Source organism: Buttiauxella massiliensis (assembly GCF_902500225.1).
In the GTDB taxonomy this organism is placed as follows: Bacteria; Pseudomonadota; Gammaproteobacteria; order Enterobacterales; family Enterobacteriaceae; genus Buttiauxella; species Buttiauxella massiliensis.
Genome location: NZ_LR722655.1, coordinates 1 through 115,343, shown reverse-complemented (window position 1 = coordinate 115,343; position 115,343 = coordinate 1). Strand labels below are relative to the sequence as shown.

Here is a 115,343-nt window from a genome sequence, read left to right as displayed (position 1 = left end):
GTTCACATCCACTTGTTTAGTGGTCATGAAGTTCTGATACCAGCCGCCGCCAACGCTGAACGTCCAGTTGTCAGGTTTCCAGCTCAGTGCTGTACCGAGGATATTCTGGTCGTAATTTTTACTTTCGCTAGTGCCCGGATCGCGCATTTCTGCACGCGTGTAGTTCCACGCTGTACCCCAGGTCAGATCTTTGGTCAGATGATAATCCACACCCAGTGAACCGCCGCCATTACGTTTGTAACGCAGGCCGTTACCCGGAAGATACTCATCATCGTTAAACAGCCAGGAGACGTAAACATCGGCATCACCGAAAGTATTCTTATATTTCAGCATGGCGCGTGAACGATAAGTACCATCATAGTTGCCATTAATACCATTAGCCGATGCCTGGCCGATCATGTCATAATCCCAGATATCGGTTTTCGCGCCAACAACATCGTAATAGACGCTATTTTGCTTACCGTAGGTTAGCTGACCCCAGGTCTTACTTTTAAAACCGGTATAAAGCATACGACGGTCAGTATCATTTGCCCCTTCTGCATAATGATTATCCCAGTCAAATACAGCCGGAATGTTAACCCCAAGTTCGTAATAGGTTATCCAGCTAATATCATCGAATAAGTAATAATCAGCGGTAAAACGGAAACGAGTACCGCCGTCAAAGCCATTATTCTTATAAGAGCCTTTGTCGCTATCGCCGGTCATCATATTGAATTGCGGACGAATACTACCGCCAACGGTAAAGTTAAGGCGGCTAAGTGGATTACCCGCCTCAGGCGATTGTTTTAACACTGTAATTTCTGCATTAGCAGCAAATGAAGCCATGCCCAATAGCAGACCTGCTCCCACTAATTGTGGAAGAACACGCAATTTTGTTTTCATCAAAAAAACCTGATTACCATACTTATTATTAGAGCTAAAAATATATCCTTTTATTTAACCTGGTATCAGAAAAATTTTTATTGTTTTGTGCCTTTAAAAATAGAGCATTTTGTTAATAGTTATTAACAAATAAAACAATTGCTCCTGAAATATATTCAGGCACTAACAAAACCGAAATATAAGTGGATTTATAGCGAAATATAATACCAGGAATAAAAAAGCCACGGATAACACCGTGGCCATTTTTTAGATGGAATAATGTTCAGGCAACAAACTGGCGGAATAACGCTTTACCTTTCAGCAAACGAATCCCTAACCAGCCGCCACACAGAGAAAGCAGCACCGCTCCGGTTAACGGCAGGATTACCCACAACCGCCAGTCGGGTTCCCATGGGAAATCAAACACACGGGTTTGCAGTAGACCGAGCGCAGTTTCAGCACCAATCGCCGCCACCAGCCCGGAAACGAACCCCAGCACTGCAAACTCACACCACAAAGTCGTACGCAGCAGGCGTTTCCCGGCCCCCAGGGTGCGATATACCACCAGTTCCTGATGCCGTTGGCGCATCCCCACTTGAACCTGGGCCAGCAGTAACAGCACACCGCAAGCGGTCACCAGCACCACCATCACTTCCAATGCCCGACTGACCTGTTCCAGCACCTGTCCGACCTGGCGCAGAATAGCCCCGATATCCAGCAAACTGACGGTAGGGAATTCACGGTTAAGTTGTGTTAATACGCCATTTTTCCCATCCAGATGGAAGCTCGTCAGCCAGCTTTGCGGTTGGTTATCGAGCGCGCCCGGCGGGAAGATAAAGTAGAAATTAGGTCGCAGACTTTCCCAATCAACTTTACGCAGGCTGGAAACTTTCGCCGAGAAATCCTGGGTATCGCCCATAAACGTGACGGTATCCCCCAGTTTAATCTTCAGCCGTTTTGCTACACCCTCGTCCATCGAAACTTCGCCTGCTTTCGGCGGCCAGGAACCAGCAAGTATCGGGTTATGCGTTGGTTTCTGGCTCTGCCACGTCAGATTGAGTTCGCGGTTAAGTGCTTCATCAGGATTACCCTCGGTGGATTTTCCGTTTATCGCCGTCATACGCACACGCACAATCGGGTAGAACGATTCCGGGATTATCTGATGCTCAGCTAAAAACTCTTTCACTGGCTGAACCTGCTCGGTGGCAATGTTTAGCAGGAAATAGTTCGGGCTTTCCGGCGGCAACTGTTGCTGCCAGCGGTCAAGCAAATCGCCACGCAGCACCAATAACAATGCCAGTAACATAAACGATAGCGAGAACGCTGCGAGCTGACTTAAGGTTGCCCATGGCTGGCGCAGAAGACGATTTACAGCCAGGCGCAGCGCGAGGTTTTTCAGCGTCAGCTTCTTCAGAAGCTTTAGTACCCCCCAGCCGACAATGCCGCACAAAGCCGCGAGTACAACTGTACCTGCCAGCACAGCCCACAGCAGCGTGCTGCCACCCATAAGCAGCGCTAAAAGTGCAACAACAACTATAAAGATGACGGGCAGATAGATTTTCAACGGCCAGACATTCGCTACCGCATCACGGCGTAATACGCGCAGTGGTTGGGTTGCCAGCAACAGGCGATAAGGACGCAGGCCGACCAATAACGAAATCACCACCATCGAGCCGATTGCCCACACCCAAGGCCACAGACTGGCTGGCGGTAAGGCGGCAGGCAATACAGGTTTAAGCAGGCGCATTAGCACCGCTTCAAACACCAGCCCTGCGGCACCACCGGTAACGGCCGCCAGCGCCAGCACCATCAACCATTGGCCGATAATCAGCTTGCGCAGTGCAGCACGCCCTGCGCCGAGGGTTTTCAGTATGGCGACTAAATCGTAGCGGCTACGGCAGTAATGATTCATAGCGACCGCAACGGCTGCGACTGCCAGTAATAACGTCAGAAGAGCGGAGAGCAGCAAGAATTGTTGCGAACGTTCCAGAGACTTCCCGAGAGCGCCATCATCTTGCTCCATACCGTACCAACGCTGTTCCGGTTTAAGCAGTGGAACAACAAATTTTTCAAACTTATCGAGCTGGGCTGGTGTACCGCCAAATTTGTAGCGCCAGGAGATACGGCTCCCTGGCTGCACTGCACCGGTTTTCTCCACATCCGCAAGGTTCATCATCAAGCGCGGGGCCATCTGGAACGGGTTAAACCCAGAATCCGGTTCCTGGATAACTTCGCCCGCGATACGCAATGTGGTGTCGCCTACGTCCAGGGAATCCCCTACTTTGAGATTGAGCAATGCCATTAAGCGCGGTGCCAGCAGCACGCTACCCGGCTCAGGCTTCAATCCCACCGGGTTGGTGTCGAGCTGGCCGTACATCGGGTAAACCTCATCGACGGCTTTTACCGATGCCAGCTGCGGCGTATCACCGGAAAACGTCATGGTGGCAAAAGTCAGTTGTTTGCCGACTTTCAGTCCATCCTTTTTCGCCTGATCCAGCCATTCCTCAGGCACTTCTCGTGAGCTGCGTAATGCACGGTCACCCGCCATAAAATCACGGCTTTGCTGGTTTAACCCTTGTTCCATGCGGTCGCTGATATTGCCGAGTGCCAACACGCACGCCACAGCCAGGCTCAAAGCCAGCCAGACAATCAATAACGATGGCGATCGCCATTCACGCCAGAACCAGCGGGCAATCATGCTTCCTCCCACAACTGACCTTCGCGCAGGCGCAGGCGGCGGTCGCAGCGGGCAGCGAGCTGTTCATCATGCGTCACGAGGATGAGCGTAGTGGAAAAATCCCGGTTCAAGGAGAAGAGTAAATCAGCAATACGATCGCCAGTGTGGCGGTCAAGATTACCGGTTGGCTCATCGGCAAACAGCACCGCAGGACGCCCATTAAAGGCGCGAGCCAATGCCACACGCTGCTGTTCGCCACCCGAAAGCTGCGCGGGGAGGTGATCCAAACGTTTCCCCAGACCAAGCTGTTCGAGCAATGCTTTAGCCTGTGCGCGGCTGGATGAGTCATTTTCTCCGCGCAGCAGCGCCGGGAGTTCAACGTTCTCAAGCGCGTTAAGCGTGGGAACCAACATGAATGACTGGAACACAAAGCCGACGTTTTTCGCCCGCAAAGCCGCTCGCGCTTCTTCATCCATGCTATGTAGCGGCTGGCCGCATAGGTGCACTTCCCCTTCGCTGCCATCATCGAGCCCGGCGAGGATCGCCAGTAGTGTAGACTTCCCGGAGCCGGACTCACCGATTAACGCAATGGTCTGCGCCGGTTTGACAACCAGCTCAACTCCGGTAAGGATGGAGAGCTGATGTTCCCCAGTTCCTACGGACTTACTAAGATGATGAACTTCAACAATGTTTTCCGCTGGCATTTGCCCTTCCTGTTTCTGGCTTTGATGACCTGTCGTGCCGCTTTTGCGGACACGTTGTTGATTCTGGGTGATAGCCTGAGCGCGGGTTACCGAATGTCGGCAACGGCGGCCTGGCCTGCTCTGCTGGATAAGAAATGGAACCAGCAAAATACTAAAGTTGTGAACGCCAGTATTAGTGGCGACACCGCACCACAAGGGCTGGCACGCTTGCCCGCGCTGCTGAAACAGCATCAGCCTCGCTGGGTATTAATTGAGCTTGGCGGTAACGATGGCCTGCGAGGGTTTCAGCCACAAGCCATCGAGAAAAGTCTGCGCCAGATAATTAACGATGTGAAAGCGGCGAACGCTCAACCATTGCTGATGCAAATACGTCTGCCTGCAAACTACGGGCGTCGTTATAATGAGTCGTTTAGCGCTATTTATCCGCAACTTGCCAAAGAGTTTTCTATCCCTCTTCTGCCATTTTTTATGGAGGAGGTCTATTTGAAACCGCAATGGATGCAGGATGACGGTATACATCCGAATAGTGATGCTCAGCCGTTTATCGCCGACTGGATGTCTTCCCGTCTGGCACCTTTAGTTAAACATGACTCATGAACAATCGGGGCACCTCTCGGGTAAAGTTATGCAAAAATCAGTTTTAATTACAGGTTGTTCCAGCGGTATTGGTTTTGCCTGCGCACAAGATTTAAAGCAGAAGGGTTATCACGTTCTGGCAGCCTGCCGTAAACCCGCAGATGTTGAGCGCATGAACCTGGCCGGATTTACCGGCGTGTTGCTCGATCTCGACTCGCCCGAGAGTGTGAATGCGGCGGCAGAACAAGTCATTGAACTGACCGGAAACCGCCTGTACGGGCTGTTTAACAACGGTGGTTTTGGCGTTTACGGGCCGCTGCAAACCCTTTCACGCGATCAGCTCGAGCAACAGTTTTCGACCAATTTGTTTGGCACCCACCAACTGACCATGTTGCTACTACCGGCCATGTTGCCGCACCGCGAAGGGCGCATTGTGATGACCAGCTCGGTTATGGGACTGGTTTCCACGCCAGGCCGTGGCGCTTATGCCGCCAGTAAATATGCGCTGGAAGCCTGGTCCGATGCACTACGCATGGAACTGCATCACAGCGGTATTAAAGTCAGCTTGATTGAGCCTGGCCCGATTCGCACTCAGTTCACGCAGAACGTCAACCAGACTCAAGCTGACCATCCGGTAGAAAACCCAGGGATTGCCGCACGCTTTACACTCGGCCCGGAAGCAGTAGTGGAAAAAGTGCGCCATGCTTTTGAAAGCTCAAACCCGAAATTACGCTATCCAGTGACGCTGGTCGCCCATGCTTTAACGTGGTTACGCCGCCTGTTACCTGGCCGTATGTTGGATAAAATTTTACGTGGTTAGTTGAAGGACAGCTCCTTGCCCCCATGTAAAAGCAAATCTTTATAAGGAATTGATTTATGTCTGCCCAATACAATATCGACATCACCGAAGCGAACATGCACCAGGTGTTGGAACAGTCCGTTACTACACCGATTCTGTTCTACTTCTGGTCAGCACGCAGCCAACACTGCGAACAGTTAACACCGGTTCTGGATAAGCTTGCAGCGCAGTATCAAGGGCAGTTTATCCTTGCCAAAGTAGACTGCGATGCCGAGCAAATGGTCGCGTCTCAGTTTGGTTTACGCAGCATTCCAACGGTTTATCTGTTCCAGAATGGTCAGCCAGTTGACGGTTTCCAGGGGCCGCAGCCAGAAGAAGCGATTCGCGCCCTGCTGGAAAAAGTTCTGCCGCGTGAAGAAGAGTTGAAAGCGCAAGAAGCGATGCTGCTGATGCAAGAAGGCAAACATGCTGAAGCGCTGCCGTTGCTTAAAGACGCGTGGCAGATTTCCAACCAGAACAGCGAAATTGGCCTGATGCTGGCGGAAGTGCAAATTGCGCTGAACCGTAGCGAAGATGCTGAAGCAGTGCTGAAAACCATTCCATTGCAGGATCAAGATACCCGTTACCAGGGCCTGGTTGCTCAAATCGACCTGCTGAAGCAAGCCGCAGACACGCCAGAAATTCAGCTGCTGCAACAACAAGTTGAGCAAGATCCTGAAAATGCACTGTTAGCCAGCCAGCTGGCGCTGCAACTGCATCAGGTCGGGCGTAACGAAGAAGCGCTGGAACTGCTGTTTAGTCATCTGAAAAAAGATCTCGGTGCCGCCGATGGCCAGGTGCGCAAAATGCTGATGGAGATCCTTGCAGCTCTTGGAACCGGTGATGCGCTGGCATCAAAATATCGCCGCCAAATGTATTCGCTGCTGTATTAATGATGTCGGAAGACGCTGCGTTTTTCCGACCTTGGAAAAGCAACGCAGCGTCATCCCCGCTGAAAAAAATCGCTGATTGAAGCCCGTTAAAGGGTAGACTTACATCAAATAAACAATGGAGGTTTTTTTGATGCTAATCGTCATTCCCGTACTGATCCTCGTCGCGCTGATTATCGTCGGCGCCGGGGTAAAAATCGTGCCGCAGGGCTACCAATGGACCGTGGAGCGCTTCGGTCGTTACACAAAAACCCTGATGCCGGGCTTAAGCCTTGTGGTGCCATTTATGGACCGTATTGGCCGCAAAATCAATATGATGGAGCAAGTCCTCGACATCCCTTCTCAGGAAATTATCTCTAAAGATAACGCCAACGTCGCCATCGACGCGGTGTGCTTTATTCAGGTCGTTGACGCCCCTCGCGCGGCATATGAAGTCAGTAATCTTGAGCTGGCTATCATGAACCTCACCATGACTAACATCCGTACCGTGCTCGGTTCAATGGAGCTCGATGAAATGCTCTCGCAGCGTGACAACATCAACACACGCCTGCTGCATATCGTTGATGAAGCCACCAATCCATGGGGCATAAAAATCACTCGTATTGAGATTCGTGACGTTCGCCCACCGGCTGAACTGATTGACGCGATGAATGCGCAGATGAAAGCTGAACGTACCAAGCGTGCGTACATTCTCGAAGCTGAAGGTATTCGTCAGGCGGAAATCGTCAAAGCCGAAGGGGATAAGCAGTCAAAAATCCTGAAAGCCGAAGGTGAGCGCCAGTCAGCATTCTTACAGGCAGAAGCCCGTGAACGTAGTGCGGAAGCAGAAGCAGCGGCGACAAAAATGGTTTCTGAAGCTATTGCTGCTGGTGATATCCAGGCGATTAACTACTTCGTTGCGCAGAAATATACCGACGCGCTGCAACAGATTGGTTCGGCCAATAACAGCAAAGTGGTGCTTATGCCGCTTGATGCCACAAGCCTGATGGGCTCGATTGCCGGTATTAGCGAACTTATCGCGCAAAGCGGTACCGAGCGTAAAAGATGATTGCCCTGCTATTTACCCATGCGCATATCTTCTGGCTAACGCTGGGTGGCCTGCTGCTGGCGGCTGAAATGCTTGGTGCCAGTGGTTATCTGCTGTGGAGCGGTGTTGCGGCTGTACTCACAGGTTTATTGGTGTGGATGGTGCCGCTGGGCTGGGAATGGCAAGGCGTTTGCTTTGCCGTACTCACACTGGTTGCCGCTTTTCTGTGGTGGCGCTGGTTGTCGACACGTAAACAGCAAGAACCGGGCGAAGTACTCAATCAACGCGGCCACCAGCTTATTGGCAGGCGTTTGCGTTTGGAAACCGCGTTAGTTAATGGCCGCGGCCATGTCCGGGTAGCCGATAGCTCATGGCCGGTGATGGCAGATAGCGATTTGGCAGCAGGCACCGATATTGTAGTGGTCGCCGTTGAAGGGATTACGTTGAAGGTGAAGGCCGTTCAAGCGTGAGTTATCAGATGGCGCTACGCTAATCTGACCTACAGAAAACCAGGATTGCGTAGCGACTAATTACTGGCGATGGCAGCAACCCGAGAGGTTATCGATAATCGGGCAATCTGCGTTTTCGTCCCCTGGGCAAGATTCGGCAAGCGCCAGCAGTTGTTGGCGCATCGCCTGAAGCTCAGTGATATGTTTTTCAATATCCGCCACTTTTTGTAGCGTGCGGGTTTTCACATCCGCACTGTGTCGCGCCGGGTCGTTAAACAAATTGACCAGCTCGCGACACTCTTCAAGATTAAACCCCACCTGCCGTGCCTGGCGCAGCAAGGTCAGCTCATCAAGATGCTTTTGCGAATAGCTACGGTAGCCGTTTTCAGAACGAAGCGGTGCTGTCACCAGCCCCTTTTCCTCATAAAAACGAATCGCTTTGCTAGTTAAACCGGTCCTTTTCGCTACATCGCTGATGTTCATGTTTCCTCCGGGAGGTTCATTTCAATGATGCTATCCCCAAACCATTCGAGTTGCAGGAAGGCGGCAAGGGGGTTTATCCCCAGGAGCTTACTAAAGTAAGTGACTGGGGTAAACTCACGCAGCTAACACACCTGCGGCTCGAAGGGGGACGGGGATAGTCAGAAGCGGATCTTCATACCCACCGACGCTGATACATCAGATGACACGGAAGTATCACCACCGCCATCCCATGTTTTCCCGATTTCAGTATAGCCCTGCACATCCGCAGTCACTGCCCATGTGGTGCCGACGGCGACTTCGGTAGTCTGGAAGCGCTGGTTGGCATTGATATCCGTTGCTGCGGCGTTATTCGCCGTATTCTTCCAGGTCACGGTGTCCTGCCCATCAGAAAGTTCCTGCCAGTAGTTGACGCGAACATACGGTTTCACTTTGCCGTAGTTAGTGTCGTAATCCGCCGCAAGGCGAACCCCGAGGCGACCAATGACAGAACCGTCAGCATTAACCGAGACTTTGGTTTTGCCACGATCCTTGAGTGTTACGTCATCAAAATCACTATATTGGTAGATAAGTTGCGCCTGCGGTTCAATCAGCCAGTTACTGTCACCCAGTTGCCACGGTTTACCCACTTCGACAGATGCCGTAAATGAGTTGCCATCAGGATTGTAAGTCTCACGGTCATACATATTCTTCAAATCAACCGAGTGGTATCCGTACTGCAAAACATTATCGACATACAAGCCGTTGGTATCAGTCCAGGTTCCGTAGCCACCAAGGTAAGACGAGAAAGTAGAGTTATACGCGTCGCCGCCACTCATCCCGGTTATGCCACTGATTGAGCTATCGGTATCCATAAAGGTGGTGTACAAACCCGCACGCCACTTATCGTTCTGCCAGAGATCAAGCCCCATCTGCATGCCATTGTAGTTGGTGCTACTTTGCGATTGAGTTGGGTCATCATGTTTCTGATCGACCGACTTCACGATGTAACGCGCCCAGAAACGCCCTTCCTGATCTTCAGGCACATCGGCCTTGTACGGTTGTTCATCGCCCACACGCTGGTGAAGTGTGCCGAGCACCGTAAGATCAGCCTGGCGGATGATCGCGGCCAGCGTATCAAACCCTGGAACATCCGGACGATAGCCCGCGCGCAAGAACCAGTCCTCACCCGCTCCCTGAGCATTTCCGGCAAACAATTGGTATTCCCATGCTCCGGCAGTCAGGATATCGCCGCCGATGTTAAAGGCATCTTTAGTGGTCTGTGCGGTGGTGGTTGCGCCATTAATGGCGTCAACAACCAAAATACCATCACCCGTAGTGGGCTCACCCAACTGGCTAACATCAATATCCAAAAGCGTGCTGCCAGAAGCGGTGCCACCATTGATAACCAGACGGTCAGCAACACCTGGGCTGTGCTGTTGCGCAGCGATTTTCAACGTGCCATCGACACCCACATAGTTACCATTCACCGTGAGTGTTGAACCCACATCGCCGCCACGCAGATTAATGGTTCCCTGGTTAACCAGATTGGCGACCGACTGGCTGTAGCCGCCTGTATCCAGAGTGGCCCCACTGCTGACAATATGGCTGGATTTCTGGCTGAAGCGGTTCTCGCCCGACGCAAGCAAAGTCCCTTTTTCGACAAGAGTAATCCCGCTCCAGGTATTGCTACCGTTGAGAATAGTGGTGCCACTACCTTGCTGCCAGACTCGCCCGCTGCCGGAGATATCGCCGTTTACAGTGAAGGTGTCGGCCCGGTTAATCGCAAGAGTGGCGTTATCGACAATATTGCCGCCAACATTTCCTGCCGTTCCACCGTTGCCCAATTGCAGCACACCATCACTAATGGTGGTAAGTCCTGCAAAACTGCTGTCCTGGGTGAGCGTCAAAGTGCCTTTACCCAGCTTGGTGAAGTTGCCATTGCCGGTTACTGCACTTAACAGCGAAACCGAGTTGCCGTTGGTATCGATAGCCCCGCCGACGCCAGAAAGCGTTACCTGGCGTGCCGTATCAAAAGCGGCTCCGTAGCGCAATGTGCCGCCACTCAGGCCAATTCCGGTTCCCGCAGCGCCTAGGTTGCTGTCAGAAGAAACCTGCAACACGCCGCCGCTCACCTGCGTTCCTCCCTGGTATTGGTTATTACCATTGAGAATCAAGGTGCCGAGATCGGCTTTGTTGATGCCCCCTTCGCCGTCGATGATCGAGTTGATAGTCGCGGTGTAGCCCGCGCTCGGCGCGGTGCCATCACCTACGCGAATCACGGTATTGGCGGTATGCGTGGTGAGGTTATCACCGCCAACGACGTAACCGTCGGTGGCAAACTGCGCGCCGCTAATTGCGACTTCGCCCAGGCTTGTATCTATCGTGACATTACCCGCAGTGCCGCCAAATACCGCGAATGAACCATCGCTAAACGGTGTATTAAAACGTCCGTCCGGGGTAGTGACGTCTGTCGTCCAGTTGTCATTACCGCTGCCGCTTTGCCAGATACCGTTGCCGCCGTCGATCTCGCCGTTGTTTTTCAGCGCTCCACCCGTACCGCCGAATCCATCCCAGAAGCGCATCACATAGCCGGTGCGGTTAACCAGATTGACCTGGCCTGCAATTGAGGTTTGAACATAGAGATCGTCTGCTGCCGGAGGTGCGGAGCCGATATCCAGAATATTGTCGGTCAACGCGCCGGTATAATTGAAGACACGATAAACCCCGACATCAAAGCTACCGCCCGGAGTCTGCGTGATATTCAGTTTGCCGTTAAGGTTGAGATCGCCATTGATGTTGATCAGATCGTTAAGCGCGCCGCCAACGGTGTAAGGCTGTCCGAACTGGAAGTCGACTTGGGAATTTTGGTTGAGTGTTAATGGGCCCATCGTCAGCACACCAACGCTTGAAAGGTCCTGTCCTGCGGCCAGGTGCCCGCCGTCATCAACAACTACGCTGCCACCCAACACGCCAGCACCACCGAGTGTTGCGCCATTATTGACGGTGGTTTTACCCGTCGCAGCCACTTGATTACCGTTGATCAACAACACGCCTTGCTGTGCGGTGGTACTGCCGGTCCAGGAGTTATTGGCGGTGAGATTCAGGGTGCCCGTTCCCGTTTTCACCAGGCTTCCAGCCCCGTCGATGATTCCACTGATAGTGTCATTGCGCCCTAACGCACCTTCAATCAGAGTTGCAGCACCTAATGCAACGTTACCCGCACCTGATAGGGAACCCACTGATGTGCTCGCCAAAGCAGCGCTGATATCCACTAAACCACCCGCAAGGTTTGAAATCACCGCCCCTGCGCCCTGCGCATTGTCGGCAAAAAGAACCTTGCCGCTGTTGGCCACAGTCGCGGAACCGGCATCTGCACTGCTTTGCAGCGCGAGTGTTGAGCTGGCGTCAACGGTCACATTAGCGTTATCACCGTGGCTTTCATCGGTAAACGTCGCCTGACCACCGTTTGTCAGCTTGATGATGCCTTGCCCTGCTCCCGCAGTATCGTTAAACGCCAGAGTTGCATTGTCGACTGCAAAGGTATGCGCTTGCGCAGAGGCTGAGTTATTGAGATTTAATAACGCACGACTGGACAGAGAAATCTGGCTGTCCGCCCGACCAAATACACCAGTGGTATTGGCATTGACGGTCAACTGCCCGTTATTGTTGTTACCGACAATATTGGTATCACCCTGATAGATATTTTGCCGGTTCATTTCGAGGAAGCTACTGTCGCTACCGCCAGAAGTGTCGTAGACCTTGAGCGCCCCATCACCACCAATCAGCCCTGCTGGAGTGAAGGTATGACCGTAGAGGTCAAAGGTACCGCCAGTTGCACCATCAAGATAAATATTGCGGTTAGCAGTGAAATCCGCACCGGCCTGTAGCGCCGAACCATTTCTGATTGTCACCGATGTACCAGGATCGCCAAGGCTTGCGTCTTCAGAAACCTGGACCGTGCCGCCCCAGATCTCCACGCCGCCGCTGAAATCATTAGTTCCATTGAGGATCAAGCGGCCCGGATCGGTTTTCAGCATCCGAACCACTCCTTCGTCTAACTCGTCCTGCACCAGATCGGTATTGATCGTCGCCGTTGTATTCTCGCCTGCCGTACCCACGCGGATAACGAAGTAACTATCAGCCGCTGTTTCCCCTTCGTCCTGGAAACGGTTTTGCGGCGTCGGGGCCGTAGTATTGAATGCATCTGTGACGGTGCTGATGTAATGCAGTTTCGCAATTTGGTTAAGCGGCTCCAGTACATAGCCATCTGTCAGAAACTGCATACCGGAGGTAATCACACGCCCATTGTCGTCGCTAAGAGTGACAGTACCCGCATCACCTGCGAAAACAGCGAATGCAGTTTGCGCCCATGGTGCGTTGCCAACCCCATTTTGCTGTGTCCAGTTGTTGGTATCGCCAAAGCGTTTCGCACGCCAGACGCCATTCCCACCATTAACTTGCGAATTACCACCAATACCATTGGTGCCATGGTTTACAACCGCGCCACCATCCCAGAACTGCAATTGGGATGCGGGATTCCGGTAATTTAAAATCAGGTTTACCTGATTTGGCAGTGCCGTCTGAATACGATAATTTCCGCCATCGTTAGTCGGCAGTGAACCAATATCCATAATGTGATTGGTCAACTGCCCGTTGTAGTTAAACAGCCGATAGACACCAGGAACAAAAGCGCCACCAGGTGACAGCGAAACGTTAACGACACCATCAAGAGTCAGATCGCCGCCCACCGCAACTAAGTCGTTAAGCGAACCACCCGGTATATAAGGCTGGCCCAGCTCAAACTCGCTGTTGGTGGTGCTCGCCAACGTCAAATCGCCATTAATCGTCAGCTTGCCGACGCCGCTATCTCCCGGTGTCAGCGTGGTGTTGTCTTCAAATACAACATCACCACCAAGTGTGCCATTGCCGCCTAATGTGGTGTTAGAGTGAACGGTGGTAAGCCCAGTTGCCTGGCTTTGATTACCGTTGACCAGCAATGTGCCTTGATTAACTTCTGTCACCCCTTTCCAGGCGTTGGCACCACCGAGGCGCGTAATCCCCAGGCCATCTTGATGGAACGCCCCGATCCCCGAAATCACACCGTTAAGGGCAATGTTGTCAGAACGGTCAATCGTCAAAATGCCATCATCGGTGATATTGGTGGTTTCAGACACGCTACCTACGGTGCCACCGTTACCCAATGCCAGTTCCGCCCCCGAGCCAATATAAGTGTTTCCGGTGTAAGTACTGTTGCCAAGCAGCGTAGTTTTGCCAGCATTGATACGTTCCATGCCACCGCTGCCACTGATAACTCCGGTATAAATCTGATCGCTTGCACCATCAAATGACAGCAAACTCGTCGCCCCCAAAGTGGCGACATTGTAGTTATGGATTGTGGCATCATCAGGCGTGGCAGCACTTATGCCGCTGCGTAACGTCGCGCCATTGTTAATGTTGATGGTCTGCGCACCGGAGAGCTCCAGGTTGTCGACAACACGCGCATCGGTAGCATCGCCATCTAAGGTTAACGAACTCCAGCCAGTGCCAACATTGGTGCCCTTCGTGAGGTCATCAGCGTTAAAGGTGCCGATTAAAGCCGGAGCGGCGCCCTGATGAGTGCCGTTAAGCGTTAAGGCATTATTGGTGCCACCTTCACTTAAAATATGCGTGACGCTGGCAAGCGAAACATCACCAAGAGTTGCGCTATCGTTGCCATCTGCCGCCGTAAACGTGACACCACCTGCAAAGGTTCCCGCAGTCCAACTGAATACGTCATTGCCACTGCCAAGCGTGATTTCCCCACGGGTATTGGCTCCCGCACCGCTTAATGCAACCGTATCATTGCCGCTGCCGGTCAAAATCGCCTGCGCGCCGGTATTGGCCGCCAGCAGTGAACCGCTGTTATTGACCGTCGTATTTCCAAGTCCCGATGCATCAATCACGGGAGCACCTGCACCAAGACTTGTGATATTGCCAGTATTGGTAATTGTCCGACTGGAGCCCAATACGCCATCAGTCGCGACAATCGCAGACCCCGCCCCCGCCGCCATATTGATAGTGGCACCGGAACTCACATTACCGGCCGTTCTTGCCAGAATACCGACACTGCCAGCCCCCGTACCATTGATGGTATAACCATTATCAATGGTGAGATTCCCGGTTGTGGGAGCCCCATTTGCATCCATAAAGGCGAAGCCCTGGCCGTTACCGGAGATATTCAGCGTGTTGTTAGTGCCTGCGGCGTTAAACGTTACCGCCGTGCGAATCGCCGGGCCATTTGAGGCATTAATAGTTACGCCATTAAGGTTGATATTCGAGGTGTCAGCATTGTTATTAATCCCTGCACCACTGCCAGAAATGTCGATAACGGTATTACTTGCGCTAAATGATGCCGCTCCGGTATCCATCCGCACACCATCGGCCCCACCTGATGCCGTTATGTGGTTACCCGTCCCGTTGACTGTCAGGTTAGCGCCAGCACCAATAAGCTGAACGGCGGCAAGTCCGCCAGAGGCATTGACGTTGCCAAGGGTGTTCACTACCGCATTCGCCCCGCCGACGCGCACACCGACATTCCCGCTGCCCACCGCACCGCTGACACTAATCAGATTGTTGTTAGTCAGTGCGCCATTGTTTTGAATATCGACGCCAATATTATTGGTGCCTGAGACAGTCACCGGTGCAGCTACCGTCGCCTTGCCGTTGTCATGCAAAATGATCCCGGTACTGTTGGTGCCATTTAACGAAATACCGTTACCACTGAGATTCAACTCACCCGCATGGGAAACGTTATAGCCAACAATCCCGCTTTGCCCAGCGCTGCTTGTGACGGAAGCGTTGGATGTCACCAGCGTTTGCAATTCGTCAGTATCAATCGTACCGTCGATATTGTAATTACGCCCATCAATCAACACGGCGGTTGTATTGTTATGCTGCAACACAATGCCGCCATCGCTAATATTGCCGACCGCGCCTCCAGTGACTTTCACCCCGACCGCATTTTCACCATTCACAAATATTTTGGCGGTCCCAGTGGTGAGTGAAGTCTTGGTTCCGGTTGTTTCATCCACGCCGTTGGCAATAATCCCGGTGGCGTTATCACCAGACACGGTTAACTGATAACTCGCCGCAGCCCCTGTACCGCCAGCAAATACCGCGCCGTGGTCAACGGCAAACAAAATAGAGTCAGCCTGGCCATTATCATTAATAACCGCATTACCTATATTAATCTTCGCCTTATTACCCCAGGCGTAATAACCCATTTGTTTAACGTTTTCGAAAGAGAGCGTTGAAGCAGGGTTAATATCAATTTGCGCATCACCACGCGCATGAACGCCAATCGCCCCCGCTGAAAGCAAGCTTATCGTGGAATTGAGGTTAACCTGGGCATGTTGGGTATTCAGGCCTTCGGCATATACCGCGTAGTTTCGATAGGTATAGGGTTGACCATCGCTCCCACCGGTATCACCCGCCTTACCAACCGTAATGGCACTACCTGCCGTAGTGGTCACCGTAGCGCCTGCTTTTTGTGCCAGCACGTTAATGGCAATGTTGTTGTCACCATCAACATTAATCGCGCCGCTGTGAGTCACGGTTCCCGTATTATCGACAACGTTCAGACCATAGTTTGCCGCAGCGGAACCGTTGGTCAGTTTGCCTAATACGTTAATCGTGCCGGAGTTAGTGACGGCCCCTGTCGCGCCTTCGATGGAGATCCCGGCGGCATTACGGGTATTTTCTTCAAGCGTTATGGTGCCGGTATTGTTAACGTCACCGGCACTTTGCGTGCGAATCCCCGCCGACAGGTCGCCGCCCGTCATCGGAACAGGTGTTGGTGCAGCGGCACTCAGAACCGGTGTCACGCCAAGGTAGATATTACCGGCGTTAGTGAATGTGGCGTTCTGGTCAAGCCAGACCCCGTAACCGCCCGCTTTGCCTTCCAGGTTATTGGCATTGCCAACTAGCGCAATAGTCCCCGTCGCGGCGTTGGTCGCGGTTGTAGTTCCTGATGCGCGCATACCCACCGCATTGTTGGTGGTAGTGTCGGTAATCGCTGCGTTGATGTGCCCATTGTTGGTCAGCGTACTGCTGCCGTTGCCCTGTATCCCCACGCTGCCTGCGTTTGAAACATCCTGATTAGTGCCGTCTTTTTCAATAAACAGGCCCGCATTTAACGTTCCATTATTCACCGCAGTAGCATCCGTCGTCACCATGCCGACAGACTCTGGACTATTGCCGCTACTACGCCAGGCGTTGATCGCGCCATCGTTAGTGATAATTGCGCCATTGTCGGCACGCATCACCGCCGACGCACCGTCAACCGCCAGGCTACCATTGTTGGTGACCAGCCCCGATGCGTTCGCACCCGTGGCATAAATGACGTTTAAGTCCCCGGTCGCCAGGGTCGCGTTGTTGGTGTGAACGCCTTTGTCATCCCAGACGTGATATGTCAGGTTGATGCTGGTGTTTTCTTCTTTAGCGAGCATCCCGTTAATAATCGCATCGTAGGTGTTTTGCGCCTCAACGGAAGAATCAATCACCTCGCCATTCACGGTGGCGCCCGCCGTCAGCCAGTACTGGATTTGCGGCTTCCCGGCGTAAGCATTCGCACCAATCAGGAAATCGTTAACCCCGGCGATATCATTGGATGAATTAATAACGAAGGTTTTATCCAGCAGCCGTACGACCTTATTTCCGACCTGCTCATAGTTGGGCAGCGTGATGGAAAAATCATACTTTGCACTTTGCGCCTCGAGATTTTGTGTATCCGTTAACAGTACAATCGCCGGGCGAAAGTGGATGTAGTTATCCGAACGCCATTCGGTGCTGCTCAGTGCACTGCCACTGCCGTCAGCTTTTGCCAGCACAGAGTTTTTGGTCAACAGGTCGATGGTATTTTCGGCCGCGGCAATAGCGGCATTGGGGTCGCTGGAACCGACATTAATATTCGCCTGACCACCCGTTGAGGCAACGGAAGCAATACCAAAATCATTAAAGATACGGATGGAGTTGGGGTCGTAAACGGGCAATACCATATCGCTGACGGGAGTATCAGCGGCAGAAATAAAACTCGAAGAATCATAAACAGTAATCACCTGATAACTGCCATCAAGCCCTGGCACCGTGACGTTTAGCTCATTGCTTTCTTGCGGGACGGCAGGCGAAGGTGAATAGGTGTATTGCCCGATATTCGCGGACGTTATTGTCGTTGGCGTGCCATTCGAGTCGGTTGAAACAATCGTAATAATGCGGTTGGGATCGGTGCCGGTACCGCCGGGTAGCGCGTTAAGCACCGTAACGCCAGTGCTGTTGCCGTTAGTGCCGGTGGCGATATTAGGTATTGCACCAATAACATTCAGGGTGGTGCCCGCAGCATAATGGTTCGGCAGTACCTGGCCATCAATGGAAAATGCATAACCGGTATTTTTCACGGCATCATAAGGAGGCAGTAATGCATAGTTTGGGTATGCCGCATTCCAGATAACATCAACTGCACTGGCAGCACCAGAATAGCTCCCGGCAAGCATCAACGCTGTCGCTAATAGCTTTCTGCTACCTCGCCCAGTCCTGCTACCTTTTTTCCCTGCCCGAGAAATTTCTGCCACAGCAATAAAACTGTTAGCAACATGGCTCCACACTAAGCGATATATATTATTCATAAGCAGTCTCTGCATAGCCAAAATAAGTAATAACTCGCTGACACATAAAGACAACGACAAACACCTGTCGAAACACTTTGTGTAACAGTAGTACATAGCTGTGCATTGAGAAGTAAATGGAGGAAAAAGTATTACTTAACTAATACTTCCTCACATAATGCTTTGAAAAATTAAAAATATTTTAATATGACATAGGTGAATATTAATACTTTGCAAGTACCGCCGAGGAATTTGTATAAATCAAGAAAATAAACACGCTGAAATAACAGGGTTAAATATCTCCATCCTGAACGGACGGAGATATAAGGTTTAATTATCAGGCATGTGATGCAGCAAGAGGGCTGTTATTCACATTGACTGGTAACGCAGCAGTGGTGAGCGCTGCCGAAGGTGAGGTGTTCATTGCGGCCATCGCGTGAACGAGTTGGCCGGCAGCGTCAGACGCACCATTTGAGTTCACGATAGCAATGCCCGTGTTAGAATTTCCGTGCTGCCACATTTGATCCATTGAGGCTTCAAATGTCCCTTGAACACCGTCATTGCGGAAAGCCCCCCAAGGGTTGGCAAGAATAAAATCATTCGTTACGTCATCAAAACCGATAATCGCAAATGCGTGCCCACCAACAAGATTGGTTTGCCCGGTATCTGCATTTTTTGAGCTCTCCCAACTGGATAGTTGCACAGGTTGACCATTCAGTACCGCAGTTTTCAATAGATCAAAATCTGTGGTATTCCATTTTTCCTCAGTCGTATATAAGGCTCTGAATGTTGTATAGGTGTCACCGGTGATTTCCTTCAGCTTGTCAAAACCAGCAGGAAGACTGGAGTAGTCATTCACTTCATTCAAATAAGTCGCTTCAAAATCAACGACTGCGCGTTCAATAATCGCCCCCCAACTTGAGTTTGCTGAACTTGTGCCGCTACCATCAACATTGCCATCTACGGTGATCCAATGAGGCACACCGTCTTTAAAGAAACGAACACTGTAAGTATCATTCGGATTCTGAACAATCATCGACTTAATGAAATCAGGTGCCGTTTCCACAACTGCCTGAAGCGCGGAAAGAAGCGAACAATCCCCTACTCCCCCCTGCTGGATATCATTAATAGTCGGGCCGCCTTTTGCAAACACCGGGCGCCCATCAACATGATCAGATGAAGAGTTTTTCGGGTCGTTCGCGCCATCAAACCAGGTTGAAATTAACTGGTTAAACTGCGTTACTGACGAGCCAACATTCAGGCTGCCAATTCGCTGCCCATCACCGGTAGCACTCCAGTAAACAGATGCACCATCGGTACCAATTAACCCGTTTAATAACGAGTAGACTGCGGAGTCAGTTCCACAAACTTCGCCAACGTGCTGCACATAATTTTTTATATCGTTGTACTGGCTTTCAGTAAGATCGCCCGTTAATTGGGATGCAAAATCCTTAAGAACGGATTCAATCGTTGTAAAACTAAATACAGAAGCATCGTTGGTGACTGCGTTATGCAGACTATTTTTCAATATCGGGTCATGCACACTGTCAACCAGTGAGAACCCGGTATCCACAGATTTATTAATCAACGCCTTCTGTTCTTCCGACAAAACGCTCTGTTGCTCAATAGTCAGCATTTGGGAAATAGTTAGCAGCTGATCGTTCGTCAATGAAGATAATAATCCAGTCAATTCAGAGAAATGACCTAATGCCCAGATATGTTGATAATCCATTCCTGTAAACGCAACGGGATTAAGGCTATTAAGCTGTGCCGCAGTGAGTGCATTAAAAGCATCCACACTCAGATTGTTAAGGAATGCTGCAGTAAACCCGGATAAATCATTACCAAAGGCTTGCATCTGATTCGCAGTGAAACCTTTAAGCGCTGCCTCAGAGATCCAACCAAGATGCTGCAAAGACTGAATTTGCTCCGCACTTAATGAGGCAATTTGCTGCGCAGTCAGCCCCTGATATTCCGTTTTAGATAATTGCGAAATGGCTGAAACGGGAAGCTGGGAAATATCTAAATACCCAAACTGATCGCTGGTCAGTGCATTCAGATGCGGAGCAACTGCGACTTGTGCTGCCGTTAATGCAGCCAGATGCTGATTATCCCAATGCTTAAAATTGTCAGCCTGAATATGAGTAAACTGATCGGCAGTTATCCCTTTCATCGCCTGCGGATTTAAACTGTTAAACCAGACAGAAGAGAAGAAGTAAAAGTTATAGGTTATCCCGCCAACCTGTTCTGCAGTTAATTGAGAGCGGCGCTCAGCGTCCATTCCATTAAAGGCATCGAGAAAAATCTGCCCCATCTGTTCAGGTGTTATCGCCTGGAATGCTTCGGTCGTCAGGTTGTTGTACCAGGCTGATGAGAAATAGTAAAAGCTCATACGAATATGCGGAATTTGGTCTTTAGAAAAACCTGCTGCCGAGTAAACAGACATACCATTGAGCGACTGTAACGCATTGACCTGTTCGTTACTTAATGTGGAAACCTGTTGGGCTGTAACCCCTGCACGTAACGTCTGGCTCCAGTTTGAAATGACTGACGCTTGCATTTTGGAAAGATCTAATAAGCCAAATTGCGCACTGCTCAGGCCACCGAAGTTATTCATTCCGCCAATTTGTTCTGCGGTAAATGCGTGCAGGTGCTCATTATCCAGAGCCGCAAGTGTTGCAGAAGATATTTGGCTTGTCTGTGTGGGGGTCAGTGCCTGGAATGCTTCAATGCTCAGATTATTTAACCAATCCGCCGAGAACCAATTCATACCGATACTAATGTTTTGAACCTGCTCTGGTGTGAAAGCACTGGCAGTTGCATCAGGCATCCATGAGGTATGAGCCATTGCGTGGATTTGCGCGGGGCTTAAGGTAGAAATCTGAAGTGCGGTTAACCCTTCATATTCCGTTTTGCTTAAACTATTAATGGCTGATTCGGAAAGATGGGCGATATTTAACAGTCCAAACTGTTGGCTATTCAGCGCACTTAAGTGAGTTATTGCAGCAACCTGATCCGCACTTAAATGTGCAAGCACGTTATCACTTAAAGCAGGCATTTGAGCTGCTGTAAATCCACTCATCGCCGCAACCGGCAACAACTCAACGTGTTGCAGAGCGTTAATTTGTTCTGCACTCATTGCCGCGATTTGTTTGGCGGTCAGTCCTACATATTCAATTGAGGTTAAATTAGCGATAACAGAAGTCGGCAACCCAGAGATATTTAACAAACCGAACTGAGTGCTATTCAAATCCTGCAAATTATTCATTGCTGCAACTTGCTCGGCAGTGAATTGGGCAAGCTGATTACCCAAAGCCGCAGTTTGCTCCGCAGTAAGTTTGCTTATAACCGCAGTTGGAAGCCACTGTGCATGTGTCATTGCCTGAATTTGTGCGGTGCTCAGAGAAGCAAACTGATTAAGCGTCAGCCCGGCATATTCAGTTTGTGTCAGGTTCGTAATAGAGGCTGTTGAGAGCCCGGATATATCTAACAAGCCAAATTGGTCGCTAGTCAGAGCATTCAGGTGCGGAGCTACTGCAACTTGGGCTGCCGTTAATGCAGTCAGATGCTCATTATCCCAATGCTTAAAATTGTCAGTCTGAATATGGGCAAGCTGATCGGCAGTTATCCCTTTCATTGCCTGCGGACTTAAACTGTTAAACCACTCTGGTGAGAAGAAGTAAAAGTTGTAGGTAATCCCACCAACCTGAGCCGCTGTTAATTGAGCACGACGTTCAGCGTTCAGCCCATTAAATGCATCAAGAAACATCTGGCCCATGTTTTCAGGTTTGATTGCCTGGAATGCTTCTTTAGTCAGGTGATTGAACCAGCCAGGAGAGAACCAGTAAAAGTTCTGGGTACAATTCTTTATCTGATCTAACGTGAAACCGGCAGCAGCAGTATCCTGCATCCAGGCAGCATGGCCCATTGCGTTTATTTGCGCAGCACTTAAGGAAGAGATTTGCTCGGCTGTCAGTTTTTCATAAGCAGCCTTACTCATTGCGCCAATAGTTGATGTTGAAAGCCTGGAAAGATTCAGTACGGCAAATTTCTCGTTACTTATCGCATCTAGCTGGCCGGCAGTCAGTGCGGAGAATTCATTTTCCGCCAGGTTTTCAAGCGTCGAAACTGACAAGCCTGAAATATTTAGCAGTCCGAATTGTGCACTGCTTAAGGCATCAAGGTGTGCAATGGCACTGACCTGTTCTGCGGATAATGATGAAAGATGAGAGTTATTCAGGCCTCGGAGGTTTTCAGCGGTAATACTGGCAATTTGAGTTTTATCCAACGCGCCGAAGTTCGCACCCGTTATCTCATTAAGGTGGGCGGCAGTAATGGCCTGGAATGCCTGGGTATTAAGATTGTTCAAGAAGGTTGAAGAGAGCCAATAATAAGTTGTGCTCCAACTTGCAACCTGGGTCGCCGTCAATGCAGCGGCATGCGCGCTATCGAGTTTAGACAGATTAGTACTCGTCAGTCCGTTCAATTGAGTGCCCGTTATCGCCTGTAATGCCGGGATACTCAGATTGTTCAACCATGCGTCGGTAAACCAGTAAAAACTGGCCTGTATCGCCGAGACCTGTTCAGGTTTTAAGGCTGATAAATGGTTGGCATCCAGGCCGCAAAGAGTCGTCGGAGTGAATTCCCCCATCTGTTTTTGAGTCAGTGCCTGGATTGCCGTTGTACTGAGGTTATTTAGCCATCCGGCACCAAACCAGTACATGCTGATATTAATGCTCGCAACCATTTCAGGTGTAAATCCGGCCGCTGCAGCGTCTGGCATCCACGAGGTATGATTCATGGCATGAATTTGGTCTGCAGTCATTTTGCTGACAAAATCGGCGGTCAGCAGTTCGTAATCAGATTTGCTCCATGAACCAATTGAATTAAGGTCGGGCATGGGGGGGATATTTTGTATGGAATCAGGCACAGCGTAACCTCTTACCGGAATGGGTAATATTTATTAGAAATGAATAGCCACCTGCAATATAAGTATCGAGGCAGGTAGTTAAAAGTTAATGGCGTACGCATCTTTTAAGTAATTGAAAGAAAAAGATGAGTTCATATAAATATTATCAATCAACATCATTACCAGCAGCTTTTATTTTTGCTGGGAATTTCATCGCAATATATTAAATAGTGACATTTCAAAGTAAGACAATACTTACAAGCACTCACTCGCACTTACCAAAACAAACATTTTTGTGTTTTTTTCTGATCGATTGTCACCAATTAATGAGTGAGAGCTTTAAATAACTAATACTTATTTATCAGTAAAGTTACAAGTGACCCACTACTTCGCAACATGCCTGCGGCATAATATAATTCGCAAATGTCTAATTTTACTTATTTTTTAATAATCATGGCATTTTGACAACCATGAATGCCTGTGATATTTAATCGCGCATATTCTCTACATCCCTCTTATAAATAACTTTGTTAATAAATATGACTCTTTTGTTGTCGGCGGTATCCCATGGATAGTGGTTTTTTCTGTTTGCAGGTCATCGGTGCCTTTCATCAGGTCGCTGTCGACAAAATAAACCTTCAGCATAAATTTGCCGGCCATCTTGAGATATCCCCTGACGGGCAGCCCGTGTTTGGCCAACGAGCAATCTTATTGGCGGCACAGGAGTTAGGGCTTAAAACAAAGGTGGTGCGCCAGGATGCACGCCGAATGGATAAAGCCGCATTACCGGCCGTAGGCCAGAATCGTGACGGGCGTTATTTTATCCTTGGGAAATATGACCCAGGCAGTAAGAATGATAATCATGTCGTCAAGCCTCGTTTGCTTATTCAATATGAAAACTGCCCTCCTGAATTTATTTCCATCGATGAATTGCCCGATATTTGGACAGGCGAAGTTATTTACTTTGCAAGCAAAGTAAATTTCACCGGAACATTAGCTAAATTCGATTTCACCTGGTTTATTCCGGCACTGATTAAATACCGGCGAATTTTAGGGGAAATCATGCTCATTTCCCTAGTGTTGCAGTTAATCGGTTTAGCCACCCCGCTTTTCTTTCAGGTGGTGATGGATAAAGTTTTGGTTAACCATGCCATGAAAACCCTGCATGTGGTTGCCATTGGCCTGGTGGCAGCAAATATCTTTGAAGCTTTATTAAGCGGAATTCGCACTTGGGTATTTGCACATACCAGCAGCAAGCTTGATGTGGAACTCGGTGCACGTCTATTCCGCCATATGCTCAACCTGCCGATTGCTTATTTCCAGAGTCGGCGCGTTGGGGATTCGGTAGCCCGTGTGCGAGAGTTGGAAAATATCCGTTCATTTCTGACAGGCAATGCCATCACAGTCGTACTCGATATTCTTTTCTCGTTCGTCTTCCTCGCCGTAATGTTCAGCTACAGCGTTAAGTTGACACTTATCGTGATTGCATCGATCCCGCTCTATGTTTTTTTATCTCTGGTGTTTACACCAGTGTTGCGCCGTCGGCTAAATGAGAAATTCAATAAATCGGCGGAAAACCAGTCCTTCCTCGTTGAGACCATCAGCAATATCGACACCGTAAAAGCCATGGCCGTTGAGCCACGCTGGGTTAAGAACTGGGATGATCAACTGGCGGGTTATGTTACTTCAGGGCTTTCAGCCACCAATATCTCGACCATCGCCAACGGTGGTATTACGCTTATCAGCAAGCTGGTGACCGCCGCTATCATGTGGATAGGTGCAAGCCTGGTTATCGATAACCAACTGACCGTAGGTGCACTCGTAGCGTTCAATATGCTCTCCGGCCAGGTGTCGCAGCCCATTTTGCGCCTTGCACAGTTATGGAATGATTTTCAGCAGGTCGGCATTTCCATGAGCCGCCTTGGCGATATTTTAAATACTCACCCTGAGGTTGTTGACCAGAAATCACGGTTGCCGCGACTCAACGGCGCAATTGAGTTCGACCAGGTGACTTTCCGTTATCGCCCGGACGCTTCTGAAGTGTTACGCAAAGTGAGCCTGACGATTACCCCCGGCGAAGTGATTGGTATTGTCGGGCGATCCGGTTCAGGAAAAAGCACCCTGACGAAACTGGTACAGCGGCTATACATCCCCGCAAGTGGCCGCGTGCTACTGGACGGGCACGATCTCGCGGTGATAAACACCACGTCGCTCAGGCACCAAATTGGTGTGGTGCAGCAAGAAAACAACCTGTTTAACCGCTCGATTCGCGCCAATATCGCGCTGACTAATCCGACGCTGCCGATTGAAGCAGTAATAGAAGCCGCGAAACTTGCCGGAGCGCATGAGTTTATTTGTGAGTTACCGGAAGGCTACGACACCATGGTCGGCGAGCACGGCACTGGTTTGTCTGGCGGCCAGCGCCAGCGTATTGCCATTGCCCGCGCCTTAATCTCAAACCCACGTATTTTGATTTTTGATGAAGCCACCAGCGCGCTGGATTACGAGTCCGAAAAAATCATTCAGGATAATATGCGCCGTATCTGTGAAGGCCGAACAGTATTGATCATTGCGCATCGCCTCTCTGCGGTGCGTGAAGCCAACCGCATCGTAGTGATGGAGCGCGGAGAGATTGCCGAAGTCGGTCATCATGATGAACTGGTTCAACACGTCGGTGGGATCTACGCGCATTTATATACTCTGCAACAAGGCCCGGTAAGAGAGGCCTGCGTATGAGTCTCAAACTGCGCTACAGCGCCTGGTGCGAATTGATGAAACGCTACCGTTCTCACTTTGCGTTTTTCTGGAAGCAGCGCCACTCACTCACGCCACCGGCTTTGAAAGCAGACGAAGCGGAATTTCTTCCGGCTGCCCTGGCATTACAACTGGCTCCCGTTTCACCAACTGCTCGCTGGACGGCACGCCTGCTTATGGTGTTAATCGTTTTCCTGGTGCTGTGGTCGATATTGGGTAAGGTCGACATTATTGTTTCCGCCAGCGGGAAAATCATTCCCTCGAGTCACGCCAAAACTATTGCCTCTGTAGAAACCGCGCGCGTTGAACATATTTTTGTTACCGATGGGCAAACCGTGCATGCCGGTGAACCACTACTGCTGCTTGATACGCAAATCATCGACCATGAAAAAATGCGTGCGGAAGTTGGCCAGGATAACGCTGCCTTGCAGGTTGCACGCTCGCGTGCCCTGCTGGCATCCATCACCGCTCATCAATTTATTGGACTGAGCGATATAGAGAACATCACGCCAGAAAAGGTCGCTGATGCCCGTCAGCATCTGGCCAGCCAGTGGCTGAACGTAGAAAGCAGACTACGGGATCTGGATGGTGAAATTGCCCGTTACAGCCAGCAATTGCCGATTGTTCGTGAGCGGGCACAAAATTATAAAGATCTGGCCGAAAACCATGACGTGTCGGTCACTTCATGGCAGGAAAAAGAGCAGGACAAAATTGAGCTGGAAGGCAAACTCGCCGATGCGCGCCACCAGCGTGATTCATTCATCGCAGATACTCGTAAGAAAACCGAGGATGAGCTCAATGACGGGTTACGCCAGCAGGCCGAAGCACATCAGGATGTGCAACGAGCCGACGCCCATAAAACTCAACTTCAGCTCACCGCCCCCGTTGACGGCACAGTACAACAATTAGCGGTACATACGGTGGGTGGCGTAGTAACAGCCGCCCAGCCGTTGATGGTCATCGTACCCAAGCAAAATCAGGTTGAGATCGAAGCCATCGTTGAAAACAAAGACATTGGGTTTATTCATAAAGGCCAGCATGCCGCCGTGAAAATCGAGGCATTTGACTACACCAAATACGGCATGATGCAGGGTGAAGTGACTTATGTTTCGCGCGATGCATTGAATGCCGGAACCAGCAATGCAGCCGAAAGCGCACCATCTGGCCATAGCGATAACGCGCAGAAACCACAGAACTCGCAATATGCCATTCATATCAAACTTGACCACAAAACGATGGTTATCGATGGCGAACCCTCGACACTGCGACCGGGCATGAGCGCCTCAATTGAAATAAAAACGGGTAGCCGTCGGGTGATTGAGTACTTCCTCTCCCCTCTGATTCAACACACTCATGAGAGCCTGAATGAACGGTAAAAAGTATTTAGCCTCTGTCTGTCTGTTGGGTTTACTGGTGCTGCCGACTGCCTGGAGTGAGGGGATCAATAATGTGCTCGATGATCCACTTCAGGCCAACCCCGACCAATTACAGGCGGGGGCGACGCTCCCAGATCAGAGCCGAATAAATTGTGCGACATCAGTTGATTTCAGCCAGCCGCTAGCTCTGAACGACGCTGTCGATACCGCTTTGTGCAATAACCCACAAATCCGCGCCACTTGGGCGGAAATTAAGGTGCAAAGCGGCGTGGTAGGTGAAGCCAGAGCCGCTTATTTGCCGACAATTAGTGCTACCGCCAGCCGACTCAGAGACACCAACACCATTCCTGGAAATTCTTTTGAACCCAGCACCACAACCACCAGCCTGGGTAATCAGTATTACGGTTCATTAAACTGGCGATTATTCGATTTCGGTGGCCGCTCAGCCAATCGCGAATCCGCTAATCAGATGCTGCTGGCGGCTATTGCCGGGCACGACGCATCCTTGCAAAAAACGATGGCATCGGTGATTCAGGACTATTTTGAGGCGATGACCAGTGAAGCTGAAATGGAGTCCCGCCAGCAAATAGCCGAGCTTGCCCAACAGACACTCAGTGTGGCAAAACGGCGCGAGGAGAAAGGAGCAACGAGCCAGGATGATACGTTGCAGGCCGCAACCGCACTGGCAAAAGCGCAGCTCAACGCTATACATGCCAGCGGTGATTACCAGAAAAATCTCGCGGTGCTTAAACAGGCGATGGGGATAGATCTCGCTACCGGCATTCACTTACCGGCGCAACCGGATACAGTGATCCCAGCGGATATTCACGATCTCAATCAATGGCTTAAACAGGCGCAAACTCGCCACCCTGCAATTCAGCAAGCCCGCGCAAAGTGGCTCGCCGATAAAGATAAAATCATCCAGGTGCGTTCAGATGGTTTACCGACTATCGATATGACAGCGCATATCTCGCGCAACGGTTTCCCCAATCAGGGGCTGTCGTCTAGCACTGAAACCAGTAAAGAAGTTGGCCTGACGCTTACGGTCCCCCTGTTCGATGGCTTCAGTCGCCATTACAAAATTCTCGAAGCACGGGCACAAGCTGAACAGAGCGAAGCACAGCTTGAAGACACGACCAACCAAATCCTTACCGATGTGGTTAAAGCTTACGCCGACGCCAAAACCGCGCTGGGTGTGCTGACCGTAAGCCAACAACTGCTCGATGCCGCACAAGCGGGGGTCGATTCTTCCCGCCGGCGTTACGAGAAAGATGTGGCAGATATTCTCGAAGTGTTAAATGCCCAGTCTGCGTTAGCGGACGCGCAACAACAGCGAATTCAGGCTATTGCCGAATGGCAATCCGCGCGCTTAGGTTTGCTGGCGAATACCGGGATATTGAGCCAATTGCCGGCAGCGGAAAAAGTGAATGAGTAACAGACGCCAAAACAGTAAAAGAGATATTCCCTCGAGGGAAGCTTGACCTTCCCCTGAGGGGAAGGTTTAAGCTTGCCGTACTGTTAAATAAAAGGAGTCTGAAAATGTCTCACGTTATCGATCTAAACCTTGATGGCCTAACCTGCGGCCATTGCGTTAAACGCGTTAAAGAAAGCCTGGAGCAACGTCCTGACGTTGATACAGCTGAAGTGACGCAAACTCACGCCAGCGTAACCGGAACGGCTTCCGTTGATGAGTTAATCAACACCGTAAAACAAGCCGGGTACGAGGCGACTGCGGCCAGCCACCCAAAGTCTGATCCGCTGACAGAGTCATCAATCCCGTCGGAAGTGCTGACAGCGGACGCATTGAAGCTTCCGACAGCCACCGAAGATGACGACGATAGCCAACAGTTGTTGATCAACGGGATGAGCTGTGCCAGCTGCGTGACCCGGGTACAAAGTGCATTGCAAAATGTCCCTGGTGTCAGCCTGGCGCGGGTAAACCTTGCCGAGCGCAGCGCCCTGATTATGGGCTCTGCCTCTGCCGAATCTTTAGTAAAAGCGGTGGAGAGTGTCGGGTATGGTGCAGAAGCCATCGAAGATGATGCGAAACGCCGTGAACGCCAACAAGAGACCGCCAACGCCGCCGTAAAACGATTCCGCTGGCAGGCGATTCTGGCGCTGGCCGTCGGCATCCCGGTCATGATTTGGGGCATGTTTGGCGACAACATGATGGTCACCGATGACAACCGCTCATTATGGTTGGCAATCGGCCTTGTCACTTTAGGCGTGATGGTGTTCGCCGGTGGGCATTTCTATCGCAGCGCATGGCGCAGTTTGCTCAATAAAACCGCCACCATGGACACGCTGGTGGCGCTGGGAACCGGCGCCGCGTGGATTTATTCCATTACGGTGAATATCTGGCCACAGCACTTCCCTATGGAAGCTCGCCACCTCTATTACGAGGCCAGTGCGATGATTATCGGCCTGATAAACCTTGGGCATATGCTGGAACAACGTGCGCGCCAACGCTCTTCTAAAGCGCTGGAAAGGTTGCTGGACTTAACGCCACCAACGGCGCGAGTTGTCACCGAAGAGGGTGAAAAGACACTACCACTGGCAGAAGTCACCGCAGGCATGATATTGCGTTTAACCACCGGTGACCGCGTGCCGGTCGACGGCGAAATCACCCAGGGCGAAGCCTGGTTTGATGAAGCGATGCTGACCGGTGAACCGGTACCGCAGCAAAAATCCACCGACGAGCCGATTCATGCAGGCACCGTGGTGCAAGACGGCAGCGTATTATTCCGTGCTACCGCAACCGGCAACCACACAACGCTTTCGCGCATTATTCGAATGGTACGCCAGGCGCAAAGCAGCAAGCCTGAAATTGGCCAACTTGCCGATAAAATCTCGGCGGTGTTTGTGCCTGTAGTGGTACTGATTGCTTTGTTTAGCGCCGCAATCTGGTACTTCTTCGGCCCGGCACCTCAAATCGTATATACGCTGGTGATTGCCACGACGGTGCTGATTATTGCCTGTCCTTGTGCGCTCGGTCTGGCAACGCCGATGTCGATTATTTCTGGCGTGGGTCGTGCCGCTGAGTTTGGCGTGTTAGTGCGTGATGCCGATGCCCTGCAACGCGCCAGCACCCTCGATACCATCGTGTTCGATAAAACCGGCACGCTGACCGAAGGCAAGCCGCAGGTTGTCGCCGTCGTGACTTACAACAACTGCTCAGAAGCTGATGCATTAAGACTTGCGGCAGCCCTTGAACAAGGATCAAGCCACCCGCTTGCTCGCGCTATTCTCGATAAAGCCGAAGGGGCTGAGTTACCGCAGGTTAATGCCTTCCGCACCTTACGCGGGTTGGGTGTCAGCGGCGAAACCGAAGGGCATCATTTACTGCTCGGCAACAAAGCACTGCTTGATGAGCAAAACGTGAATACCGGCCCTATGGCTGCTGAAATTGAAGCGCAGGCCAGCCGTGGTGCAACGCCGGTGCTACTGGCGGTCGATGGCAAACTGGTCGCCCTGATCGCCATCCGCGACCCGCTGCGTGCCGACAGTATTAGCGCACTACAACGCTTGCACCGTAACGGCTACCGCCTGGTGATGTTGACCGGCGATAACCCAACCACGGCTAACGCCATTGCCAAAGAAGCAGGTATTGATGAAGTCATCGCGGGCGTATTGCCGGATGGCAAAGCCGAAGCGATTAAAAAGCTGCAACAACAAGGACGACAAGTTGCTATGGTCGGCGATGGTATCAACGATGCGCCAGCGTTAGCCCAGGCTGAAGTGGGTATTGCAATGGGAGGCGGTAGCGATGTTGCTATCGAAACGGCGGCGATTACATTGATGCGTCACAGCCTGGTCGGAGTCGCTGATGCACTGGCAATATCTAAAGCGACTTTGCGTAACATGAAACAGAACTTGGTTGGGGCGTTTATTTACAACACGTTGGGTATCCCAATTGCTGCAGGGATTTTATATCCGCTGACCGGAACGCTGCTTAACCCGGTAGTTGCAGGTGCTGCAATGGCACTGTCATCTATTACTGTGGTCAGTAACGCCAACCGTTTGTTGCGCTTTAAACCGAAAGATTGAATGTCGAATGACGCTGCGATTTGCACCCTGCTCATCGCAGCGGTAGCATGACTTTTTAGCCAGGGAATCTGCAAATGGGTCTGCTATCGCGAATTACCTCATTGTTTTCAAGCCTTTTTAAACCCCAATACCCCTGGCCTGCTCTGGATATTGTTCTACCCGGAGATCGCCATCTTCACCTTGTCGGCAGCATTCATATGGGTACACGCGACATGGCGCCGCTGTCGAGCAAGCTTATCGATAAACTCAACAATTCCGATGCGCTGATTGTTGAAGCTGACATATCCGAAGGCGGTTCCCCCTTCCCGAATAATCCCGATGAACTCCCGCTTGAGCAACGACTATCAGCTGATGATTGGGCGCAGGTGGTGTCGTTAATCCAGGAGTTGGGAATCCCCCTGAGCCAAATTGATAATCAACCCGCCTGGCAAATTGCGCTGGTGCTACAGGCCCACCAGGCACAGCGACTAGGGTTAAGAGCCGATTACGGGATTGATTTTCAGTTGCTGGAAGCCGCGAAGGCGCAGGCAGTACCGATTATTGAACTGGAAGGTGCACAGCATCAGGTGGACATTCTTACCCGCCTTCCTGATGGCGGCATGCCGTTATTAACCGATACGCTCACCCACTGGCACACCAATGCGCGTTTGCTGCAAACGATGATTAGCTGGTGGCTGGAGTCGCCACCGCAAAGTGGGAAAGTGGTATTGCCCAATACATTTGGCGATGAGTTATACGATGTTCTTATGCATCAACGTAACCTTCAGTGGCTGCATTTCTTGCAACAACTTCCTGCCGGACGCTACGTTGTGGCCGTCGGAGCACTGCATTTATACGGCGAGGGAAACTTACCAGGGCTATTGAAAAATCCCACTAAATAAGCGGAAAGCCTGGTCTAAATAATTCGAGTTGCAGGAAGGCGGCGACGCAGTGAATCCCCGGGAGCTTACTCCAGTAAGTGACTGGGGTGAACGAGGAAAGCCAACGCACCAGCAGCTTGAAGTATGACGACCGGGAAAAAAAACGGCCAATATCGCTATCGGCCCGTCAAAGAGGAATTTGTATATTATTTTAATTATTCTGGCCAAATTAATGGCCAGATACAGAATTGTCGCTCAATGTAACGATTAACGCCAACACTATTGCGTGACATTATAGTATTTGAAAAACTTATCACCCTGTTTATTAATTTGTGCGTATACCATACAAATTCACTAAGAAGGCTCCATGACACCCGCCGTAAAACTTCTCGAAAAAAACCGTGTTCCATTTCAGTTACATGCTTATGACCACGACCCAAGTGAAACAAACTTTGGTGATGAAGTGGTACGTAAACTCGGCCTGAATGCCGAGCAAGTCTACAAAACCCTGCTCGTTGCCATTAACGGGGACATGAAACACCTGGCGGTTGCCGTCACCCCAGTTTCCGGCCAACTGGACTTGAAAAAAGTCGCTAAAGCATTGGGTGCCAAAAAAGTGGATATGGCCGACCCGATGGTAGCGCAGCGCATTACGGGTTATCTGGTCGGTGGCATTAGTCCGCTGGGGCAAAAGAAGCTGCTGCCCACGGTTATCGATGCCCCTGCACAGGAATTTACCTCTATCTATGTTTCCGGTGGTAAACGCGGGCTGGATATCGAACTTGCCGCAGCGGATCTGGCAAAACTGCTGAAAGCCACGTTTGCTGAGATTGCTCGCCGCGACTGATCGTTATTTCCTCCCAAAATAGCAATCTCAGTCAGGACGTAAAAGAGAGTCGCTGGCAAAGTAAATGCTTGAGGGAGGAATTATGACGAACGAAAGACACGAACTTTATGCCCGGCGTTTTGAGCAAGTGTTTGCCTGGATTGAACAGCATCTTGATAGCGCGTTAACGGTCGAGCAACTAAGTGAAGTCGCCTGTTTTTCGCGTTTTCATTTTCACCGGCAATTCAGCCAGTTTTGCGGAATCAGCGTTAGCCGTTACATCACTCTAATGCGGCTAAAACGGGCCTCTTTCCGGCTGGTGAGCAACCCGCAGGAAAGAGTGATTAACATTGCTCTCGATGCCGGGTTTGAAAACCCTGAATCATTTTCCCGAGCCTTCAAAAATACCTTCGGCCTGACACCCAGCGAGTTTCGCAAAGATCCTGTTTGGGTTGACTGGCATGTGCATTTTCAATTTCCCGGACGGGAAAATCAGCAGAGGTTAAAAAATATGGACGTGAAAATCATTACTGTTGAACCGATGAAAGTCGCAGTACTTGAGCATCTAGGCGATCCTATGCACGTAAATAATACCGTCGCGGCATTTATTGAATGGCGTAAAGCATCAGGGCTTTCGGATTACAGTACACAAGGGACTTACGGCGTTCCGTGGAACGACCCGCTGACCACACCGGGCCCGGAATTTCGTTTTGATGTATGTGGAGAGCTAAACCCGAAGGCCAACGGACTGGTTCCTGAAAATCCTCAGGGAATTATCAGTAAAACATTACCCGGTGGGCGTTGTGCCGTGGTGCGTCACGTTGGTGCTTATGAGCGCATCAGCGATAGCGTTTATTATCTTTATCGCCAGTGGTTGCCAAACAGCGGTGAGGAGTTACGCGATTTTCCAGTCTATTTCCGCTACCTCGAACTCGATAAAAATCATCCCGAGCATGCGCAGCAGACTGATATTTTACTGCCGTTGAAATAAAGAATGGTGGATGTCGTTTCCGCTAATCCCCTTACAAAAGTTACCTTGTAGGTTGGATTAGCGTAGCGACATCCGACAAATTGCCTTACTGCCAGCTCACCTCGCCTTTCGGCTCATAAGCATTAACATCAAGCGGAGAGTTCTTCTCGATATATTGCTTCAGCACTTCTGCATCCACAAAACCGGTATTCACATAGCCCGGTTTTTTATCGATAGCAGGATAGCCATCACCGCCGGAGGCGTTAAAGTTTAACGTCGCCATACGGTAGGTTTTCGCAGGGTCAACCGGCTCACCTTTGATTTTCAGGTCCTGTAAGCCAGTAGCTGTTGCCACAAAGCTGACATTCGCAAACTGCGGGTAGGCACCCGAGTCTGGTTTTTTCTGCGCTACGGCACTGAGATATTCGGTGACATCTTTGCCCGTCATATCGGTATAAACCACTGTGTTACCAAACGGCTGAACCTTCAGCACATCTTTATAAGTGATGTCGCCGGTTTCAATCGAATCACGAATGCCACCGCCGCTCATCACAGCAAAATCAGCACTGGTACGGTCCATTTGTGCCGCCAGCAGCAGACGCGCCAGGTTGGTTTGCACGAAACGCACTTTGCTGCGATCGCCTTCCAAGTGGCCGTTAACGCTGCCCACTTTTACATTCAGTTGTGCCTGTCCTTTATTCTGGAATGGCGTCAGCAATGAGAGCATTTGCTGGTTTTCCGGGATCTGTGGCGTGTAAAGCACGCGCTCGCTTTCACCGTTATCGTAGGTGATTTTTTTCTTCAGGTTGATTGGAATCAACTGGTAGTGCACCAGTTTCATTTCGCCATTACGGAATTCAAAATCAGCACGACCGACGTACTTGCCCCACTCATGGGCCTGCACAATCCAGATACCGTTTTGCTGATCTGGCGCACATGGCGTGCCAGGCACGTAATCCACCTGCTTTTTATTTTCCGAAGCCATGCAGACCGGATCTTGTGAGTGCCCGCCAACAATCATCGTCAACGCACCAGCAGGGAGGCTGCGCGCCATTTCTACGTCGCCCGGCGCGTTAGAGCCATGGTCGCCGTTGTCATAGTGGCCCATATGGGTTGCCGCGATTAACACATCTGGTTTTTCAGTACTTTGCAGCTCCTGAATCACCAGCTTTGCTTCTTCAGCAGGTTTGCGGAATTCGATATCGGTGAAGTTTTCCGGGTTGCCAATTTTCGCGGTGTCGTCTGTGGTTAAACCGATAACCGCGATTTTAATGTCCTGTGGCTTAAAGATGGCCCAAGGCTTAAATAGACGCTCGCCGGTGCTTTTCTGGTAAATGTTAGCCGAAAGCAGCGGGAATTTGGCCCACTTTTCTTGCTGACGTAATACGGTCAGCGGTTTGTCGAATTCGTGGTTGCCGATTGCCATCGCGTCATAACCAATCAGGTTCATGCCACGAAAATCAGGTTCTGCATCTTGCAAGTCAGATTCAGGTACACCGGTGTTGATGTCGCCGCCAGAGAGTAACAGTACGCTACCTCCCTTCTCTGCCACCTCTTTACGAATGCTATCCACCAGAGTTTTCTGTGCAGCCAGACCATATTCCGCGTGTTCATTGCGCCAGAAATGACCGTGATGATCATTGGTGTGTAGAATGGTGATGTTATAAGTTTTATCTTTTTCCCAGGCCAGTGCAGATGCGCTGGTCAAGCCGACTGCGATAAGCAGTGCTGCGGTCACCCCTTTCACGACGAACTTCATTGCAAATCTCCATATTCAAAAAAAATACTTCCGCACCAATAGCAGACAGCTACTAGCATAGACAAATAACTTTTCACGATTGTGACTTTCTTCAGAAAGTTCCTGCAGGTATGTTAGCAGGGTAACTGTTTCCCACGGTTCCATCGCTGAACCGATATAAAATAATACAATCAATTCTTTGCAGGTATTTATGGCAATCTCGGAACAAACACTCGCATCGCCGGAGCCTAAAAAGGCTCGCACCGCGTTTGGCATTCTGGGGGCAATTAGCCTCTCCCATTTGCTCAACGATATGATTCAGTCGCTTATTCTGGCGCTCTACCCGCTTCTCCAGAGCGAGTTCTCGCTGAGCTTTGTGCAGATTGGGATGATAACGCTCACCTTCCAGGTGACCTCATCGCTCCTTCAGCCGGTGGTAGGATACTACACCGACAAATACCCGATGCCGTGGTCGTTGCCGATTGGTATGTGCTTCACACTTTGCGGGTTAGTTATCCTCGCATTGGCGGGCAGTTTCCCAATGGTGCTATTGGCAGCCGGGCTTGTAGGAACCGGTTCTTCCGTTTTCCACCCGGAATCATCCCGCGTAGCGCGTATGGCCTCCGGTGGCCGTCACGGCCTTGCGCAGTCGCTGTTCCAGGTTGGCGGAAACTTTGGTAGCTCTTTAGGGCCGTTGCTGGCCGCGCTGATTATCGCGCCTTACGGCAAAGGCAATGTGGGCTGGTTTGTGTTGGCCGCTCTGCTGGCAATTATCGTATTACTGCAAATTAGCCGTTGGTATGCCGCACAACATCGCATGGCGAAAGGTAAAACCGCAGCACCTGTCGTTAACCCGCTGCCACGCAAGCAAGTGATTCAGGCGGTGTCTGTATTGCTGGTACTAATTTTCTCCAAGTATTTTTATATGGCGAGTATCAGCAGCTATTACACCTTCTACCTGATGCACAAATTTGGTTTATCGGTGCAAAATGCCCAATTCCATCTATTTGCCTTCCTGTTTGCAGTAGCGGCCGGGACAGTAATTGGTGGACCCGTGGGAGATAAAATTGGTCGCAAATACGTTATCTGGGGTTCAATCCTGGGTGTCGCGCCATTTACCTTGTTCCTGCCGTACGTTTCGCTGTACTGGACTGGGATTCTGACCGTGATTATCGGCTTTATCCTTGCCTCCGCATTTTCAGCGATTCTGGTTTACGCGCAAGAGCTGATGCCTGGGCGTATCGGCATGGTTTCCGGGCTGTTTTTCGGTTTTGCTTTTGGGATGGGTGGGCTGGGTGCGGCAATACTCGGCTTGGTAGCCGACCATACAAGTATCGAGTTAGTCTATAAAATATGTGCTTTCCTGCCACTTCTTGGCATATTGACCATATTCCTACCTGATAATCGCCATAAGTCATAGTTATAAAGGGTCAGAGATTGCCTCTGACCCTTTATATTACCCACGTTTACCCATACCTTTCTTAAACTAAGTGTATAAAACTCCCTTCAGACACCATTTTTTGTCTAAATGCGCCTTTTATTAAAAAACGATCTATTTAACACACACATCGATTAAAAAATTGTCATAAACTAAATGTAGGTTATTGGATCTTATTTATTACGAAAGGAGACGGAATGCATCACGCCACCCCGCTTATCACCACCATTGTCGGCGGCCTCGTATTGGCCTTTTTGCTCGGTATGGTTGCCAACAAACTTCGCATCTCACCTCTGGTGGGCTACTTACTAGCAGGGGTATTGGCCGGCCCTTTTACGCCAGGCTTTGTCGCAGACACTAAACTTGCCCCCGAATTAGCTGAGCTGGGCGTGATTCTGCTGATGTTTGGCGTTGGTTTGCACTTTTCGTTAAAGGATTTGATGGCGGTAAAGGCCATCGCCATCCCCGGAGCTATCGCCCAGATTGGTGTGGCGACGCTACTGGGAATGGCGCTCTCATCATTGATGGGCTGGTCGCTGATGACCGGCATCGTATTTGGGTTATGCCTTTCAACCGCCAGTACCGTGGTGCTGCTACGCGCACTTGAAGAACGGCAACTCATTGATAGCCAGCGCGGGCAAATCGCCATTGGCTGGCTGATTGTTGAAGACCTGGTAATGGTGTTAACGTTGGTTCTGCTGCCGGCTGTCGCCAATATGCTGGAAAAAGGCGATCTTGGCTTTGCGACTCTGACACTGGATTTGGGTTTGACCATCGGTAAAGTGGTGGCGTTTATTGCCATTATGCTGATTGTTGGCCGCCGCGTGGTGCCATGGATTCTGGCGCGAAGTGCCGCAACCGGTTCACGCGAACTCTTCACGCTAGCCGTTCTCGCGCTGGCGCTGGGCATTGCTTTTGGTGCGGTAGAACTGTTTGATGTTTCATTCGCCCTGGGTGCGTTTTTCGCCGGGATGGTGCTCAATGAATCTGAATTAAGCCACCGTGCCGCGCACGACACGCTGCCCCTGCGTGATGCGTTTGCCGTGCTGTTCTTTGTCTCCGTCGGCATGCTGTTCGACCCATTAATTTTGATTCAGGAACCGCTCGCGGTACTGGGTACGGTTGCGATCATCGTCTTTGGTAAGTCGTTAGCCGCCTTCTTCCTGGTGCGCCTGTTTGGCCACTCGCAACGCACGGCATTAACCATCGCCACAAGCCTTGCACAAATTGGTGAGTTCGCCTTTATCCTTGCAGGCCTCGGTATGGCGCTAAATCTGCTGCCGCAGACTGGGCAAAATCTGGTGCTGGCAGGGGCGATTTTGTCGATTATGCTCAATCCGATTTTGTTTGCAGTGCTTGAGCGTTATCTCGCAAAAACCGAAACGCTGGAAGAGCAGACGCTGGAAGAAGCTATCGAAGACGAGAAGCAAATTCCGGTCGATATTTGCCACCACGCGTTGCTGGTTGGTTTTGGCCGTGTAGGCAGCTTGCTGGGTGAGAAATTGCTGGCTCAGGGCATTCCGCTGGTGGTGATTGAAACGTCTCGCAGCCGGGTCGATGAGCTACGTGAACGTGGGATTCGCGCAGTGCTCGGCAATGCGGCCAATGAAGAGATCATGAATCTCGCCCATCTGGATTGTGCACGGTGGTTATTGCTGACGATCCCTAATGGCTACGAGGCGGGTGAAATTGTTGCGACAGCACGTGCGAAATGCCCGAATATCGAGATTATTGCCCGTGCTCATTATGACGATGAAGTGGATTACATCACCGAACGTGGTGCCAATCGTGTCGTGATGGGTGAGCGCGAGATAGCCAATACCATGATGGGAATGCTGGAACATTCAACCGTTCAGTAAGTAGTCATTGGTGATGTTTTAGAGTGGGTCCAGCCCACTCTAATTTAATTTAGCAAGGCGACGGACCGCGTTTTCCACACCATTAAATATTGCATCACTGATATGCTCAGGGAATGTTGCAGGAAGCAATTCTCTTGCCTGCTTGAGTACTTCTGGTGTCTTTAGGTAAAACTCCTCTAACAACTCCGCCATGCGGGACTCACTAAAACCACATTTTTTAGCCGTTGCCAGGAAATGGCGTGGAAAGATCATATTCCATTCATATTTTTTTCCTTTCCCTGTTGAAGCCAACGCCATCGCCATTTTGATATCCGGCTTCACAAGACCACCCCCACCAATAAGTGGGTAACAGGACATAATATCGTATAGCGGCGTGAGGCAGTATCCTCCACCCGGCATAATCGAGACTGAATAGTTTTTGGCATGGCCATCACTCGCAGCTAATAACCAGAAAAGAATATGGCTACGCATAAAGTTATCGCGATCTTTTTCAGCATGATCAGAGCCCAATAAAAACCTCATGATCACAGAAATCCCGGGGCCGCCGTCACTTTCATATTTTTTGGTTGATGAGATGCCAAGCGCCTGGCAAATATCTTCCTGTGGCAAACGGGCGATCCAGCTATTATTACTAACAAAACGACGATCAAAGCGTTTTACCGCTAACGCCTTAGTGTTCTGGGTGGCAACGATTTCACAATCTGCTACTTCCAGCCCATACAACCTCGCCAATAACATACTGAGCCACCCATTTTCGACACTTTCACGGAGGTCTAACGTAAAGCTATGCCCCTGGATTTCGCCAACGGGCAATTTGAATATATGGGTAGTCGGTGTAATGCCTTTAGGTAATTGCCAGCAATCCTGATAGCGAAGCAATGCCGTCTTTTCTTGTGCCCCTGCGATTGAAATACGAAAATCGCGCACTTCTTGTTGCCGGTAACGGGAGTAATTCAAATAGCCAGTCAGAATGATGTCGAGTTCTTTGCTATCAAGTACCTCGCCATCTATTTTCTCTATATTCTGAATAGCCTCTTCTGGCGGTTGTAGTATCAGTGCACCAACGCAATCCCAACCAATTTCATAAAGTAAATCAAATGGCTGAAGAGATTTGCCTGATAGCGACTGGCTATCCGCTCGCGAGTTTCGCGGCTATCAGGTAACAAATTATCAAAAAAGTTAAAAACAACTTCACCCGTATATTCTGTTGCCCGCAGCGGCATGGAAAGTGATATTGGACGGGCGCCGCTGGTGTTTAGCCAGCTATCTTCATACTGAAAAGAATTAGCGCCGTTCTCTTCTTGCATCAACTTCCCAACCAGATATCCATTCATAAATACGGACAAGCTTTTCATCTACCACTCCTCTTTCCATGCCTCGGCACGGCCATGACCGGTTTTCGGCTCAATATGAAGCTCCATATTCATGGAAGATAGAATTTTAAACAGAGTTTCGATTTGCGTTTTAGCAGGATTTTTTTCGAATTTTGAGATTGTATCCTGCCGTAAACCGACTTTCTCAGCTAACATTTCCTGCGTTTGCTTTTCCTGTTTGCGAGTGTCCTTCAGGAAAATGGCTAACTGTTCTGGAGAAGTAATTTTCATTATGCGTCTTACCCCTTTTACCGGCACTAGCGTGTAAAAAAGGCCGGTAAGCTTTGCTTACCAGCCTTCTGTAGCATTACTACACCTAAAGTTTTAACGCGCCCAGTAAGACTCTTCTAAGCTGTCTTCGCGTTCTGGCAATCCACGCGTCAGGCGCGGAGAGTGCTGGTTCAGCACCTGGTAACTTACGCGGTTTGCATATTTACACACTTGTGCCAAAGACGAATAGGTCAGCCAGGTATGCTGGTGTTTGCTGGAGTTTGGCACGTTAGAACGGTGATAATTGTTCGCTGTAATATCGTGCAGCAATGCCGCTAGCGCACCGTCGCCCGCACCATTGGTGTTCATGATTTTTTCAGGCCCGCCCATGTATGGCGCGATGTGCGAGAAAATACGCATCGGGTTCTGGCAGTCTTTATGGCGCATTGCACGGCTAAATTCGTACTGGTTAAACTCGGCAATCGCACCCGGCAGCAGCGGATGTTGGGTCGTGCGTTTAGAGGACTCTTCAGTAAAGCCCGCCATGTACAAACCAACTGGCCCTGCGGTGCACAGTACTAAATCAACCCAATCCAACGCCTTATCCGCCGCCAGTAATGGATCGCTCTCACCGGTCAGTGCCAGCCCTTCCTCTTCGTTCATCGCAAGAATTGAGACATGTTCTTTCAAGAATGCCTGCCACCACTCCGGGTTTTCTGCGATGACGTATTTGGTGCCAAGTGTGAGCACCACAGGAACGTTGTATTTTTTCGCATACGCAATGGCCTGCATGGTAGCTTCCGGCATTGGTTCGCCATCTTTACAACGCACCAGATAGGAAGTCAGAACCAACGCAGAGGCACCCGCAATTACCTCTTCAGGGATATTTTCGGCACGCAACTGGTTCATGTGGCCAGGGCTTATCGCAAAAGTACGCTCGCCCTGCTCGCCAATCAGCGTAAAGCAGCGGCCAATCGCGCCGTTAACACCTTGTAGATAGTTGAGATCGGTACGGCTGGAGGTGTTGCAAAGGTAGCGGTAGGCGTAGCTACCAATTTCGATATTGCTGCACATCACGCCCAGCAAAACAGAGCGGTCATCGGCCAAAACCGAATAGTTGTGCATGGTGTTGCCAATGGTGCCACCAGCAAACTGGTGGGTAATCAGATCTTTTTTCACCAACTCCTGATACAGCGCTTCCGCAACATCATCTTCAATAACCAGTGAGTGCCCGAAACTCAGACCGTAACGATGAACGAACGCATCGTCCACTTTGGCTTCGATATCCACCAGCGTTTGGTCTATCCCGACTATCCAGGAAGTGCCTGTTTCGCTTTCAGGCTGAACCTGTTGCAGTAATGGGTCACGTGCGTTTACAGGGAAGTAGTGTTTGGATTTTCGTTTGCCGGGAAATTTCATGATGTTGTTCGGAGGTTGCTAATCAGGCCGGAAATGGTAGCACATTAACGGCCCTAAGCGAGATCAGCGATATTTCTTCACCAGATTCATCATCATCGCGATGTGGGCTGGGTCGTCATTGAGCGCAGGAATATATTCATATTTTGTACCGCCTGCTTCGAGGAACACTTCACGGTTTTGTACCGCCATTTCTTCAAGTGTTTCAAGGCAATCTGCGGAAAAGCCTGGGCACATAACCTGAATGTGTTTCACCCCTTTCTCCGCCAGCATTTTCAGCGTTTCATCGGTGTAAGGCATCAACCACGGCTCACGGCCAAAACGCGACTGGTAAGTCATCATCACTTTTTCTGGCGGCAGCTCAAGTGCCGAAAGCAATTCACGGGTCGTGTCTCGACATCGTTGCGGGTAATCATCGCCTTCGTTGGCGTAACGCTGCGGAATACCGTGGTAGGAGAGCAGCAACAAATCTGGTTCGCCGTGCTTTGCAAAAGATTCTCTGACCGACGCCACCAGCGCGTTGATGTAGGACTCGTCGTCAGCATAATCACGAATCAGGGAAATCGACGGCAAGGAGCGGTAATCGGCAAAAATGCGCCCTAATTCGTCCCACACGGCGGCGACCGTCGAGCAGGAAAACTGCGGATACAGCGGCAGCACAACGATATGGTCAACGTGGTGCGTCATCAGTTCTTCCACCGCACTTTTCAGCGACGGCGTGCCGTAGCTCATACCGAGTGCGACCGGTACATCAGGTAATTGCGCGGCCAGTGCAGCCTGTTGACGGCGGCTATAAACCAGCAGCGGCGAGCCTTCGTCCATCCATACGGACTGATAAAGTTTGGCAACACGGGAAGAACGCAGCGGCAAAATCACACCGCGCAGCAGCGGCCACCAGAGCAAACGCGGGGTATCAACAACACGTCTATCGCTAAGAAACTGGCGTAAATAGCGTTTTACCGCAGCCGGAGTCGGAGCATCAGGTGTGCCAAGGTTCGCCAGTAAGATGCCCACTTTTTCCTGATTCATTTCCGCTCCTTATCAATAAATTGCTGATAATTGTAACGTAAAAGCGCCACGGGAGAACCGATTACAGCGAAAGGCCGAGAAATGGGCAAAAAAATACCGGGCTCAAGTCCCGGTATTTTTATCTCAGCAACGAATTAGCCGAGGATTTTAGCAAGTTCTGCACTCACTTCGGTCACTTTACGAGTGCCGTCGATTTTCACGTATTTGGTGTTACCGGCTTCAGCTTCTTTGCTGTAGTAAGAGATCAGCGGAGCCGTCATCTGATGGTATTCCACCAGGCGCTTACGCACGGTCTCTTCCTGATCGTCTTTACGGGTAGTCAGTTCTTCGCCCGTTGCGTCGTCTTTGCCTTCCACTTTTGGTGGATTGAAGGTGACGTGGTAAACGCGGCCAGATGGCGCGTGTACGCGGCGGCCAACGATACGCTCAACAATGAGCTCATCCGGCACGGCGAATTCCAGAACTACGTCCACATTGATGCCCGCTTCTTTCATTGCATCAGCTTGTGGAATAGTGCGAGGGAAACCATCAAGCAGGAAACCGTTACGGCAATCTTCCTGGGTAATGCGTTCTTTAACCAGAGCGATAACCAGTTCATCTGTAACCAGTTTACCGGCATCCATGATGTCTTTTGCTTGTTTGCCCAGTTCTGAGCCAGATTTCACTGCAGCACGCAGCATGTCACCAGTGGAGATTTGCGGAATGCCATATTTCTCCATGATGAACTGAGCCTGAGTTCCTTTACCTGCGCCCGGAGCGCCAAGCAGAATAATACGCATTGCGTAATTCCCCATTCGTTTGGATTTTTGATTATTTAAAGCAGAGGCGATGACCTTACCATTAAAGACGTATTCACCTCAAGAATAGCGGGGCTTGTGAGCGCCGTTAGCGGCGTTTAGATGAAAAAAAACCTGCCGTTTTGGCAGGTTTTTATCTTTTCTTGATGGCGGATGGCGGGTAAACGTAATCGCTACCCGCCCCTGTCATTAAGAAACCAGCAACTGGTTCATACGACGGATAAACTGGTTTGGATCTTCCAGCGTACCGCGCTCAGCTAACAGAGCCTGGTCAAGCAGCAGCTCAACCCATTCAGCGAACTGTGCTTCATCCTGAGTATCCGCAACACGTTTCACGAGACCATGATCCGGGTTCAGTTCGAAGATGTACTTCACTTCCGGCACTTCCTGGCCCGCCGCGGCAAACAGTTTCGCCATTTGCGTGCTCATGTCGTTGCTGTCGGTGGTCACGATAGCTGGCGTGTCGGTCAGACGGTGCGTCAGACGCACTTCTTTCACGCGCTCACCCAGCAGGGTTTTCACACGGTCAACAAACGGCTCAAGTGCTTTTTCAGCTTCTTTCGCTTCCGGAGTCTCTTCGTCAGCCATTTTTTCCAGTGACTCGTCAGTTTTGCTGACTGACTGGAACATTTTGCCGTCGAATTCGGTCAAGTAGCTCATCATCCACTCGTCGATGCGGTCAGAAAGCAGCAACACTTCGATGCCTTTCTTACGCAGCAATTCCAGATGCGGGCTGCTCTTCGCGGCGGCATAGCTGTCGGCAGTGATGTAATAAATCTTCTCCTGCCCTTCTTTCATGCGCGACACGTACTCTTCCAGCGACACTGTTTGTGCAGCGGAATCGGTATGCGTGGTCGCAAAGCGCAGCAGTTTAGCGATAGCTTCCTGGTTTGCGTTGTCTTCAGCAGGGCCTTCTTTCAGCACCAGACCGAAGTTTTTCCAGAAGGTCTGGTATTTTTCGCTGTCGTCTTTCGCCAGTTTTTCCAGCATCTGCAATACGCGTTTGGTCAGCGCACTACGCAGGTTTTGCGTCACACGGCTGTCTTGCAGAATTTCACGCGAGACGTTCAACGGCAGGTCGTTGGAGTCAATCAGGCCACGCACGAAACGCATGTAGTTCGGCATAAACTGTTCAGCGTCGTCCATGATGAACACGCGCTGCACGTACAACTTCAGGCCATGTTTATGGTCACGGTTCCACATGTCCCACGGCGCTTGCGACGGGATGTACAGCAGGCTGGTGTATTCCTGCTTGCCTTCCACGCGGTTATGGCTGTAAGTCAGTGGGTCGGTGAAGTCATGCGCCACATGCTTGTAGAATTCGTTATATTCTTCGTCTTTAATTTCAGACTTGCTGCGCGTCCACAAAGCCTGCGCTTTGTTGATTTTTTCCCAGCCGAGGATGGTTTCGCCATCTTTTTCTTCGCGGGTTTCGATTTCAACCGGCAGCGCGATGTGGTCGGAATATTTACTGATGGTCGAACGCACACGCCAGTCGTCTAAGAACTCATCTTCGCCTTCGCGCAAGTGCAGGGTAATTTCAGTGCCGCGATCCGCTTTAGTGATATCCGCAACGGTGTATTCGCCAGCGCCTTCAGATTCCCAGAACACAGCCTGATCCGCTGGAACGCCCGCAGCGCGAGTGCGCACGGTGACTTTATCCGCCACGATGAATGCCGAGTAGAAACCCACACCGAACTGGCCGATAAGCTGGCTGTCTTTCGCCTGGTCAGAACCCATGGATTCGAGGAACGCTTTGGTGCCGGATTTTGCGATAGTCCCGAGGTGGTCAATCGCTTCGTCACGCGTCATACCGATGCCGTTGTCGGCAATGGTCAGTGTGCGTTTGTCTTTATCGAATGAGACACGCACGCGCAGTTCGCCGTCACCTTCGTAGAGGTCTGCTTGAGACAGCGCGCGGAAGCGCAGTTTGTCTGCCGCATCAGAGGCGTTGGAGATCAGCTCACGCAGGAAAATTTCTTTGTTTGAATAGAGGGAGTGGATCATCAGGTGCAGAAGTTGTTTCACTTCAGACTGGAAGCCACGAGTCTCTTGTCCTTTCATGGTCATTGATACCTCAACAAATTCAAAATACGCAGGGGGTTTTAAAACGCTGAGGGTGATATGAGGATAGAAAGGAGGGTTTTCAAGCGGGAGGATTAAAAACCTCCCCGCAAGTGATTAGAAATTAATCTTGTGACGTCCAGCAAGAGAATGCGAAAGCGTGGTGCCATCGACCATTTCCAGCTCGCCGCCGACCGGCACACCATGCGCGATACGGCTGGCGTCCACGCCATATTGCCCGCACAGCTCAGCGATATAGTTAGCTGTGGCTTCGCCTTCCACGGTTGGGTTGGTTGCAAGAATAAGTTCTTTGATGGTCTCGCGCTCAAGACGCTGTTCGAGTCTGTCGAGGCCAATATCTTGCGGGCCAATGCCGTCTATCGGAGATAAATGCCCCATCAGCACAAAATAGCGCCCGGAAAACTGGCCGGTCGCTTCAATAGCGTGAATATCCGCAGGCGTTTCCACCACACAAATCTGGCCATTTTCCTGACGACGCGGATTGGCGCAGATTGCACACACTTCCTGTTCTGTGAAAGTACGGCAATCAGCACAGTGGCCGATTTCAGACATCGCGCGTGTTAACGCTTGAGCAAGGCGCATCCCACCACTGCGGTCGCGTTGCAGGAGCGCGAACGCCATACGTTGGGCAGACTTTGGGCCAACGCCTGGCAGGCAGCGCAAGGATTCCATAAGGGCGGTTAGTAAAGGACTGGTTTGCATCGCTCAGACTTCTGAAAAAAGAGTGGACCATAGCCTAACATTAGCCCCGCTGAAGGACATAGAAAATAATCCCCTTGTGCGAGGTGCTGCGCAAGGGGAAAACTTTTAAGCGCGTTGGGAGTCAAGTTGCTCCTGATTGGTCACTACGTCTTGCGCTTTTTGGTAGCTTTCCATCAGCAAGCCGTACTCAATAAACACACCGCCCCACAGGTTTGCCCACTCCATAGCATCGTCACGGTTCCAGGTGTGCTGGACTTCGGCTACCACGGCTGCGGTGTCCATCGGCACAACACCCGCTTGCACTACACGCGCCAAAGTCACTTCCTGGGCCATTTTGGAATAGGTGCCGGAGGCGTCAATCACTGCAAAAACTTTAAAACCTTCGGCCGCGGCACTGATTGCCGGGAAAGCCATGCACACGCTGGTTACAGTACCGGCAATAATCAGTGTTTTGCGCCCGGTCGCTTTTACCGCAGCGACGAAATCCGGGTTGTCCCAGGCATTGATTTCACCTTTACGCGGCACATACTGCGCATGCTGTGCGTACTGATGGATTTCAGGGATCAGTGGGCCGTTCGGGCCCTGTGGCACAGAAGCGGTAGTGATGACCGGAATATTGGCAAGCGTTGCGACTTTAGCAAGTACGGTGGCGTGAGTGCGTAAAGTTGGCATTGGCATATCGTGCACGAGCTGGAATAAACCGCTTTGATGGTCGATAAGCAGCATTACCGCGTCGCTCGGGTCAATCATTGGAATTTGTCCGTTAAAGTTTGCAGGTGACATGTTCATATCCTCTTTAATTAATGAATTAACTACTGAAAGTTAACGGCTACCGGGACGATAGCCGTTTATGCTAGTTAAACTTTCTGACCAAATTTGCCCTGATTAAAATCGTCAATGGCCTCTTTGATTTCCTCACGAGTGTTCATCACAAACGGTCCGTAACCGACCACTGGCTCATTAAGCGGCTCACCGCTCAATACCAGAACGACGGCGTCATTGTTGGCTTCAAGCGTTACTGTTTCACCTTTAGCATCCAGCACCACCAGTTGCGCTTCGCGAACCACTTCCTGCCCATTGACCTGTACGGTGCCTTTGAGAACCACCAGCGCCGTGTTCCAACCATCTGGCAGCGTCAGTTGCGTAGAACTGTGTGCATTGAGCCGCATATCCAGCACACGCAGTGGAGAAAACGTGTGTGCTGGGCCTTTTGCTCCATCCATTTCACCTGCGATGACTCGCACCTGTCCTGCGTTGTCCGGCAGTGTCACGACCGGAATATCGGCGTCGGTGATAGACTGGTAGTTCGGTGGTGTCGACTTATCTTTGGCTGGCAAGTTGACCCACAGCTGAACCATTTCAAGCGTACCGCCCTTCTCGCTAAAAGCCGGTGAGTGGAACTCTTCATGCAAAATGCCACTACCCGCGGTCATCCACTGCACGTCACCCGGGCCAATCACCCCGCCGCTGCCGGTGGAGTCGCGGTGAGCCACTTCGCCTTTGTAGACGATGGTGACGGTTTCAAAACCGCGGTGCGGGTGTACATCAACGCCGCGCTGCCCTTTGTTGCTCGGCTTAAATTCCGCTGGGCCTGCGTAATCGAGCAGCAGGAAGGGGCTGAGCTGTTTTTCAAATTTTGAGTAAGAAAACAGTGAGCGAACCGGGAAGCCATCGCCCACCCAGTGGGAAGCCGGTGCTGAATAAACGCCAAGAATTGATTTCATCGTTATCTCCATTGAGTGTCGATTTCTGTTGAGATAAAGCTTACTCATAAGACGAATTCCCCGGTAGACTCTGAAAATGAACTCAGTGTTCCATAAACAGGACAATGGCAATGCAAGACCTCAACGATCTGTGGTATTTCGTGCAAGTGGTGGATAACGGAGGGTTTTCTCCAGCGAGCCGCGTTATCGGTATTCCAAAATCACGCTTGAGTCGCCGAATTGCACTACTGGAAGAAAGTCTTGAGACACGTCTGATTCAGCGTTCAACACGCAGTTTCACAGTGACCGAGGCCGGGCAGATTTTTTATCGCCACTGCAAGGCGATGATTATTGAAGCCGAAGCCGCTCAGGAAGCGATTAACTCTTTGCGCGCAGAGCCTCGCGGGCTGATCCGCCTGAGCTGCCCGATTGCCCTGCTGCATGTGCATATCGGGGAGATGCTGGCGAAGTTTATGGCGCTTTATCCGCAAGTCACCGTGCAGCTAGAAGAGACAAATCGCCAGGTTGATGTACTAAATGAAAATGTCGACTTAGCGGTGCGGGTACGTCCATTGCCGTTGGACGATAGCGATCTGGTGATGCGTAAACTGGCGGATCGAGGCATGTGCCTGGTTGCCAGCCCGGAACTGGTTGAGCGCTTTACAACGCCTGCATCACCGGCAGATCTTCAGCACTGGCCAAGCCTTGCGTTGTCAAAACCGCAGCAGATTTACCGCTGGTGCCTGTTCGGCCCGGATAATCAGGAAGTGACGCTGCATCACAAGCCACGTTTTGTGACCACTGATATGGATGCACTGCGAGCGGCTGCGCTGGCAGGTGTGGGGTTGGTTCAGTTGCCGATATTGATGGTCAACAAGCAACTGGCAGACGGAAGCCTGGTGCGTTTGTTACCGGAGTGGCGAGCAAGGCGTGAGGTTATTCATTTGGTGTTTCCTTCACGGCGCGGCCAGTTACCGGCGGTCAGGGCATTGATTGATTTTCTGGTGGAGAGTTATGCGGAGTTTGAAGAGGAGTAAAGGTGTTAGTTAGATGCCCTCATTGAGTTAAGGGGAAACTATTAATGCCCTAAATAATTCGAGTTGCAGGTAGGCAGCAAGGGAGCAAATCCCCAGGAACTTACTCAAGTAAGTGACTGGGGTTTGCGAGTGCAGCTAACACCCCTGCAGCTCGAAGTATGACGGGCATTTAGAATGGCATTTTGAAGCCTGGCGGCAACTGCATCCCGCTGGAAACGCCAGCCATTTTCTCTTTCTGCGCTTCGCCGATACGACGAGCCGCATCGTTGAAGGCCGCAGCAACCAGATCTTCAACCATCTCTTTGTCGTCTTCCATCAGGCTTGGATCGATTTCCACGCGACGGCAGTTGTGAGCACCGTTGATGGTCACTTTAACCAGACCCGCGCCAGATTCGCCAGTGACTTCCATTTGGGCGATTTCTTCCTGAACCTGGGCCATTTTTTCCTGCATCTGCTGGGCTTGCTTCATGATGTTGCCCAGACCGCCTTTTCCAAACATAGTCTTCTCTCTTTTGCTCGGGCCGACTAACCGTACGTGACGATTATCGGCTATCAGGGTTTACAACAAACCGGCATATACCCAAGCTACTTCAAGATGCAGGTAGGCGGCAATCGAATGAATCCCGATGAGCTTACTTGAGTAAGTGATTCGGGTGAACGAGAGCAGCCAACAACCCTGCAACTTGAAGGGCGAAGGGTATAATCGGTCTGTCAAATTGGTCGAATACTGTCGTCATCCAGTTCCGCATCAAAGAAACGACGCAGCGTCTGAATGTTGTTGTCAGTTTTCATTGCTTCCCGCGCTTGTGCCAGCTTCTCTTCATAGATAGCCTGGCGCCATTCAAGCGGGGTACGTTGCGCAAGATTATCATCTTCAATAATAGTCAGCTCAACAGTTTCACCACTAAAAGTACTCAATGCTTCCGCCAGCGTTTTCTGCGCCGATGGTGAATTCAAATGCCGTAGTGCCGGACGCAAGTGCAAACACACTCGGTTACCGTCCTGCTCTTTCCAGGCATTTAATGCGAGCTGTTGCACTAATTTCGGCAGCACCAGTTGGCTAATTTCAGCTGACCAGCTATCGCGCTCAATGGCCTCCAGAGCCAGTTTTTGCGCAAGCTCAGGCGTTTTCTCATGCTCCATCGCGCGTTTTAATGCTTTTGGTGTCGCAACCGGTTCTTCGACGACATCAGAAACAATTTGCGACTTCCAGCGATAAGCCTCGGGCTTTGGCTCAGGCTTTTCCTCTGTCTGCGCTGCGGGCCGGGACTGGATACGCTCGCTCACCGAGGCTAAACGTTCCAGAGCGGTACTGTTCTTTGCCGGCCGCGCTAGATTTGGCGCTGCCGGCTCACTCTTTTTTGCTTTGTTGGCTCCCTGCTGGCGCATGAGCTGTGTTCGCGCTTGCAACACCTGACTGGTGGTGTCTGGCAGCGCAGTCTCATTTGGCCGTGGCGCGGGTGCCATTTGTTGGCGCACCGGAACAGGGTTCACCACCGGAATACTTGGCGCCTGACGCGGTTGTTCTGGCTCTGGTAGCGGCTTGCGCGGGTGGAATGCCAGTGCGCGCAGCAGAGTCATTTCAATGCCCATACGTCGATCTGGCGCCCAGGACAGTTCTTTGCGGCCAATCAGCAAGGTTTGGTAATAAAGTTGGACTTCAGCAGGCGGCACGACGCGCGCCAGCTCACGCATACGCTGTTCAATCGCGGCCATGTCGCTGCCTAACGCAGCGGGCGAAAGCTGAACCATCGCCACGCGATGCAGCAAACTCAGCATTTCCACCAGCAGCGCTTCCCATTCGACGCCGCGCCCGGCGGCATCGTTAAGCAAGCTCATCACGCGCTCGCCGTCGGCCTGAATCATCGCTTCAATCAGCGACAGCGCTTGGTCGTCGTCGAGCGTGCCGAGCATGGCGCTGACGGCGGCGGTCGTCACTTGCCCATCACCGCTGGCGATGGCTTGATCGGTCAGGCTTAGCGCATCACGCAGGCTGCCATCTGCGGCACGGGACAGCAGTTGCAAGGCGCGCGTTTCACTGGGGATTTTTTCTTCGCCAAGAATGTGTTCCAACTGATGGCGAATTTGTTCGACATCCAGCGCTTTCAGGTGGAATTGCAGGCAGCGAGAGAGAATGGTGACCGGCAGTTTTTGCGGATCGGTGGTCGCCAGCAAGAATTTAACGTGCGATGGCGGCTCTTCCAGCGTCTTCAACAAGGCGTTGAAGCTGTGGCGGGAGAGCATGTGCACTTCATCGATCAGATAGACTTTGAAACGGCCACGCGCTGGCGCGTACTGAACGTTGTCCAGCAAATCACGCGTATCTTCGACTTTGGTACGCGAGGCGGCATCAATTTCAATCAGGTCAACAAAGCGACCTTGTTCGATTTCGCGGCAATTGTCGCACACACCGCAAGGGGTGGCGGTAATGCCGGTTTCACAATTTAACCCTTTCGCCAACAGGCGAGCGATGGATGTTTTACCCACGCCGCGCGTCCCCGAAAAGAGATAGGCGTGGTGGATTCGGCCCATGGATAAGCCATTAGCCAGAGCAGTCAACACGTGTTGCTGGCCGACTACATCAGCAAAAGTTTGTGGCCGCCATTTGCGGGCTAAGACCTGGTAGCTCATTCGAGATAGGCTCTACATCGCGGGAGTGAATTCAGGGGGTAATGCTAACATAAGCCTCACCTGATGGGCGAGGCTTCTATACCCATCATCCTTCAAGCTACAGGGGTGTTGGCTGCAACTCGAATGCTAACGGGTATAATTTTGGGAATACGAAGGCTGAACTCAGTGACCAGGGAAAAGGACGAGGCTGTAGCTTTTCACGCCCATTTTTTCCAGCCGCTGCTCACCACCAATATCAAACAGATTGATGATAAACGCAGCGTCAGTCACTTCCCCACCCAAACGGCGGATAAGCTTCACTGTTGCTTCGATGGTGCCGCCAGTTGCCAGCAGATCGTCCACTACCAGAACTTTGTCGCCAGGCTCGATTGCATCAACGTGGATTTCCAGTTGATCGGTGCCGTATTCCAGCTCGTAGTTTTCAGCGATAGTTTCACGCGGAAGTTTGCCTGGCTTGCGCACTGGCACAAAACCAACGCCCAATTCCAACGCAACCGGTGCGCCAAACAAGAACCCACGCGCTTCAGTACCCACCACTTTGGTGATACCGGCGTCTTTGAAGCGTGAGACTAATAACTCGATGCTGGTGGCGTAGGCTTTCGGATCTTCAAGCAAGCTGGTAACGTCACGGAATAAGATCCCTGGTTTTGGGTAGTCTGGGATACTTTTGATGCTGTTTTTCAGATATTCAAGCTGCTGCGCAGTCGCGGTCATAATTAATGCCTGCTAAAAACATGATTCTAACAAAGCACGAGACGGATGTATTAAACGTTCAATAATCGGTCATACCGTGCTCGAAAACGGTCGAATTTACTGGCTGGCACCAACAATTGCAACCACTGCAAATGCGGTTTACGGCTTTTGTTGCTTTTCATCAATTACCGGCATGCGCCACATAAAGAACAGTAACGCGCACATCATCACTAATAATAGTAGTCTGACCCACAGAATATTGACCAGATAAAGGGATACCGCAAAGGTTAATACGATGAAAATCAGTGCCCTGGGTTTAGCTCCCGGCGGCAGCGCACGATGGTCCTGCCAATGGCGGATATAACTGCCAAACCATGAGCGGTACAGTAACCAGTGATGAAAGCGCGGCGAGGAATGGGCGAAGCACCAGGCCGCCAGCAGCAAAAATGGGGTTGTGGGAAGTAAAGGCAAGACAACACCCAGCGTCGCAAGGACTATCGCCAGCCAACCAATGATGATTAAAATGATCCGTTTCATTCATTATTCCGTACTTAAACACGTGCAACACTGGAGATTCATTTTGTGAAAACCGCCGCGCTGTTACAAGCTTTGGATGCTCGCGTCGCGGAACTCGCACAGGCCATTGCGCCTGTCTCGTTACAACGCGCATCGCAAGCACGCTTCGATCGTAAACTGTTTTCCACTCACAGCACGCAACTTAAAGATTATCTGACCGAAGTTCAGGCAAATCTTGCGCAGTTAGAGCTTAGCGTGAAAGTGGGCCGAACGGAGCAGGTTGCCTATATTGCCGAAAAACTAGTGGCGCAAATTGCCGCCTTGCAGCGTGAACTCGCCACCGTGAAGATGCGTAAAAATGATCCGCAGCCCGTGGTTGCCGAGAATCTGTATGAGAAACTCTCAACGCATCAGGATTACGAACGCCGCATCCAGATTATGATTAGCGATCGTGAAAGCCAACTTTCGATACAAGTCACGCTCGCCGAGCAGCAAAAGCTCCAGAAGGAACTAGCAGCTCTCGAAGGGCGTTTGCAGCGCTGCCGCCAGGCGTTGACGCGAATTGAACGCGCCATCGAACGCCGCGAACGTGGGCTAAGCTAACGCTTAAACCAAACCATTTACTTGAACGGATAAACGCTATGTCGCTGGAAAACGCACCAGAAGAAGTCAAACTGGCTGTCGATTTGATAATGCTGCTGGAACAACATGAAATCCCGACGGAAACCGCGCTCGCAGCGCTTGAGATTGTCCGTCAGGATTTTTTGCGTAAGCGGGAAGAGAACAGCTCCCGCTAATTTTTACTGAGCAGGAACGATGTCACCACCGTTTGATTTGCCATTATGATCGCGTTTCACTTCTGTCAATTCATCGCCTTTGTCATTACGCAGATGAACTTCAAGTTGGTTGAAGGCGATATTAATGCCATTTTCTCGACACAGACGATCGATAGTCCGGTTTAGCTCATCGACGGTGTAGCTGCGATCACGCAGTTCACGCACATACAGACGCAGTTCATGATCCAACGTACTGGCCCCGAAGGTAGTGAAGAACACCGTAGGCTCAGGGTCGTGCATCACTTTCGGATGCTCATGGGCCGCTTTCAGTAAGATCTCACGTACTTTATCCAGATCGGAGCCGTAAGCCACTCCCAGACGGATAACCACGCGAGTAATGGTGTCGGTAAGCGACCAGTTGATCAGTCGTTCCGTTACAAACGCTTTGTTCGGAATGATCACTTCTTTGCGGTCAAAGTCTGTAATCGTGGTGGCACGAATACGAATTTTGCTCACGCTACCGGAATAAGCACCAATCGTGACGGTATCGCCGATACGCACCGGGCGCTCGAAGAGGATAATCAGGCCGGAAACGAAGTTACCGAATATCTCCTGCAAACCAAAACCTAAGCCCACCGACAACGCCGCCGCCAGCCATTGCAACTTATCCCACGACACGCCGAGTGAACCAAAGATGGTCATCGCCCCGACAGCAGTAATGACGTAGTTAAGAATGGTCGTGATGGCGTATGAAGCACCCTGACGCATTTGCAAACGCGAAAGCACCAGTACCTCAAGCAGGCCCGGTAAGTTGCGAATCAGCACCCAGGCAATAGCGAAAGCAATCGCGGCAAATAACAGGCTGCCCATGGTGACGTTTTTCACTACCGCTACACCCGCTTCGGAAGCGCTATAACTCCAGAGCTGGATACTGTCCAGATAACCGAATACCCCGAACAAATCTGACCAAATGGTGTAGAAAACCAGTGCAAACAGAGCGAACAGAGCAATGATAGCCAGACGCATGGTTTGTTGGTTGATTTGGTCCAACGCTAACGGTGGCTCTTCTACCGGCTCGCCCCCTTCTGCGCCCTCTTTCACCAGATTCTCACGGCGCGCAACGGCACGACGGTAAGCCATACGACGCGCTGCAACACTTAATCCGCGCAGTACGGTCTGATAAACCAGGTTCCAGATAAGTATCAGATAGATAGTTTCAATCCAGCGACCAGCAAGGCGAAGTGTCGTATAAAAATATCCCATCGCTGTCAGCACGATTAACACCGCAGGCACCACGCCCATCATCGTGACAGTAAACAACTGCATGGTGTGGTTGTTTTTGTTGCGCCAGTTTTCACGGCACATTGGGAAGACCAGCGCGGTGATAAGCAACAGGTTGAAGAAGATGATCAGTTGACCCAGCGCATCTTCAACCAGATGTAGAGGCGAACGTTCACCGAGCACCGACCAGAATAACAACGGTAATAGTGCACAACCAATACGCACCAGTTGGCGACGATAATGGCTGCACAGTTGCGGTTGCATATTAAAGTGGCTGACAGCTACACCATTTTTAGAGAGCACTTGGTAAGTTAAGCCGAAGACTAACCAGAACAAGGAGAGCTGTTTGCAAAATGCCAGCATCGATTCGCTGATGTTCATTTGCAAGCCAGCAAACACCAGGCCGATTGAGTAGATGACCAGAGCGCCAGGCAAAACTTTAACCAGCGTCAGAGCAATGGCTTTCGGGGTCAGCATTTGGCTATCGTTACGCAACTGCCCGACACGACTCGCCTGCTTTTCCAGATAGCGGTCTATCGCTTTAAAGCGCCAGCGTATAACGCCTGCCAGCAACAAAGCAGGAATCATCAGTAGCAGGATGGCGAGAATTTTAAGCGAGTTCTCAGGCCCTTTAAAATTGAGATTGGCGTTTTTAAACTGATCGCGCAATGAAGAAGGCAATGATTTCAGCCAGTCCCAATCCATCGGCTTATTACTGGTTACCCAGAAAATCTGCTCAGTCAGGATCTGGTCGAGTGATTTCGTGACGTTTTGCAGCTGCTGCTGGTTATTCTGCAAGTTGATTGCCAGCATTAATTGCATGCCAAGCTGCTTATTCAACTGATCAAGCAATTCGCGGCGAGTATCCAGAACCTGCAATAACGCATCGTGGACCTCTGGCGTGACATCCGCTTTATGTCCATCTTCGATTTTCGCGACCAGCTCATCCGGCTGGAACAGCGCGTCACGTTGTTGGTTCACATCGAACTGTTCGAGACGAATATCCGCAATGCGGTTGGTCAGATCTTCAGTGTCTTCCGCAGACGGCAGGTTCTGTTGCTGTTGTTGGTAAAGAATACGCGACAACAACAAGCTGCCTTTCAGAACGGCGATCTGCTCTTTGAGGTTACGTTCAGATTGCAGAGCACGATCCAGTGTATTTTTAATGCGAATGCTCGAAGGCACCATTTCATTGGCATGCTGAGTAGCGTCTATCAGACGCTGACTCAGCTGATGGTTGATATCCAGCTCCTGCTTAACCAGCGGATTTTGCTGAATCTTAACAGTATCTTCAGAGTCTATGGCGTCCTGTGCGGTCTGCTGCGTCAGGGTTAAACGCTTACTGCTCGCCACTTTTTGCAGGATCTGGAGGGTCGCCTCCATTTGATTAATATGCGCGTTGGTGTAGTCACGTTGCTTTTGCAATGTATCTTGCAAGATGGTGTTGCCTTTGAGGCTGTCACGCTGTTGATCTAACTGCGCGTTCAATAATGCTTGTTGGGCCAGTAATAAAGTTTGCTGACTTGGTCGTAAGTCTACAGCGCCTGGCGTGACACCATTAAGACGATTACGAATCGCTTCAAGCTGAGTCGATGCCGCAGTCATGGCATTCTGAACACGCTCAGGTTGCGTTTGCAGCGAAATCAGTTGGCTATTCCAGGTCGCCAAATCGCTTTGCGCGTTCTGTAACTCCGTCATTAAATCATTCAGGCGAGACTCAAGTTGGCGCAAACTGAGCGCTTCGATTTCCGCTTCTTCATCAGCCGGGTTGGCGTGTTGGTTTTTAATCTCGTTGAGCGCATCAGTGGCTTTGCGCAGCACTTTCGGTGCTTCCGTCACCTGCTGATGGAGTTTTGCCGTTTCATCCTTGACCCGATCAATTTTATCCAGCACCTCAAGAGTCTCATTGAGATCTTGTTGGGTGAGTTTGTCATTTGGAGACAGTGTCTTTTGCTTATTCAGTGCAGACAGCTGATTTTGAATCTCATCGCGGCTCGGGAGATCGCTACCATTTTTTTGCGCCCAGACTGGCTGCGCCAGCACGCAAAACAGGCTAACGAATGCAATGAGCAAAAAACGTGCGGGTACGCGACGTGAATACAGTGAACACAAGAGTTGCGGCATAGTTTGACAGTGTTTGAGAACAGGCCGAAGGATGGCGAGTTAAAGACGAAATATGAGCCGCAAGATTAGCACGTCTTTTCGGAAAAACCTTGGTCAACTATGTTAGGAATTACCCTAATAAGCATATTTTTATTGTGGAATGGATCTCAGGGTTGGGCAGGTTTGAAACATTTCCAGCAGAATGGCGACGTAGTCCTCGGCCTGGCTGTGGAGATCAAAACTATCCGGTGCAACCAGCCAGTTTTCAATCAGCCCGGTAATATAACTACGCAGTAAAATAACGGCGTGGGGAAGTCGCAAGTTTTTTGGTAACATTTCAGCATCAATACAACGCTGCAAACTGCTCTCAATTCTCTCGTTTCCTTCCATATAAAGTTCACGTCTGGCCTGTTGTAAAACAGCCAGTTCACCTACAAACTCGCACTTATGGAAGATGATTTCGGTCATTAAGCGGCGGCGTTCATCGGCGACAGTTGCTTGTAATATGTAAATAAGTAACTCTCTGACAACAGAAAGTGGATCGTCAGGAAATTTTGCCCGATACTCAGTTTCTAAATCGCCAATACTGGACTCAGTTAGCTCCCAGATTTCATTAAACAAATCCGACTTATTTTTGAAATGCCAGTAGATTGCACCACGGGTTACACCCGCTGCTTTTGCGATATCTGCAAGCGAGGTTGCGGAAACTCCGTGTTGTGAAAACAAGCGGATTGCAACATCCAAAAGGTGTTGGCGTGTTTCCAGCGCTTGTTGTTTGGTTTTTCGTGCCATAAGTGGGTGAAATAACGGTAGTTAGATTTACATACATTTGTGAATGTATGTACCATAGCACGACGATAATATAAACGCAGCAATGGGTTTGTGGACATTTGATCCATTGAACAACTTTGAAATCGGACACTCGAGGTTTACATATGAACAAAAACAGAGGGTTTACGCCTCTGGCGGCCATTCTGATGCTCTCAGGCAGCTTAGTACTTACAGGATGTAATGACAAAGAGACAAAACAGAGTGCGCCGCATACCCCAGAAGTGGGTGTGGTAACTCTGAAAAGTGCTCCTTTGCAGATAACTACAGAGCTTCCTGGCCGTACAAGCGCTTATCGTATTGCAGAAGTTCGCCCACAAGTCAGTGGCATCATCCTGAAACGTAACTTCGAAGAAGGAAGTGAAATCAAGGCTGGTGTGTCGCTGTACCAAATCGACCCTGCAACATACCAGGCAGCATATGACAGCGCCAAAGGCGACCTCGCTAAAGCACAAGCAAGTGCAAACATCGCTCAGCTGACGCTTAAACGTTATCAGAAACTGTTAGGTACTAAGTACATCAGTCAACAAGACTACGACACTGCACTTGCCGATTCTCAACAGGCAAACGCATCTGTTGTGGCTGCTAAAGCCGCCGTTGAAACTGCTCGCATTAACCTTGCATATACCAAAGTGACTTCACCTATTAGCGGTCGCATTGGTAAGTCTTCTGTTACAGAAGGCGCTCTGGTGACTAGCGGACAGGCTTCTGCATTGGCAACAGTACAACAGCTCGACCCGATTTATGTTGATGTGACCCAATCCAGCAATGATTTCTTGCGCCTTAAGCAAGAGCTGGCAGAAGGCAAACTGAAACAAGAAAACGGTAAAGCTAAAGTCAAATTAGTGACCAACGACGGTATCACTTTCCCGCAGGAAGGCTCTTTAGAGTTTTCTGATGTGACAGTTGACCAGACCACCGGCTCTATCACTTTGCGAGCTATCTTCCCGAACCCAGATAAAACATTACTGCCGGGCATGTTTGTTCGTGCACAACTGGAAGAAGGTACCAATCCAAACGCGCTGTTAGTTCCACAACAAGGTGTAACTCGTACACCGCGTGGTGATGCTTCAGCAATGGTTATTGGTAAAGAAGACAAAGTGGAAGTACGCAATATCACCGCAACTCAAGCTATCGGCGACAAATGGCTGGTAACCAGTGGGTTGAAGGATGGTGATCGCGTTATTGTGACCGGTTTGCAAAAAGTGAAACCCGGTGTTCAGGTGAAAGCGCAGGAAGTGGCGGCAGAAAATAAAGGCCAGGATCAAGCAGCCGCTGGCGCACAGTCTGAACAAACGAAGTCTTAACTTAAACAGGAGCCGTTAAGACATGGCTAAGTTTTTTATCGATCGCCCGATTTTTGCCTGGGTAATCGCCATCATTATTATGTTGGCGGGCGGGCTTGCGATCATGAAATTACCGATCGCGCAATATCCAACCATTGCGCCACCGGCAATTTCGATCTCAGCAAACTACCCTGGTGCAGATGCGAAAACGGTACAGGATACCGTTACACAGGTTATCGAACAGAACATGAACGGTATCGACAACCTGCTGTACATGTCCTCATCCAGTGATTCCTCTGGTTCTGTAACCATAACCATTACCTTTGATTCTGGTACTGACGCGGATATCGCACAGGTACAGGTTCAGAACAAACTGCAACTTGCGATGCCACTGCTTCCTCAAGAAGTACAGCAGCAAGGTGTTAGCGTTGAGAAGTCTTCCAGTAGCTTCCTGATGGTTCTCGGTATGATCAACACCGATGGCTCCATGACACAGGAAGATATTTCGGACTACGTTGGCGCAACTATTAAAGACCCGATCAGCCGTACTCGCGGTGTTGGTGATGTTCAGCTGTTTGGTGCTCAGTACGCGATGCGTATCTGGATGGATCCGAACAAACTGAACAATTACCAGCTCACGCCGGTTGATGTTATTGCCGCTATCAAAGCGCAGAACGCCCAGGTAGCCGCAGGTCAGTTAGGTGGTACTCCACCAGTTAAAGGTCAACAACTTAACGCCTCTATCATTGCTCAAACCCGTTTAAAATCTGCCGATGAGTTCAGCAAAATTTTGCTGAAAGTGAATCAGGATGGCTCACGTGTTCTGCTTAAAGATGTGGCAAAAGTTGAGTTGGGCGGCGAGAACTATAACGTTGTTGCACGTTTCAACGGCCAACCAGCCTCTGGTTTAGGTATCAAACTGGCAACCGGTGCTAACGCCCTGGATACCGCGAATGCGGTACGTGCCACTGTGGAAAAACTACAGCCATTCTTCCCTGCGGGTCTGAAAGTTGTTTATCCATATGACACCACGCCATTCGTTAAAATCTCTATCAAAGAGGTAGTAAAAACCCTCGTTGAAGCAATCGTGCTGGTGTTCCTGGTAATGTATCTGTTCTTGCAGAACTTCCGCGCCACATTGATTCCAACGATTGCGGTACCGGTGGTACTGCTGGGGACGTTTGCCATCCTTGCCGTCTTTGGCTATTCGATAAACACCCTAACGATGTTCGGGATGGTGCTTGCGATAGGCCTGTTGGTGGATGACGCCATCGTAGTAGTAGAGAACGTTGAGCGTGTGATGGTGGAAGAAGGATTGCCACCGAAAGAAGCCACACGTAAATCAATGGAGCAGATTCAGGGTGCTCTGGTGGGCATCGCGATGGTTCTGTCAGCGGTATTTATACCAATGGCATTCTTCGGCGGTTCCACAGGGGCAATCTATCGTCAGTTCTCTATTACCATCGTATCGGCAATGGTGCTTTCTGTACTGGTGGCAATGATTCTGACACCCGCACTTTGCGCCACCTTGCTCAAGCCGATTGCGAAAGGCGAACACCACGAGAAGAAAGGCTTCTTCGGCTGGTTTAACAACATGTTCGACAAGAGCACGCATCACTATACCGACAGCGTCGGTAACATCTTGCGTAGCACCGGTCGTTACCTGGTGTTGTATCTGCTGATTGTGGTTGGTATGGCCTTCCTGTTTATTCGCCTGCCAAGTTCCTTCTTGCCAGACGAAGACCAGGGCGTGTTCCTGACCATGGCACAGCTGCCTGCAGGTGCGACGCAAGAACGTACACAAGCCGTTCTTGATGATGTGACCAAGTACTACCTCGAAAAAGAGAAAGACAACGTTAACTCGGTGTTTACCGTTAACGGCTTTGGCTTCTCTGGACAAGGGCAGAACACCGGTCTGGCATTCGTATCATTGAAAGATTGGGATGAGCGTCCAGGTGAAGAGAACAAGGTTCCAGCGATTGCTGGTCGCGCAAGCGCCGAATTCTCAAAAATCAAAGATGCCATCGTGTTCGCATTTAACCTGCCAGCTATCGTAGAACTGGGTACTGCAACGGGCTTCGACTTCCAGTTGATTGACCAGGCAAACCTTGGACACGAAAAACTGACTCAGGCGCGTAACCAGTTGTTTGGCGAAGTGGCAAAACATCCTGACTTGTTAGTGGGCGTGCGTCCAAACGGTCTGGAAGATACGCCGCAGTTTAAAGTCGATATCGACCAGGAAAAAGCGCAGGCATTGGGCGTTTCTATCAGTGATATCAACACCACGCTGGGTGCAGCATGGGGTGGTAGCTACGTGAACGACTTTATCGACCGTGGTCGTGTGAAGAAAGTTTACCTGATGGCGGATGCGCCATTCCGTATGCTGCCTAGCGATATCAACAACTGGTATGTCCGCGGTTCTACCGGCCAGATGGTGCCATTCTCCGCGTTCTCAACCGCGCACTGGGAATATGGTTCACCACGTCTGGAACGTTACAACGGCTTACCTTCCATGGAAATCCTTGGTCAGGCAGCTCCGGGTAAGAGTACCGGTGAAGCGATGGACCTGATGGAACAACTGGCCAGCAAACTGCCAACCGGTATTGGTTATGACTGGACGGGCATGTCCTATCAGGAACGTTTATCTGGTAACCAGGCCCCTGCCCTGTATGCCATCTCCCTGATAGTGGTGTTCCTGTGTCTGGCTGCACTGTATGAGAGCTGGTCGATTCCATTCTCGGTCATGCTGGTTGTTCCACTTGGGGTTGTCGGTGCACTGCTTGCCGCGACGATGCGTGGGCTGACCAACGACGTGTACTTCCAGGTAGGCCTGCTGACAACCATCGGCTTGTCGGCGAAGAACGCGATACTTATCGTGGAATTCGCCAAAGACTTGATGGAAAAAGAAGGCAAAGGCCTGATTGAAGCGACACTCGAAGCGGTCCGTATGCGTCTGCGTCCGATTCTGATGACATCACTGGCGTTTATCCTCGGTGTAATGCCGCTGGTAATCAGCTCCGGTGCAGGCTCTGGTGCACAGAACGCCGTAGGTACAGGGGTTATGGGCGGGATGGTTACTGCAACAGTCCTGGCTATCTTCTTCGTACCAGTGTTCTTCGTGGTAGTTCGTCGTCGCTTCAGCCGTAAGTCTGAAGATGTTGAACACACTCACGCTGTTGAGCACCACAAGTAAGTCTTAAATCTGCAATTTAAAGGCCGCGCAAGCGCTGAGGGATCCCCACAAACTCAGCGCTAATAAACCAGGACCATACTTCGGTAGGCTCTGGCCAGGTGGTTAAGAACGGTGCTCAGCACCATTCTTGTTAAAACTAGCGGGGAATGTCGCAAGATATTCTCCGCTAATGTCAGAAATGAAAGTACCCGCCTCGATTTTATAGTGTTCGCCTGATATCTCAGATGTAATCCTTTATTTTCAGCATGATAGCCAATAATCCACAATACCACTGTTGCCAGCGTCGCAAGCAGACTCAGTACCAGAATTCGCCCTTCTGTACCACTGTGACTCGCGCGAAGACCAAAACCAAATCGTTCACTCTCTCGTCGCAGAAGTGCTGTTCAATCTGCATTCTCCGGCTGTAGAGTTTCATCACTTTTGCCGGACTGAATTCATCGGTACTGTTGAAAATAAGCCAGGGTTCATTCGCCGAAGCCCGACCGTCCCGCTCCTGAGAATAACGGGATATACGGCGGCGGGCCCGTTTGCCTTTTCGCCCTTTAGCCTCTTTTTTATGAAGATAAAAGTGGCCATCACACTGAGCGTATTCAGCCCGCGCCAGCGTACCCGGCCCCAGATATTCAGGCTTTCTTTTGGCCGTAAGCGACTGCCTTCTAAGCCATTGTTCACCTTTTTCCTGTAAGCGAAGCTGAATATTACCCCTGATCCTGCCGATAAAGTCCCAGCCCAAAGACCTGATATGCCGAAACCAGGTGTTCTGAAAACCAGCGTCAGTGACGATTATCACCCGAGTTTCCGGCGCAATAGCCCTGGCGAGTGCATCCAGAAACGCTTTCTGCACTTGTGCATTTTGTTGTTTTGCCGAGGGAACAATGTGGCTCAGGAGCGGGATGGAACGCCCGTCACAAATCAGGCTCGCCGGTATTCCTGTGAAGGATACCCACTCCAGTCAACAACAATCACACACCACGACAGCCGTTGTGTCTGCAGAGAAATAATATTGTCAAATATTAAGGGGATATCATTGTGTAGTGAGGCGTTAGCGAGCAGGCGGTCGACCCGTTTTATCTTGTTTTTGACCTGCGCAGTTCCCGGAAGGTAACGTCCGATGCTGGTCAGCGTCAGAGATGCGCCACGAGTTAAAGCAACGGTGGCATCAAGAAGGGCATTTTGTCGGTACTGATGAAACGGGGCTAAAGTTTCACGAAAAAAATTCTGGCATACTTTATGTTCAGGCATAGAGGTGATCTCACTGGATTGGTCGCACAATCAGTAGATCACAAATCTCTATGCCTGTCTTTTTTACCCGCCCATTACTGGGGATCCCTCAGCGCCGAAGCGGTTTTTTTATATCCGCGGTTTCTATTTGTCATATTAATAAATAACGATAGCTGCTGGCTTTTTCTACGATAGGTTACTAAATGTTGCAATAAGAACTCAGTTGGACTTAAATATGATGACAAGATATTTCTTAAATTCACTGGCAGATAAGGCAAGAAGGTTCATACTTATATATTAGGATAATTCTTAATTAACCCCTTATTTACTCCCCATTTAAGGTTCATTGCAGCAACACAAAATTAACCCATTGAATATAAACTGCTTTCCCAAACGTTCACTTAAGTTAATTTATCAGACAATGCTTTTAAAAAAAGTGAAAGTCTTAATAAACATTACGTTAGAGTAAACAGCTTTGCTGTAAATGTAATTTTTCGTAATAGCGAAAGGAAATCTACTACGGATTGATTTATAGTAAACGTATATGGAATAATCGTTGTAATTGATTCCCACCTCATCCAGGTGTGTCCACCCCAAGGCGTTTTGTTTATCAAATTTTCTTCGATAAAAAGGGGCTGCATTATGGACGAATACTCACCAAAACGGCATGATATCGCGCAGCTTAAATTTCTCTGCGAAAACCTGTATCATGACTGCCTTACCAACCTTGGCGAGAGTAATCATGGTTGGGTTAATGATCCTACTTCGGCCATTAACTTGCAGTTGAATGAATTGATTGAGCATATTGCTGCTTTCGCACTTAATTACAAAATTAAGTACGATGATGAGAGTAAATTGATTGAACAAATTGACGAATATTTAGACGATACGTTTATGCTGTTCAGTAACTATGGCATCAATGCCCAAGACTTGCAGAAATGGCGTAAGTCCGGGAATCGGTTATTCCGATGTTTCGTCACAGAGAGTCGCGCTAACCCTGTAAGCCTCTCCTTTTAGAACTATTACAAGATGTAATAAGGTGATTTCATGACAACAAAACCACTTACTAAGACCGATTATTTGATGCGCCTGCGACGCTGCCAAACAATTGACACCTTAGAGCGCGTAATCGAAAAGAATAAATACGAATTACCAGATAATGAGTTGGCTGTATTTTATTCAGCAGCAGACCACCGTCTGGCTGAACTGACCATGAATAAGCTTTACGATAAAATACCACCATCCGTATGGAAATTTATCCGCTAATACCCCTTAACTGTTATTACCTTTATGGTTTCAGACTGACATGCTGTTGTAATCAGCCACAAATGGATTCAGAAACTCTTTTAGTCACTTAACAGAGTGCTAAATAGATATTTATCCTGGGCTGTTCAGCTTTCGAGATACAAGCTGCTCATCGCTCTTTTGTAAGGCTTACTACATTCTGTCCGTCGCTCCCCTTAATTTGTGATTGTTATTAGCACATTTAACCATGTGATTACCGTCACAAAAAGGAACTATAGCCACCTTAACTACAAACTAATCGCTTAGGGTAACGGGTGTCCTGTCTATTTTAAAAGGCATCACCTTGAGTGAAGAAAAAAAGAAAATGATTGCAGGCGAACTTTATCGCCCTGCAGACCAACAGCTTCGAGATGACCGCGTAAAAGCGCGCCATCTGATTCACCGTTTTAATCACACCGCTCCAGATGAAAAGGCCATTCGTAGTGAACTGCTCGAACAACTATTAGGTCAAAGTCTGGATGCTTATATTGAGCCATCGTTTCGTTGTGATTACGGCTACAATATTTTCCTCGGCAAAAACTTCTACGCCAATTTTGACTGTGTGATTCTCGATGTTTGTCCTGTTCACATCGGTGAGAATTGCATGTTGGCCCCAGGTGTTCATATTTATACTGCGACTCATCCGCTGGATGCTGAAACGCGCAACAGTGGTGTTGAGTTCGGTAAACCTGTCTCGATTGGCAATAATGTCTGGATTGGCGGGCGCGCGGTTATCAACCCTGGTGTGACTATTGGCGATAATGTAGTGATAGGTGCCGGCTCCGTCGTCACGAAAAATATTCCGGCGAACTCGGTAGTTGCTGGAAACCCAGCTCGGCTGATTAAAATGGTGCCTGACACGCCACATTAACTGTTATGGTTTTTTATGGCTAAACTGTTACTTTTTTACCCTCGCAGGGCTTCTTAAAATAACAGTTCTCTGCCTGTCGCGTTCCTGTTCAGAAGGCCATCATGACTGAAATTCAGCGTCTGCTCACCGATACAATCGAACAACTCAATGCGGAAGAAAAACGCGACAATCGCCCGCGTTTTAGCATCAGCTTTATTCGTAAGCATCCGGGGTTATTTATCGGCATGTGGATAGGTTGGTTCGCAACACTATGGGTGATGCTGGAATCGGATACTCTGTCGGGATCGGTTTGGTTATTGGTTGTGTTGTTTGCGCTGCTAAACGGCTTTTTCTTTTTTGATGTGAATCCCCGTTATCGCTATGACGATATTGATGTGCTTGATTTACGCGTTTGCTATAACGGTGAGTGGTACAACACGCGTAACGTTCCACCCACATTGATCGATAAAATCCTGCATTCCCCTGGTGTTGACGAACAACAAAAATCGCTACTGCATAAGATGGTGGCGACGAAAGGCGAGCTCTCATTTTACGATATTTTCTCGCTCGGACGTCCGTAACGTTCACAGCTTATAAGAGCCAAGGGGCGAAGTGCCCCTTGTCTTAACGCCGCTTCTTCCCGCCCTGCACCGCTTTGAAACGCGGGTTACTTTTGCAAATCACATACAGCCGCCCTTTACGCTTCACAAGCTGGCAATCTGGATGGCGCTGCTTTGCACTACGTAATGAATTCAGAACCTGCATCTCTTACTCTCCCTTGCCAAAAAAATGACCGAAACGCTGCTGGAAACGAGCCGGACTACCTTCGTTGGTGAATGTTCTTTGTTTACCGGTGTAATGTGGATGAGAGGCCGATGAAACCTCCAGCGTGATATAGGGATATTTCACACCCTCAAGCTCAATTTCCCGGTCTGTCTTGATAGTCGAACCCACTTTAAAGAACTCATTGGCGGTGGTGTCGTGGAACACGACTGTTCGATAGAAAGGATGGATGTCACGTTTCATTTTCTTTTCCAGGATACGTTATAACATAACAATAAAATAAAAGATGAATGAAAAAAAAGCAAGCCTGTTTGGCAACAAAGCTTAAGAACCGTTGATTGCCAAATTCTGCAAATGCTTAGAACCCAGCCCAGCAATAACTTAGAAGATAACAATATTGGGCAGCGTGACGCAGTTGCGGCAATGTCATTTCCACGAACAACACATCAATCCAGAAGGGATAAACCATGAGTCAGCGCTGTCGTTGTGAAAATTATTGTTGGGCTAAAACATCAAAACGTGACGGGAAAACATCTGAATTACGTGGAGTTCAAAATGAGCAAAACAACGACCCAGGCATTGCCAATACTCGATCTCTTAGCCCTTGATGGCACCGATACCGATCGCGCAGCCTTTCTTGAACAACTACGCCATGCTGCTCGTGACATCGGCTTCTTTTATCTGATAAATCATGGCATCAGCCCGGAACTGCAACAGGCCGTTCAGGATGAAGCCCAGCTGTTTTTCTCTTTGCCTGACGCAGAAAAACAAAAAGTCGCGATGATTCACTCCCCGCATTTTCGCGGTTATAACCGCGCCGCCAGCGAATTAACACGTGGTAAACCTGACTGGCGTGAGCAATTTGATATTGGCGCTGAACGCCCGATACTTTCCGTCAGTCCATCACAACCTGGCTGGCTGCGTCTGCAAGGGCCCAACCTGTGGCCTGAATCGTTGCCAACTCTCAAGCCGACTCTGTTGCAATTTCAGCGTGAAATGACCGCTGTGGCGTTGAAATTACTACGCACTTTTGCATTAGCGTTGAAGTTACCGGCTAATAGCTTTGATGACCTGTATGGCAACAAACCTAACGAGCATATCAAGCTGATTCGCTATCCAGGCCAACAGGCTACCGATAGCAATCAGGGTGTTGGCGCTCACAAGGACTCCGGCTTCCTAAGCTTTCTGCTACAAGACAGGCAGCAGGGTTTACAGGTTGAAGTCAGCCCCGATAACTGGATAGATGCAGCCCCCTTACCCGGTAGCTTTGTGGTGAATATTGGTGAGTTGCTTGAACTGGCAACCAACGGCTACTTACGCGCCACGGTCCATCGCGTGGTTTCTCCTCCGCCTGGGCAGGAGCGCCAGTCCATCGCATTTTTCCTCGGCGCACAGTTAGATACCGTGGTTCCGGTTTATACATTGCCTCCTGAGCTTGCAAGCCAGGCTCATGGCCCGGAAAGCGATCCTCATAACCCGTTACTGCGTGATGTTGGCTGGAACTACCTGAAAGGCCGCCTGCGATCTCATCCCGACGTGGCAGAACGTTATTACCCGGATGTCTTGCGTAGCAGCACTGAACTCATCGCTTAAATATTGAAGGAAACCCCCATGAAATATGCCTCTTTTAAACTGGCAGGGATCGCACTGTCTTTGACTCTGGCTTTCAGCGCTCAAGCAGCAGATACCTTACGCATTGCAGCAGATGCTGTACCACACGCAGAAATTCTGGCCTTTGTGCAGAAACTCGATCCTAATTTAAAGCTCAAAGTCATTGAGCTCAGTAACGGCGTAAATGCCAACGAACTGCTGGCCAACGGCGATGTGGACGCCAACTACTTCCAGCATGTTCCGTATTTACGCGACCAGGAGAAAGCGTTAGGTAAAAAATTCACCGTTGCCGCCACGGTTCACATCGAGCCACTGGGGATTTACTCACACAAATATAAAGACCTGAAAGCGGTGCCGGAAAACGCCACCATCGCCTTACCAAATAACGTCACCAACCTAAGTCGGGCACTCTATCTTTTGCAGGACAAAGGGCTTATCACCCTGAAACCTGAGTTTAAAGATGCCGCGCAAAACCAGGCGACACCGCGCGATATAGCCAGCAATCCTAAAAAGCTGAAGATTATTGAAATCGAAGCACCGCAACTGCCGCGTTCGCTGGATGATGTCGATTTAGCCGTGATTAATGGTAACTACGCATTGGAAGCTGGATTAACGCCGTCAAAAGATGCGCTGGGGTTGGAAAGTGCCACTCATAACCCGTATGCCAATATTCTGGTCACCAACCCAAATCTGGCAAACGACCCACGCATCAAGGAGCTGGCGAAAGATCTGCAATCACCGCAGGTTGCTGATTTTATTCGCAAGCGATTTAATGGCTCAGTGATCCCGGTTGCTACACCACAGTCATGATAACCCTAGAGCGGCTGAGCAAAGTGTATGCCGGAGGAGGCCAACCGGCACTGGATGATGTCTCACTGACTGTGCCAGACGGCGCAATCTACGGCATTCTCGGGCGCAGCGGCGCTGGAAAAAGCACCTTGATTCGCTGCCTTAATTTGTTGGAGCGGCCCACTTCGGGCCGCATTCTGATGCAAGGTGTCGATATCACCACTCTTAATAATCGCGAGTTGCGGGTACACCGCCAACGCACCGGAATGGTATTCCAACACTTCAACCTGATTCATGCGCGAAATGTGGCGGACAACATCGCCGTACCGTTAGAAATTGCAGGACTTCCCCGTGAAAAGCGTCAAAAACGCATCACTGAGCTACTCGAGTTAGTCGGCCTTAGCGATAAAGCACAGGCTTTTCCTTCTCAGCTATCCGGTGGGCAAAAACAGCGTGTGGGGATTGCTCGCGCGCTGGCTGCTCATCCTGATGTTCTGCTGTGTGATGAAGCAACCAGCGCATTAGATAGTGAAACTACCGCGTCCGTGCTGGCACTACTGAAAAATATTAACCATAAACTGGGTGTCACCATTGTGCTGATAACCCATCAACTTGAAGTCGTGAAAGCTATTTGCGACCACGCAGCATTGCTGGAAAACGGCAGGCTTATAGAAAGCGGCTCGTTGTCTGAATTACTGCTCATCCCCAGCTCCCGTCTGCGCCAGGCGTTACTCCCTGGAGATGCGGCCGAACAAGCATTCTTACGCCGTATCGGCGTGACAAGGAGTCTATTATGCGAAGTCGCCTAGACTGGGATGATTTATGGCCATTACTGTTAGATGGCTCACTGGATACACTATACATGGTAAGCCTCGCGGCACTCTTTACCGTGCTGATTGGATTGCCGTTGGGGGTGCTGTTATTCCTCACTCGCCGTGATGGAGTATTGCCCGCTCCGCTATTCAATCAGGTCATTGGTAGTGTCGTGAATATCGGTCGTTCACTGCCGTTTATTGTGCTGTTAATTGCGCTGATCCCCTTTACCCGCATAATTATCGGCACCACGTTAGGCAGCACAGCCGCAGTGGTTCCGATAACAATTGGCGCCTTCCCCTTCTTTGCGCGGGTAGTAGAAAACGCGTTAGATGAGGTCGATAAAGGTCGCATTGAGGCCATTTTATCCATGGGAGGAAATGTCTGGCATATCATCAGCAAAGTACTGCTACCCGAAGCGCTGCCTGCTCTGCTTGCAGGGATCACCCTTACCATCGTAATGCTAATCGGCTTTTCGTCGATGGCTGGTGTGATTGGCGGTGGCGGCTTGGGAGACCTCGCAATTCGCTACGGTTATCAGCGATTTAATGACCAGGTCATGGTTGGCACCGTTGTCATTCTGGTGGTGATGGTGCAATTAGTACAAAGTATTGGAGACCGTCTGGTGCGCCGCCTGGCGCACCGACGTTAATTTCGCAAACTTTCGGAGGGCGGATAAGCGCAAGCGTCATCCGCCAGTTTTTCAGGCTTTCTCGCGCACCAACAAAGTAGTCAGAGTAAATGATAATCCTAATGCCAGCGCCACTCCCATCAAAGCAAAGATAAAGTATGGCCCGATGTAAGCCGGCAGGCTGAAAATACTCGACAAAATATAGCCATACAAACGCACACCGAAGAAGGCAATAAATGCCGAGGCGATGGAGCTGGCAACCGTGGCGGCGATAAACGCTTTCTTGTAGCGCGTCAGAACACCAAACAGCGCAGGTTCGGTGATACCCAGTAATGCGGAAATAGCAGCAGGCAGAACCACCGATCTTTCTTCGCGAGATTTACTTTGCTTCCAGATGGCAAACGTTGATCCGGCAATCGCCATATTAGCCATAAACATCATTGGCATCAGCATGTCGTAGCCGCGGTCGGTAAAGTTTTGCAGCGCGATTGGTGTCATTGCATGGTGCATTCCGGTCAAAATCGCTACCGGGCGAATGGCCCCCACTACCAATCCGGCAAAACTTGCGGATACACCAAACAACCCCTCAATAAACCACGCCAATGCTTTACCCAGATAGATCCCCAACGGCCCGATCACCACCAGCGCAACTAACGCGGCGAGGAACAAAGTGAGCGTCGGAGTAAATACCGTTTTCAATACATCTGGCATAAACCGGTCCACCCATCGATGGATGTAGCTCAGGGCCAGAACAGAGAAAATCACCGGGATCACGCTTGAGGCGTAGTTAAATACCGAAACCGGTACCACGTTCAGAAAATAGAACGTATCGACAGCATTCGGCGCATGGCTTGCCAGTAACTTTGCTGCTTCGATAAGCGATGGATACATCAGGCAGGCCGCCACCGCTGCGGCCAGGTATTCATTAGTTTTAAAGATACGTGCCGCAGAGATAGCGAGGAAAAACGGTAAAAAATAGAACACGCCGCTGGCAATTAAATCGATGACAATTACCGTATCGCTTTTTGCCGAAACGAATTTAAGCGCAATCAAGCCTGCTAACAGACCTTTGATCATCCCGGCGCCAGCGATAGCGGGAACAATCGGCCCAAACACGCCCGATACGGTATCCATAAACATCGACACCAGGCTTTTACGGGCTTTCTTGTGAGTCGCGGGGGCAATTTGCTCACCAGATGTATCCAGCGCGCTGCTCAGCTGTTCGTACCAACTGTTCACCTGCGGGCCAATAATAATCTGGAATTGGTCACTCTGGATCTGCGCCCCTAATACACCGGGGATTTTTTTAATTTCGGACTGATCAATTTTATTCTCATCAATCAGAGAGAAGCGCAAGCGCGTCATACAGTGCCAGGCTTTGTTAATATTATCCGCACCACCTACAAGGTGAATAATATTATTAATGGCATCACGAGTCCCCATCTGTCGCTCCCAAAGAATTACTAATTATTATGTGTTGAATGCCTGAGATGGTAGAGAATCGAAAGAACCAAAACAAACCAATAAACTTTGAGCAACATCACAATTACTCCTAACAAAGGGCATTAAACACATCAAACTGACAAATTGGTATGGTTTTTAGGTCACATTCAACTATTTTACGGACCAATAAAAATAAGCAAAAATAATGGTTTACCCACATATAAAAATAAGGTGATAGTAAATAACAGAAGCCTTTAATTGATGAGTAAATGACCGCGATTGACAAGGTCTGTGGAGTAATCTCGTGCAACCAACCATTATTGAAAATATTGAATGTTTTATTACCCGCCCTGACCGTCACAACCTGATTACGGTGCGTGTCACCACCAATAAGGGTGTAATAGGTCATGGATGTGCGACCTTCCAGCAACGCCCCCTGGCGGTAAAAGTGATGGTCGATGAATATCTCAAACCACTGCTAATAGGGCGCGATGCCAATAACATTGAAGATCTGTGGCAGATGATGATGGTCAACGCTTACTGGCGCAACGGACCGGTTATCAATAACGCTATCGCAGGTGTCGATATGGCACTTTGGGATATTAAAGGCCAGCTGGCAGGAATGCCGCTATACCAACTTCTTGGCGGTAAATCGAAAGACGCTATCGCAGCATATAGCCACGCCGCCAGTGAAACGCTTGAAGGCTTGTATCTGGAAGTCGACAAACTTTTGGCACAAGGTTATCGCTATATTCGCTGTCAGTTAGGGTTTTATGGCGGAACACCTCAGGGGTTGCATGCCACAAAGATACCTACTCCCGGTGCCTACTACGATCAGGACGAATACATGGCCAATACTGTGGCAATGTTTAAGGCTCTGCGCGAAAAGTACGGCAACCAGTTCCATATACTTCACGATGTACATGAGCGTCTGTTCCCACAACAAGCGGTGCAATTGGCAAAAGCTCTTGAGCCATACCAGCCATGGTTTATCGAAGATATTTTACCGCCGCAACAAAGCGCCTGGCTTGAGCAGGTTCGCGCGCATTCTTCGGTTCCACTTGCTTTGGGGGAGCTATTTAATAACCCTGCCGAATGGCATGATTTGATTGTTAATCGCCGCATCGATTTTATCCGCTGCCATGTTTCGCAAATTGGTGGAATCACCCCTGCATTGAAGCTCGCTATTCTATGTCAGGCATTCGGTGTACGCCTGGCATGGCATGGCCCATCGGATATGACGCCAATTGGCGTAGCGGTAAATACCCATTTAAATATCCATCTGCACAATGCAGCGATTCAGGAATTTATTCCAAATAAACCAAATACCGAATCGGTCTTTCCAGGGAGCCCGGTTGCGGAGAAGGGCTATATTTATCCGCTTGAAAAACCGGGTATTGGCGTAGGTTTCGACCAACAAAGAGCGGAAACCTTCCCGGTGGAATATCGCCCACATGAGTGGACGCAAAGCCGCTTACCTAACGGAGCCATTCACACTCCCTGAATGCCCTGCCGCCAGGCCAAATTATCGTGGTTATAGGGGGTAACGTAGGTACAGGAATAATTGATATCAATGATATCGCTGATTTCAAAAACCCGTCCTCCTTCAAGAATTCCCCGGTTGATGATGTGCATCGCCGGGATACCTTTTTTACACTCCAGCAATACCGCCTGCTCTTTACTGACTGCTACCGCCTGATAACTGGTTAACAGGTGCGAAATCCGCAACCCTTTACTCAGCACATATTTTTGAATCGAGCGCTCGATGACCTGCTGGTTCAGATCTGGAAAATCCTGTACTGGCATGCGCGAAATCTCAATTTGTATCTTTTGATTTTCAACATAACGCAGGCGGCAAAATTGCCAAATGTAGTCCTCTTTACCCAGACCAAATACTTGCTGCTCTTCGCGATTGGGTAATTTCTTATGCAGATTAACCATGCGAAAAGCTATCTGGTCGAAATGCTTTTCGGTGATGGAGTTATAGACCAATGGGTTATTTCTGGCCTGCGGATTAATCCAAATCCCGGAGCCCTGAATAATCTCAATGACCCCAATGCTGACCAGCTTTTCCAGCGCTTTACGAATCGTGAAACGCGAGACATCATATTCCAATGCTAATTGGCGCTCAGGCGGTAATTTTCGCCTTTGGTTATCGTTGTGCTGATAAATTTTGCTCAACAGATCCTGAATAACAAACTCTTTTTTCTTCATTTATTGCTCACCAGTCACTCACTTTCACAGGTTATCCCACCGCATAGGCAGAGGAAAACATAACATCGCCTATTCATGTGAGATACACTGTTCTCGTCTATGAAAAACCATTATAAAAACTAACTTCTTAACTGGGTCTAAAAGAATGACATCCCGAAAGCTCATCAGCCTGGTAAGCGGTGTACTTATTTTGGCAGTTTTGCTACCCATTCTGTTAAGCATTTATCTCGCTCATCGTAATGCCGAACACGCATTTCACGATGAATTAGTAGAGTTTGCCGATCACGCTTTGCTTCGCACTGACAAGGTCATCGACCAGGCTGTTTCTGCGATTAATGATATTAACCGCTTTAATGACAATACATGTTCGCAAGCACACGCGGAAGCCATGCATCGTGTCGCTCTTGAATATCGCTACGTGCAAGAAGTGATGTTCCAGGAAGATGAGCATGTTTTGTGTACTTCACTGGAGTCCATTACTCGTAGTGCTACATTAGGTAAACCGGACCGTCAGGGTATTCATGGTTTTAACGCCTGGTATACCACTCCACCGATACCCGATTTTCAACGCAAGATGGTATATATCGGCAAGAAACCTCACCTTGCATTAATTGACCCAATGTCATTTATTGATGTTCTCCCCTTTGGTAATCACACGCTAAATATTGCGATGATTGGACTGCATAATAATCAGCTTATTGCCAGCAACAGTCGATATATTTCCGAGACATGGCACGAAGCGCTAGAAAAAGGTACGGACGAATTTCAGAGCAACGACAATTTCTATGTGATTCGCCGGGATAATAATCTTGGCCTGGCCATGATTGCCTGGGCGTCAATGGAACCCATGACGACCGCCTGGTATAAGCAATTGTTTATCTGGCTACCAGTAGGCTTAATCATAAGCCTCGTTGCTGGTGGACTCTTAATTCGTATTTTGCGTCGGTTGTTATCGCCTCGTAACAGGCTGATGGACGCTATCAAAAACAATGAATTTAGCGTGGTTTATCAACCTATTGTTCATCTTCAAAGCGGCGAAATTGTCGGCGCGGAAGCCTTAATTCGTTGGCAGCAACAAGATGGCTCAATGTTAAACCCGGATGTGTTTATCCCACTGGCGGAGCAAACCGGGTTGGTAACACAATTAACAGAGCTGGTCATTAAGCGCATTTTCCTCGAGTTGGGCGACTGGTTAAGCAAGCACCCTCACTATCATATTTCTGTGAACATGGGTGTTCAGGATGCCCGTAGCCTGCATATTCTTGATATTACTCGTCCGTACCTGGCACGTTATTCAGTTAATCCAAAACAAATAGCATTTGAGATTACTGAACGTGGATTTTCTGATCCGAAAATTACAGCACCGATTATCGCGCAATATCGAAATGCCGGGCATACCATCTATATTGATGATTTTGGAACCGGTTATTCCAGCCTGAGTTATTTACAAGATCTCGATGTTGATACCCTTAAAATAGATAAATCATTCGTCGATGCCCTCGAATATAAAAATGTCACTCCGCATATTATTGAAATGGCAAAGGCTCTGGGGATTTTGATGGTGGCCGAAGGCATTGAAACCCCCAGCCAGGCGGCATGGCTACGCAAACAGGGTGTGCAGTACGGACAGGGCTGGTTCTTCAGTAAAGCCCTGCCTAAAAATGAATTTATCGAGTGGGTAGCAAGCTCTTGTGTCAGGAAATCAAAAATCCCCTGAAAAAACTACTTCACACCGAGACGTTTCGCCAGGCGGTGTAAATTAGCAACATCTAACTGCAACTGCCGGGCACTCGCAGCCCAATTCCCCGCATTAGCCTCCAGCGTGCTGATAATAATCCGCCGCTGGAAATCATCAGTCGCCGTCCGTAAGTTATCGACCTCAGCCACGCGGGCAACAGCTGTACTAGCAGGTTTAGCTTCAGTATCTGTTAGTTGAAAATGTTGTGGTTCCAACCAGATTTCGCCATCTGGTTTACCGGAGCGCGCAAGCACAGTGGCGCGATAAAGAGCATGCTCCAGCTCGCGAATATTTCCAGGCCAGTCATATCGACGCAGTAATTCCCGAGCGCTATCCGTCAAGGCGACCTGTTTCAGCCCCATTTTTACGCGGCTTTGCTCGCAGAAAAACCCAGCTAATAGAGTGATGTCATCTCCGCGCTCACGTAGCGGTGGAACATGCAGTGGGAAGACGCTTAAACGATGGAATAGATCGGCACGAAAATCACCCGACAGTACCTGCTGCTTTAAGTCGCGATTGGTCGCCGCCAGCACCCGCACATTTACCCTTTGGCTGCTGTCATCGCCCACACGCTGAATATCGCCATACTGTAAAACTCGCAATAATTTTGCCTGTAACGTTAATGGCAGCTCCCCTATTTCATCAAGGAACAGCGTGCCGTTATCCGCCATTTCAAACTTTCCGGTTCGATGGTGAATCGCGCCGGTAAACGCCCCTTTGACGTGGCCGAACAGTTCACTTTCCGCCACGCTTTCCGGCAGAGCCGCGCAGTTCAGATACACCAGCGGATTCGCCGCCCGCGCCGATCCACTGTGAATGGCACGCGCCACCAGCTCTTTCCCAACACCCGTCTCCCCCGTTATCAGCACATTCAGGTCAGAACCGGCGACAATTTCGATCTCTTTCTTAAGCTGCATAATCCCAGTAGACAAGCCCACCATCTCGGCGCTGCTGGTTTTGCTCGTAATGGGAGTGGAGACAACCGCAGGCGTTTGATTTTCAAGCTGTTCCATCAGCAAGGCGTTATTCAAAGCACCTGCTGCCAACACGCTAATTAAGCGCAACTCTTCATCGCTGAAATGATCGAACTGCAAAGGGTCCATACCGTCCACTGTTAACGCGCCAATCAGGTTTTGGTCGGCAAATAGCGGCAGGCCGAGACAGGCATGGACTTTTAAATCGGTATGATCAGGAATGAGCCCATCGTAAGGATCGGGTAATTCGCTGTCCGCCGGGAAACGCACCACATCGCCTGCGCGCGCAATAGCTTCAAGACGTGGATGTTCATCCAGATCAAACCGCCGCCCGAGCACATCCTGCGCCAGGCCATCAATCGCCAGCGGGCGAAACTGCCGCGCTTCGTAACGCAACAACGCCGTGGCATCACCACCCAAAAGCTGGCGCAGCGTCCGAATCAAACGCGCGAAACGATCCTGATGAGAAATGCCGCTTTGCAGGTCAATGGCAATGTTGGCAAGGGAGGTAATTGAAAGGCTCATAGGCGGCTCCAGACGACGATTCGGCTAACTTAGCCCTTGGTAGTCATAAAGACAATCTAATTGTCAAAAAGACAAAATTTTTCATTGTCATTTTGACAAACGACAGTTTACAAAAAACATAAATAATCATATAAATCAATAAAATAAAAAGTTGGCATGGCGATTGTAATACATCAAATACGAGCATCGTTTTTTTAATTCTATTTGAGGTACTTTCAATGGCTATTCAGGTTAAAAACAATATCCAATGGGTCGGTCAACGTGACTGGGAAGTGCGTGATTTTCATGGCACCGAATATAAAACGCTGAAAGGCAGTAGCTATAACAGTTACCTGATTCGTGAAGAAAAGACGGTGCTGATTGATACGGTTGACCATAAGTTTAGCCGCGAATTTGTGCAAAATCTGGCGGCTGAAATTGACCTGAATACGCTGGATTACATCATCATTAACCACGCGGAAGAAGACCACGCGGGCGCGCTGACCGAGCTGATGTCGCGCATCCCAAACACGCCAATTTACTGCACTGCCAACGGCATCGATTCGATTAATGGCCACCACCATCACCCGGAGTGGAATTTCCACGTCGTGAAAACCGGCGACAGCCTGGATATCGGCAACGGCAAGCAGCTCATCTTCGTTGAAACGCCGATGCTGCACTGGCCGGACAGCATGATGACGTATATGACCGGCGACGCGGTGCTGTTCAGCAACGACGCCTTTGGTCAGCACTATTGCGATGAACATCTGTTTAACGATGAAGTCGACCAGGCTGAATTGTTCGAGCAGTGCCAGCGTTACTACGCCAACATTTTGACGCCGTTCAGCCGCCTGGTAACTCCCAAAATCACCGAAATTCTCGGCTTCAATCTGCCGGTAGATATGATTGCGACATCTCACGGTGTGGTATGGCGTGATAACCCAACACAAATCGTGGAGTTGTACTTAAAGTGGGCGGCTGATTATCAGGAAGATCGCATCACCATTTTCTACGACACCATGTCCAACAACACCCGCATGATGGCGGATGCAATTGCGCAAGGGATTGCCGAAGTCGATCCGCGCGTGGCGGTGAAAATCTTTAACGTCGCCCGCCATGATAAAAACGAAGTTCTGACCAACGTTTTCCGCTCCAAGGGCGTGCTGGTCGGCACATCAACGATGAATAACGTGATGATGCCGAAAATTGCCGGGCTGGTTGAGGAAATGACTGGGCTGCGTTTTCGCAATAAACGCGGCAGCGCGTTTGGCTCTCACGGCTGGAGCGGCGGCGCGGTTGACCGTCTTTCAACGCGCTTGCAGGATGCCGGTTTTGAAATGTCGCTGAGCCTGAAAGCGAAATGGCGTCCGGATATCGACGCGCTGGAAATCTGCCGCGAGCATGGGCGTGAAATCGCCCGTCAGTGGGCGTTAACGCCGCTGGTTTCTGCGTCAACGCCAGCGCTGCAAGAAAGCGTCGTTGAAAATCCAGGCTGCGCCGATTTAGGCCCGCGCATGCAGTGCAGCGTTTGCCAGTGGATTTACGACCCACAAACCGGCGAACCGATGCAGGATGTCGCGCCGGGAACACCGTGGAGCGAAGTCCCGGACAGCTTCCTGTGTCCTGAATGCTCGCTTGGGAAAGACGTCTTTGATGTGCTGGCAACGGAGGCAAAATGAATCATGGCATTGTGATAATCGGTTCGGGCTTTGCCGCCCGCCAACTGGTGAAAAATATCCGCAAACATGACGCGCAGGTGCCGGTGCGCATGATTGCCGCCGACAGCATGGACGAGTACAACAAGCCCGATCTCAGCCATGTTATCAGCCTGAATCAGCGTGCAGACGACCTCACCCGGCAGCGTGCCGGGGAGTTTGCCGAGCAGTTTAATTTAACGCTCAACGCCAACAGTTGGGTGTCGGAAATTAACACTCGCGAGCGCCTGGTAAAATGTGGCGATCAGCAATGGCCGTACGACAAACTGGTGCTGGCAACCGGTTCAAGCGCCCTGCTGCCGCCGATTGCAGGCAAAGAGTTGATGCTGACGCTCAACAGCCAACAAGAATATTTGGCCTGTGAAACGTCATTACATGATGCACGCCGCGTGATGATTCTGGGCGGTGGTTTGATTGGCACCGAACTGGCGATGGATTTTTGCCGCGCCGGGAAGCAGGTGATTTTGGTGGATAATGCCTCCAGCCTGCTCGCTTCGCTGATGCCTGCGGAAGTCAGCAGCCGCTTACAACAGCGCCTGAACCAGATGGGTGTCGAACTGCTGTTTAATCAGCGCCTTGAATCACTGAGCAAAACGCCACAGGGAATCAATGCGGCGTTGAGCAACGGGCGAATCGTCAATGTGGATGCTGTTGTGGCGGCGATTGGCCTGCATCCAAACGTCGGGCTGGCGCAACACACCGGGCTTGCGGTGAATCGCGGTATTCAGGTGAACCGCCAGTTGCAGACATCCGATGCGAATATTTACGCCCTTGGTGATTGCGCAGAAATCGACGGCAAAGTGCTGCCATTCCTGCAACCGATTCAGTTTAGCGCCATGACGCTGGCCAAAAATCTGCTCGGTGCCGCCGACGGCCTGAATCTCCCCGCGATGCTGGTGAAAGTGAAAACGCCGGAGCTGCCACTGCATCTGGCGGGTGAAACGCAACGTAATGATTTAGCCTGGCAAATCTGCGCCGAGCCGCAAGGTTTGATAGCCAAAGGCTATGACGAAGCGCAGCAGTTACGGGCGTTTATCGTCAGCGAAGCACACATGAAACTGGCGTTTGGATTATTGCGGGAATTGCAGTTGTAGCGGGAGTTCATGCGGGTGACGCTCGATATGATGTCAGCGCCGCCCGCGTGACGTTACTCGTCAAGAATTGGCGCAAAGCCGCCATAAATCATCCGTTTGCCATCGAACGGCATCGACTCGCCAAACTCTTTCATCCGTGGGTCATCCATCATTTTCGCATTTGCGGCATCGCGCACTTCTTTGGAGGGATATTCAATCCAGCTAAACACCACTTCTTCGCTCTCTTCGGCTTTCACCGCCATGCGAAAATCAGTGAGTTTGCCATCGGGCACATCGTCGGCCCAACATTCCACGACACGTAACGCACCAAACTCTTTAAACAACGGTGCGGCTTTTGCGGCTAAATGCTTGTATTCATCCTTTTTTGCTGCGGGTACAGCAACAACAAAACCATCAACATAATTCATTGTGAACCTCCACAGTGTGGGGAATACGGGTAGATAATTGCCACCCGTGATGATTACGATTGATAAGTTTAGTCGTTAAGAATGGACACTACCTGTTCATAATTTGAGCAGCATCTCATATTGGGTAATGGGATCCTGACGGTAGCCGCTGCTCAGATAAAGAGGTGCCAATTGCTCAGGGATAGCTGTTGCGGTAAATAATCCAGGAAAACGCTCACGTAATAGCGTAAGCAATTTTTTCGCCTGCCCTTTGCCACGTGCCATCGGGTCAACATAGAGCATCCGTAATCTGGGCTTAGGGGTTGTGGCAACCATTGCGTATGCAGTGTCATTGAGAACGAATGCTTTGCCCGGTAATTTATATAGCGTTTCAGGCGCGCTTAACCACGGCAGATTCAGGCTTTCGTCCATCATCATTTTTTTCGCCATCACTAGCGGGTCGATTTCCTGCAATTCGCCGGTTTCTGTAAACTGCGGCGACTGAATGGTATCAAACCCGACCAATGTCTGCTGGCGAACAAACCCCATACGTTCATACAGTGACACTCCATTCTCGTTGCCAACAATAACTTCCAGCCAAAAGTTACGGTCACCACGGGCTCGCGCACCATCAATTAACTCCTGCATGAACTGTTTGCCAAATCCCTGCCCACGCAATTCAGGACGAATCGCGAATGCAGCAAGGCGACAGCTCTGCCCACGCCGCGTGATGAGCGCCAGCGCTTTTGGCTCACCATTTTGCGTCCAGACTCGGCTGTCATTGAGACTGAGATCTTCAGCACTAAAACGTGACGCAAAAGTTTCACCATCAATAGTGAAAGGGACCAAATACCCTTCAAAACAGTGGGAAAGAATTTCAGCCAACTGATGGCTATTCCAGTGCGCCGCCGCGTTGCTGATTACCTTGCTATTCATCGCTACCTCATCCAATGGGGGTTTGGCTTCAACATTAGGGTACGACGGTCGGTTCAACCAGGTTTTTTTGTGCTCTGGGTACAATACGGAACCATGGTAAACAGATCTGGATAAGCGGGCCGATTGCCAGCGCGTACAACACCGTACCCACACCAAATGTGCCTCCCATCAGCCAACCGGCCAGTAAAACCGTCAACTCAATCGCTGTTCGCACACTACGCAAAGACCAGCCAGTACGGGCATTGATTCCAGTCATCAAGCCATCACGAGGGCCAGAGCCAAAACCCGCACCGATATACATTCCGGTCGCAATGGCATTCACCAAAATAGCGGCAAAGAGCAGGAAGCTTCGTGCCACCAATGACTCAATCGGCGGCATTAATGCCAATGCCGCATCAGCTGCAAGCCCCAAAACAATCACGTTGCTTATCGTCCCCAATCCAGGTTTCTGGCGCAGCGGAATCCACAGCAGCAACACCAGCGCGCCAACCACGATCATCACCATGCCAATATTCAAAGAGAAGATCCGCGCCACGCCGAGGTGAAACACGTTCCAGGGATCGGCCCCTAAATTGGCCCGCACGAACATCGCCGTGGAAACCCCATATAAAACCAGCCCGGTATACAGTTGCAGCAAGCGACGAGCGATCATGTTATTCACCTCAGAATTCTTTCGTGGCTTTACTTTCAACCAAAATGGATATGATATTAAGGTCCAGTTATCAAAAAGTGGATTGCTATGGCACAGCGCAGAACAGGCTCATCATCACTGGTAAAATTGCTGGGTAACTGGCATCAGGATTTACCGCGTACCGCGGTTTACCGGCAACTGGCAGATGGATTACGGTTGTTGATTCTGGATGGGCGACTGCCACTTGATAGCCGCCTGCCGGGCGAGCGTGAGTTGGCAATGGCCCTGGGCATTAGCCGAACTACAGTGGCAACTGCGCTGGCACAACTACGTGATGAGGGATATCTGGCAAGCCGCCAGGGTTCGGGTTCCGTCACTATGTTGCCTGAAGGCACGCAAACCGTTTCGCCATTACCTGGACGCACCACCACACTGGATCTTTCAACCGCAGCACTGTCTGCCGGGCCGGAAATTCATCAGGCTTATGCGAACGCCCTGATCGCGCTGCCGGAACATCTCGGCAGCACCGGATACAATCAACAAGGCTTGCCCGAATTACGTCAGGTGATTGCAAAGCGTTATGTCGAAAGAGGGTTGCCGACAACCGCTGAGCAAATCATGGTGGTCAATGGCGCGTTAAGCGGCTTTGGCCTGATTCTGCGGCTGCTGACGGGGCCTGGCGATCGCGTGGTTCTCGATAATCCCACTTACCCGATGGCACTTAGCGCAATCAAAGGTGCGTCGTGCCGCCCTGTTCCTGTGAGCCTGACCGAACACGGTTGGGACACCGAAGGATTAGCCGCCACCATTGCACAAACCTCGCCACGGCTGGCCTATTTGCTGGCAGATTTCCATAATCCCAGCGGGCTTTGTATGGATGCGCAAACCCGCGAGGCCATCGCAGAAATTGCCGCACGAACACGCACCACTATTGTGGCCGATGAAACCATGGTTGACCTGTGGTATGACGCTCCCCCGCCGCCACCGTTGGCCGCATTTGATCAGGCCGACAGGATTATCACGCTGGGTTCTGCGGGGAAAAGTTTTTGGGGCGGCCTGCGTTTAGGCTGGATACGCGCCGACTCACGCACGATTGCCTCGCTGATTCAAATTCGCGATTCCTTAGATTTAGGGTCTCCCATTCTTGAACAGCTTGCCGCCATCAATCTGTTTAATGAGGCCGAAAACTTCCAGCCGCAACGCCGCGAAATGCTACGTCAGCAACGTGATGCCTGTGCGGAAGTCGTTAAAGAATTATTCCCGGACTGGAAAATGACGGTGATACCACAAGGTGGTTTATCCTGGTGGATTGAACTGCCAAAACCACTGGCTACGGTTTTTGCGGCCAGTGCTGAGGCCATCGGCATTCGTATTGGTGCCGGGCCACGTTTTGGGTCAGAAGGCGCATTTGAGCGCTATTTACGGCTACCGTTCACACTAGAGCCTACGCAAATGCGTGCTGCACTTGAACGGTTACAACCTATTTGGGAACACCTGGCACAAACTGGAAGTTATACAGGGAGAGGGATGGTGGTCTAAGAAGTACACGGTTTTATATGATTAAAACGTTTGGAGGATTTAAGGCTGAATCTTTGATACCCAGAATTGGGTGGGGGCCCTGCCAGCTACATCCCGGCACACACGTCATCTGCTGCGGCTGCTTCCTTCCGGACCTGACCGAATTCACAAATTAGTGTTGCGGGAGAACCAACAGGGCCCCCATTGAGAGCGCTAGTTACCTAACGCGCTGGCGCATTATCCACGTTGCCCTATGCAATTGCAAGCAAGGTGCGGTCAGGTGTTGCTTTCTTGCGCACCCGCTGTTTTTCTTCCCTGTTTGATAACCGCCGATTATCCTAAACCCTGGCTGTTTTGGAGTTTGCTATGGACAACGATTCATTCCCGCAACGTGTTTACCAAATTATCGCCGCTATTCCGGAAGGGTTTGTCACAACGTACGGTGACGTAGCACGCCTGGCAGGTTCACCGCGTGCGGCAAGGCAAGTGGGAGGCGTACTCAAACGGTTACCCGAAGGCAGTAAGCTGCCCTGGCACCGAGTGGTCAATCGTCATGGACAGATATCTCTGACTGGCCCGGATTTGCAACGCCAACGGCAAGCCCTGCTTTCAGAAGGCATTATGGTTTCTGGAGATGGGTATATAGATATGGAACGTTATCGCTGGAATTACTAAAGAGCGCCTCCGCAGAGGCGCTTAGACATCACAATCAGAACTGCGTTGGCGCAGGAACCGCTGAGGAAGGGTTCACCTGAGTCGGTGATGTTAATGGCACTGTTGTTACCGCCCCGCCATTCGTCTGAACTGGAACCGCTGTTTGCTGAACTGGAACCAGTGTCAGATCCACTTTTGTTCCGCCCTGATTAACAGCCGGTTGAATGGTATCGGTGATAAACATCAGTTTATCGTTCACGGTAATGGCCGCACTCAGGATAATGCGCGCGTTCGGCTGAATATCAGCCGGGTTATACGGCAGCACAAAACTGAATGGCGACTGTTTCCCTTCGGTACGCACCGCTTTTTGCGCTAACACTTTTGACGGAGCATCCGCCAAAGAGGCATCAGACAACGTAACAGTGAGCACCGCATCAGGCGGCAATGCAACTTTTTGACGAATCCAGACCGTACCGGAAACGTTAGGCTGTCTAATATCAGACTGCGCCGTTGCCGCTGCCGATGAGGTCGTTGCAGCAGGTGCAGGCGTTGGGATATCAGCACTTTTCTGCGCGCATCCCGCCATTGCTAAGGCAATGGCTAAACCACTTAACGTGTGCACAAGTTTCATTGATTTGTTCTCCTTATTATCAATGCACCAGCAGGCCACGGGCCTACAAGTAATGAGTGGTTAAACATGCTTATCATGCTAAGTGTGGCACATATCACTGATTTCTGCCCAAAACCGAAACACATCATCAGGTCGGGCCAGCGGGTGGAGAATGTTGGAAACCTGTTATAATCAGGCCAATTGCACGATTTTATTTTTTTACTGAGGACACTTTATGAGTCAGGCGCTCAGCAATTTGTTGGCATTACTCAATCTGGAAAAGATTGAAGAAGGTATTTTTCGTGGCCAGAGCGAGGACTTAGGTTTACGTCAGGTATTCGGTGGACAAGTCGTTGGCCAGGCGTTATATGCCGCTAAAGAAACCGTGCCAGTTGACCGTCTTGTGCACTCATTCCACAGTTACTTTTTGCGCCCAGGCGATAGCCAAAAACCGATTGTTTATGATGTGGAAACTCTGCGCGACGGCAATAGTTTCAGTGCTCGGCGCGTGGCAGCGATTCAGAATGGCAAACCGATTTTCTACATGACAGCTTCTTTCCAGGCGCCCGAGCCGGGGTTTGAACATCAAAAAACCATGCCTACAGCCCCTGCCCCGGAAAATCTGAAATCTGAAACTGAAATTGCGATGGCTTTTGAGAAACTTCTACCTCAAACGCTTAAAGAAAAGTTCCTGTGTGAAAAGCCGCTGGAGATTCGCCCGGTGGTGTTCCATAACCCAATGCAGGGCCACGTCGATGAACCTGTACGCCAGGTGTGGATGCGGGCAAATGGTCAGATGCCAGCCGATTTGCGCATCCAACAATCTTTACTGGGTTATGCCTCAGACTTCAACTTCCTGCCAGTAGCCCTCCAGCCTCACGGCGTAGGTTTCCTGGAGCCGGGTATGCAAGTTGCCACCATCGATCACTCAATGTGGTTCCATCGTCCGTTCGATATGAATGACTGGTTACTGTATAGCGTGGAAAGTACGTCAGCTTCGAGCGCACGTGGTTTTGTACGCGGTGAGTTTTATTCACGCGATGGCGTTCTTGTGGCGTCAACGGTGCAGGAAGGCGTGATGCGCAAGCGCGGTTGAGATTGTGCCAGTTGACGCGAAACTGAACCGACTTTTGGTTTTGTCCGGGTTAATCTTGAAAGCATAAAAAAAGCGGAGCCTGTGCTCCGCTATTTTATTTAATGTCTTACTTATGCGTTGTAAGCATTTTCGCCGTGGCTGTTCACATCCAGACCTTCGCGCTCATGCTCTTCAGGTACACGCAGGCCCACAGTCAGGTCGGCAACTTTGAAGCCGATGAATGCGACTACCGCAGACCACAGAATCGTCACACCGATACTTTCTAACTGCACCAGTACTTGATGGCCCATAGTCACGCCTTCTGCGTAACCCACACCGCCAAGGGATGGAGCGGCGAAGATACCTGTCATGATGCAACCAACGATACCGCACACGCCATGGACTCCGAACACATCGCAAGGGTCATCTACACGCAGCCATTTTTTCAGCAGCGTCACGCCCCACAAGCCAGCCAGACCAGCAACGATACCGATAATCAATGCACCGCCGACACCAACATAACCACAGGCAGGAGTAATACCAACCAGACCTGCGATAGCACCGGAACATGCACCCAGCAAAGATGGTTTGCCGCGCAATGCCCACTCGCCAAATACCCAACCGAGTACCGCAGCCGCTGTTGCAACAACAGTATTCACAAAGGCCAATGCAGCAATTTCGTTAGCAGCGCTTGCAGAGCCTGCGTTGAAGCCGAACCAACCGAAATAGAGAATTGCTGTACCGGTAAATACCATCGGCAGGTTGTGCGGTTTGAAGGCTTCTTTACCATAACCCACACGTTTGCCAATCAGGTATGCACCCACCAGGCCTGCTACTGCGGCGTTGATGTGAACCACTGTACCACCTGCAAAGTCCATCGCACCGTGCGTTGCCAGCAGACCACCACCCCATACCATATGTGCAATCGGCAGGTATGAAAGCGTCAGCCAAATTACGACAAAGATAAGTACAGCCGAGAAGCGAATACGTTCAGCTAGTGCACCAACAATCAGGCCAACAGTGATACAGGCGAAGGAGCCCTGGAACGCAACATGAATATATTGGTAGAAAGAACCAGTCAGCGCGGTGAGCTGGATGTTCTTCAACATTACCCAATCGAAGTTACCGAAGAAGTTACCACCTGCACCGAAGGTTAATGAGTAGCCGTAAACCACCCACAGTACACAAACCAACGCAAACGTAACCGTAATCTGAGTCAGCATTGACAGCACATTTTTAGAGCGAATCAGGCCGCCGTAAAACAGTGCCAGCCCAGGAATTGTCATAAACAGCACCAATGCGGTGCTAATCATCATAAAGGCGTTGTCTGCTTTATCGACTACAGCCGGTGCCGCGAGGGCAATTGATGGCGCAAGTGCCAGGGCTACAACGCCTAAGATAGAGGCTAATTTTTTCATTTTTTCCATCCCTTCACGAGTGGCAAGACGATTACAGTGCAGCTTCGTCGGCTTCGCCGGTACGAATGCGGACGACTCGTTGCAACTCTGCAACGAAAATTTTGCCATCGCCGATCTTGCCGGTATAGGCAGCTTTGCTAATGACATCAATAACTTCATCGAGTTGATCATCGGCAATTGCCACATCAATTTTCACTTTAGGCAGGAAATTGACGCTGTACTCAGCACCGCGGTACAACTCTGCATGACCCTTTTGACGACCAAAGCCTTTCACTTCAGTCACGGTCAGCCCTTGAATACCGATTGAAGACAATGCTTCACGAACGTCTTCGAGTTTGAACGGTTTGATCACCACGGTAACCAGCTTCATAGATCCCCTCCAGTCAGAATTGGGTAATTGCCTCTGCGATACAAATTAGATAAAGCAAAGGTCATGCCAAATTTGAAAAAGAGGTTATTTCAGCGCGCTAAGCTGCGCCAAATGGGGATTTTCAGGAGTGAAATTACGATGACTGGGATTAAGAAAGTTCTTAGAGAATAAAAACGCACCATTTTAGTGCATGGTGCGTTTCGCTTCTGCACCAATGGTGATAACCATTGGCTTTATGCGTGATTTTGGTGCATTACGCGGTTGCGGGTTCTTCACGCGTGGCGGCGGCTAATTCTTCACCAGCCAGTTGCAGTTGGTACATTTGCCAGTAACGCCCTTGTGCAGCCAGCAATTCGCTATGTGTGCCACGCTCGACAGCTTGCCCGCGGTGCAGCACCAGAATCGTGTCGGCATCGGTAATAGTCGATAAGCGGTGCGCGATAACGACCAGCGTGGTGTGCTCACGGACGGCTGCCAGTGCTTGTTGGATTGCCTGCTCGGTGCCAGAGTCGATATTTGCGGTTGCTTCATCAAGGATCAGAATCTGCGGAGCATCCACCAGCACCCGAGCCAGCGCCAGTAGCTGTTTCTGGCCGACGGACAAATTATTACCCTGCTCGCCCAGCCGTGTATGAATTCCATCAGCCATGGTTCGAGCAAGGTCCGCAAGTTGCACCGTCTCCAGCGCTTGCCAGACGGCATCTTCGCTGATGTCACGCCCAAGCGTAACGTTGGCAAAGAAAGAATCAGCCAACACCACCGGGTCTTGCTGAACCATTGCAACACCCTGGCGCAGCACGCGATGACTCAAGGTATCAAGCGGGCGACCATCCAGGCGGATTTCACCGTTGGTGAGTGGGTAATAACCCATCAGCAAGTTGGCAAGAGTGCTTTTCCCACTGCCTGTGTGCCCCACCAGCGCCACAAAACTGCGCGCAGGAACATCCAGATTAATGTCCTGCAATACCAGGCGATCGCCGCGATAAGCAAAAGAGACATTATCGACTTCGATATGGCCGCTCTCAAGCGGGCGGTCGTCGTTGCCGTAATCCTGGCGCTTACCGTCCATTAGCTCAAATACTCGCTCACCTGCAACCACCGCCTGTTGCAGCATGGATTGTTGGGTGGTGAGTTCGATTAATGGCTCATTAAGACGCCCGAGGTAGTTGATAAAGGCGTACAGCACGCCGACTTCAATAGTGCCGACCGAGGTAAAACCAAATAGCATCAGCAAGCCACACAACACCATTGCAGAGAACAGGCTAAGCAACGGGCGCAGTAAAAAGCCATCAAGGCGCAGAGTCTGCATTCGCGCCATGTAGTGCGAGCGGCTCGCGGCATTCATACGCTCGCCAAAACGGGCCTGCTGGCGGAACTGCTGGATAACGCTCATGCCGTTGATGACTTCGTTGAAGCCATCGTTGATATCGGCCAGATAACTACGAACGCGGCGCACAATCGGGGTGCTGTATCGCTGATAAATAAACATCACGATAATCACTGCCGGGAAGATGCAAATCGCCACCGTCGCCATGCGCCAGTCGAGTGTGAACATCGCCACCAGCATCGCACCAATCAATGCAGCACTACGTAATACGGTGGCTACCACTGTCACGTAGAGATCGCGGATCACTTCGGTATCGTTAGTGACGCGCGAGATCAACTGCCCAACCGGTTGGGTATCAAAAGTGCTTAATGGCTGGCGTAGTGCTGCATCCATTACATCAGTACGTAATTTTTGCACTACGCCAACGGCTGCCTGGTTAAACAGCAATGCCTGCCAGTAGTGCAGGCCCGCGGCCGAAATCGACAGTAGCAAATACGCAGTCGCAAGCCCTGCCACAGCGGCAACCGGCAACCGATGTTCAGACACCATATTATCGATGAAATAACTCACCAGAATAGGACCAGTCACTTCAGCAGCCGCCGCAATCCACAGCATCACAACCGCTCCCGCGAGCGGTTTACGCCACGGTGAGCCGTAGGCCAGCAAGCGTTTGATAGTTGGCCACTGCTTGATTGCCTTACGCATTGGCGGATTCCTCGTCTGGCGTTGCTTCTGGCGCATCATCCAGCGCCGCTTCCAATTGTTGATAGCGATACATATCGCGATACCAACCAGGCTTACCCACCAGCGCATCGTGATTACCACGCTCCACCACCTGCCCGTGTTGCATTACCAGAATTTCACTGGCTTCGGTCAGCGCCGACAAACGGTGCGCACTGATGATAACCGTGCGGTTTTCGCCCCACTGGCGCAGGTTATGAAGAATGTGGTGTTCTGTACGCCCATCAACTGCAGAAAGTGCATCATCGAGAATTAAAATTTCTGCATCGAGCAACAATGCTCGCGCAATCGAAAGACGCTGTTTCTGGCCACCGGAAAGCATCACGCCCCGCTCGCCGACCTCAGTTTCATAGCCTTGTGGCAGACGTAAAATATCTTCATGCACGCTGGCAAGCCTTGCGACATGTTCGATTTCGTCCTGCGTGGCCCCCGGCTTACCCAGCGCAATATTGCTGGCAACCGTGTCGGAGAACAGGAAAGGCGTCTGGTTGACTACCGCCAGGCGGCTACGCCATGAGTCGAGTTGCATCTGTGCCAGCGGGATCCCGTGGAAGCAAATCTCGCCCTGGTCGATATCAAAATGGCGCTGGATAAGCGACAGAATGGTAGTTTTCCCAGCTCCCGTTGGCCCGCACAGGCCAAGCATTTCGCCCGGTTTCAGGGTAAACGAAACGTTCTCAAGAGTCGGTCGTGCAGTTTGTGGGTAATGGAACGCCTGAATATTGGCTTCCACCGTGCCGCGCCCGGCAGGCGCTTCTAGCTCGCCATCTTTCACTGATGGCGCTTCCTCCAACATGCTGCGAATACGGCTGTACGCTGCGCTGCCACGCTCAACAATGTTGAACATCCACGCCAGCGCCAGCATCGGCCAAATCATCAGGCCGAGGTACATCACAAAGCTGGTGAGTTGCCCAAGCGTCAGCGTGCCCTGAATTACCATCCAACTGCCGCCGCCAATCGCAAGCAGGTTTGCTGTGCCAATAGTGATATAAATCGTTGGGTCAAAACGCGCATCTACGCGGGCAACTTTCATATTCTTCGCACCGGCATCTTTTGCTTCAGCGGCAAACAACGCAGACTGCCTGTCTTCGAGCCCGAATGCTTTGATCATGCGGATGCTGGACAGGCTTTCCTGAGTGCGGTCATTGAGCGTGGAAAATGCAGCCTGTGCCAGTTTGAATCGCTGATGTAGCTGGTCGCCGTAACGTTTGATAACCAATGCCATAACCGGCATCGGCAATAGCGCAAGCAGCGTTAATTCCCAACTGATTTGCGTCGACATCACAATCAACACCGCGCAGCCCATCACGAGTGAATCCACCAGCGTTAATACGCCCTCACCAGCGGCAAATACCACACGGTCGACATCGTTTGTTGCGCGCGCCATTAAATCACCGGTGCGGTGACGCAGGTAAAATTCGGGGTGCTGGCGGCTCAGTTGACGGTAGTAATCTTCGCGCAGTTCAACGGCGAGTTGATAAGACGCACCGAATAACAGTACGCGCCAGACGTAACGCAGCATGTAGACAACCACCGCGATAACCAGCATGACGCCAATCCACATCAACACGTCGGTGCCTGAAAGCGTCTGTTGGGTAACACCATCGACAATCACGCCCACCAGTTTTGGCGGCACAAGCTGCAAGATGGCAATGATAATAAGCAAGGCAACCGCCCCGAGATAGCGTCGCCACTCACGGGTGAAGTACCAGCTTAATTGAGCAAATAATCGCACGCAGTCAGATTCCTGAGATATCGTCTGCCGATGCATGGCAGAAATTGAAGGCCGGGAGCGCGGGACTTAGCGCTCTAAAGGCAAAGCCGTGGTGTATTTTATCTGTTCCATGGCGAAACTCGAAGTCACATCGGTTAAACCTGGAATGCCGTTCACCAGCCGTTTGTAAAAATCGTCATACCGTTTCATATCTTCTACCTGCACACGCATCAGGTAGTCATACTCGCCAGCCATACGCCAAAACCCCAACACTTCGGGCATTTCCGCAACGACCGAAACAAATTTGCAGTACCACTCACTACTGTGTTGTTGAGTTTTGATAAGCACAAAAGCCGTCAGCCCAAGGCCGAGTTTTTCCGGGTCTAGTAAAGCTACTTTTGCCCGGATAACACCGTCGTCTTCAAGACGTTTCAGGCGCTTCCAGCAGGGTGTGGTGGTCAGATTAACGGCATCCGCGAGAGCCTGCAAAGAGAGGGTGCAGTCGTTTTGCAGCAAGGATAGCAGCTTACGGTCAATTTTATCTAACATGGCAGCATCCAGGAGAAAAATTTTCTCCATTGAACCGCCAGTGAAGGCTAAAAGGCAACTTTTTTATCTTCCATTTGCATTACTCTAAGCACAAATAGACAAACGGACATCACCATGACCAGTACCTGGGTAAACCACGCGATTAGCGAAATTAACGCCGACTACCAACGCTCTGCCGACACACATTTGATTCGTCTGGCGCTCCCTGGTTTTCCCGGTATTCAGCTCTACCTGAAAGATGAAAGTACGCACCCGACGGGCAGCCTGAAGCATCGTCTTGCTCGCTCGCTGTTTCTATATGGTTTGTGTAACGGTTGGATTAAAGAAGGTACGACGATCATTGAAGCGTCTTCCGGTTCAACTGCGGTTTCTGAAGCCTATTTTGCCCGTTTGTTAGGTTTACCGTTTATTGCCGTCATGCCCGCCTGCACCGCCAAACGTAAAGTAGAGCAAATTGAATTTTACGGTGGCCGCTGCCATTTCGTAGAGAGCGCATGCGAAATTTACGCGGCCTCCGAAATGCTGGAGCGCGAGTTGAATGGGCATTATATGGACCAGTTCACGTACGCCGAACGTGCGACAGACTGGCGCGGTAACAACAATATTGCCGACAGTATTTTCCGCCAAATGGAACATGAGCCTCACCCAGTGCCAGATTATATTGTAATGAGCGCGGGCACTGGCGGTACATCGGCGACCATCGGGCGTTACTTGCGCTACCAGGGCCACCCAACAAAACTGACCGTAGTCGATCCGCAAAACTCGGTATTTATGGATTACTGGCAGAATCGTGATTGCAGTTTGCGCAGTGCCATTGGCAGCAAAATTGAAGGGATTGGTCGTCCACGCTGCGAACCGTCGTTTATCCCGGATGTCATTGACGAAATGATGCGCGTGCCAGATACCGCAAGCATTGCAACTATGCAGTGGCTGGAAACGATTCTCGGCCGCAAAGTTGGCGCGTCAACTGGCACCAATATGTGGGGCGTTCTGCAGTTGGCAGCTCGTATGCGCACAGAAGGCCGCACGGGTTCAATTGTGACGCTGCTTTGCGACAGTGGTGAGCGCTATCTGGAAACCTATTACAATGCAGAGTGGGTGAAAGCGAATATTGGTGATGTGCTGCCAGCCCGAGCGGAAATCGAAAAGCTGCTGGAAAGATAATGAAAAAAAAGCCGGGCAAACGCCCGGCTGGCTTAATGCCTTATCATTCGGGGGAATAAGTGAGGTTTGGTGTATCCAGCCAATGCGTCAAATAATGAGAAACAGCCTGTTTATTACAGTGACCAATAACAGGTAAATGCGGTAAATCTTCTTTCAGTTGCGCCATCGCGTTGCCCATGATCAAACCATGACCCACGCTTGAGAGCATTTCGCGGTCGTTCATCGCGTCGCCAAACGCCATGCAATCTTTCATCGTTAAACCAAGGTGCTCGCTCAACACATTCAGAGCAGAACCTTTGTTACAGCCAATCGGTAACACTTCCAGGCAATCTACTGCCGAGAAACATAAAAATGCTCGCCCGCCCAAAGCCTCATCCAACTGAACTTTCAAACGAACAAGATCGTCGTGAGGGGCGCAGAAACAAATTTTGGTGACTTCATCGGACGGGATGCGTTTGATGTCGACAATTTTCGGGCTAAAACCGCTATAAACGTGAGCATTCAGCATTTCGCCGACTTCATATTGAGTTAGCCAACCGGTGTCATTAAACACATGCAGACTCGCCTGAGTATCCCACTGCCCGTGGATAACCATTTCCGCCGCCTCAGGAGATAGATCCTGGCGATGCAGAAGATCGCCCTGCGTTGAGTGAATACGCGTGCCGTTGCCAGTAATCAAAAATGCTTCAAGGGATAGTTTGCTCAACACATGGCGCATTTCCAGCACATGGCGGCCCGTGGCAAACGCGAGGGTTATCTGGCGTTCATCCCGCAGACGGTTAAGGGTACGCACGGTTTCTTCACCCAAAAGATGATTGGGCATTAACAGCGTACCATCCATATCAAATGCAGCCAGACGAGCCATGTTTACTCCGATTTGTGACGACTAAAACACTGAAGGCAGTATCGCCTGGCATATACGGAACTAATAGTGAATACTTTCTGAAAATTGTTCCGGGTTTACACCAATGCGACTGTTAAACCGATTAAACCAATTTCAACGCTTATGGCAGCCTTCGGCGGGAGAACCGCAGCAAGTGACGGTAGCCGAACTCGCTGCACGCTGCTTTTGCAGTGAGCGCCATGCACGAACATTGCTTAATCAACTTGAAGATGCGGGTTGGCTGACATGGCATGCGCAGTCTGGACGAGGCAAACGCGGCACTTTGAGTTTTCTGGTGACGCCAGAAAGCGTGCGTTCTGGAATGATGGAGCAAGTACTCCACAAAGGGCAGCATCAGAATGCGCTGGAACTGGCGCAAATCGCCCCTGAACAGTTGCGCCAATTGCTGCAACCATTCCTTGGAGGGCAATGGCAAAACGATACGCCGACTTTACGTATTCCCTACTATCGCCCGTTAGAACCGTTGCAACCGGGGTTCCTGCCAGGTCGTGCCGAACAGCACCTTGCGGGCCAGGTCTTTGCCGGGCTAACACGATTCACCTCGAACAGCGCGGCACCGCAGCCCGATCTTGCTCACCACTGGCAAGTCTCCGAAGATGGCCTCAGTTGGTACTTTTTCATTCGCTCGACACTGCACTGGCATAATGGCGAACCGGTGGAAACCACGCAGTTACAGCAACGGCTGATGATGTTATTGACGCTCCCTGCGATGCGACGTTTGTTCATCAGCGTGAAGAGCATTGAGCTTGCCCATACGCAATGCATCCGCTTTGTATTGCATACTCCCGATTACTGGCTGGCGCATCGTCTGGCGAGTTATTGCAGCCGCCTGGCGCATCCTGAAGATACCCAAATCGGCTGTGGGCCATTTCGCATCAACAGCTTTAAAGAGAACCTGGTGCGTATCGAGAGTTTTGAGTATTACCACCTCAGCCACCCGCTACTCAAAGCCGTAGAGTTCTGGATTACCCCGCAATTGTTCGACACCGAACTGGGCACCAGTTGCCGCCATCCGGTGCAAATCGCCATTGGTCAGCAAGACGAGTTGGTTCATTTACGCCCTGTCAGCAATAGCATTAGTCTTGGGTTTTGCTATCTGGCGGTAAAACAAAACGGCAATTTAACACCAGAGCAGGCACGCTTCCTGATGCAAATCATTCAGCAGCAGCAGTTGATTGAAAGCCTTCCGGTCGATGAGTCGCTGATCACCCCAAGCAGCGAGATGATCCCTGGCTGGAAACTCCCCGAATGGCCATTGTCCAAATCGATAACGCTGCCGCCGCAATTAACGTTGATTTATCATTTGCCCGTTGAGTTGCACGTCATGGCGCAGCAGCTTAAAACACATCTGGCTGATTTGGGTTGCGAGCTCACACTGATATTTCATGATGCGAAAAACTGGGCAGGATGTGAGGCGTTGGCTGAGGCCGATTTAATGATGGGCGACCGTCTGATTGGCGAAGCACCTGTCTACACGCTGGAGCAGTGGTTACGCAGCGATGTGCTGTGGCCTGCGGTGCTTACTGAAAGCCAATACACCCATTTGCAGGCAACGCTCGACCGCGTACAAATCCACCCGGATGAACACGCGCGCAGCACCGGTTTGCAGGAGGTATTCAGCGCACTAATGCGCGATGCGATAGTCTCACCGCTGTTTAATTACCGCTACCAAATCAGCGCGCCGCCGGGTGTCAACGGCATTGAGCTCAACGCCTGGGGCTGGTTCGATTTTACCCAGGCGTGGATACCGCCACCGACGATGGCGTGAAGAAGCTGGGCAGCTATCTGCCCACGAGTTACCATAGGTTTTTAGCTGTTTAACAGGATTACTCATGAAACGTGCAGTTGTCGTCTTTAGTGGTGGCCAGGATTCCACAACCTGCCTGATTCAGGCATTACAGCAGTATGATGAAGTCCACTGTGTGACATTTGATTATGGCCAGCGCCACCGTGCTGAGATTGACGTTGCTCGTGAACTGGCGCTGAAACTGGGTGCGCGTGCGCATAAAGTGCTGGATGTAACGTTATTGAATGAACTGGCTGTCAGCAGCCTGACGCGCGATAGCATTCCGGTACCCGGATACGATCCCGAAGAAAAAGGTATCCCAAGCACTTTTGTTCCAGGACGCAATATTCTGTTCCTGACGCTGACGGCGATTTACGCTTATCAGGTTGAGGCCGAAGCGGTTATCACCGGTGTTTGTGAAACGGATTTCTCCGGTTACCCGGATTGTCGTGATGAATTCGTAAAAGCTCTGAATCATGCCGTAAGTCTTGGTATGGCTCGCGATATTCGCTTCGAAACACCACTGATGTGGCTCGATAAAGCAGAAACATGGGCGTTGGCGGATTACTGGCAGCAACTGGATCTGGTGCGTAGCGAAACGCTGACCTGCTATAACGGTATTAGAGGCGATGGCTGTGGAGAATGTGCCGCCTGCAACCTGCGCTCTAACGGGCTTAACCATTTCCTGGCGGATAACCCCGGGGTAATGGCAGCAATGAAAAAGAAAACTGGCCTGAAATAAATATTAGTGGGCGTGGTCCGCTAATTGCCACGCCCCTTTATCGACTTGATTACTCCATCATTTGAACTAACTTCTCGCGCAGTTCCCCTTCCAATGGAACCGACTTCTGAGTTTTCAAATCGATACAAACGAAAGTCAGTAACGCATCTGCGACAATCTCACCTTCCGGTTCAAGTTTAACCACCTGGCTCAAAACACCGCTTTTACCATTAAGTTGTTGTAACGAACTTTCAATGCGTAGCAAATCACCAAGCACCGCCGGACGACGATAATTGATGTTGATATTCACCACGATGAACGCGATGTTGTGCTCCGTCATCCATTGGAATCCTGCCGCATTTTCCAGCCCTTCCCATCGGGCCTCTTCGAGAAACTCAAGGTAGCGGGCATTGTTAACATGCTGATAGAAATCAAGATGGTAACCCCGAACTTTGATTTGTGTTTGCATAGCGCTAAAACCCTTTCACTGTAGTTTTAATATTCAGGTGAAGTAACAGGCCACACCAAACTGGTATGACCTGTGATTTAGCATAGCAAACTTTCCCGGCTGCGCGAGCAAGGAGCACTAAGCGTTAAAGCTTAATGTGAGACAGATTACGTTCTACCAATGCACTGCCAATCCCTGGTACCTCTTGCAGCTGTTCAAGTGCCTTGAATGGGCCGTACTCTTCCCGGTAACTGACTATCGACTGCGCTTTTTTCAGGCCGACACCATTCATTGCTTGTGCCAGAGCTTCTGCGCTCGCCGTGTTAATACTTACCACGCCATCATCAGCATCACTCGATTTAGCGGTTACAACGGGGGTTGCAGGGGTTTTATCGCTGCGCTGTTGAGCTTGAGCCGTATCATTTTTGACAGCGACTGGGGCAGCCAAAGCCTGAGTGCAGATGCTTGTACCAATAAATGCCACGGCAATGCACACTGCTTGTATTCCACTTTTGATTCCTGTTTTCATGCTGTTCCTCCTTGTGTGTTGACAGCGAAGCCAACTTACCGAGGAAAAAAAACAGCTACAAATGGCAATCTTCAAATGTGGAAAAGGCCGCGAAAGCGGCCTTTGAATGTTGCAGAGCATTGCAGTTAACTGCGAGAAACCTCGAGGTTAATTACTGCTGTTCGATGCTGTCACCCATCTTAATTTTTGCTTCTTTGCGCAAGTTGGTCATCAGCGCTTCGAAAGTGATCTGGGCGTTGTTCTGGGTGATACCCTGAACCATCGCTTTTTTCTGTTCTGCCGGCATGTCACCAGGTTTAACTTCATCCAGAGCTAACAGAACCACATTACCCCGCATGTCATTTGCCACGCCGTAGGCTGGCTTATCTTTTGCTGGTAATGGCAGATTAAAGGCAGCCTGGCTGATTGGGTCCTGACCAGTACGGGTCAGCGTTTTCGCTTCACCGAAGCTCAAGCCTGCGGCTTTCATAGCTTCATCACCTTTACCCAACTTCAACGCATTCAGCAGCTTGTCAGCATCCAGCTTAGCTTGTTGCTCAGCTTTCTGATGTTTAACCTGTGCGATAACTTGCTCGCGAACTTCAGCTAACGGTTTGATAGCTTCAGCTTTGTGCTCAGCGATACGAATCACAAACGCACGATCACCATCTACTGTAATGATGTCGGAGTTCATACCCGGAGCGCCGTTCGCACCGACCAGACCACCATTGAAAATAGCATCTGAAACAGGTTTGAAGTTCAGCTCAGCAGGTAAGTTGTCGTGGCCAAACCAACCGGTCTCGACAGCTTTAACACCAGCGACTTTCTCAGCACTTGCCAGAGATTCGTTGTCATTGCTCGCCGCATCGCTAACTTTCTGCTGCAACGCGTAGTAAGCATCAACTGCTTTCTCTTGCTTCACTTTCGTAGCAATGGCGTCTTTTACTTCTGCCAATGGTTTAGTTTGCGCAGGCTGAATGTCATCAAGACGAACAACCAGGAAGCCAACAGAAGATTTGATCACACCAGAAAGCTGGCCTTTGTCTTTCAGACCGGCATTTTTCAGCTCATCAGGTGTAGTGCCTGGTTCAAGCCAACCCATGTCACCACCGTTACGGGCGGAAATAATGTCAGCTGATTTTTCTTTTGCCAGAGCAGCAAAATCACCGCCTTTGCTCAGTTCATCAAGAATCGCTTTAGCTTCGGCTTCAGTTTTAGTCTGAATCACGCTGTAACGGTTACGTTGAGGCTGAGTGAACTCGTCCTGATGCTGGTCGTAATAAGCCTGAATATCTGTATCGGCTATTTCAACATTCTGAGAAGCCGCATCAAGCATGATGTAGCTTACTTTGAACTGCTCAGGGGCAATGTAGTTGTTTTTGTTCTGCTCATAGCTGGAGTTGATTTCCTGCTCGGAAACTTCCTGCTTCGCAGCCAGTGCGTTTACATCAATTGTGGCTTCACGAACCACACGTTGCTGCGACACCAGGGCTGCCAGTTCGTCAGTTTCACCCGCCAGCATGAAATCAGTACCTACAACGGCATTAATCAGTTGCTGAGTGGTAAGTTGATTACGCAGTGCCTGAGCGTATTGATCCGCAGTCATACCCATGTTGCCGATAATCGCGGTATAACGCGCGTTATCGAATTTGCCGTTGTTCTGGAATGCGGGTTCTTTAAAAATGGCTTGTTTGATTTGTTCGTCGCTTATGCCAAGACCAAGATGTTTGGCGTATTGGTCCATTAACGCTTCATCAATCATGCGCGACAGCACCTGTTGCCGCATCTGCTTCATGTAGCCTTCATTGCCGGCTAGCACAGAGAACTGTTCGCCAAGCTGTTGCTGCTGGCGATTACGCTCACTGGCAACAGCATTTTCAAACTGACCACGGCTGATTTCCTGGCCATTCACTTTTGCGGCGTAGTTGGCACTACCGCCAATCAGGTAGCCACTCACGCCAGTCAAAATGAATGACACGATAATGATCCCGAAAATTATCTTGATTACGAGGCTGTTTGCCGCCGTACGTAAATTGTCCATCATGGTGTAACAACACTCCACTGTAGTGTGAATGGTAAACCCAGCGCAGTCGCTAAATGGGCATCCCTGAATATGCGTACTGCTGTGCCGCTGCGTGCAAGCGGGTATTGTGACAAGAAAACGGGTTCAAATCATCAAACATGCGCAAAATTAGCCATCAGGCATAAAAAAAGGCACATCTAACGATGCGCCCTGACCTAACTTTACTAGCCTTGCCCTGTATACCCATCATTCTTCAAGCTGCTGGGGCGTTGGCTGTACTCACTTACCCAAATCACTTACTGAAGTAAGCTCATCGGGATAAGCTCTCTGGCCGCCTACCTGCAACTCGAATGCTAACGGATATTAGCTAGCGATAAATCAGTTAACTGCTTCTTTCAACGCTTTACCAGCACGGAAACCTGGTACTTTTGCAGCAGCAATAGTGATTTCTTTGCCTGTCTGAGGGTTACGGCCTGTACGGGCAGCACGGTCTTTAACAGCAAAGGTGCCAAAGCCAACCAATGCAACTTCTTCCCCAGATTTCAGAGAGTCGGTAACAGCAGCAATCACAGCATCTAATGCACGTCCAGCCGCAGCTTTAGAAATATCAGCATCGGCGGCAATTTTGTCTATCAGTTGAGATTTATTCACTCTTCTCTTCCTCTCTTTATAATTTATATCGCACCAGTATCCTTCAAAGTGCGACCGCGCAGCAGTTATATCAGGCCTGTCATGCCCTTACAACACCCGTTGTTAATGGCATGCATCGCCAGCGATCTAAAGTAGCGATACAAAAAAAAGCTGGCAAGTGACAATTCACCAGCCAGCTCTGATTTTATTAACCGAATATGCGTCAGGTCACTATTTTGCGGTCACAACCTGCATTCCGTAAGGTTCGTTCTGTAATGCAAGGGTCAGAACTTCCTCAATGCGCTTCACCGGATGAATATCCAGGTCGGCGAGAACGTTGTCAGGAATCTCTTCCAGATCGCGTTTATTTTCATCCGGAATCAGAACCGTTTTGATACCGCCACGGTGTGCCGCCAGCAGTTTTTCTTTCAAACCACCGATTGGCAGAACCTGACCACGCAACGTTATTTCACCGGTCATAGCCACATCTGCACGAACAGGGTTCCCTGTCAGGCAAGATACCAGCGCAGTACACATCGCAATACCCGCACTTGGGCCATCTTTCGGCGTCGCACCTTCTGGCACGTGAACGTGGATATCACGTTTTTCATAGAAATCAGCATTGATGCCTAATTTCTCTGCACGCGCACGCACCACGGTCAGTGCAGCCTGGATAGACTCTTGCATAACTTCACCCAGCGAACCGGTGTAAGTCAGCTTGCCTTTGCCCGGCACACATGCGGTTTCGATAGTCAGCAGATCGCCACCCACTTCGGTCCACGCAAGACCAGTTACCTGGCCCACACGGTTTTCGCTGTCTGCACGGCCATAGTCAAAGCGCTGCACACCGAGGAAATCTTTCAAATTATCGCCATTAATGGTGATGTGCTTGAGCGATTTATCCAGCAGCAGCTGTTTAACCGCTTTACGGCACAGTTTGGAGATTTCACGCTCCAGACTACGCACGCCCGCTTCACGAGTGTAGTAACGAATAATGCCGCTTATAGCACTATCCTCAACCGTGATCTCACCTTTCTTCAGCGCATTGCGTTCAATCTGCTTGGTCAACAGATGCTGTTTGGCAATGTTCAGCTTCTCATCTTCGGTGTAACCGGAAAGACGAATCACTTCCATACGGTCCAGCAGCGGTGCCGGAATGTTCATGGAGTTAGACGTAGCAACAAACATCACGTCGCTCAGGTCGTAATCCACTTCCAGATAGTGGTCGTTGAACGCCACGTTCTGTTCTGGATCAAGGACTTCCAGAAGAGCAGATGCAGGATCGCCACGCATGTCTGAAGACATTTTGTCGATTTCATCCAACAGGAATAATGGGTTTTTAACGCCCACTTTCGCCATTTTCTGAATCAGTTTGCCTGGCATAGAACCGATATAAGTACGACGGTGTCCGCGAATTTCCGCTTCATCACGCACGCCGCCCAAAGCCATGCGCACGTATTTACGTCCGGTCGCACGTGCGATGGACTGACCCAGAGAGGTTTTACCTACACCAGGAGGCCCAACCAGGCACAGGATTGGCCCTTTGAGCTTGTTAACGCGACTCTGGACTGCGAGGTATTCCAGGATACGATCTTTCACGCGCTCAAGGCCGTAATGATCGGTATCGAGAACTTCCTGCGCCTGACGCAGATCTTTTTTCACTTTGCTGCGCGCATTCCACGGCACCTGCACCATCCAATCGATGTAGCCACGAACCACTGTTGCTTCCGCAGACATTGGCGACATCATTTTCAGTTTTTGCAGTTCCGCTTCGGTTTTTTCACGCGCTTCTTTCGGCATTTTAGCCGCATCGATTTTGCGTTTTAGCGCTTCGTTTTCATCTGGCGTGTCGTCCATTTCGCCGAGTTCTTTCTGAATGGCTTTCATTTGCTCGTTCAGATAGTACTCACGCTGGCTCTTTTCCATCTGCTTTTTAACGCGGTTGCGAATACGTTTCTCAACCTGCAGCAGATCGATTTCTGACTCCATCATGGCCATCAGATATTCAAGACGTTCGTTAATATCGGACATCTCAAGAACTGACTGTTTATCAGTCAGTTTCAACGGCATATGTGCAGCAATGGTGTCAGCCAGACGAGCAGGATCGTCAATGCTGTTCAGCGATGTCAGCACTTCTGGCGGGATTTTTTTGTTCAGTTTGATATAGCCTTCAAACTGACCAATTGCGGTGCGCACCAGCACTTCCTGTTCGCGCTCTTCGATAGCTGGCGAATTCAGGTACTCAGCCTGCGCTGAGAAATGGTCACCGTTGTCAGAAAGCGTGGTGATACGCGCACGCTGTAAACCCTCAACCAGCACTTTTACCGTGCCGTCTGGCAGTTTCAGCATTTGCAAAATGGATGCGACGGTTCCCACTGAGAACAGGTCATTGACACCTGGCTCATCTGTCGAGGCTTCTTTCTGCGCCACCAGCATGATTTTTTTATCATGATCCATGGCCGCTTCCAGGCAACGAATGGATTTTTCTCGCCCGACAAACAGTGGAATTACCATGTGCGGATAAACCACCACATCGCGCAATGGCAATACGGGGATTTCAATGCGTTCAGAACGCTCAGGATTCATAGAGCTCTCTCTTAGTTAAGGTCCGCCTGGTGATGGGGCGATGTCCTCTGTTTATACCTTAAATCTTTCAATTTGCAGGAAGGCGTAAACAACGCACCTGCACTTGAAGGATGACAGGAATCATGGCATCACCAACAAGTAATTCAGTATATGGGGATGTTTCCCGAGCATTCAATGCCAGGAATGAAGGAAAAGCAAAAGGGGGATATAAATCCCCCTTTTTAGACTAACTGACTGGTTATTTTGGCGAATTATTCACCGGATGCTTGTAGCTCTTCCGGCTTGCCATAAATTAATAATGGCTTGCTTTGACCGTCGATGACGGATTCGTCAATCACCACTTTCTCGACGTCTTCCATAGAAGGAAGATCGTACATGGTATCCAGCAATGCGCCTTCTACGATGGAGCGCAGACCACGAGCACCGGTTTTACGTGCCATTGCTTTCTTAGCAATTGCATCCAGCGCTTCGTCACGGAATTCCAGATCAACACCTTCCAGATTGAACAACGCCTGGTACTGCTTGGTCAGTGCGTTTTTCGGCTCTTTCAGGATCTGAATCAGTGCTTCTTCGCTCAGCTCAGTCAACGTAGCAACGACTGGCAGACGGCCGATAAACTCAGGGATCAGACCAAATTTGATCAAATCCTCCGGCTCAACCTGGCCTAACAACTGCCCTTCGGTCGCCTTCTGAGATTTACCTTTTACGGTCGCGCCAAAGCCAATGCCTGAACCGGTTTCAACGCGGTTAGCAATAACTTTGTCCAGCCCTGCGAATGCACCGCCACAGATAAACAGAATCTTGGAGGTATCAACCTGCAAGAACTCTTGCTGTGGATGCTTACGGCCACCCTGAGGCGGAACCGCCGCGACAGTACCTTCGATAAGTTTCAGCAACGCCTGCTGCACACCTTCACCAGACACATCACGAGTGATGGACGGGTTATCAGATTTGCGGGAGATTTTGTCGATCTCATCGATATACACGATACCGCGCTGTGCTTTCTGCACATCGTAATCACATTTCTGCAGCAGTTTCTGGATGATGTTTTCGACATCTTCACCCACGTAACCTGCTTCGGTTAACGTTGTGGCATCAGCCATTGTGAATGGAACATCCAGCAAACGTGCCAGGGTTTCAGCCAGCAGCGTTTTCCCGCTACCCGTTGGCCCGATGAGCAGAATGTTACTTTTGCCCAGTTCGATACCGTTGGTGCTGTCGCCGTTACGCAGACGTTTGTAGTGGTTGTAAACCGCAACCGCCAGGACTTTTTTAGCCTGTTCCTGACCGATGACGTAATCATCGAGATGGTGACGGATTTCATGCGGAGTCGGCAGCGCACTACGTTCCCGGTGCGGAGCGACTTCTTTAATCTCTTCGCGAATAATGTCGTTACATAAGTCGACACACTCATCGCAGATATACACTGACGGCCCGGCAATCAGTTTACGCACTTCATGCTGGCTTTTGCCGCAAAAAGAGCAGTACAGCAGTTTGCCTGAACCGTCTTTGCGCTTATCTGTCATCGGTAAAACCTCTTATTTGTTTCTGTGCACCGAACAGGACGGCGCAAGTGCCATTCTACGGCGCAGCCAATCGTAAGCGCGCTATGAGCTGGTGCTAGAACAATAATAGTACACGGCTCACTATTTTCGGGCATTAGCTACGGTGAGTCAGGATTGAGTCAACTAAGCCATACTCTACCGCTTCATTTGCTGCGAGGAAACGGTCACGCTCGGTGTCTCTCTCTATTTCTTCAAGAGATTTGCCCGTGTGTTGCGCCATAAGTTCGTTCATACGAGCTTTCACTTTCAGGATTTCGCGGGCATGGATTTCGATATCCGTAGCCTGGCCCTGATAACCGCCCAGCGGCTGGTGAATCATCACTCGTGAGTTCGGTAAGCAGAAGCGCTTACCCTTCGCCCCAGCGGTCAGCAGGAATGCCCCCATAGAACAGGCTTGTCCCATACAGATGGTACTGACATCTGGTTTAATAAATTGCATCGTATCGTAGATAGACATACCAGCGGTAATCACACCACCTGGTGAGTTGATGTAGAGATAGATGTCTTTTTCTGGGTTTTCTGCTTCCAGGAACAGCATCTGCGCTACGATCAGGTTAGCCATATGGTCTTCGACCTGGCCCGTCATAAAGATGACACGTTCCTTAAGCAGACGGGAATAGATATCGTATGAACGCTCGCCACGCGATGTCTGTTCAACAACCATCGGCACCAGGGCCATATGGGGTGCAAATTGATCTCTTTCGCCACTGTATGACATTTCCGTCTCCTGGAATAATTAAGCCTTCGATACCTGCAGCACTGATTCTACTTGAGGTGCCAGAAGAAGACTACGCTCCTGCTTACACCTATTACCATATTCGGACGGATTATCAGTCAGGGATCCATTTTCGAGCCATGCCCTTATTTATGGGGATAAGCTTGCCCTGTTTCAAGCATAACAACCTTTTCTTGTTACGCTAACCCTGAAACTGCGTTTTATTGATGGGTTTTCAGGGAGTCACTGATAAAAAAAGCCCGCCACCAGTAGGTGACGGGCTTGATGCAGCAATATTTTGGCGATGATGCCAAAAATTATGCTTACGCTTGCTGGTTCATCAGTTCGCTAAAGTTAGTGGCTTTCTCAGTCACTTTCGCTTTAGACAGAACAGCTTCAACAGCTTGTTCTTCCAGAGCAACATTACGCATGTTGTCCATCAGTTCTTTGTTTTTGCCGTAGAATTCTACAACTTCAGTCGGATCTTCGTAGGCAGAAGCCATTTCTTCGATCAGACCTTTAACGCGTTCTTCATCAGCTTTCAGCTCGTGGGTACGAATGACTTCGCCCAGCAGCAGGCCAACAACTACGCGACGTTTAGCTTGTTCTTCGAACAGTTCACGTGGCAGTTCCAGCGCTTGTTTTTCGTTGCCACCAAAACGCTGAGCAGCCTGGCGACGCAGAACGTCGATTTCGCTGTCGATCAGTGCAGCTGGAACATCGATGTTGTTCGCATTAACCAGGCCGTCGATCGCTTGAGACTTGATGCGGTTACGCACAGCGCCTTTCAGCTCACGATCCATGTTTTTACGAACTTCGGTGCGCAGACCAGCTACAGAACCATCTTCAACGCCGAAACGCTTGATGAAGTCTTCAGTAAATTCTGGCAGTTCACGCTCTTCTACTTTCTTCAGAACGATGTCGAACTTAGCCGCTTTACCTTTCAGGTTTTCAGCGTGGTAATCTTCTGGGAAGGTCACTTCGATAGTGAATTCTTCGCCAGCTTTGTGACCAACCAGACCGTCTTCAAAACCTGGGATCATACGACCCTGGCCCATTGCCAGCACGAAGTCAGACGCTTTGCCGCCTTCGAATACTTCGCCGTCTACAGAACCGGTGAAATCGATAGTTACGCGGTCTTCTGCAGTTGCAGCAGCGTCTGAATCTTTCCAGGTCGCCTGTTGCTTACGCAGGGTGTCCAGCATTGCATCAACGTCTTCGTCAGTCACTTCAACAACCGGTTTTTCAACTTCGATTGCTTCCAGACCCTGCAGCTCAACTTCTGGGTACACTTCAAACTCAACCGCGTAGGTGAAGTCTTCGCCCAGTTTGTATTCGCCTGGAACGTAGTTCGGTGCGCCAGCTGGATTGATTTTTTCTTTGATGATCGCTTCAACAAAGTTGCGGCTCATCAATTCGCCCAACACGTCCTGGCGAACAGAAGCGCCATAGCGTTGTGCGATAACAGTCATCGGCACTTTTCCTTTACGGAAACCGTCGATACGGGCTTTCTTTGCCACGTTGACCAGCTCGCTTTTTACAGCGGTTTCGATGCTGTCTGCAGCGATAGTAATCGTGAGACGGCGGCCAAGGCCCTGAGTGGTTTCAACTGAAACTTGCATCTTGTTACCTCAAAAAATCACAGTGCTCGGTCAACTCTGGAAGCGCTCATTTGCACTTCGCAGAACCGGGATGCCTTCTGTATCAGAATCACATTCCCTGTCGTCAGAATCGTCCCGAAGACATTCCGAAAAATAAGACGCAGCATTATAGCGGCATCACCAAGGTGAGTCGAGAACGGCAACACAGTGTTGCTGCGGCCCTTTTCACAGTTCTTTTGGATTTTTTGCCCAAACCCTGGAATAACGAGGGCTATTTCAGACAAAACAAAACGGCCCGCAGGCCGTTTTATAAAACACGATTCATATACCGCAACATAAAGGAAAAGTTCCCTCAGTTGCAAGTCTGAAGGTTAACTTCAGGCGATTGACCCTGCTCCACGGCAAGGTGGGGAGGCAAGAAGAGTGTCATGCAACCCCTCCCATTCCTTAATGGTGTAGGTATGCAGTGCCAGCGCATGCACCGTTGACGAGAGTTCTGCACTCAAAGTGCCATAAATCATACGATGACGATTTAAAAAACGCTCACCCACAAAACGATCGCTGACCAGAACCACTTTGAAATGACTCTCTGAACCTGCCGGGACATTGTGACGATAGCTTTCATCCGCAACTTCCAGGATCACGGGTTCAAACGCTGCCCTTAATTTTGATTCTATTTGCTCGCGCATCATCATGAACTTTCTCCTCGACTACGTAGAGATGCCACTCATCCCTTTAAATGTTAGCCGCTTTTAGCCGTTTTAATAACGGAATTACAACAATTATTTAGCTTTCGTCTGATTTTCTTAGCCAAGCCCCTGTAGATTAATGTGATTACGGCACTAATCGAGGGCAAAGTGGTCAGATAGCTTTGCAACCGCTCAGAAAAAGCGCAACGCGATGAAATTACGTGCGTTAACTACTTCCCCTGGGCAAACGCAGTGTTATGATGGCGTGATTTTTTATCTGCCTGCCCCTTGAGTACATTGAGATAGCGAACATGTTAAAAAAACTATTATTCCCGTTGGTCGCCGTATTTATGCTGGCCAGCTGTGCAACACCACCAACTACCATTGATGTTTCTCCAACCATTAGCTTGCCACAGCAAGACCCTAGCTTGATGGGTGTGACTGTCAGCATCAACGGTGCAGATCAACGTAAAGACCAGGCTCTGGCTAAAGTCACTCGTGATAACCAACTGGTTACATTGACTCCATCTCGTGACCTGCGCTTCTTGCTACAAGAAGTGCTGGAAAAACAGATGACTGCTCGTGGTTACATGGTCGGACCAAACAGCCCGGTTGATCTGCAAATTATCGTAAACCAGTTGTTTGCTGACGTGTCTCAGGGCAGCGTGCGCTACAACATCGCCACTAAAGCTGACATCGTGATCATTGCGACAGCGAAAAATGGCAACAAGATGACCAAAAACTACCGTTCTAGCTATAACGTAGAAGGGGCGTTCCAGGCTACCAACAAGAATATCGCCAACGCGGTGAACTCCGTATTGACTGATACCATTGCTGATATGGCTCAGGACACCAGCGTTCACGACTTTATTAAGCAGAACGCTCGTTAATCAATACCCCACCAGCCCGCGTCATGCGGGCTGGCTGTAGAGCAAAGTATGCCCAATCACTATCTACGTCTCTTCCAGCAACCTAAATCAGCCATCCTTTTGATTTTAGGTTTTGCATCCGGTCTTCCACTCGCCCTCACCTCCGGCACGCTACAAGCATGGATGACGGTCGAGAACATCGATCTTAAAACCATTGGTTTCTTCTCGCTTGTTGGGCAAGCCTATGTATTTAAGTTTCTGTGGTCGCCGATTATGGACAGATACACGCCGCCGCTGCTTGGACGGCGTCGTGGTTGGTTGCTGATCACCCAAATTCTGTTGCTGGTTGCTATTGCAGCTATGGGTTTCCTTGAACCCGGCTCGCAGTTACGTTGGATGGCAGCATTGGCTGTTGTCATTGCTTTCTGCTCGGCCTCTCAAGATATCGTCTTCGATGCGTGGAAAACGGATGTTCTTCCGGCTGAGGAACGCGGCACGGGTGCAGCAATCAGTGTGTTGGGTTATCGCCTGGCGATGCTGGTATCGGGTGGTTTAGCGCTCTGGCTTGCGGATAGATACCTTGGCTGGCAAGGCATGTACTGGTTGATGGCCTCATTGATGCTGCCTTGTATTATCGCTACATTGCTTGCCCCAGAGCCCACCGATGCAATTCCGGTCCCAAAAAGCCTTGAACAAGCAGTGGTCGCTCCACTGCGTGATTTCTTTGGCCGCAACAATGCATGGCTCATTCTGCTGCTGATTGTGTTGTACAAACTTGGGGATGCATTCGCCATGAGTTTGACGACCACATTTTTGATCCGCGGTGTAGGTTTTGATGCCGGTGAAGTCGGTATGGTGAATAAAACACTGGGATTAATTGCCACAATCGTTGGCGCACTCTACGGCGGCATTTTAATGCAGCGCCTGTCACTGTTCCGCGCATTGCTGATCTTTGGCATTTTGCAGGGTGTCTCTAATGCTGGTTACTGGCTTCTTTCGATTACCGATAAGAATATGTTCAGCATGGCAGGCGCCGTCTTCTTCGAAAATCTCTGCGGTGGCATGGGTACAGCGGCATTTGTCGCGCTGTTAATGACTCTGTGTAATAAATCGTTTTCTGCCACTCAGTTTGCGCTGCTTTCAGCATTATCCGCAGTAGGACGCGTTTATGTTGGCCCGATTGCCGGTTGGTTTGTTGAAGCGCAAGGCTGGCCTACTTTTTATTTATTCTCTGTTATTGCCGCTGTTCCAGGCATTCTGTTGCTGCTGGTTTGCAAAACAACGCTGGAATACACCCAGAATAACGATAGTTTCATTCCGCGAAGCGAATTTTCATCAGCTTATCGTATTGCTCTTCAGGCATTAATGTTAGGTTGTGCCCTGCTCGCCGTATGGTTGGTAGTACTGATTACCAACGCGACTGGCCTGACTGACTGGGCATTCAACATTCAGTTCCTCGAATGGGGGGCGTTGTTTGCAGTGAGTGGAGTTTTGCTTGGTGGATTGCTGGATTATCTGGCGTTGCGCAAATCAGCTTTAGTGTAAAATCCGCCAGATTAATAAAAATAATAAATTTCGCTCAGTAACTATATCGTTCGATTAACATGCAAATATTGATGTGATGAATTATTTGGCGAAAGCAAGCCTGTTTTTTTGCATTATTAGCAGGAAAATTATTTTCTTCGCACCTTTAACCGATTCAGCCAGCCGGTAAATTAATTTGCAGCTCATTTCGTTTGTTAATTGATGCCATTTTGTTAAATTTATGTTTAACAAAATGATTGGTTATACCAATTAACCTGCACTATTTATAGCAACATAGGTTTTCGTTATAACCCAGCAAGGTTGCGGGCTATCTCGATATTTTACAGTTTGTTGCATTCTATGTGACATTGTCGGCAGAACCCGGTAACACCACACTGACACTACGCCATTCATGTTTACAGTAATGTAACCTTCCCGTAAAATGCCTTCACACTTTAAACGACAATTAGAGCTCCCCGGAATTGAGGTCGTTAAATGAGACTCAGGAAATACAATAAAAGTTTGGGATGGATGGCATTAATTACAGGCACTTTTTTACTGAGTGGCTGTGATTCTGCACTTCTGGACCCCAAAGGACAAATTGGACTGGAACAACGTTCATTGATACTGACAGCAATCGGGCTGATGTTGATAGTAGTAATACCCGCTATCGCAATGGCTATCGGTTTTGCCTGGAAGTATCGTGCTTCAAACACAAACGCCAAATACAGCCCCAACTGGTCGCATTCGAACAAAGTTGAAGCTGTGGTCTGGACGATTCCTATCCTTATCGTCATCTTCCTCGCGGTTCTAACATGGAAAACCACGCACGCTCTTGAGCCAAGCAAACCGCTTGTTCACGATGCAAAGCCGGTAACCATCGAAGTTATCGCCATGGACTGGAAATGGTTCTTCATCTATCCAGAGCAAGGTATTGCTACGGTGAATGAAATCGCCTTCCCAGCCAACACCCCGGTGGAATTCAAAATCACTTCTAACTCAGTGATGAACTCCTTCTTTATTCCGCGCCTGGGCAGCCAAATCTACGCAATGGCAGGTATGCAGACCAAATTGCACCTGATTGCTGATGAAGCAGGCACCTACGACGGTATTTCGTCTAACTACAGCGGTAAAGGCTTCTCTGGGATGAAGTTTAAGGCAATCGCCACCCCAGACATGGACACCTTTAACCAATGGGTAGCTAAAGCCAAGCAGTCTCCGGAAGTCATGAACGATATGGCGACTTACGAGAAACTGGCACAGCCAAGCGAATACAACAAAGTCGAATACTTCTCCGCTGTTAAGCCAGATTTGTTTAAAGACGTTATTAACAAATTCATGGGACACGGGAAGAGCATGGACATGACCCAACCGGAAGGCGAGCACGCAGCGCATGAAGGAATGGAAGGCATGGACATGAGTCACGCGGAAACCTCTCACTAAGGGGCCGAGGAATAATACGATGTTCGGAAAACTTACACTGGATGCAATCCCATACCATGAGCCCATTGTCATGGTTACGGTGGCAGCAATTATCGTCGGGGGACTGGCGCTAGTTGCAGCTATCACTTACTTCGGTAAGTGGGAATATTTATGGAAAGAGTGGTTCACTTCGGTAGACCACAAACGCCTCGGCATAATGTACGTGATTGTCGCAATCGTCATGCTTCTGCGTGGCTTTGCAGACGCCATCATGATGCGTAGCCAGCAAGTTCTGGCCTCCGCCGGAGAAGCAGGCTTCCTGCCGCCTCATCACTACGACCAGATCTTTACCGCCCACGGCGTAATCATGATCTTCTTCGTGGCGATGCCATTTGTTATCGGTCTGATGAACGTTGTCGTGCCGTTGCAGATTGGTGCGCGTGACGTTGCCTTCCCATTCCTGAACAACCTGAGCTTCTGGTTCACCGTTGTAGGTGTGGTGCTGGTTAACCTGTCTCTTGGGGTAGGTGAATTCGCGCAAACCGGTTGGGTGGCTTATCCACCGCTATCGGGCATAGAGTACAGTCCGGGGGTCGGTGTCGACTACTGGATATGGGCACTACAGCTCTCGGGTATCGGTACGACATTAACGGGTATTAACTTCTTCGTTACTATCCTGAACATGCGTACACCTGGCATGACTATGTTCAAAATGCCGGTATTTACCTGGGCTTCGCTGTGTACCAACGTACTGATTATCGCGGCATTCCCAATCTTCACCGTGACCGTCGCACTGTTAACCCTTGACCGCTACCTTGGCACCCATTTCTTTACCAATGATATGGGTGGCAACATGATGATGTATATCAACCTCATCTGGGCATGGGGTCACCCGGAAGTTTATATCCTGGTGCTGCCGGTGTTTGGTGTGTTCTCAGAAGTGGTTGCGACATTCTCGAAAAAACGCCTGTTCGGTTACACCTCTCTGGTGTGGGCGACCATCGCGATTACGGTACTGTCGTTCATCGTTTGGCTGCACCACTTCTTCACCATGGGCAGCGGCGCGAACGTAAACGCCTTCTTTGGTATCGCCACCATGATTATCGCCATCCCGACTGGGGTGAAGATCTTCAACTGGCTGTTCACCATGTATCAAGGCCGTATCGTGTTCAACTCCGCGATGCTGTGGACCATTGGCTTCATCGTCACCTTCTCTATCGGTGGCATGACCGGTGTTCTGTTAGCGGTTCCGGGTGCGGACTTCGTACTGCACAACAGTCTGTTCCTGATTGCTCACTTCCATAACGTGATTATCGGTGGTGTGGTATTCGGTTGCTTCGCAGGCCTGACTTACTGGTGGCCAAAAGCCTTCGGCTTCACGCTGAACGAAACCTGGGGTAAACGTGCCTTCTGGTTCTGGATCATCGGCTTCTTCGTGGCATTTATGCCGCTGTACGTGCTTGGCTTCATGGGTATGACCCGTCGCCTGAGCCAGCAGATTGATCCACAGTTCCACACTCTGCTGGTTGTTGCAGCTTGTGGTGCGGGCCTGATTGCTCTGGGTATCCTGTCTCAGCTGATTCAGTTCTACGTCTCTATTCGTGACCGTGAGCAGAATCGCGACCTGACCGGTGACCCATGGGGTGGCCGTACGCTGGAGTGGTCAACTTCTTCCCCTCCTCCGTTCTACAACTTTGCTCACTTGCCGCACGTTCATGAGCGTGATGCATTCTGGGAAATGAAAGAGAAAGGCAAAGCGTACAAACAGCCAACGCATTATGAAGAAATTCATATGCCACGTAACAGCGCAGCGGGCATCGTGATTGCCGCGTTCGCTACCGTGTTTGGTTTCGCGATGATCTGGCACATCTGGTGGCTGGCGATTGTTGGCTTTGCCGGCATCATCATCACCTGGATTGCGAAAAGCTTCGACGAAGATGTGGATTACTACGTTCCGGTTGCGGAAGTCGAAAAACTGGAAAACCAGCACTTCGATGAAATTACCAAAGCAGGGCTGAAAAATGTCAACTGAAACTCTCACTCACGCTAACGCCCACGCCGCTGAGCATGGGCATCACGATGCAGGAACCAATAAGGTCTTTGGTTTCTGGATCTACCTGATGAGCGACTGCATTCTGTTCTGTTGCTTGTTTGCTACCTATGCCGTTCTGGTGAACGGTACTGCCGGCGGCCCGGCAGGGAAAGACATTTTCGAACTGCCATTTGTGCTGGTTGAAACTGCCCTGCTGTTGTTCAGCTCCATCACCTACGGCATGGCGATCATCTCCATGAACAAAGGCAACAAGAGCCAGGTTATCTCCTGGCTTGCGCTGACCTTCCTGTTTGGTGCGGGCTTCGTCGCGATGGAAATCTATGAATTCCATCACCTGATCAAAGAAGGTTTCGGTCCGGATCGTAGCGGCTTCCTGTCAGGCTTCTTTGCCCTGGTTGGTACGCACGGTCTGCACGTAACTTCGGGTCTGGTCTGGATGGCGTTGATGATGTTCCACGTTTACCGTCGCGGCTTGACCCCTGCTAACCGCACTCGCCTGATGTGCCTGAGCTTGTTCTGGCACTTCCTGGATGTGGTTTGGATCTGTGTATTCTCGGTTGTTTATCTGATGGGGGCGATGTAATGAGCCATTCAAATGAACACGCTGGCGCCCACCACGGTAGCGTTAAAACCTATATGACTGGTTTTATCCTGTCTATCATCCTGACGGCAATCCCGTTCTGGATGGTGATGACAGGTACAGCGTCCCACGCCGTAATTCTTGGCGTAGTGCTGGTAAGTGCTGTGGTACAGATTTTGGTTCACCTGGTGTGCTTCCTGCACATGAACACCTCTTCTGAGGAGCGTTGGAACCTGGTGGCCTTTGCCTTTACAGCGCTGATAATAGCCATTCTGGTGGTCGGCTCTATCTGGATTATGTGGAACCTCAACCAGAACATGATGGTTCACTAAGAGCAGCCTATATGATGAAGCGGTACCTACAAGTAACTAAACCAGGAATTATTTTCGGCAATTTAATTTCTGTCATTGGCGGATTTTTACTGGCCTCAAAGGGCAGTATTGATTATTCCCTGTTTATATCCACCCTTGTTGGGGTGTCGTTGGTCGTGGCGTCGGGTTGTGTCTATAACAACTTCATTGACCGCGACATCGACCGCAAGATGGAGAGAACCAAGAACAGGGTTCTGGTCAAAGGCCTGATTGCGCCGAAAACCTCGCTGGTATACGCCACCTTGTTGGGTATTGCTGGCTTCATGCTGCTGTGGTTTGGTGCTAACCCGCTGGCCATGTGGTTAGGTGTGATGGGCTTTGTGGTTTATGTCGGCGTTTACAGCCTGTACATGAAGCGCCACTCCGTCTACGGCACGTTAATTGGCAGCCTGTCAGGTGCTGCACCGCCGGTTATTGGTTACTGCGCTGTAACCAATGAATTTGATGCCGGTGCTTTAATCCTGCTGGCTATCTTTAGCCTGTGGCAGATGCCGCACTCGTACGCGATTGCTATCTTCCGCTTTAAAGATTACCAGGCCGCCAACATTCCGGTGTTGCCGGTGGTTAAAGGGATTTCGGTCGCGAAAAACCACATCACGGTTTATATCATCGCTTTTGCTGTCGCAACGTTGATGCTGTCGCTGGGTGGTTATGCCGGATGGAAATATCTGGTTGTGGCCGCTGCAGTCAGCGTCTGGTGGTTGGGCATGGCATTACGTGGTTATAAAGTGGAAGACGATAAAGTCTGGGCGCGCAAATTGTTCGTCTTTTCAATCGTTGCTATCACCTCTTTAAGCGTGATGATGTCGGTCGATTTCATGGTGCCAGATTCACAAAATCTTATGACTTACGTCTGGTAAGTCGTGAACCTCATAAAAGGGCGCAATTGCGCCCTTTTTTATTAATGTGACCCGTCCTAAATAGCGTTGACACATTTAACTCGTACTATGAGGAAAATGTGATGAACCAGTACGTTAAACGCACGCAACGCGATTACCCTCTATCCTTTAAATTGGCCGTTGTCGAACAAGTC

The 115,343-nt window shown here is 50.2% G+C and carries 89 protein-coding genes, 1 other RNA gene, 2 pseudogenes and 1 other annotated feature (1 of these 93 running past the window's edge); of the genes and pseudogenes, 44 read left to right on the top strand and 48 right to left on the bottom strand.

The features are described from left to right. The 3 genes from GC128_RS13905 to ybbA all read right to left on the bottom strand — a co-directional run. Positions 1 to 882: the 5' portion of a porin gene (locus tag GC128_RS13905; protein WP_193216259.1), read on the bottom strand. It extends 270 nt beyond the left edge of the window; only the first 882 of its 1,152 coding nucleotides appear in the window; its start codon is at positions 880 to 882; its stop codon lies off the left edge, out of view. A 262-nt stretch (positions 883 to 1,144) separates the two neighbouring features. After that, positions 1,145 to 3,559 (bottom strand): putative ABC transporter permease subunit YbbP, encoded by a 2,415-nt coding sequence (gene ybbP / locus GC128_RS13900; RefSeq protein WP_151994802.1) that lies wholly within the window; start codon positions 3,557 to 3,559, stop codon positions 1,145 to 1,147. Beyond that, complete coding sequence (ybbA, locus tag GC128_RS13895) at positions 3,556 to 4,242, bottom strand: putative ABC transporter ATP-binding protein YbbA (protein WP_151994801.1); 687 nt, start codon at positions 4,240 to 4,242, stop codon at positions 3,556 to 3,558. The genes ybbP and ybbA overlap by 4 nt, the downstream gene beginning before the upstream one ends. Between ybbA and tesA the strand changes: the two genes are divergently transcribed. The 5 genes from tesA (at position 4,210) to GC128_RS13870 (ending at position 8,043) form a co-directional block, all read left to right on the top strand. Continuing rightward, positions 4,210 to 4,839, top strand: coding sequence for a multifunctional acyl-CoA thioesterase I/protease I/lysophospholipase L1 (tesA, locus tag GC128_RS13890; RefSeq protein WP_151994800.1), 630 nt, complete (start codon positions 4,210 to 4,212; stop codon positions 4,837 to 4,839). The two genes, ybbA and tesA, sit on opposite strands and share 33 nt — an antisense overlap. Next, positions 4,829 to 5,638: an SDR family oxidoreductase gene (locus GC128_RS13885; RefSeq protein WP_151994799.1), complete on the top strand. Its 810-nt coding sequence runs from the start codon at positions 4,829 to 4,831 to the stop codon at positions 5,636 to 5,638. Before tesA ends, GC128_RS13885 begins: the two co-directional genes overlap by 11 nt. A 56-nt stretch (positions 5,639 to 5,694) precedes the next feature. Further along, positions 5,695 to 6,549 (top strand): co-chaperone YbbN, encoded by an 855-nt coding sequence (locus GC128_RS13880; RefSeq protein WP_151994798.1) that lies wholly within the window; start codon positions 5,695 to 5,697, stop codon positions 6,547 to 6,549. Between the two features lie 130 nt (positions 6,550 to 6,679). Next, positions 6,680 to 7,594, top strand: a complete 915-nt coding sequence (locus GC128_RS13875) for an SPFH domain-containing protein (RefSeq protein ID WP_064557085.1) — start codon at positions 6,680 to 6,682, stop codon at positions 7,592 to 7,594. Next, a complete protein-coding gene (locus tag GC128_RS13870; protein ID WP_151994797.1) occupies positions 7,591 to 8,043 on the top strand; it encodes an NfeD family protein in 453 nt (150 codons plus the stop codon). Before GC128_RS13875 ends, GC128_RS13870 begins: the two co-directional genes overlap by 4 nt. A gap of 60 nt (positions 8,044 to 8,103) precedes the next feature. Here the strand turns inward: GC128_RS13870 and cueR are convergent, their stop codons facing one another. From cueR to GC128_RS13855, 3 genes are all read right to left on the bottom strand, one after another. Next, positions 8,104 to 8,505 carry a Cu(I)-responsive transcriptional regulator gene (gene cueR / locus GC128_RS13865; RefSeq protein ID WP_151994796.1) on the bottom strand — a complete coding sequence of 134 codons (402 nt, stop codon included), beginning with the start codon at positions 8,503 to 8,505 and terminating at the stop codon, positions 8,104 to 8,106. Between the two features lie 158 nt (positions 8,506 to 8,663). Next, positions 8,664 to 18,143 carry an autotransporter outer membrane beta-barrel domain-containing protein gene (locus GC128_RS13860; protein WP_151994795.1) on the bottom strand — a complete coding sequence of 3,160 codons (9,480 nt, stop codon included), beginning with the start codon at positions 18,141 to 18,143 and terminating at the stop codon, positions 8,664 to 8,666. A 316-nt stretch (positions 18,144 to 18,459) separates the two neighbouring features. Beyond that, positions 18,460 to 23,022 (bottom strand): C2 family cysteine protease, encoded by a 4,563-nt coding sequence (locus GC128_RS13855; protein WP_151994794.1) that lies wholly within the window; start codon positions 23,020 to 23,022, stop codon positions 18,460 to 18,462. A 576-nt stretch (positions 23,023 to 23,598) separates the two neighbouring features. Here GC128_RS13855 and GC128_RS13850 point away from each other — a divergent pair. From GC128_RS13850 to GC128_RS13815, 7 genes are all read left to right on the top strand, one after another. Then, positions 23,599 to 25,767, top strand: coding sequence for a type I secretion system permease/ATPase (locus GC128_RS13850; RefSeq protein ID WP_151994793.1), 2,169 nt, complete (start codon positions 23,599 to 23,601; stop codon positions 25,765 to 25,767). Then, complete coding sequence (locus GC128_RS13845) at positions 25,764 to 27,161, top strand: HlyD family type I secretion periplasmic adaptor subunit (RefSeq protein WP_151994792.1); 1,398 nt, start codon at positions 25,764 to 25,766, stop codon at positions 27,159 to 27,161. Before GC128_RS13850 ends, GC128_RS13845 begins: the two co-directional genes overlap by 4 nt. Next, the gene (locus GC128_RS13840) at positions 27,151 to 28,596 is read left to right on the top strand and encodes a TolC family protein (RefSeq protein WP_151994791.1); all 1,446 of its coding nucleotides are present in this window, start codon (positions 27,151 to 27,153) and stop codon (positions 28,594 to 28,596) included. The genes GC128_RS13845 and GC128_RS13840 overlap by 11 nt, the downstream gene beginning before the upstream one ends. A gap of 104 nt (positions 28,597 to 28,700) precedes the next feature. After that, positions 28,701 to 31,208, top strand: coding sequence for a copper-exporting P-type ATPase CopA (gene copA / locus GC128_RS13835; RefSeq protein WP_151994790.1), 2,508 nt, complete (start codon positions 28,701 to 28,703; stop codon positions 31,206 to 31,208). A gap of 74 nt (positions 31,209 to 31,282) precedes the next feature. Then, complete coding sequence (locus GC128_RS13830; protein ID WP_151994789.1) at positions 31,283 to 32,089, top strand: TraB/GumN family protein; 807 nt, start codon at positions 31,283 to 31,285, stop codon at positions 32,087 to 32,089. Between the two features lie 346 nt (positions 32,090 to 32,435). Then, positions 32,436 to 32,915 carry a Cys-tRNA(Pro)/Cys-tRNA(Cys) deacylase YbaK gene (gene ybaK / locus GC128_RS13820; protein ID WP_151994788.1) on the top strand — a complete coding sequence of 160 codons (480 nt, stop codon included), beginning with the start codon at positions 32,436 to 32,438 and terminating at the stop codon, positions 32,913 to 32,915. Between the two features lie 82 nt (positions 32,916 to 32,997). Then, positions 32,998 to 33,885, top strand: coding sequence for an AraC family transcriptional regulator (locus GC128_RS13815; RefSeq protein WP_151994787.1), 888 nt, complete (start codon positions 32,998 to 33,000; stop codon positions 33,883 to 33,885). Positions 33,886 to 33,970: 85 nt separating this feature from the next. On the opposite strand, the gene ushA is transcribed toward GC128_RS13815, so the two are convergent. Continuing rightward, positions 33,971 to 35,623 (bottom strand): bifunctional UDP-sugar hydrolase/5'-nucleotidase UshA, encoded by a 1,653-nt coding sequence (ushA, locus tag GC128_RS13810; protein WP_151994786.1) that lies wholly within the window; start codon positions 35,621 to 35,623, stop codon positions 33,971 to 33,973. A 190-nt stretch (positions 35,624 to 35,813) separates the two neighbouring features. On the opposite strand from ushA, the gene GC128_RS13805 reads away from it, so the two are divergent. After that, positions 35,814 to 37,022, top strand: coding sequence for an MFS transporter (locus GC128_RS13805; RefSeq protein ID WP_064516732.1), 1,209 nt, complete (start codon positions 35,814 to 35,816; stop codon positions 37,020 to 37,022). Between the two features lie 215 nt (positions 37,023 to 37,237). Next, entirely contained in the window at positions 37,238 to 38,899 is a 1,662-nt protein-coding gene (ybaL, locus tag GC128_RS13800) for a YbaL family putative K(+) efflux transporter (protein ID WP_151994785.1), read from the top strand. Positions 38,900 to 38,938: 39 nt separating this feature from the next. Here ybaL and GC128_RS13795 read toward each other — a convergent pair. From GC128_RS13795 to GC128_RS13755, 9 genes and pseudogenes are all read right to left on the bottom strand, one after another. Then, a pseudogene (locus tag GC128_RS13795) lies at positions 38,939 to 40,254 on the bottom strand (type II toxin-antitoxin system HipA family toxin). Then, a complete protein-coding gene (locus tag GC128_RS13790) occupies positions 40,255 to 40,503 on the bottom strand; it encodes a helix-turn-helix domain-containing protein (RefSeq protein ID WP_151994784.1) in 249 nt (82 codons plus the stop codon). Between the two features lie 93 nt (positions 40,504 to 40,596). Continuing rightward, positions 40,597 to 41,901, bottom strand: a complete 1,305-nt coding sequence (locus tag GC128_RS13785) for an inosine/guanosine kinase (protein ID WP_151994783.1) — start codon at positions 41,899 to 41,901, stop codon at positions 40,597 to 40,599. Positions 41,902 to 41,964: 63 nt separating this feature from the next. After that, on the bottom strand, positions 41,965 to 42,927 hold the full coding sequence (gene hemH / locus GC128_RS13780; protein WP_151994782.1) for a ferrochelatase: 963 nt from the start codon (positions 42,925 to 42,927) through the stop codon (positions 41,965 to 41,967). A 134-nt stretch (positions 42,928 to 43,061) separates the two neighbouring features. Next, the gene (adk, locus tag GC128_RS13775) at positions 43,062 to 43,706 is read right to left on the bottom strand and encodes an adenylate kinase (RefSeq protein ID WP_034458097.1); all 645 of its coding nucleotides are present in this window, start codon (positions 43,704 to 43,706) and stop codon (positions 43,062 to 43,064) included. A 207-nt stretch (positions 43,707 to 43,913) separates the two neighbouring features. Beyond that, positions 43,914 to 45,788, bottom strand: a complete 1,875-nt coding sequence (htpG, locus tag GC128_RS13770) for a molecular chaperone HtpG (RefSeq protein ID WP_151994781.1) — start codon at positions 45,786 to 45,788, stop codon at positions 43,914 to 43,916. Between the two features lie 117 nt (positions 45,789 to 45,905). After that, positions 45,906 to 46,511, bottom strand: coding sequence for a recombination mediator RecR (gene recR / locus GC128_RS13765; RefSeq protein ID WP_034458095.1), 606 nt, complete (start codon positions 46,509 to 46,511; stop codon positions 45,906 to 45,908). Between the two features lie 105 nt (positions 46,512 to 46,616). Then, positions 46,617 to 47,294 (bottom strand): isochorismatase family protein, encoded by a 678-nt coding sequence (locus GC128_RS13760; RefSeq protein WP_151994780.1) that lies wholly within the window; start codon positions 47,292 to 47,294, stop codon positions 46,617 to 46,619. Between the two features lie 74 nt (positions 47,295 to 47,368). After that, the gene (locus GC128_RS13755; protein ID WP_151994779.1) at positions 47,369 to 48,235 is read right to left on the bottom strand and encodes a pirin family protein; all 867 of its coding nucleotides are present in this window, start codon (positions 48,233 to 48,235) and stop codon (positions 47,369 to 47,371) included. Positions 48,236 to 48,339: 104 nt separating this feature from the next. Between GC128_RS13755 and GC128_RS13750 the strand changes: the two genes are divergently transcribed. Beyond that, positions 48,340 to 49,251 (top strand): LysR family transcriptional regulator, encoded by a 912-nt coding sequence (locus GC128_RS13750; protein WP_226812123.1) that lies wholly within the window; start codon positions 48,340 to 48,342, stop codon positions 49,249 to 49,251. A 169-nt stretch (positions 49,252 to 49,420) separates the two neighbouring features. On the opposite strand, the gene GC128_RS13745 is transcribed toward GC128_RS13750, so the two are convergent. The 4 genes from GC128_RS13745 to GC128_RS13730 form a co-directional block, all read right to left on the bottom strand. Next, entirely contained in the window at positions 49,421 to 49,750 is a 330-nt protein-coding gene (locus GC128_RS13745; RefSeq protein WP_034458087.1) for a YbaB/EbfC family nucleoid-associated protein, read from the bottom strand. 212 nt (positions 49,751 to 49,962) lie between these two features. Beyond that, the gene (gene dnaX / locus GC128_RS13740; RefSeq protein WP_151994778.1) at positions 49,963 to 51,882 is read right to left on the bottom strand and encodes a DNA polymerase III subunit gamma/tau; all 1,920 of its coding nucleotides are present in this window, start codon (positions 51,880 to 51,882) and stop codon (positions 49,963 to 49,965) included. Continuing rightward, positions 50,569 to 50,633 (bottom strand) — a sequence feature (DnaX frameshifting element). (Overlaps the previous gene by 65 nt.) 162 nt (positions 51,883 to 52,044) lie before the next feature. Then, entirely contained in the window at positions 52,045 to 52,596 is a 552-nt protein-coding gene (gene apt / locus GC128_RS13735; protein ID WP_034458083.1) for an adenine phosphoribosyltransferase, read from the bottom strand. 138 nt (positions 52,597 to 52,734) lie between these two features. Then, positions 52,735 to 53,112, bottom strand: a complete 378-nt coding sequence (locus GC128_RS13730; protein WP_151994777.1) for a DUF454 family protein — start codon at positions 53,110 to 53,112, stop codon at positions 52,735 to 52,737. 45 nt (positions 53,113 to 53,157) lie between these two features. On the opposite strand from GC128_RS13730, the gene priC reads away from it, so the two are divergent. Continuing rightward, the gene (priC, locus tag GC128_RS13725; protein WP_151994776.1) at positions 53,158 to 53,694 is read left to right on the top strand and encodes a primosomal replication protein PriC; all 537 of its coding nucleotides are present in this window, start codon (positions 53,158 to 53,160) and stop codon (positions 53,692 to 53,694) included. Positions 53,695 to 53,732: 38 nt separating this feature from the next. Next, positions 53,733 to 53,888 (top strand): pleiotropic regulatory protein RsmS, encoded by a 156-nt coding sequence (rsmS, locus tag GC128_RS13720; RefSeq protein WP_151994775.1) that lies wholly within the window; start codon positions 53,733 to 53,735, stop codon positions 53,886 to 53,888. Between the two features lie 3 nt (positions 53,889 to 53,891). On the opposite strand, the gene mscK is transcribed toward rsmS, so the two are convergent. Further along, complete coding sequence (gene mscK, locus GC128_RS13715; RefSeq protein WP_151994774.1) at positions 53,892 to 57,272, bottom strand: mechanosensitive channel MscK; 3,381 nt, start codon at positions 57,270 to 57,272, stop codon at positions 53,892 to 53,894. 129 nt (positions 57,273 to 57,401) lie between these two features. Continuing rightward, complete coding sequence (gene acrR / locus GC128_RS13710; RefSeq protein ID WP_151994773.1) at positions 57,402 to 58,043, bottom strand: multidrug efflux transporter transcriptional repressor AcrR; 642 nt, start codon at positions 58,041 to 58,043, stop codon at positions 57,402 to 57,404. Positions 58,044 to 58,186: 143 nt separating this feature from the next. On the opposite strand from acrR, the gene acrA reads away from it, so the two are divergent. Beyond that, positions 58,187 to 59,386 (top strand): multidrug efflux RND transporter periplasmic adaptor subunit AcrA, encoded by a 1,200-nt coding sequence (gene acrA / locus GC128_RS13705; protein WP_034458072.1) that lies wholly within the window; start codon positions 58,187 to 58,189, stop codon positions 59,384 to 59,386. Between the two features lie 22 nt (positions 59,387 to 59,408). Beyond that, positions 59,409 to 62,558 (top strand): multidrug efflux RND transporter permease subunit AcrB, encoded by a 3,150-nt coding sequence (gene acrB, locus GC128_RS13700; RefSeq protein WP_151994772.1) that lies wholly within the window; start codon positions 59,409 to 59,411, stop codon positions 62,556 to 62,558. Between the two features lie 59 nt (positions 62,559 to 62,617). Here the strand turns inward: acrB and GC128_RS13695 are convergent. Next, positions 62,618 to 63,800 (bottom strand): annotated as a pseudogene (locus tag GC128_RS13695) (IS4 family transposase). A 621-nt stretch (positions 63,801 to 64,421) separates the two neighbouring features. Between GC128_RS13695 and tomB the strand changes: the two are divergent. From tomB to GC128_RS13675, 4 genes are all read left to right on the top strand, one after another. Continuing rightward, on the top strand, positions 64,422 to 64,796 hold the full coding sequence (tomB, locus tag GC128_RS13690; RefSeq protein WP_034458068.1) for an Hha toxicity modulator TomB: 375 nt from the start codon (positions 64,422 to 64,424) through the stop codon (positions 64,794 to 64,796). Positions 64,797 to 64,826: 30 nt separating this feature from the next. Then, a complete protein-coding gene (locus GC128_RS13685) occupies positions 64,827 to 65,045 on the top strand; it encodes an HHA domain-containing protein (protein WP_034458066.1) in 219 nt (72 codons plus the stop codon). A gap of 322 nt (positions 65,046 to 65,367) precedes the next feature. Further along, positions 65,368 to 65,934, top strand: coding sequence for a maltose O-acetyltransferase (gene maa, locus GC128_RS13680; protein WP_151994771.1), 567 nt, complete (start codon positions 65,368 to 65,370; stop codon positions 65,932 to 65,934). Positions 65,935 to 66,035: 101 nt separating this feature from the next. Next, positions 66,036 to 66,494 (top strand): YlaC family protein, encoded by a 459-nt coding sequence (locus GC128_RS13675; RefSeq protein ID WP_134183996.1) that lies wholly within the window; start codon positions 66,036 to 66,038, stop codon positions 66,492 to 66,494. A gap of 43 nt (positions 66,495 to 66,537) precedes the next feature. On the opposite strand, the gene ykgO is transcribed toward GC128_RS13675, so the two are convergent. Then, the gene (gene ykgO / locus GC128_RS13670) at positions 66,538 to 66,678 is read right to left on the bottom strand and encodes a type B 50S ribosomal protein L36 (protein WP_151994770.1); all 141 of its coding nucleotides are present in this window, start codon (positions 66,676 to 66,678) and stop codon (positions 66,538 to 66,540) included. Between the two features lie 3 nt (positions 66,679 to 66,681). Next, entirely contained in the window at positions 66,682 to 66,939 is a 258-nt protein-coding gene (locus tag GC128_RS13665) for a type B 50S ribosomal protein L31 (protein ID WP_151994769.1), read from the bottom strand. 312 nt (positions 66,940 to 67,251) lie between these two features. On the opposite strand from GC128_RS13665, the gene GC128_RS13660 reads away from it, so the two are divergent. The 4 genes from GC128_RS13660 to GC128_RS13645 are packed head-to-tail and all read left to right on the top strand — an operon-like array spanning position 67,252 to position 70,561. Further along, positions 67,252 to 68,289, top strand: a complete 1,038-nt coding sequence (locus GC128_RS13660; RefSeq protein WP_151994768.1) for an isopenicillin N synthase family dioxygenase — start codon at positions 67,252 to 67,254, stop codon at positions 68,287 to 68,289. An 18-nt stretch (positions 68,290 to 68,307) separates the two neighbouring features. Further along, the gene (locus GC128_RS13655) at positions 68,308 to 69,117 is read left to right on the top strand and encodes a MetQ/NlpA family ABC transporter substrate-binding protein (protein ID WP_151994767.1); all 810 of its coding nucleotides are present in this window, start codon (positions 68,308 to 68,310) and stop codon (positions 69,115 to 69,117) included. Next, the gene (locus GC128_RS13650) at positions 69,114 to 69,905 is read left to right on the top strand and encodes a methionine ABC transporter ATP-binding protein (RefSeq protein WP_151994766.1); all 792 of its coding nucleotides are present in this window, start codon (positions 69,114 to 69,116) and stop codon (positions 69,903 to 69,905) included. The genes GC128_RS13655 and GC128_RS13650 overlap by 4 nt, the downstream gene beginning before the upstream one ends. Then, positions 69,890 to 70,561, top strand: a complete 672-nt coding sequence (locus GC128_RS13645; RefSeq protein ID WP_151994765.1) for a methionine ABC transporter permease — start codon at positions 69,890 to 69,892, stop codon at positions 70,559 to 70,561. Before GC128_RS13650 ends, GC128_RS13645 begins: the two co-directional genes overlap by 16 nt. A gap of 51 nt (positions 70,562 to 70,612) precedes the next feature. On the opposite strand, the gene GC128_RS13640 is transcribed toward GC128_RS13645, so the two are convergent. Then, positions 70,613 to 71,983, bottom strand: a complete 1,371-nt coding sequence (locus tag GC128_RS13640; protein WP_151994764.1) for a PTS transporter subunit EIIC — start codon at positions 71,981 to 71,983, stop codon at positions 70,613 to 70,615. Between the two features lie 304 nt (positions 71,984 to 72,287). Here GC128_RS13640 and GC128_RS13635 point away from each other — a divergent pair, with 304 nt between their 5' ends. Then, positions 72,288 to 73,487 (top strand): enolase C-terminal domain-like protein, encoded by a 1,200-nt coding sequence (locus GC128_RS13635; protein ID WP_151994763.1) that lies wholly within the window; start codon positions 72,288 to 72,290, stop codon positions 73,485 to 73,487. On the opposite strand, the gene GC128_RS13630 is transcribed toward GC128_RS13635, so the two are convergent. Continuing rightward, positions 73,475 to 74,197 carry a GntR family transcriptional regulator gene (locus tag GC128_RS13630; protein WP_151994762.1) on the bottom strand — a complete coding sequence of 241 codons (723 nt, stop codon included), beginning with the start codon at positions 74,195 to 74,197 and terminating at the stop codon, positions 73,475 to 73,477. The two genes, GC128_RS13635 and GC128_RS13630, sit on opposite strands and share 13 nt — an antisense overlap. A gap of 145 nt (positions 74,198 to 74,342) precedes the next feature. On the opposite strand from GC128_RS13630, the gene GC128_RS13625 reads away from it, so the two are divergent. Next, positions 74,343 to 75,914 carry an EAL domain-containing protein gene (locus GC128_RS13625; protein WP_151994761.1) on the top strand — a complete coding sequence of 524 codons (1,572 nt, stop codon included), beginning with the start codon at positions 74,343 to 74,345 and terminating at the stop codon, positions 75,912 to 75,914. A gap of 5 nt (positions 75,915 to 75,919) precedes the next feature. Here GC128_RS13625 and norR read toward each other — a convergent pair whose 3' ends face one another. Then, positions 75,920 to 77,434 carry a nitric oxide reductase transcriptional regulator NorR gene (gene norR / locus GC128_RS13620; RefSeq protein WP_151994760.1) on the bottom strand — a complete coding sequence of 505 codons (1,515 nt, stop codon included), beginning with the start codon at positions 77,432 to 77,434 and terminating at the stop codon, positions 75,920 to 75,922. A 218-nt stretch (positions 77,435 to 77,652) separates the two neighbouring features. On the opposite strand from norR, the gene norV reads away from it, so the two are divergent. Together norV and norW are read left to right on the top strand one after the other, a co-directional pair. Then, positions 77,653 to 79,092, top strand: a complete 1,440-nt coding sequence (gene norV, locus GC128_RS13615) for an anaerobic nitric oxide reductase flavorubredoxin (RefSeq protein ID WP_151994759.1) — start codon at positions 77,653 to 77,655, stop codon at positions 79,090 to 79,092. Then, positions 79,089 to 80,222: an NADH:flavorubredoxin reductase NorW gene (gene norW, locus GC128_RS13610; RefSeq protein WP_151994758.1), complete on the top strand. Its 1,134-nt coding sequence runs from the start codon at positions 79,089 to 79,091 to the stop codon at positions 80,220 to 80,222. Before norV ends, norW begins: the two co-directional genes overlap by 4 nt. 53 nt (positions 80,223 to 80,275) lie before the next feature. On the opposite strand, the gene GC128_RS13605 is transcribed toward norW, so the two are convergent. From GC128_RS13605 to yczE, 3 genes are all read right to left on the bottom strand, one after another. Then, complete coding sequence (locus tag GC128_RS13605) at positions 80,276 to 80,629, bottom strand: DUF1428 domain-containing protein (protein WP_151994757.1); 354 nt, start codon at positions 80,627 to 80,629, stop codon at positions 80,276 to 80,278. 96 nt (positions 80,630 to 80,725) lie between these two features. Next, positions 80,726 to 81,544, bottom strand: a complete 819-nt coding sequence (locus GC128_RS13600; protein ID WP_151994756.1) for a GNAT family N-acetyltransferase — start codon at positions 81,542 to 81,544, stop codon at positions 80,726 to 80,728. Between the two features lie 34 nt (positions 81,545 to 81,578). Beyond that, complete coding sequence (gene yczE, locus GC128_RS13595) at positions 81,579 to 82,193, bottom strand: membrane protein YczE (RefSeq protein WP_151994888.1); 615 nt, start codon at positions 82,191 to 82,193, stop codon at positions 81,579 to 81,581. Positions 82,194 to 82,283: 90 nt separating this feature from the next. Here yczE and yczR point away from each other — a divergent pair, with 90 nt between their 5' ends. Further along, positions 82,284 to 83,714, top strand: a complete 1,431-nt coding sequence (yczR, locus tag GC128_RS13590; RefSeq protein WP_151994755.1) for a MocR-like transcription factor YczR — start codon at positions 82,284 to 82,286, stop codon at positions 83,712 to 83,714. Positions 83,715 to 83,791: 77 nt separating this feature from the next. On the opposite strand, the gene ffs is transcribed toward yczR, so the two are convergent. Then, positions 83,792 to 83,888, bottom strand: an RNA gene (ffs, locus tag GC128_RS13585) — signal recognition particle sRNA small type. A gap of 171 nt (positions 83,889 to 84,059) precedes the next feature. On the opposite strand from ffs, the gene GC128_RS13580 reads away from it, so the two are divergent. Beyond that, complete coding sequence (locus tag GC128_RS13580; protein ID WP_151994754.1) at positions 84,060 to 84,368, top strand: MGMT family protein; 309 nt, start codon at positions 84,060 to 84,062, stop codon at positions 84,366 to 84,368. 34 nt (positions 84,369 to 84,402) lie between these two features. Here GC128_RS13580 and GC128_RS13575 read toward each other — a convergent pair whose 3' ends face one another. Continuing rightward, entirely contained in the window at positions 84,403 to 84,978 is a 576-nt protein-coding gene (locus GC128_RS13575; RefSeq protein WP_151994753.1) for a YbaY family lipoprotein, read from the bottom strand. Positions 84,979 to 85,192: 214 nt separating this feature from the next. On the opposite strand from GC128_RS13575, the gene tesB reads away from it, so the two are divergent. Then, positions 85,193 to 86,053 (top strand): acyl-CoA thioesterase II, encoded by an 861-nt coding sequence (tesB, locus tag GC128_RS13570; RefSeq protein ID WP_151994752.1) that lies wholly within the window; start codon positions 85,193 to 85,195, stop codon positions 86,051 to 86,053. A gap of 110 nt (positions 86,054 to 86,163) precedes the next feature. On the opposite strand, the gene amtB is transcribed toward tesB, so the two are convergent. The 5 genes from amtB to GC128_RS13545 all read right to left on the bottom strand — a co-directional run bounded on the left by amtB (position 86,164) and on the right by GC128_RS13545 (position 92,151). Beyond that, positions 86,164 to 87,450, bottom strand: a complete 1,287-nt coding sequence (amtB, locus tag GC128_RS13565; protein WP_151994751.1) for an ammonium transporter AmtB — start codon at positions 87,448 to 87,450, stop codon at positions 86,164 to 86,166. Positions 87,451 to 87,481: 31 nt separating this feature from the next. Beyond that, the gene (gene glnK, locus GC128_RS13560; protein ID WP_034458018.1) at positions 87,482 to 87,820 is read right to left on the bottom strand and encodes a P-II family nitrogen regulator; all 339 of its coding nucleotides are present in this window, start codon (positions 87,818 to 87,820) and stop codon (positions 87,482 to 87,484) included. A gap of 253 nt (positions 87,821 to 88,073) precedes the next feature. Further along, positions 88,074 to 89,852 carry a SmdB family multidrug efflux ABC transporter permease/ATP-binding protein gene (locus GC128_RS13555; RefSeq protein WP_151994887.1) on the bottom strand — a complete coding sequence of 593 codons (1,779 nt, stop codon included), beginning with the start codon at positions 89,850 to 89,852 and terminating at the stop codon, positions 88,074 to 88,076. After that, positions 89,845 to 91,623, bottom strand: a complete 1,779-nt coding sequence (locus GC128_RS13550; protein WP_151994750.1) for a SmdA family multidrug ABC transporter permease/ATP-binding protein — start codon at positions 91,621 to 91,623, stop codon at positions 89,845 to 89,847. Before GC128_RS13550 ends, GC128_RS13555 begins: the two co-directional genes overlap by 8 nt. Before the next feature lie 66 nt (positions 91,624 to 91,689). Beyond that, positions 91,690 to 92,151 (bottom strand): Lrp/AsnC family transcriptional regulator, encoded by a 462-nt coding sequence (locus GC128_RS13545; RefSeq protein ID WP_064516763.1) that lies wholly within the window; start codon positions 92,149 to 92,151, stop codon positions 91,690 to 91,692. A gap of 114 nt (positions 92,152 to 92,265) precedes the next feature. Between GC128_RS13545 and GC128_RS13540 the strand changes: the two genes are divergently transcribed. Next, positions 92,266 to 93,315, top strand: coding sequence for a PLP-dependent cysteine synthase family protein (locus GC128_RS13540; protein WP_151994748.1), 1,050 nt, complete (start codon positions 92,266 to 92,268; stop codon positions 93,313 to 93,315). A 43-nt stretch (positions 93,316 to 93,358) separates the two neighbouring features. Here GC128_RS13540 and cof read toward each other — a convergent pair whose 3' ends face one another. Then, positions 93,359 to 94,180, bottom strand: a complete 822-nt coding sequence (gene cof, locus GC128_RS13535; RefSeq protein ID WP_151994747.1) for an HMP-PP phosphatase — start codon at positions 94,178 to 94,180, stop codon at positions 93,359 to 93,361. A gap of 103 nt (positions 94,181 to 94,283) precedes the next feature. Here cof and GC128_RS13530 point away from each other — a divergent pair, with 103 nt between their 5' ends. Continuing rightward, complete coding sequence (locus GC128_RS13530; protein WP_151994746.1) at positions 94,284 to 95,987, top strand: SgrR family transcriptional regulator; 1,704 nt, start codon at positions 94,284 to 94,286, stop codon at positions 95,985 to 95,987. A 64-nt stretch (positions 95,988 to 96,051) separates the two neighbouring features. Continuing rightward, positions 96,052 to 96,747, top strand: a complete 696-nt coding sequence (queC, locus tag GC128_RS13525; RefSeq protein WP_151994745.1) for a 7-cyano-7-deazaguanine synthase QueC — start codon at positions 96,052 to 96,054, stop codon at positions 96,745 to 96,747. A gap of 49 nt (positions 96,748 to 96,796) precedes the next feature. On the opposite strand, the gene GC128_RS13520 is transcribed toward queC, so the two are convergent. From GC128_RS13520 to bolA, 9 genes are all read right to left on the bottom strand, one after another. Then, entirely contained in the window at positions 96,797 to 97,195 is a 399-nt protein-coding gene (locus GC128_RS13520; protein WP_151994744.1) for a YbgC/FadM family acyl-CoA thioesterase, read from the bottom strand. A gap of 124 nt (positions 97,196 to 97,319) precedes the next feature. Further along, positions 97,320 to 97,691: a helix-hairpin-helix domain-containing protein gene (locus tag GC128_RS13515; RefSeq protein WP_151994886.1), complete on the bottom strand. Its 372-nt coding sequence runs from the start codon at positions 97,689 to 97,691 to the stop codon at positions 97,320 to 97,322. Between the two features lie 163 nt (positions 97,692 to 97,854). After that, complete coding sequence (gene ppiD / locus GC128_RS13510; RefSeq protein ID WP_151994743.1) at positions 97,855 to 99,726, bottom strand: peptidylprolyl isomerase; 1,872 nt, start codon at positions 99,724 to 99,726, stop codon at positions 97,855 to 97,857. A 357-nt stretch (positions 99,727 to 100,083) separates the two neighbouring features. Next, positions 100,084 to 100,356, bottom strand: a complete 273-nt coding sequence (hupB, locus tag GC128_RS13505; protein WP_151994742.1) for a nucleoid-associated protein HU-beta — start codon at positions 100,354 to 100,356, stop codon at positions 100,084 to 100,086. Between the two features lie 210 nt (positions 100,357 to 100,566). Then, positions 100,567 to 102,921, bottom strand: a complete 2,355-nt coding sequence (lon, locus tag GC128_RS13500; RefSeq protein ID WP_151994741.1) for an endopeptidase La — start codon at positions 102,919 to 102,921, stop codon at positions 100,567 to 100,569. A 251-nt stretch (positions 102,922 to 103,172) separates the two neighbouring features. After that, positions 103,173 to 104,447, bottom strand: coding sequence for an ATP-dependent protease ATP-binding subunit ClpX (gene clpX / locus GC128_RS13495; RefSeq protein ID WP_120066138.1), 1,275 nt, complete (start codon positions 104,445 to 104,447; stop codon positions 103,173 to 103,175). A gap of 133 nt (positions 104,448 to 104,580) precedes the next feature. After that, positions 104,581 to 105,204 (bottom strand): ATP-dependent Clp endopeptidase proteolytic subunit ClpP, encoded by a 624-nt coding sequence (gene clpP, locus GC128_RS13490; RefSeq protein ID WP_064516635.1) that lies wholly within the window; start codon positions 105,202 to 105,204, stop codon positions 104,581 to 104,583. A 320-nt stretch (positions 105,205 to 105,524) separates the two neighbouring features. Beyond that, positions 105,525 to 106,823: a trigger factor gene (tig, locus tag GC128_RS13485; RefSeq protein ID WP_151994740.1), complete on the bottom strand. Its 1,299-nt coding sequence runs from the start codon at positions 106,821 to 106,823 to the stop codon at positions 105,525 to 105,527. A 356-nt stretch (positions 106,824 to 107,179) separates the two neighbouring features. Beyond that, positions 107,180 to 107,497 carry a transcriptional regulator BolA gene (gene bolA / locus GC128_RS13480; RefSeq protein WP_064516631.1) on the bottom strand — a complete coding sequence of 106 codons (318 nt, stop codon included), beginning with the start codon at positions 107,495 to 107,497 and terminating at the stop codon, positions 107,180 to 107,182. Between the two features lie 305 nt (positions 107,498 to 107,802). On the opposite strand from bolA, the gene GC128_RS13475 reads away from it, so the two are divergent. From GC128_RS13475 to cyoE, 7 genes are all read left to right on the top strand, one after another. After that, a complete protein-coding gene (locus GC128_RS13475; RefSeq protein WP_034457986.1) occupies positions 107,803 to 108,381 on the top strand; it encodes a lipoprotein in 579 nt (192 codons plus the stop codon). Between the two features lie 48 nt (positions 108,382 to 108,429). Beyond that, positions 108,430 to 109,905, top strand: a complete 1,476-nt coding sequence (gene ampG / locus GC128_RS13470) for a muropeptide MFS transporter AmpG (protein WP_151994739.1) — start codon at positions 108,430 to 108,432, stop codon at positions 109,903 to 109,905. A 474-nt stretch (positions 109,906 to 110,379) separates the two neighbouring features. Next, positions 110,380 to 111,327: a cytochrome o ubiquinol oxidase subunit II gene (gene cyoA / locus GC128_RS13465; RefSeq protein ID WP_064516627.1), complete on the top strand. Its 948-nt coding sequence runs from the start codon at positions 110,380 to 110,382 to the stop codon at positions 111,325 to 111,327. Positions 111,328 to 111,346: 19 nt separating this feature from the next. Beyond that, positions 111,347 to 113,338: a cytochrome o ubiquinol oxidase subunit I gene (gene cyoB / locus GC128_RS13460; RefSeq protein ID WP_151994738.1), complete on the top strand. Its 1,992-nt coding sequence runs from the start codon at positions 111,347 to 111,349 to the stop codon at positions 113,336 to 113,338. Next, entirely contained in the window at positions 113,328 to 113,942 is a 615-nt protein-coding gene (locus GC128_RS13455) for a cytochrome o ubiquinol oxidase subunit III (RefSeq protein ID WP_151994737.1), read from the top strand. The genes cyoB and GC128_RS13455 overlap by 11 nt, the downstream gene beginning before the upstream one ends. Further along, complete coding sequence (locus GC128_RS13450; RefSeq protein WP_034457975.1) at positions 113,942 to 114,271, top strand: cytochrome o ubiquinol oxidase subunit IV; 330 nt, start codon at positions 113,942 to 113,944, stop codon at positions 114,269 to 114,271. Before GC128_RS13455 ends, GC128_RS13450 begins: the two co-directional genes overlap by 1 nt. Before the next feature lie 11 nt (positions 114,272 to 114,282). After that, the gene (cyoE, locus tag GC128_RS13445) at positions 114,283 to 115,170 is read left to right on the top strand and encodes a heme o synthase (RefSeq protein ID WP_064516621.1); all 888 of its coding nucleotides are present in this window, start codon (positions 114,283 to 114,285) and stop codon (positions 115,168 to 115,170) included. Positions 115,171 to 115,343 lie beyond the last annotated feature (173 nt).

What these genes read in the sequence shown, in the direction of transcription:
- ybbP (WP_151994802.1), bottom strand. Translation starts at nt 3,559, where the DNA reads ATGATTGCCCGCTGGTTCTGGCGTGAATGGCGATCGCCATCGTTATTG.
- tesA (WP_151994800.1), top strand. Translation starts at nt 4,210, where the DNA reads ATGATGAACTTCAACAATGTTTTCCGCTGGCATTTGCCCTTCCTGTTT.
- ybbA (WP_151994801.1), bottom strand. Translation starts at nt 4,242, where the DNA reads ATGCCAGCGGAAAACATTGTTGAAGTTCATCATCTTAGTAAGTCCGTA.
- GC128_RS13885 (WP_151994799.1), top strand. Translation starts at nt 4,829, where the DNA reads ATGACTCATGAACAATCGGGGCACCTCTCGGGTAAAGTTATGCAAAAA.
- GC128_RS13880 (WP_151994798.1), top strand. Translation starts at nt 5,695, where the DNA reads ATGTCTGCCCAATACAATATCGACATCACCGAAGCGAACATGCACCAG.
- GC128_RS13875 (WP_064557085.1), top strand. Translation starts at nt 6,680, where the DNA reads ATGCTAATCGTCATTCCCGTACTGATCCTCGTCGCGCTGATTATCGTC.
- GC128_RS13870 (WP_151994797.1), top strand. Translation starts at nt 7,591, where the DNA reads ATGATTGCCCTGCTATTTACCCATGCGCATATCTTCTGGCTAACGCTG.
- cueR (WP_151994796.1), bottom strand. Translation starts at nt 8,505, where the DNA reads ATGAACATCAGCGATGTAGCGAAAAGGACCGGTTTAACTAGCAAAGCG.
- GC128_RS13860 (WP_151994795.1), bottom strand. Translation starts at nt 18,143, where the DNA reads ATGAATAATATATATCGCTTAGTGTGGAGCCATGTTGCTAACAGTTTT.
- GC128_RS13855 (WP_151994794.1), bottom strand. Translation starts at nt 23,022, where the DNA reads ATGCCCGACCTTAATTCAATTGGTTCATGGAGCAAATCTGATTACGAA.
- GC128_RS13850 (WP_151994793.1), top strand. Translation starts at nt 23,599, where the DNA reads ATGGATAGTGGTTTTTTCTGTTTGCAGGTCATCGGTGCCTTTCATCAG.
- GC128_RS13845 (WP_151994792.1), top strand. Translation starts at nt 25,764, where the DNA reads ATGAGTCTCAAACTGCGCTACAGCGCCTGGTGCGAATTGATGAAACGC.
- GC128_RS13840 (WP_151994791.1), top strand. Translation starts at nt 27,151, where the DNA reads ATGAACGGTAAAAAGTATTTAGCCTCTGTCTGTCTGTTGGGTTTACTG.
- copA (WP_151994790.1), top strand. Translation starts at nt 28,701, where the DNA reads ATGTCTCACGTTATCGATCTAAACCTTGATGGCCTAACCTGCGGCCAT.
- GC128_RS13830 (WP_151994789.1), top strand. Translation starts at nt 31,283, where the DNA reads ATGGGTCTGCTATCGCGAATTACCTCATTGTTTTCAAGCCTTTTTAAA.
- ybaK (WP_151994788.1), top strand. Translation starts at nt 32,436, where the DNA reads ATGACACCCGCCGTAAAACTTCTCGAAAAAAACCGTGTTCCATTTCAG.
- GC128_RS13815 (WP_151994787.1), top strand. Translation starts at nt 32,998, where the DNA reads ATGACGAACGAAAGACACGAACTTTATGCCCGGCGTTTTGAGCAAGTG.
- ushA (WP_151994786.1), bottom strand. Translation starts at nt 35,623, where the DNA reads ATGAAGTTCGTCGTGAAAGGGGTGACCGCAGCACTGCTTATCGCAGTC.
- GC128_RS13805 (WP_064516732.1), top strand. Translation starts at nt 35,814, where the DNA reads ATGGCAATCTCGGAACAAACACTCGCATCGCCGGAGCCTAAAAAGGCT.
- ybaL (WP_151994785.1), top strand. Translation starts at nt 37,238, where the DNA reads ATGCATCACGCCACCCCGCTTATCACCACCATTGTCGGCGGCCTCGTA.
- GC128_RS13790 (WP_151994784.1), bottom strand. Translation starts at nt 40,503, where the DNA reads ATGAAAATTACTTCTCCAGAACAGTTAGCCATTTTCCTGAAGGACACT.
- GC128_RS13785 (WP_151994783.1), bottom strand. Translation starts at nt 41,901, where the DNA reads ATGAAATTTCCCGGCAAACGAAAATCCAAACACTACTTCCCTGTAAAC.
- hemH (WP_151994782.1), bottom strand. Translation starts at nt 42,927, where the DNA reads ATGAATCAGGAAAAAGTGGGCATCTTACTGGCGAACCTTGGCACACCT.
- adk (WP_034458097.1), bottom strand. Translation starts at nt 43,706, where the DNA reads ATGCGTATTATTCTGCTTGGCGCTCCGGGCGCAGGTAAAGGAACTCAG.
- htpG (WP_151994781.1), bottom strand. Translation starts at nt 45,788, where the DNA reads ATGAAAGGACAAGAGACTCGTGGCTTCCAGTCTGAAGTGAAACAACTT.
- recR (WP_034458095.1), bottom strand. Translation starts at nt 46,511, where the DNA reads ATGCAAACCAGTCCTTTACTAACCGCCCTTATGGAATCCTTGCGCTGC.
- GC128_RS13760 (WP_151994780.1), bottom strand. Translation starts at nt 47,294, where the DNA reads ATGTCACCTGCAAACTTTAACGGACAAATTCCAATGATTGACCCGAGC.
- GC128_RS13755 (WP_151994779.1), bottom strand. Translation starts at nt 48,235, where the DNA reads ATGAAATCAATTCTTGGCGTTTATTCAGCACCGGCTTCCCACTGGGTG.
- GC128_RS13750 (WP_226812123.1), top strand. Translation starts at nt 48,340, where the DNA reads ATGGCAATGCAAGACCTCAACGATCTGTGGTATTTCGTGCAAGTGGTG.
- GC128_RS13745 (WP_034458087.1), bottom strand. Translation starts at nt 49,750, where the DNA reads ATGTTTGGAAAAGGCGGTCTGGGCAACATCATGAAGCAAGCCCAGCAG.
- dnaX (WP_151994778.1), bottom strand. Translation starts at nt 51,882, where the DNA reads ATGAGCTACCAGGTCTTAGCCCGCAAATGGCGGCCACAAACTTTTGCT.
- apt (WP_034458083.1), bottom strand. Translation starts at nt 52,596, where the DNA reads ATGACCGCGACTGCGCAGCAGCTTGAATATCTGAAAAACAGCATCAAA.
- GC128_RS13730 (WP_151994777.1), bottom strand. Translation starts at nt 53,112, where the DNA reads ATGAAACGGATCATTTTAATCATCATTGGTTGGCTGGCGATAGTCCTT.
- rsmS (WP_151994775.1), top strand. Translation starts at nt 53,733, where the DNA reads ATGTCGCTGGAAAACGCACCAGAAGAAGTCAAACTGGCTGTCGATTTG.
- mscK (WP_151994774.1), bottom strand. Translation starts at nt 57,272, where the DNA reads ATGCCGCAACTCTTGTGTTCACTGTATTCACGTCGCGTACCCGCACGT.
- acrR (WP_151994773.1), bottom strand. Translation starts at nt 58,043, where the DNA reads ATGGCACGAAAAACCAAACAACAAGCGCTGGAAACACGCCAACACCTT.
- acrA (WP_034458072.1), top strand. Translation starts at nt 58,187, where the DNA reads ATGAACAAAAACAGAGGGTTTACGCCTCTGGCGGCCATTCTGATGCTC.
- acrB (WP_151994772.1), top strand. Translation starts at nt 59,409, where the DNA reads ATGGCTAAGTTTTTTATCGATCGCCCGATTTTTGCCTGGGTAATCGCC.
- tomB (WP_034458068.1), top strand. Translation starts at nt 64,422, where the DNA reads ATGGACGAATACTCACCAAAACGGCATGATATCGCGCAGCTTAAATTT.
- GC128_RS13685 (WP_034458066.1), top strand. Translation starts at nt 64,827, where the DNA reads ATGACAACAAAACCACTTACTAAGACCGATTATTTGATGCGCCTGCGA.
- GC128_RS13675 (WP_134183996.1), top strand. Translation starts at nt 66,036, where the DNA reads ATGACTGAAATTCAGCGTCTGCTCACCGATACAATCGAACAACTCAAT.
- ykgO (WP_151994770.1), bottom strand. Translation starts at nt 66,678, where the DNA reads ATGCAGGTTCTGAATTCATTACGTAGTGCAAAGCAGCGCCATCCAGAT.
- GC128_RS13665 (WP_151994769.1), bottom strand. Translation starts at nt 66,939, where the DNA reads ATGAAACGTGACATCCATCCTTTCTATCGAACAGTCGTGTTCCACGAC.
- GC128_RS13660 (WP_151994768.1), top strand. Translation starts at nt 67,252, where the DNA reads ATGAGCAAAACAACGACCCAGGCATTGCCAATACTCGATCTCTTAGCC.
- GC128_RS13655 (WP_151994767.1), top strand. Translation starts at nt 68,308, where the DNA reads ATGAAATATGCCTCTTTTAAACTGGCAGGGATCGCACTGTCTTTGACT.
- GC128_RS13650 (WP_151994766.1), top strand. Translation starts at nt 69,114, where the DNA reads ATGATAACCCTAGAGCGGCTGAGCAAAGTGTATGCCGGAGGAGGCCAA.
- GC128_RS13645 (WP_151994765.1), top strand. Translation starts at nt 69,890, where the DNA reads ATGCGAAGTCGCCTAGACTGGGATGATTTATGGCCATTACTGTTAGAT.
- GC128_RS13640 (WP_151994764.1), bottom strand. Translation starts at nt 71,983, where the DNA reads ATGGGGACTCGTGATGCCATTAATAATATTATTCACCTTGTAGGTGGT.
- GC128_RS13630 (WP_151994762.1), bottom strand. Translation starts at nt 74,197, where the DNA reads ATGAAGAAAAAAGAGTTTGTTATTCAGGATCTGTTGAGCAAAATTTAT.
- GC128_RS13625 (WP_151994761.1), top strand. Translation starts at nt 74,343, where the DNA reads ATGACATCCCGAAAGCTCATCAGCCTGGTAAGCGGTGTACTTATTTTG.
- norR (WP_151994760.1), bottom strand. Translation starts at nt 77,434, where the DNA reads ATGAGCCTTTCAATTACCTCCCTTGCCAACATTGCCATTGACCTGCAA.
- norV (WP_151994759.1), top strand. Translation starts at nt 77,653, where the DNA reads ATGGCTATTCAGGTTAAAAACAATATCCAATGGGTCGGTCAACGTGAC.
- norW (WP_151994758.1), top strand. Translation starts at nt 79,089, where the DNA reads ATGAATCATGGCATTGTGATAATCGGTTCGGGCTTTGCCGCCCGCCAA.
- GC128_RS13605 (WP_151994757.1), bottom strand. Translation starts at nt 80,629, where the DNA reads ATGAATTATGTTGATGGTTTTGTTGTTGCTGTACCCGCAGCAAAAAAG.
- GC128_RS13600 (WP_151994756.1), bottom strand. Translation starts at nt 81,544, where the DNA reads ATGAATAGCAAGGTAATCAGCAACGCGGCGGCGCACTGGAATAGCCAT.
- yczR (WP_151994755.1), top strand. Translation starts at nt 82,284, where the DNA reads ATGGCACAGCGCAGAACAGGCTCATCATCACTGGTAAAATTGCTGGGT.
- GC128_RS13580 (WP_151994754.1), top strand. Translation starts at nt 84,060, where the DNA reads ATGGACAACGATTCATTCCCGCAACGTGTTTACCAAATTATCGCCGCT.
- GC128_RS13575 (WP_151994753.1), bottom strand. Translation starts at nt 84,978, where the DNA reads ATGAAACTTGTGCACACGTTAAGTGGTTTAGCCATTGCCTTAGCAATG.
- tesB (WP_151994752.1), top strand. Translation starts at nt 85,193, where the DNA reads ATGAGTCAGGCGCTCAGCAATTTGTTGGCATTACTCAATCTGGAAAAG.
- amtB (WP_151994751.1), bottom strand. Translation starts at nt 87,450, where the DNA reads ATGAAAAAATTAGCCTCTATCTTAGGCGTTGTAGCCCTGGCACTTGCG.
- glnK (WP_034458018.1), bottom strand. Translation starts at nt 87,820, where the DNA reads ATGAAGCTGGTTACCGTGGTGATCAAACCGTTCAAACTCGAAGACGTT.
- GC128_RS13555 (WP_151994887.1), bottom strand. Translation starts at nt 89,852, where the DNA reads ATGCGTAAGGCAATCAAGCAGTGGCCAACTATCAAACGCTTGCTGGCC.
- GC128_RS13545 (WP_064516763.1), bottom strand. Translation starts at nt 92,151, where the DNA reads ATGTTAGATAAAATTGACCGTAAGCTGCTATCCTTGCTGCAAAACGAC.
- GC128_RS13540 (WP_151994748.1), top strand. Translation starts at nt 92,266, where the DNA reads ATGACCAGTACCTGGGTAAACCACGCGATTAGCGAAATTAACGCCGAC.
- cof (WP_151994747.1), bottom strand. Translation starts at nt 94,180, where the DNA reads ATGGCTCGTCTGGCTGCATTTGATATGGATGGTACGCTGTTAATGCCC.
- GC128_RS13530 (WP_151994746.1), top strand. Translation starts at nt 94,284, where the DNA reads ATGCGACTGTTAAACCGATTAAACCAATTTCAACGCTTATGGCAGCCT.
- queC (WP_151994745.1), top strand. Translation starts at nt 96,052, where the DNA reads ATGAAACGTGCAGTTGTCGTCTTTAGTGGTGGCCAGGATTCCACAACC.
- GC128_RS13520 (WP_151994744.1), bottom strand. Translation starts at nt 97,195, where the DNA reads ATGCAAACACAAATCAAAGTTCGGGGTTACCATCTTGATTTCTATCAG.
- ppiD (WP_151994743.1), bottom strand. Translation starts at nt 99,726, where the DNA reads ATGATGGACAATTTACGTACGGCGGCAAACAGCCTCGTAATCAAGATA.
- lon (WP_151994741.1), bottom strand. Translation starts at nt 102,921, where the DNA reads ATGAATCCTGAGCGTTCTGAACGCATTGAAATCCCCGTATTGCCATTG.
- clpX (WP_120066138.1), bottom strand. Translation starts at nt 104,447, where the DNA reads ATGACAGATAAGCGCAAAGACGGTTCAGGCAAACTGCTGTACTGCTCT.
- clpP (WP_064516635.1), bottom strand. Translation starts at nt 105,204, where the DNA reads ATGTCATACAGTGGCGAAAGAGATCAATTTGCACCCCATATGGCCCTG.
- tig (WP_151994740.1), bottom strand. Translation starts at nt 106,823, where the DNA reads ATGCAAGTTTCAGTTGAAACCACTCAGGGCCTTGGCCGCCGTCTCACG.
- bolA (WP_064516631.1), bottom strand. Translation starts at nt 107,497, where the DNA reads ATGATGATGCGCGAGCAAATAGAATCAAAATTAAGGGCAGCGTTTGAA.
- GC128_RS13475 (WP_034457986.1), top strand. Translation starts at nt 107,803, where the DNA reads ATGTTAAAAAAACTATTATTCCCGTTGGTCGCCGTATTTATGCTGGCC.
- ampG (WP_151994739.1), top strand. Translation starts at nt 108,430, where the DNA reads ATGCCCAATCACTATCTACGTCTCTTCCAGCAACCTAAATCAGCCATC.
- cyoA (WP_064516627.1), top strand. Translation starts at nt 110,380, where the DNA reads ATGAGACTCAGGAAATACAATAAAAGTTTGGGATGGATGGCATTAATT.
- cyoB (WP_151994738.1), top strand. Translation starts at nt 111,347, where the DNA reads ATGTTCGGAAAACTTACACTGGATGCAATCCCATACCATGAGCCCATT.
- GC128_RS13455 (WP_151994737.1), top strand. Translation starts at nt 113,328, where the DNA reads ATGTCAACTGAAACTCTCACTCACGCTAACGCCCACGCCGCTGAGCAT.
- GC128_RS13450 (WP_034457975.1), top strand. Translation starts at nt 113,942, where the DNA reads ATGAGCCATTCAAATGAACACGCTGGCGCCCACCACGGTAGCGTTAAA.
- cyoE (WP_064516621.1), top strand. Translation starts at nt 114,283, where the DNA reads ATGATGAAGCGGTACCTACAAGTAACTAAACCAGGAATTATTTTCGGC.